The organism is Clostridium sp. TW13, from assembly GCF_024345225.1.
GTDB lineage: Bacteria > Bacillota > Clostridia > Clostridiales > Clostridiaceae > Inconstantimicrobium > Inconstantimicrobium mannanitabidum.
This window is the reverse complement of the sequence record NZ_BROD01000001.1, coordinates 1,384,114-1,499,456: the sequence shown is the minus strand read 5'-3', so window position 1 is coordinate 1,499,456 and position 115,343 is coordinate 1,384,114. Positions and strand designations below refer to the sequence as shown.

Genomic DNA, 115,343 nt, shown 5'->3' with positions numbered 1-115,343 from the left:
AAGATGATGCTAAATTTTTTCCAACTGAACTTTGATTTAAAGTTCTATTTATCTCAGATCTCAGTTTATTATATCCTGTCCCCATTCTAAGTTTACTTAAATAAGTAGACATACCACCAACATTTTCTGAGATAGCCATAGTATTATCATTTAATATTATAATCATCTTAGTCTTATTATATCCTACATCATTAAGTGCTTCAAAAGCCATGCCACCAGTTAATGCACCATCTCCTATTACAGCAATAACATTATTTTTTTCATTTAAAATATCTCTTGCTCTTGCCATACCTACCGCTGCTGAAATTGATGTACTACTATGACCCGTGTTGAAGAAATCATACTTACTTTCACAACACTTTGGAAAACCACTAATTCCGTTAAATTTTCTTAATGAATCAAAATCTCCCTTTCTCCCAGTAAGTATCTTGTGTACATAAGATTGGTGTCCTACATCCCAAACTATTTTGTCTTCATCAAAATTAAAAACTTTAAAAAGACTAATAGTTAACTCAACTACTCCAAGATTGGATGCTAGGTGGCCACCTGTTTTAGAAACCTTCTCAATTAAAAATTCTCTGATATTCTTTGCTAAAATCTCTAAGTCTTCTCCATTCATTCTTTTAAGATCATAAAAGGTATCTATTTTATCTAATTTATTTTCATCCATAGTCATCTTTCCTTTATTAATTTTCCCTATTTAAAAGGATCTTTGTCAAGTGTTTCAAATCAATACAATTCATTGACAAACTGTCTAATAATTTTATACAATCCTCTGTTAGCAAACTACACATTTCTTTACATTTATCAAGTCCATAGAATGAAATATAGTTATTTTTATCATGTTCACAATCTACATTCACTTTTTTTCCTAACTTCTTTTCGTCTCCTATGACATCTAAAATATCATCTTTAATTTGAAATGCTAGACCTAACTTTTCTCCATATTCTTCTAAAATCCTCATGTCAGCCTCAGGCGCTTTTGCCAATACTGCACCTGCTAAAATAGAAGCCTTTATCAATGCTCCTGTTTTCTTTTCATGCATATACCTTAGTGTATCCATATCAATATCTTTTCCTTCAGCAAGTATGTCAACAACCTGACCGCCAACCATTCCCTCTACACCAGCTGCATTTGATATTATTTTTGTAGCTTTTATTGCTTCAATACAATTACTATTCAAAGTAAATTCCAGCATTACATTCATAGCTTCATTTAAAAGCCCATCTCCAGCTAGCACAGCTATTGCATCTCCAAATACTTTATGATTTGTAGGTTTTCCCCTTCTTAAATCATCATTATCCATTGCAGGTAAATCATCATGAATTAATGAATACGTATGAATCATTTCTATGGAAGCTGCCATTGGTAATATATTTTCTAAATCTTCTTTATATATACCATAAGTTAATAGCATTAATATTGGACGAATTCTTTTACCTCCTACATTAATACTATACCCCATTGACTCATAAATTAATTTATTATAACTTCCTTTATTCAAAAAATATTGTTTTAAATATTCGTCAACATATAATTTTAAGTTACTTTTATCCATACTACTCCTCAAAATCTACCTCTCCATATTTATCATTTATTATTTTTATCTTTCCTTCATAAGAATTCAAGACCTTATATAATTTATTTACAAGTTTCAAGCCATTCTCGTATCTATTCATAGCTTCATCTAGATCCAATTCTTTGGTTTCAAATTCATCTACAATTACTTGCAATTCCTTCATCATATCTTCATACTTCTCTATTTTTTTAGGCATAATCCACCTCAATTAGTAATTTTCTTAGTTATTTTACCATCTTTTAAAATCAATTCCACTTCTCTATCATTCTCAAAATCTGAAACTTGATTTAAAATTTCACCATTACTTCCTTTAATTACAGTATATCCTTTACCCAAAACTGCAAAAGGATTATAGGCTTGCAACAAATTATTGTTATGCTTCAGCATTTCCATATCTTTAGATACTTTCTGTTTCACATTTAGTTCTAAACTATTTTTTATGGAGTCTAACATATTTCTATTACTTTCTATAATAGCCTTTGGATTATTAAAATTCAATATACTATTATATAACTTTAAATTAGAATATTCTGCATTTATCTTATCTTTATAAAGCTTTTCAAACTTATGCTTTAAATTATTAAGTTTATCATTAATCTCCAAGATGCTTGGAGTACATACTTCTGCAGCTGCTGAAGGAGTTGAAGCTCTATAATCCGCAACAAAATCTGCAATTGTAAAATCTGTTTCATGTCCAATACCAGTTACCACTGGAATTTCTGATTTAAAAATTGAGTAAGCTACGTTCTTTTCATTAAAGGCCCATAATTCCTCGATTGAACCTCCACCTCTGCAAAGAATAATAACATCAACAGGGTTATTGTTATTAAAATATTCTATGCCTTGGCATATTTCTTCCTTCGCGCCTTCTCCTTGTACTAAAGATTTATATATTTTTATATCTATAGATTTATTTCTACGTCTAGATACTTTTATTACATCACGAATGGCAGCTCCTGTAGGAGAAGTCACTATCCCTATAGATCTTGGCATTAATGGAATAGGCTTTTTAAACTCTGCAGCAAACAAACCTTCCTGCTCTAATTGAAATTTTAATTTGTTATAGGCTTCAAAAAGTTCTCCTTCCCCAGTCTTTTTTATAATCTTACAATATAATTGATAACTACCATCTTTTTCGTAGACACTAATTCTGCCACTAATCTCTACATTTGCCCCATCTTGTGGCATAAAAGTTAGATTAGCTGCATCACTTTTAAACATAACACAGTTGATTCTGCTAAATTCATCTTTTATGGAAAAGTACATATGACCACTATAATGCAGTTTAAAATTTGAAATCTCACCTTTTACAGTGAGATTATTTAAAATAAAATCCTTATCAGTTATTTTTTTTATATAAGCATTTACGTCGCTTACAGACAGGGTTTTTAAAAACATTTTTTTATTGCCTCGCATAAATTTTTAAATAATAAAGTGGTGGTAAGTGCTCCTACGCCTCCTGGAACAGGTGTTATATACGATGCTTTATCCTTAACATCATCAAAATCAATATCACCAGTTATTTTCCCATTCAATGAAGAAGTTCCAACATCAATAACAACCGCACCTTGTTTTATATATTCTTGATTTATATATTTAGGTCTACCAATAGCTGATATTAAAATATCTGCTCTTTTAGTTACCTCCTTAAGATTAACCGTTTTAGAATGACAAATAGTAATTGTAGCATTTTTATCAAGAAGCATCTGTGCCAAAGGTTTTCCCACAATATTGCTTCTACCTATTACCACTACTTCTTTTCCTTCTAACGGAATATTCATCTTTTCTAAAATAGTTACCACACTGTTAGGTGTACAAGGATAAAATATCTTATCAGATTTATATAATTTTCCCATACAAACATCTGTTAAACAATCAAGATCTTTTTCTGGAGCAATTAAATTAGTTACTTCTTTTTCATCTATATGTTTTGGCAAGGGAACTAACATCATTATACCTTGAATCGATTCATCTTTATTGCATTTTAATATATACTCTATCAACTCATGCTGTGATATATCTTCATTAAATTGCTTTTTAATAAATGATATATCTAAAGACTCAGCTATCTTAGCTTGATTATTTTGATAATATTGAGACCCTGCATCCTCTCCCACTAATATAGAAACTACTGTAGGATTTAGCCCTTTTTCCTTCTTAGTTTCATGAACAAAATGTTTAATTTCTTCTTTTATTGCTTTTGCTATCTCTTTTCCATCAATTGTTATCCCCAAAATTTTTCACCTCAAAAATTATTTTCTTTTTAAGACTTTATCTAAAACAGCATTTATAAAAGATACTGACTTTTCTTCTGAATATTTTTTAGTTATTTCTATAGCTTCATTTATAGAAACCTTATCTGGAATATCTTCTACATATATTATTTCATAAGTAGCCACTCTTAAAATAGCTAGATTTATCTTAGAAATTCTCTCTATCTTCCAATTAACCAAAGATTCTTTAATAATCTTATCTAGTTCTTCAGTAGTATTATCTATGCCTTCTAAAATCTCTCTTATGTACTTGAAATCACCTTCATTCATATTATCATCAAAATTCTCTTTAAAATTCTCAATGATTTCTTCTACGCTTTCCTTATTTATCATTCTTTGATATGTCAATTGTACTGCTATTTCTCTTGATTTAACTCTGTTCATCTGATCCTCCTAAATTTTACGTATATGCTCTTATTATTTTACATTGAAACACCCTCTGATACCAGAGGGTGTATACTATTCTTGAGACTGTTCGCCATTAGTTTTAGGTAAAACTATACTTTGTACAAGTATATTTACTGCTGAAACATTCAAGCCTGTTAAAGCTTCAACGGTATTCTTTACATTCTCTTGAACTTGTGCAAGAACATCTGGTATATTTATGCCATATTGTACTCCTACACTAATTTCAATTGTTGCCCTATCTTCTTCAACCTCAACTTTTACAGCTTTACTTGGATTCTTTTTATTAGTAAATATTTGAGTAATGCCACTTGCAACTCCTTGAGACACTTCAAATACACCTTTTATTTCAGAAGCAGCAATTCCAGCAATAACACTAATAACTTCATCGGAAATTTTCACAGTACCAATATTATTTTCATTATTTTTAAACTCTTCCATTTGGTATATCCTCCTACGCTTAGAAAGCAATTCTACTTATCTTAGGTTTATTATAGCAAATAATTTTTTATTTTACAATTATTATTGCTTGCGTTCTATTCTTACATCGCTTCTACTAGTTACATTCTTAACAACATCTTGAATTTGTATACTTTGTTTTTCAGTTAATTCATCTTTACTCTTTACTACTACTCTTACTGCATTCTTTTCTATAAAACAAATTGCATCATCAAATCCTTTAGCTTTTACTCCAATTTCAATTTTTGTTTGATTGTTTTTACTTTCAGTTAATTCTGTAAGATCTTTAGTTGCTTTATCTTTAGCATCTTTTGAAGCTGTTGAATCATTGCTAACTTGTTTTAATGTTTCCATTGTAGTTGCTGCTGATTGCTCTCTAGTATTTCTTGCATCGTAAAAGAAGTCTTTACCTTTTGTTGGAGTTGTATTTTTGTCATTATTAAAGTTGATAGTTTCGCTAAGAGCGCCTGTTCCATCATCTAGTTTACCACTAACCTTTGCTGATAGTATAGCTGCACATACTATAAGTGCTAATAGGGTCAAAATTATACCTGCTTGTTTTTTGTTCATTTTTTTAAACCTCCCATTTCTTTCTATTGAATTATATGCTACTTTTTCATCGGATATACATTAACTTTATCTAATCCTATTCCATATAATGTTGAAACTGCTTGCGCAATATCATACTTTACTTTGCTGTCATCTGCACCTTCAGCTACAACCATAACTCCAGTTATCTTAGGTTTATAAGTTTTTACAATAAGTGGTTCATTTCCCCCATTTGATGAACTCATCACTACCTTATCTCCATCAGTTTTTTGATTTGTAACTCTCTTACCTCCTTCCTTATCAGTTTCTTCAGTAGTACTGCTTTGAGTATTTGAATCCATAGCCGGGACTTTTGTTTCCCCACTTTCAAAACTTATCATTACTTCTACATTCCCTATACCTTGAACTTCTCTTAATATATTTTTTAGTTCAATCTTCTGTGCTTCTTCATAATTCTTCAATGCAGCTGATTGATTATTATCGTTATTGCTATCCACCTTTGCCATCGTAGTTTTATTACTTGGTCCTGATGTAAAAAACGAAATTGACATGTAGAGCAATACTAATAATAATAGTGCCAATATGAGTTTCCACTTATTTTCTTTTTTCATAAGATCTTTAAAAAAATCTTTATTACCCATAACCTCTACTCCATTTCATATATTTTAATTTTATTATCATCAACTTTTAATATTTCTTTTAAATATGATCTTACTTGAGGATACTTTTCTGCTTGATTTTCATTTTTTATATCCACCTTTTGTATAGGCTTTATGCCATTATCTTTTACCCCAACTTGAACCATACTAAGCTTTATTTTATAATCCAAATCACTCATTTCTCCAGATAAAGAGACTTTAAAATCCATATCACTAAACTTTTCTTTTAATAACCTCTGGACAGAACTCTCCAATTGAGTCTTCGCTGGTATCGTATCTTCTTCTTTAGTTATCATAGATTGATTTGCAGAATCATTTACAATATATGCTTTAATTTTATTAGTGAAATCTTCTTGACCTCCAGCTAAAAAAGATAACACAGGCTTTATTATAACTATTGTCAAGATAATACCAAATACAAACTTACCATATTTTTTTAAACTATTATCAGGGAAAATCATTTCAACTGCTGTAATTAAGATTAATATGGCAGAAATACTTATAATCCATTGCTTTAAATATTCCATATTAGCCTCCTACAATAAACTTTCCTGTATTGACCATAATGCATAGTAATACAAAAAACATCATTGAAACACAAAGTAGCATACTGCAAACTAACATTAATGAGTCTGCTGCTCCGCTTATACAACTTACAATTCTTTTATCTACTATAGGTTCAATAACAGAAGCTGATATTCTATAAACTAGAATTACTGCTAACATCTTTATTACTGGGAATAAAAAGTATAGAACTATCATTATCAACCCAAAGACTCCAAACGCATTTTTTAATATCAAACAATATCCTGCGATAGTTGATATTGAATCAGATAAAGCTTTTCCAACTATAGGTATAAAATTATCCACCGCATATTTGGCGGTCTTTAATGTTACTGCATCTAAGGTACTCGATGTCATACTTCTAATAGAAATCAATCCAATAAACACTGTGAGGACAATTCCTTGAGCCCATAAGGTAATTTGCTTAATTAATTTAGCAAGCTGCTCTACCTTATGCTCCGTAGAAATATTATTTACAAAGCAAAGAACAAAACTCATTAGCGTTAATGGTATTAGAAAATCTAAATATATTTTAGGTGTCAATGAAACTGCACTTAACACCACAGGATCCATAGTAGCAGCTTGTACAGCCCCTCCAACAGATGCTATGAAAAATATCATAACTGGCATAATAGCCGTCATAAATTCTGTTAACTTTCCAATGGTATCTTTTGCAATCTGTACACTTGAAACAAAACTTTTTGTTAGTAATAATATAATAAGTACATAACAACTGTAAAACGCTATGTTTGCCACTTTAGTATTAGTAAATGCATCTTCTAAATTTTTTAGAAGTGAACTTATAATTGCTATTACAATAATTGCTATCATAACTTTTACTGCTATTAACAATTCTTTAAAAATTGTTTTTGATATCAAGTCAATAATTGCATTTGCTGAAAAACCACTACTTCCTGATTTTGCATACTGCTTTATAAAATCTCTTGGATTCATTTTATTCAGCAGATCACCATTATCAGTGCTATTCTCAACTTGCTTATAAAACTTTTCTACAGTTTCACTATTTAATGGATCTGATATATTTTTATCTTGTTCCACTGCATTTACATTAAGCCCAAAACTCATAAACAAAATGAAAAATGTCACTAAGAAAATAATTATTTTTTTCATTTTTTTCTCCTATAAAATCTTTATTATGGCTTCTAAGAGAGCTTTTAAAATCGGAATAGAAAGTCCAAGTATTAATATCTTTCCTGCAAATTCTACTTTAAGACCTATACTTGAGGCACCTGCATCCTTACAAACTTCACTGGCAAAAGAACATAAAAAAGATATTGCTAAAATTTTTAATACTATATTAAGATACAATATATCTACACTTGCTTTTCCGGATATATCTCTAATAAAATTAATTATTTCATTTAGTTGAAAAGCAATGAGAGAAAAAACTATAAGCGTAAAACCTAAAGATAACATACTGGCTATATCATCTTTTTTCCCTTTAAATAACAAATACAAGAATAGTGTAATCATTCCTATTGAAACTATCTTAAATATCAACATGATTTCTTACCTAAAAATAAAACATGGTTTTTACTGTATCAAATAACTTTACTATCATCGTTACTACCATGCTTAATAAGATAATAACACCAGCTAAATTAGCAATAGTTGCAATCTCATCTTTCCCACTGCTTTTCAGTACTTTGTCAATTATAATTAAAATCACACCTACTCCTGCTATTTTAAAAATCATACTTAAGTCAAACATCTATAAATTCCCCCTAGATTAGAAATATTGCTATTACAAGTCCCATGCTAACACCTAGCACTCTGTACATTTTTACATTCTTTTTTGCCTTTTCTGTGGCTTGATTTAAATTATCCTCCAAATTTCTTATGGCAATTTCAAATATCTTTTTTTGCCCATTTAGATCTGTACTTCCTAATGAATTACTAAGTTCTAGTAATACTCCGTAATCATCTGTTTCTAACATAAGTTCATCTTTATTTTTGTCAATAGCTTTACTAAAGGCTGAATTTATATTATTTACTTCTGAGCTATATAATAAATTTGATATATCTTGCAAAAAAGTTGATATTGGTTTTTCTTTTCTATTACTTACCCTTACCAATGCCTCAGGTAATGGTGTCAAGGAATAAAATATTTCATTTTGTAAATATACTACAGCATTTAACATTTGTGATAAGTGCTTAACTCTAAGCTTTACTGTTTCTGAAAGCTGAAATCCCAAAAAGGAACATATAATTACTATTAATAAAAGAATTACTATCTTAAGTTGCAATTTTATATTCCTCTCCTCTCTTAAAGTCATATATCTTTTCAATGTTTCCAACCTTACATCTATTGTTTAATACAATGGCTCTATCTAAAATTTTATTTTCTATAATTGAACTAAACACGTCTCTTCTATAAATGTCCTCCACATCTTCTCCATGTATTGAAGTAATTATTTTAACTCCACAGAGAAAAGCTTTTTCTAAGGCCAATATATCTTCTTTTGTTCCAATCTCATCACAAATTATTACCTCTGGGGACATACTTCTTATGGCCATCATCATTCCTTCATTTTTCATACAGCCATCAAACACATCTGTTCTTAACCCTAAATTCATCTGAGGCACACCTAGATAACAAGCTCCTATTTCGCTCCTCTCATCTATTACGGCTACTTTTTTACCTTTTAATCCAAGGTCTAATCTTCCTTCTGATATGTTTCTTGCTATATCTCTTAATAAAGTTGTTTTACCACATTTGGGAGGCGAAATTAAAATGGTATTTAATACTCGTCCACTATCACAGATATATTTCATAATCTTATCAGAGCAACCTATTACTTCTCTAGCAATTCTTATATTTAGTGAGTAGATATTTTTTAATGATTTAATTTTCCCATTTTCAATAGAATATTCTCCTGAAATTCCTATTCTGTAACCACCTTTCATGGTTATATAGCCTTGTCTAATCTCATCATCATAGGCATAGACTGAAAAATTACTAATTCTTTGTAGCATTTGATTTAGCTCAACACTTTTTACAATTTCTTGTATAATATATTCTTTATCATCTATATTTAGAATAACTGGAGCATTAATTTTCAATCTTATTTCTTGCAATTTATCCAAACTACCAAATCTTTTGATTTTGGAATAAACATTGCAAGGTAAAATCTTAAGAATTTCTTCCACTTAATCTACCTCCTTTTCATCTTTCTCTTTAACATATTATTAAGTTATTCTAAAAAATATTCCTAGAAATAAAAAAAATCTCAGGCGACTGTAGAGCCAGAGATTTTTTTTATGCATCTGCCTTTTCGAACGAATATGAGAAACATTAGGCAGGCGAATATAATTTCTTTTTTATTCTTTTTTCATACGAAACCTAATCAAATAGCCTTATTATAAGTTATCTACAAATTTAATTTTATTATAATATCCTAAAGAATAAGAAAAACTTGACCTTCATACAAAGTCAAGTTTCTTAAAATATAATATTTTACACATTTCATGCTTTTAATTTTGTAACATCTACTTATAATAAATTTTGATTGCAATTTGGGCAAAGTAAAACTTTATTATTTTTAATTGCTTCAACTTCAACATAAAGTTTTTTACCACAATTCTTACATTCTAATTCATCATAGCTGTCTTCAATATCTTCTAAATCCTCTACACTAACTTCTTCAAATAATTGATCTTGTAGTTCTGAAATATCTGCGTTAAGGTAACTGATGTTTTTATTAACATTGCTTATGTTTTCTTTCATTTCAGTAACTTCATCTTTAAGGCATTGCAAAATGCTCGTAGTTAATTCAAAAAATTCTTTATTTTCGCCTTTATACTGATCTAAAAATTGATAAAGCTCCTGTATTTTCCTGTCTATATTTTTCACTTTATCACTTCCTTTTATAGCAAATATGCTAAGTTCCTTCGAACTTAGCATCTAATAGCTATACTCTTTCCATGTATTCTCCAGTTCTAGTATCTATTCTGATTGTATCCCCTTCATTTACGAATACTGGTACGTTAACTACTGCTCCAGTTTCTACTGTAGCTGGTTTAGTAACATTTGTTGCTGTATTTCCTTTAACTCCTGGTTCTGATTCAGTTATTAATAATTCAACAAAATTTGGAGCTTCTACTGAGAATGCTTCGCCTTTATAGAATTTAATTACAGCTAACATATTTTCTTTTAAGAACTTTATAGCTTCTTCAACTTTTTCAAAGTTTAAAGGAATTTGTTCGAAAGTTTCTTGATCCATGAAATAGTATAATTCACCATCTGAATATAGATATTGCATTTCTTTTCTTTCTATAACAGCTTCTTGGAACTTTGCTGTTGGGTTGAAAGTTCTTTCTGTAACTCCACCAGCTATAACATTTCTAAGCTTTGTTCTAACGAAAGCTGCTCCCTTACCTGGTTTAACATGTAAAAATTCTACTACTGTATACACTTGTCCATCTAATTCAAAAGTTGTACCTTTTCTTATATCTCCTGCTGATATCATGAATATCCCTCCAAAAATTATATAATTTCATTAATATTATAACCACGTAAACCATTTTAATACTAGATAAATACAATTTATTCTAACATTCCTAATCACGTAATTAATATAATAAAATATTTTTAATGTATTTGATTTTAGTCATAACAATAGTATTTTATCAAATTCGTTAATTCTTTGCAATTATTTTCAATAAAAATTGTATTTTATTTCTCTAAAATAGGATTATTTTATCCATTATTATTGAAACTCAAGATAATATGTATATCACATATATTTTCCTTAGCTTCTAGTGTTACTATATCATACGTAATTTTCTCTCTATCTAAACAATCTAAAATATTAATTATATTATTATTTTCCCCCGTAGCAAAACATTGTACGCCCCATTTATTATCTTTATATTTCAAATCTTTATACGTAAAACCATATTTAGCAATTACTTTTTTTATTTCTCCATATGTCCACTTTTTATTTACCCGCTCTTTACCTGTTACATGAACTTTTTCACTTTCAATTTTATGTTGCTCATTAAATGAATCTATATTAACTCTATCTCTATTTAATTTTTGTACTTCAAATACTTGAAATAAAGCAATGACAAAAAGAATACTATTTATCATTATTATTTTTTTATTTTTCACTATTTAACTCCTAAAGTTATAATAAAATATTTCTGAACCATATCTATAGATTCAATATATACATCCTTGCAACCATTAATATCATTAACTAATATGTCTACATTTTCTTCTGTTACTTGCAATTTAATTTTATTATTTTCATACTTAAAATTGCTGCATTTGTTTAACATTGAATTTTGATTAATTGCTTTCAACTTATTACTTATTTTATCCTCCTTAATGGTTTTAATAGGAACCTTATCTATATCACTAGATATTATATTTCTCATATTTGAACTCTCATCATATAAAGCTTTTGTTCTGTTAACTACACATACTAATATTAAATTAGCTATAAGCATCAATAATAGTATTTCCTCAACATTTCGTTTTGCTTTTAGTTCTCTTTTAACAATTTCCTCCTTAGTAATGAAATTTCTATATCTATAAATCATAAACTACTCCACTTACATATCTAAATTGTTTTGAAATATTATTCACTTCAGTGATATTAGTAATATAGGTCACTGAATAATTAAAATTTATTAATCTACGTAAGACCATCTCTTCTTTTTTTAAAATATTATCTATATCTAGCATATTCTCAAAATTTATTATTGTTGACTGTATTAATGCTCCTTTAAGCACATAATTCACATAAATCACATTATTTATTTCATGTACAACACAAAATAAATTTTCTCTTTTAAGATAGTTGTAATACTTTTGAACTATAAGAAACTGTATTGGAAAAGTTGACCTTTTTGTCTTTATTGCGTTAAAATTCTCATTGCCTTTTACACTATATACAATTAAATATATTCCATCATGAATAATAACTTTATAATGAAAAAGCATATTGGATTCACCTTTAAAAGCAGCTACATTGCTTAAAATTATTGATTTTATATTAAATAACTGAAAAATGTTGATTCTATTTATGTTTAAGAATAACTGTTTTTCAAGGTAAAATTGGGCAACTATTTTATTGCTTTTTCTTTCTTGTAAAAGTTGCTGAAACTTGTCAAGCGTTACTTCTATTTATCTCACCTACTCTATAGAGTTTTCTATAATCATTGTTTTCATTTTGGCTTTTTCTAAAGAATAAATTGATAAGTTAACCATTATACTTACTAAAAAAAGAGCCAAAAACATGATAACTAGTATTTGTACTGTTGTAGAACCTTTTTTTCTTACGCTCTTATACATTCTCTAATTTCCTCTCCTGAATTTAGTTTTATCAAAATATATATAATATTCCCTTTCTGCTTACAGTTAAATTGCTGCACATCATTCAATATAGTTTGAGTTGTTCCATTTAAATCTAACCTCAAACCAAAAACATTTTTGTACAAAATTTTAGTTTTTTCTTTTGATTTATCATAATTTATTAATTTATTATCAGAAACATATATCTTATTATTACTACTTTTATCACCAATATGATAAAGTATAGTATTCATAATTCTATACAGTTTTTCCTCTTTATATGATGCCTGTAATTGTGTATATGCATTTTTGATTGATTTATTCATTACCAACAGCGTTGCAGTTAACAACATAGCAGATACGCCTAAACCTATAATCAACTCTATCAATGCAATTCCTTTAACCTTTTTCATAATTTCCCCTTAATGGTATAGTTGAACTTATCACCATAGTATTTATTAACATAGAAAATTTCATAAGAATATATGCTACTATCTTTTTTTACTAATACATTAATGTATTTTTTCAAATCTACGATATTCCCCTCAAATATATTAATCAGCGGTTGATCCTCTACAGCAAAATTATTTATATAATTAACATTAATATAGTTATTCTTATCCAACAAACTATTCATATAAGTTTCGTTATTGTTGCTTTTTAGCTCCTTTATAATACAACTACTATAATAATTAATCTCTTTTATCTTTATATTTTCTATTCTGCTCTTCTCATATGTTGAGTAAAGTGATATAAAACTAAGCATGAGTATTGAAAAAATAGCAGTTCCAAGCATTACATCAATAATTATAAATCCATTTTTATTTGTTTTTAATTTCATCATAAAAAAATCCTACTCTTATACTTATTCTCGTTACCTTTCCACTTTTATCTGCTAACAAAATAGCCCCTGCATATGCTTCTCCATTTGCATTAATTGTAATAGAGTTATCACTAGACTCATATATTCCTATTATCTTCATATCTCCCTTTACATGATTTCTTCTTCTAGTTTTTTTACAAGAAAAAAATCTATATTCTCCTGTTTTAGCATTAGCATATATGTTTCCAGTTACCTTATTATTTGCACAGTATAGTTTTGCATAAGTCAACATATCTTGAACTTCTTGTATAGTAACCTGCCTATTAATATCATTTTCAATCTTTTTTAATGCTTTTATGGATACAGTAGCGATGGAACATATGATACATATAACTCCTAGTACAACTACTAGCTCTATCAAAGTATACCCTTTACGCACTAAGCTAGCCCTCCGTATAACGATCCATATACTAATGCAGCCAAGCCAGCTACCACTATACCAAGAAGTAATAGCAATATAGGTTGCACTAAATTTACATATCTTGATAATGTAGAATAATATCGTTCTTCTAGGTTATCTATAATATTTAATAACTTTTCTTCCATACTCCCTGTAGATTCGCCTATAGCAATTAATGAAGAAGTTATTCTTGAAAACTTGAATGACTTTTTAATTGAATCACTGATACTGTTTCCTTCTGTTATATAAAAATAAAAATTCTCAATATCTTCTCTCTGAATCTCCCCTTCAATCTCTAGCATTTTTTGTATACCAGAATTTAATGATATACCGCTAGCAGATATTAAATATAGCATCCTAATAAAAAATAATTCACTCTTCAAATTTACTATTTTAAGTTTTGATTTAATCTTTGCCTTAAAATCTTTTACTGTAGGAAATTTAAAAAATAGACAAATAATTAATGGTGCTGTAATTAATAATATTAGTGCAAATTCAAAATTGTTGTTTATATACTTGCTGAATCCTATTAATATTTCCAACACACCGGTTATAGGCTTCCCCATACCAATATACATCTGTTCCATATTAGGCAATAAAAATATGATATACATTAAAATGAATATGATTATAGATATGGATACACTTATAGGATATATTAATGAACTAATTAACCTTTTTCTTTCATTTTGAGTTTTTTTATAATACTCTGCTAATATAATTAATATCTTATCTAACTTTCCAGTGTACTCACCTATATTTATGAACATCAAAAATACAGGTGGATACAAACTTTTATATGCATAAAAAGATTCATATATAGTATTCCCATTTGAAATAGATTCTTTAATGTTTTGCAAACTCTTTTGATATTTTTTGCTTATTATCTCTTGCTTCAGTTCATCTAAAGCTTGTGCTATACCAATTCCACTTTTTAAAAACAAACCCAAATTACTAGCAATAAATATTATGCTGTTATAATCAATCAAAATTTTTTTTATCCTCACTTATACTTATATATCTTTTAAAATCATCAATAGAAATATATCCATTTTCTACATAGTCACATAGGCATTCTTCTTTACTTTGAAAATTTTCTTCAGAAAGCTTGGTTTTTTCCTGGAGATTTCCATACAATATTTCAGAAACAACTATTCTTCCTGAGTACCCATTATTGCACTGCTTACAACCAACTGCCTTATAGGCTTTTTTTATTTTCAAATCATTATCATCTACTTCTATTAACTTCCTACAATTAGGGCATAACTTTCTAATCAATCTTTGAGATATAATTGCCTTAATAGAATCTTTAATTAAATATTCTTTTACTCCCATGTCCTTTAACCTGTTCCATACATTAAAAATACTATCTGTATGCAAGGTTGAATACACCTTATGGCCAGTTATAGCAGCTCTAACTGCATTTTGAGCTGTATCTTCATCTCTTATCTCTCCTACCATTATCACATCCGGATCTTGCCTCAAAACATGTTTTAATGCTTTTGAAAAACTTAATCCCATTTTCTCATTTATATTTATTTGATTTATATCATTCATTATGAATTCAGTTGGATCCTCAATAGTGGTAATATTTAATTCATTTGAATTTTCTTGTTTTAACAATGAATATAATGTAGTACTCTTTCCACTACCAGTAGGCCCACAAATAATCACTAGCCCCTCTTGTACCTTAATTATTTTATCCATTAATCTCTTTTGTTTTTCTGTATAACACATTTTTTCTATATTCAATAGTTCTTCATTCTTAAACAATAGTCTTATTACTAATTTTTCTCCTTGTATCGTTGGTACACTGGATACTCTAAGATCAAAGTTTTTTGTATCTTCAAATTGAAAACTTAATTTACCATCCTGAGGTGTCAACTTATCAGCAATATCCATATTGGCTAAAAACTTCACTCTAATAATCAATGCATTATATTGTTTAACGTTTAGAATGAATTTAGTAAACATTACTCCATCTATTCTAAACCGAATTACGCATTTTTCTTTATAACACTCAAAATGTATATCACTTGCTCTTTCCCTTATTGCTAATTTTATTATCTCTTCTACTAATTTATTTTCCCCATTAGAATTCATATTGCCAAAAATTTTGTACTGCTCTTCAATTTTTTTTCTTAATTCTTCTCTGCTTCTTAATACCAAATTAACTTCCATTCCATAAATTGTTTTCAAGTAATTTAATATATTTTCATTTTTTTCGCATACCTCTATTGTTATAACGTTATTTTCCTTTTTAATTGGTAAAATCATATGTTTAAGTACAAATTCTTGTGAAAGCTTCTCCATTAATTCAAAATTAATTAAACTCATAGCTACCTCCCTTTTTGAAATTATGTCCATATTGCTTTTTTTCTAATCAAAAACAAAAAAATTATTTCAAGATTCATAAATCATCTTGAAATAATTCTAAACTAAGTATTCGGTATATAATTTTCCCCTTCTAAATCTATTTCTAACTTTATTTCATTATTTTTAATATCATAGCTATATAAACCTTCTGCTCCCTGACTCTTGCCAACAAAAAGTGTCTTTGAACCACTTTGCAACAAATAGGAGTCATTTTCTATCTCTTCTGGAAATTCATAATTTATTTTGTTTACCTCACCTTTTCTTATAACGTATATGTTGCCCTTGTCTTCCTCTGTACTCTTAATTATTAAACTATCTTCATATACTTTCAAGTCTTTTATAACTTTAAAGTGTACTGTATTTGTAGAAGTTTTATTTGTTTTCATATTAAACACTTTAATATCTGATCCCTCAGTAAATCCATTAAATAAATATATTATCTCATCACCATTCATATGTAAATAATTAACATATCCTTCTTTTATGTCTATAATTTTATTAATCTGATTATCATTAATATTATAAGTAAAAATACCTGTTTTTTTATTACTAACTCCATAAAAAATTAAATTATCATCTTCTGTCCATTCAATTAAATCTGCTGACAAATCAATCTTAATTTCCTGCTTTCTCATTGAATTTAAATCTAAATAATAATACGTATATATATCCCCGTTTAAAACCTTATAAAATATCTTATCCCCACTTTGATTAATTTTAGTGAATATAACATTGTCTTCTAAGTTAATATTTAAATCACCTTTTTTGATATTAATATGATCTTCATTCAAAGATTCTACTATTTTATTTTTATAAAATAAAATAGTATTTTTACCATATGGGGTTTCAGATAAATTAATTAGTTGATTATTATCCCATTGAAATGTACTGATTTTCCCATCAATGTTTCTTTGTAAAATATATTGAGGAACATTTATTGCTGAATTATGATTAACCACCTTATTTTTCTTCTGTTCTTTGTTACAGCCCATAAATACAAAAGCTATAAGTACAATCGAGCCTATTTTTAATAATTTTTTCATTTATTTATCACCATTAAACTTCTATTTTATTGTAACTACATACTATAAAATGTTATACTATTTTTAATAAAAAAGAAAGGTGAGATATTATGGCATTTGACGGCATTTTCCTTCATAAAATTATAAATACTTTAAATAATGAGCTAATAGGTAAGAAAATCGATAAAGTTAACCAACCAGAAAAAGATGAAATTCATCTTTCAATTAGAAATATGAAAAAAGTAAAATTGCTTATTTCAGCAAGTTCCTCTTATCCCAGAATGCACCTTACAAAACAAACTAAACCAAATCCAATTCAAGCCCCTATGTTTTGTATGGTACTTAGAAAATATTTGTTAGGAGCTAAAATAGTAAATATAAAACAATATAATACAGATAGATTTCTTTCAATTGATTTTGAAGTTACAGACGAACTAGGTTTTAACAGCATTTACACATTGTATATCGAAATCATGGGCAGACATAGCAATATCTCTTTGGTTAGAAGTAGAGATAATAAAATCGTAGATTGTATCAAACATATATCTTCAGATGTAAACTCTGTAAGAATACTTCTTCCTGGATTTGAATACGTTATGCCACCTCTTTCTGACAAAATAGACCCATTTGCTGAAAACAACAATCTAGAAAATTTGCTTAATTCAGAAATAACTGGTGATAATTTTTACTCTAAGAACTTTAATGGAGTATGTAAGCAATTTTCAAAAGAACTATTTAGTTTAAATAACACTGATAAATTTGATACTAATTGTTTAGAAACTACAAAAAAAGTTTTTAGTTCCATAAACTCAAATAACGACTACTATATATTTACTAACTCAAATAAATCTGTTATTGATTTTTATTGCTATGACTTAAAGTCCTTAATGTATAGTAATAAAATAGCATTTGATAATCCCAATGATCTTTTAGACGAATTTTATAGTTCAAAGGATAAACAGGATAGATTATCTTCTAAATCCTCTGATTTACACAAATTAATAAAAGTAAACATGGATAGATGTTTGAAGAAAAAAAATATTTTAGAAAATGAATTAAAGGATTGTGAGGAAAAAGATGACTTTAGGATAAAAGGTGAACTTTTGACCTCTTATATTTATTCATTAAAAGAAGGTATGAATGAAATTTCCTTGCTTAATTACTATAGCGAAGAGGAATCTTATCTAACAATTAAGTTAGATCCATTAAAAAATCCTTCTGAGAATGTTCAGGCATATTTTAAAAAATATAATAAATTGAAAAAAACTGAAGAAGCTGCTAAAGAACAATTGATAATTAATTCTTCTGAATTAGAATATTTAAATTCTGTTTTAACCTCAACAAACAATGCTGAAGAATATACTGATTTAGATGAAATAAGAAATGAACTTGTAGTTTCAGGATATATAAAATTCAGCAAAAATAAAGCCAAAAAAGAAAGCAAAGCAAAACCTATGCATTTTATATCTTCAGACGGAATTGACATTTATGTTGGTAAAAATAATATTCAAAATGACTATTTAACATTAAAGTTTGCTGACAAAACAGATATTTGGCTTCACACTAAAACAATCCCAGGATCTCACGTCATAATAAAGCAATCTAAGGTGCCAGATTCAACTTTATTAGAAGCTGCAAACTTAGCTGCATATTATAGCAAAGGTAAGGACTCTTCTAAAGTAGAAGTAGATTATACCCAAGTTAGAAATGTGAAAAAACCTTCTGGTTCAAAGCCTGGTATGGTAATTTATTATACTAACAACACTATTGTTATTGATCCTGAAGAACCAAAATTAGAAAAAGCTAAATAGAATAAATATAAATAGAACGGTCTTAAAGATAACATCTATTATCTTTAAGACCGTTTTAAAGTTTAGTATATCTATATTAGTTTTTCTTTTTTGCTTTCCACGTCTTTAAAGTATTGATAAAAATAGCATTTCAACTTACCATTGTATAGTTTTCTATTCTTATTAGATTTTGCACCAAAGTATTTCTCAAAGAATTCATATGAAGTTAAAGCATATAGTTCCCAAAACGGCAATTTCTTTTTTATGCCGCCCAAAACTTTATACAAACTTTGTACTTCCTTCTCATCTGATAATCTCTCACCATAAGGAGGATTTGTTATAATATACCCATACTTTTTACTTGATGAAAAATCTTTTACATCAGCTCTTTGAAAATGTATCATACTTTCAAGTCCAGCAAGTTTTGCATTGGCTCTAGCTGTTGCAAGCACCCTTCCATCTATATCATATCCAATTAAATTTAAGCTATTGTTTTTTATTACTCTCTTAGCATTTTCCCTAACCTGTACCCATAAATCCGGATCCATCATCGGCCAATCTTCACACACAAAAGTTCTGTTTAATCCAGGCGCTATATTATTTGCTATCAAAGCTGCCTCAATAAGAATAGTCCCTGAACCACAAAATGGGTCAACTAAAAGAGATTCCTTATCCCATCTTGATATAAGAACCAATGCTGCTGCTAAAGTTTCCTTTAATGGTGCACTTCCTGCATTTGCTCTATATCCTCTTTTATGTAATCCTGGTCCAGTTGTATCTATTGTAAGAGTAACTACATCCTTTAATATAGCGACTTCAACTTTATATACTGGCCCATCTTCTGAAAACCAATCTACCTTATATCTCTCCTGCATATTCTTAACTATAGCCTTCTTAACTATAGATTGACAGTCTGGAACACTATGTAAAGTTGACTTTATAGATTTTCCTACTACATGGATTTTACCATTCACAGGTATAAGCTTCCACCATTCTATCTCAGTAGTTTTATTAAATAATTCTTCAAAGCTTCTAGCTTCAAACTCTTTCATTTTTATTAAAACTCTGTCTGCTGTTCTTAACCAAGTATTAGCTATGGCAATATCCATTTCATCACCTTCAAAGGTTACTTTACCATTCTCTACTTGTAAATCGTCATATCCTAAATTTTTTAATTCCTTAGCTGTAATTGCTTCTATTCCAAAGGTTGCTGTGGCAATTAAATCAAATTGCATCACTATCCCCTCCTATCATTTCATATATTTTTACAGAATCTTCTCCATCAATTTCTTCAATTTGTACTGCTACAATTTCATTTTTTGATGTTGGAATATTCTTTCCAACATAATCTGCCCTTATAGGCAATTCTTTATGCCCTCTATCAATTAACACTGCTAGCTGAATAAGATTAGGCCTACCTAAATCTACAATAGCATCTATTGCTGCTCTCACAGTTCTACAGGTATAAAGTACATCGTCCACTAAAATTACCTTTTTGCCTTTTACATCTAATTTCATTACATCTGTTTTTAATGTTGGCTTTTCAGTTATAGTACTCAAATCATCTCTATATAAAGTTATATCCACACTTTCAACGGGTAATTCTACCCCTTCAATTCTTTTTATGTTTTCTGCAATCCTTTGAGCTATAGGATATCCCCTTCTTCTAATTCCAACTAAAACTATATCTTCAACCCCTCTATTCTTTTCAACAATTTCATGAGAAATTCTAACCAAGGTTCTCTTCACTGATTTTTCATCAAGTATATTGGCTTTAAGTCTCATAGTATCCACTGACTAATTCCCCCTTAATTTTTTAATTATTTCTTCAAAATACTCAGGTATATCTGATGTAAATTCCATGTATTCATTTTTAGTTGGATGAAGAAATCCTATAGTCTTTGCATGAAGAAGTTGGCCTTCACTTTTAAATCTCTGCTTTTTAAATCCATAAACAGGATCTCCTACTAACGGATGATTTATTGATGCCATATGCACTCTAATCTGATGTGTCCTACCAGTTTCAAGCCTACATAATACTAATGCTTCTCTGGCAAAATTCTCAATAAGCTTGTAGTGAGTTACTGCTCTCTTTCCATGCTCAACTATAGCAAACTTTAATCTGTCCTTAGGATGTCTGCCTAAAGGAGCATCTATTGTTCCCTCCATGGTCTTCATTGTTCCTTCAACAAGAGCGATATACTCTCTAGTAATTGAGTGTTCCTTAAACTGCTCTGCTAATTTCATATGTGCAAAGTCATTTTTAGCTACTACTAACAATCCAGAGGTATCCTTATCAATTCTATGTACAATTCCTGGACGTATGACTCCATTAATACTTGATAAATCCTTACAATGATAAAGTAAAGCATTAACTAGAGTTCCAGAATAATTTCCAGGAGCAGGATGTACCACCATACCTTGTGCTTTATTTACTATAACAATATCACTATCTTCATATACTATATCAATATCAATATTTTCCGCTTTAATATCCAATTGTGAAGGTTCTGGTACTGTAATCACTATATCATCTGATGTCTTTACCTTATAATTACTCTTAACTGCTTTTCCATTAACAATTACATTACCAGACTCAATTAATCCTTGAATATGACTTCTTGATTTACATTCCATACTACTTGCTAATACTTTATCTATTCTAGTGTTATTAAAAATTTCATCAACTATTATTTTTATTTCTTCCATGTAATGTATTTACCTCACATTAATTTGTTTTCTATTTAAAACTATATAAATCATGTTTCATTAAATTTTTATATATAATCATAACCAATTAATTATACCATAAAGCCTAAACAATATTAAACAAAAAAATAATCCTGATAAACAGGATTATTTTTTAGCAAAGAAACTTTTAATTTCATCTATTCCTTCTTCTTCAATTTCTTCTTCATCAAAATGTTTAATTTTATCTACTGCTACTTCATCAATTTCTATAGACTTCTCTTCAATAAACTTATCCTTTGATTCAGATATACTAAAATTCTTAGCAAAATCTCTTTCTAAATCTGAGAAAGTTTCTAATTGTGTATTCATAAAATTTCTATATTTAGCTCTAAACTTAGCAAATTCTTGTTTAACCTTATCATACTCATCATTAATTTGTAAAACATCACTATGAGCTTTATCAAGAATTTTTTGTGCTGTATCATTAGCATTTCTAATTATTAGTTCAGATTCCTTTTGAGCAGAACTTCTAGCTTGTTCTGCAGTATTTTGAGCCAATAACAATGTATTCTGTATTGTATTTTCTATTTTACTGTAATGCTCAACCTTCTCATTTAAAGCCGTCAATTTTTCTTTTAAAATTGTATTTTCTTTAAATGTAGCTTCATAGTCTTCTACTATTTTTTCTAAAAATTCATCAACTTCATCAGAAGAATACCCTCTAAGTCCTCGTTTAAATTCTTTATTACTTATTTCCATTGGTGTAAGTCTCATCCAAGTCACCCCTCTATGTAAATTTTTTTATAATTACTTTGCTTTTGCCACTCTTACTAAATCCTAAAAGTTCATCAACAATAAACTTACCAACTTTTCTAATGGTGATAACATCACCTGTCTCAACAATCTTATTTTTTTCTTTAATTATGCTGTAATTAACTGAAACATTACCGCTATCCACCAAAATCACAGCTTTAGCTCTTGATATATTTGCTAGACTAGATACTAAGCTATCTAGTCTTAATGAGGTAATTGTCATAACAGATTCTTCAAAATTATGATTAGGTAATAAAGATTCATTATCTAATTCTTTAATTGTTACAGGAGTCTTTTTAACCTTTTTAAGTTCACTAAAAAGAATTTCCATTATTTCAGGACTAATTGCTAAAAAACAAACATCTCCTTGCACCACTAAATCTCCAAGTTTGTATCTTTCAATTCCTAAACTTAATATTGTTCCTAAATAATCCTTATGAAGTAAAGTACTGAATTTACTTGAATTAGTTATTTCTATAAACTTTATCTGTATATCTGTAGCATCCACATTGTTGAATGTAATTATTCCTCTTTCGGCGTATTGGAATCCGCCAAAAAAACTACAGTCAATTCCATTCTCTGTGCATATTCTTTTAAGAATATTATATATATTTATTGTATAAAATTCTTTTGTACATAAAGATACCCCTTTTAATGCCAGCACAAATTTATTATATAACTTATCAACTAAATCTCTTTCTATGCTATCATCAAAATGTTTATAAAAATTACTTTTATCCATGTCTAAAATTCCTCAACTTATTACTCCATTTAATAGTAGCTTATAAAACTATTATTTACTCCAGTTAAATAAACCTTTATTAGTTAATTCAGACTTTAATTCATTTGTAACCTCTACATTTGATGGTGATAACAAGTATACTCCTTTTTCAACCTCTTGTAATTCACCTTCTAATGCATAACATGCTCCACTAACAAAATCTAATAATCTTTGAGCTATTCTATTATCTAAAGAAGTTGTATTAACTACAACTATTTTTCTAGATTTTATAGCATCACATATTTCTGTAGCTTCTTCAAAAGTAACTGGCTTTGTTATAGTAACTTTTGCAGAATTTGTAGAATGAATACTTACAACTTTACCATTATTAATATTCTTCTTTTGGAAAACAGGTTCTATTACACTTTCTTCTTCAGTTATTTCTTCATCTTCATCTTCATATTCATCTTCATCATAGTCAAATCCTATAATTTTTCCTAACTTATCAAATAATTTAGCCATAATATAAATCCCCCTAAAAATTATAAATTATATTCTCTTTTTCCAAAGATACCTTCACCTATTCTAACCATATTAGAACCTTCCTTAATGGCATCTTCATAATCATGAGTCATGCCCATAGACAAAACATCCATTGATATATTTTTAAATTGTTTTAACTTTAATTTATTCCATATCTCATATAGTCTCTTAAAATAAAATGAATTTTTTGTTTCTCCATTTCGTGGTATTATAGCCATTATACCATGAATTTTAACATTTGAACACTTTTCTATATTTATTAGCAAAGTCTCCAGTTCTTCTTCTAAAATTCCATATTTTTGGCTTTCTCTACCTATATTAATTTGAATTAAAGCGTTAGCTATAATTCCTTGTTTAGAAAATTCTTTTTCTATCTCATCTAATAACCTTATACTATCTAGGGATTGAATTAAATCCACCTTTCCAACAATATACTTTACTTTATTACGCTGAAGATGCCCCAATAGATGCCATCGCACATCTTTAGGCAAACAATCATATTTCTTTAGTAGTTCTTGAACTTTATTTTCTCCAAAATCTTTAATTCCATAATTATACACAATTTGCATATCTTCTATGGGTTTAGTCTTGGAAACTGCAATTATTTTCACATTATCAGGTATATTACTTCTAATATTGTCGATATTTTCTATAATGTCCAAAACCAATCCTCCTTAGTTCTAAATATCTAATATGTTATTATTCTCCACAGTTTAAAAAAATCCTTCTTATATTTCAAAAAAATTAATGTAATTTTAAAATCAATTAAATTTTTTATTTTCCCGACAAATTACTATAACTCAACTCTCCAGTATACCCAGCAATAACCATATCATTTTTTCTTGTAATTTCTACACTTATTTCTCTATTTTTTAGTGTTTTTATATAACTATCACTTCTATCTAAAATAGAGATAAGTATATCTGGATTACCAATAACATTTACAGTAAATGGCCCTGGTGTCTTTACTCCATTAATTCTTAAAAATGCCCAACCACACATAACTTCTGAATTTGGCAACACTCTTTGATTATTTATTGATATTGCTTGCGCTCCAGCTAACTTTAATTCATTAATTACTTGTATCATATCATTATCATGTAATGTTTTAACTAATAATAAGGTGTTATCTTGAACCTCTTCAGTTATATTATCTATTCCATCTTTAAGAACAATTTGTATTCCATTACCTTTTACTGAATTCGTCCCTATTACCATTTTATTATATTCAATTTCTTCTTTAATATCTTCAATTACACGTTCATCTTTTTTACCGCCATAAGTATATTCATTAATTTTATCTATGGCATCATTATTTGAATGCTTCAATTTTGATATGTCAGTTAAAAGCTTACTTCTTTCATTTATCTCATCTTGATATTCTTTTGCACTTAATTGCATATACTTGGATCCATCAGATGTCCCTATATTGGACACTATTAGCATTCCCAAAATAATAGAGGTAATTAAAATAAATATCTTTGGATTATCTTTTTTCAAAATTATCCCTCCAATTATTTTTTTCTTATCTTCTCTAGAATTAATCTTCTAATTATAGCAAAGTTATCAAAAATTCTTCCTCCAAAAACTATTACTGCGGCTATATATATTGGTATTCCAAGCTTATCACCTAAATATGCTAATGCAGCAGCCAAAATTGCATTGCCAAAGAATCCTGAAATGAATATATCTGCTTGAAAATTTTTTGATAAACCTCCCTTTACAGCACCAAATACTGAATCCAAACATGCAAGTATTGCCACTGACATATATGGAGAAAATTTATCTGGAATATTTATATTAAGTTTTAATCCTAAAAAAATACCTATTAATAATCCTATAAAAGCAATCATATTTTCACCCCTATTTATCTATCTTTATACTATCTGTAGTAATCTTTTGTGTTGACTTAGGTATTTTTATCTCAGATTCTGGAGATATTTTTTTATCATAACTCCTTGCAAGAGCACCATAATCTAAAGCGCCTACAAAATTCAACCCACCTTCTAGGTTGGTTCTATCTCCAATAACTTTAATAACAATTTTATCTTTTGGAGAAATTCTATCATTATTACCTATCCAAATATAATTACTAGCTGCCTTAATACCTGTTTGAGGAGTGACTCTAATATCGTTAATTGATATTGCTTCAGCTCCAGAATAATTTAATAAATTAACTACATGAATAAGTTCATCATCAGTAATATAATCTGATTCATTTGGAGAAAATACTGAAGATTTTGTAGTTAAAGTCAATACTATTCCAGGTCCCTTAACATCTGTAGTTCCTAATATCATTCTTGATTTTTCTAATTGGTTTTTCATTTCATTAGTTATGCTACCATCTTTAGCTGCATTTTCTTCTATAGTTTTTAATTCTTCGTACAATTTGTTATTCTGAGTTTGCAGTTGTTCCTTTTCCTTTTTTAAACTTTCAACTTCAGACATTATATCTGTGGTATCTGTTTTTCCATCAAGGCTATTTTTATCTTTTGCATTCAGAAGTTTAAATTGGTATGCTAAAAAAATGCCCAATAATGCACAAACAAATGCAACAACTAGTTGGTTATATATTTTTTTCTTCATAGTCACATACCTCCATCTCTAATTTTCTCCTTTAATTACAGGACTCCCTTTAAAACTTACATCTATAGTTCCCTTTTTGATATTTACAACATCATCTTGCAATATATTAATTACCGCATTTAACTTATTTTCTAGTTCATCATCACTACCTAAAAATATCTTCACATTTCCATGATAAATAATAAGTTTATTAGGATCTCCCATATCAAATTTATCAAATGTTATTTTAGATTGATTTCTTTCAATTAAAGATGCTAGTTTTTTTCCTATTTCAATACGTCTACTATCTGAATAAACCGTCTTTCCTATTTTTAAAACATCAGGTTTCGGATTTATTAATAACGTTAAATTAAGATCCTTTACATCTGCTCTAGACTCTAAAACACTTAAATCATTACTTAAAATATATTTTTGTTTTCCATCTTCAACACAGTAAGTAACAGCTTTTTCTTTAATTTCTATAGTTAATTTATTAGGCATTTTTTTTATTATCTTAACCGAATCTATATAAGGATTTTTTTTAAGACTTTCCTCTACAACCTTATTATCTATAAAAAATATATTAACTCCTAATGGTTCATATAACTTATATAATTCCTCTGATTTAATTATTTTATTATTAGAATATTCAACCTTACGCACATTAAAAATAGGCGCTTTAGCTAGAAATAGTACAAGCAATAGTAAAAAAAATGCAGTAAATAAAACTATTTTTTTTCTTCTTTTGCTTTTCTTTTTTCTTTCAATAAATTCACTTACATTATTTTCCATATTATTAATCCTTTATTGTATTAAATTCCTTTTATATATTTTATCACTAACTATGTATTATTTCATTACATTTTTATTAAATTATCACTTGATAAAAGCACTGATATCACTAGATATTCAGTGCTTTTCAAAAGTCATCTGTCTTTTTGTCTAGAAACATTTAAAAGTATACCCATACCTATGAGGTTAATTATCAACGCGGAACCTCCATAACTTATAAACGGTAACGGAACTCCTGTTACTGGCATAGATCCGGTTACAACAGCTATATTAATTAACGCTTGAATAGCTATTACAGAGGTTATTCCTAAAGCAAGTAATGACCCAAATATATCCTTAGCTCTCAGAGATATTAAAATTCCTCTATAAACAAGAAGGATAAATAATAAAATTATCACTACACATCCTATCAATCCTAGTTCTTCACCAATGATAGAAAAAATAAAATCTGTATGCGGTTCAGGCATGTATAAGGTTTTTTGTCTTGATTGACCAAGTCCCATTCCACCTACACCACCTGCACCTAATGCATAGAAAGATTGTATCAATTGATACCCATCAGTACTTGCATGTTTCCACGGATCAACAAAATTAAATAGTCTTTTAACTCTATAGGATTCTGCAAAAATTCCAGCCACACCAGCTATTCCTACTACACTAAGCAGCATTGCAAATATCTTTTTAGGTACTCCAGATGCATATAAAATTATTAATGTTGACATCATTATAACAGTGGCTATACTTAAGTTTTTTTCTAGTAATACCAATCCTGCAAAAAATGCTGACATACCTAATAATCGAGTTATAATGAACTTAACGTCATTGATCTTATTACCACCACTTTCAATTACAGCTGCCAGAAAAATCACTATTGAATACTTAGCTATTTCTGATGGTTGTAAATTTATAGGTCCAAGAGCTATCCATCTTACAGCTCCATTTTTCTTGGTACCAATAACAAGTACAACAACCAAACAAGCTATAGTAAATAGCATTATCCATCCACACCATTTTTTTAATTTATGGTAGTCAATACTCATCATAAAAATCATAACACCTGCTCCCAAAAGACCAAAAGCACCCTGTCTTTTAAGAAAATACATGCTATCATTATTAAAATCTTTGTTCATCATAGCCCAATAAGAACTTGAACTATACACCATAACTATACCTATCGCAAGCAATAGGAATATCGTGTAAAAAAGTATATAATCAATCTCCCCCATTTTATTTTTGTTTTTTTTCATATAAGCTTTCCTCCATAAAATTGCTCTATAAAGACAAGAAACCTAGGAAACATAATAATACTGTAATAATAGAAAAGATACTAACAATTTTTGTTTCATTCCATCCAAGTTGTTCAAAATGATGATGTATAGGAGCCATCTTAAACACTCTCTTACCTGTAAGTTTAAATGATGTTACTTGAATTACTACTGATAAAGTTTCAATAACATAAATTCCACCTACAATTACAAGAATCCATTCAGCTTTTAATAACATTGCAACTGCTGCTACAGCTCCACCTAAAGCTAAAGAACCTGTGTCTCCCATAAATACCTTTGCTGGATAAGCATTAAATCTAAGGAATCCTAATAACCCTCCAATTAATGCAGTTGAAAATACACATAAAGGTAAACTAATTTTATATGTTATAGCTGCAAAAAATGCCAAAACCAAAATAGTTATTGATGTGCATAGTCCATCCAGCCCATCTGTTAAATTCACGGCATTTGTAAAAGCCAATAAATAAACCATAACAATAGGAATAAATAAAATTCCAAAGTTAAAATTAATCTTTGCAAATGGTATCACCATTTCTGTACCAAGATTACTATAAGCGTAATAAGTTAATATACTAGAAACAACGAATAATAAAACCATCTTTTGCCAAGCCCTTAGACCTAAATTCTTCTTATGTATAATTTTCAAAATGTCATCTAAGAATCCAACAAAACCAAAAGCAATAAATGCAAATAATACGACCATAGCCGGACTTTTATAATCATGTATCATAACTAGTACAGTAATTGTAGTAGAAAGAATAAAGATTATTCCACCAATAGTTGGTGTGCCTGCCTTTTTTAAATGAGTTTTAGGACCATCATCTCTTATATTCTGTCCAAATTTTAGTTTTCTTAACATAGGTATTATAAATGGTCCTATAATACTCGCAATTAAAAAACTTAACGCTACTGTTAATATTAATAATAATAAACTACTGTTATCCATAATTTATACCACTACTTTAGTGGTCCCCCCATTCTATTACTTTTTATCTAAGCTCTCTATGATTTGCTCAAATTTCATACTCCTAGAAGCTTTAACTAAGATTGAATCACCAATCTTTATCTTATTATCTAAGTCGTTTATTAACTCAGATACTGAAGTATAAATATAAGCATTCTTCTCTCCATAACCTAATCTAGCTTCTTCAGTAAATTCACCTGTTAATAGCAATAAATCCACATCATTATCCTTAGCAAATTTTCCAACTTCGAAATGAGCAGATTTTGACTCTAATCCAAGTTCCTTCATAGTTCCTAAAATCGCCACTTTTCTTTTACTAGAAAGATTCTTTTGAACTTCTATAGCAGCTTTTACTGAGGCTGGACTAGAATTGTAACAATCATTAATAATTGTATACTTATCTTTCTTCATTATATCCAATCTCATTGAAGTAGCTTCTAAATTTGCCATTCCTTGTTGCATTTCGGTAACAGATACCCCCAGATTTCTTCCTACGCATAGGGCTAGTAAAGTATTATACACGTTATGTTTTCCAAGGAGAGGAATAGTAAACTTAACTTTTTCTCCATCAATTATTGTATTAAATTGAGTTTCATTTTCTAAAAATTTAATGTTATCTATGCAGTAATCTTTATTATCTAAACCTACTTTTATAACATTGAAATTAGAATTTTCCACAGTTACTAACTTATCATCATTGCCACTAAGAATTAATGGTGATTTTTCCTTTAAAAAATCTGTTATCTCCATTTTTGCCTTTAATATATTATCTCTTGTCTTTAAATTTTCAATATGAGAAATTCCTATATTTGTTATGACAGCAATGTCTGGTCTAGCTATCTTTGAAAGATTATGAATTTCATTAAAATCACTCATTCCCATTTCAAGAACTGCTACATCATAAGTTTCATCTAATTGAAATACCATCAATGGTAATCCTATTTCATTATTAAAGTTTCCTTTTGTTTTAAACACCTTATATTTTGTACTCAATGCAGCTGCAATTAAATCTTTAGTAGAAGTTTTACCTGTTGAACCTGTAACTCCAACAACCTTTATTTTTAACTTTTTTCTATAAAATTCTGCTAAGTCTTTTAACGCTTCTGTAGTATTGTCTACTTTTATTATTGTTGAATCTGTAATCTCAGCAGATTGGAAATGAATTTCATCTACTATGCATATAGTAGCTCCCTTTTCAACTGCTTCTTTTATAAATAAATTCCCATTGAAATTATTGCCTTTTAATGCAATAAATAAACTACCTACTTCAATTTTTCTCGTATCTGTAGAAACTACCTTAAAATCTTCCCTACCTTTTACTACAACTTTACCATTAAGTGCTTTCAGTATCTCTTCTAAACCTAAATTCATTATTAAACCTCATTTCTATTTTGAAGAATTTCTTCAACTACTTCTCTATCATCAAAATGAATAGTTTCATCTTTTAATATTTGATAATCCTCATGGCCTTTTCCTGCTATAACTACAGAATCCTCTGATTTTGCAAGTTCTATAGCCTTCTTTATAGCATCATATCTATTTTCTATAGTAATGCAATTGTCCTTGTCCTTTATTCCCTTAAGAATATCTTCTATAATCAGAGCTGGCTCTTCCTTTCTAGGATTATCAGAAGTCACTATTGCTATATCTGCAATTCTTGTTGCTATTTCACCCATTTGTGGTCTCTTTACTGTATCCCTGTTACCACCACAACCAAACACTGCAATTACTCTTCCTTTTGTAACTTGCTTTACTGTAGATAATATATTCTCCAATCCATCTGGAGTATGCGCATAATCAACAATAATTGTAAAATCTAAGTTATGACTCTTACCAACTCTCTGACATCTTCCGGGAACAGTAGCTTCTTTTAATGCAGCATTTATTTTCTCGTAAGATAGCTTCAACAAATCACATACTGCAATGCATCCTAAAGAATTATAAACATTATATAGTCCTGGTATCTCCATTTCATATTTTTTGCCTTTAGTATCAAATTCAGATTTCATGGCTCCAAGTAAAATATTTTCTGCAGTGTAATCTGCATCTTGTTTTAAAGATATAGTAACTATATTTTTTGATTTTTTATCTTCCTCTAAATCTTCAATAATTCTTTTTCCATAGTCATCATCTATGTTTATAATACAATTATTGGCCATTTTAAATAATTTAAACTTTGCTTTATAATATTCTTCAAAAGTTTTATGCATATCTAGATGATCTCTAGTTAAATTAGTGAAAATTGCATAATCAAACTCCACATCATATACCCTGTCTAAGGCTAAAGCATGAGAAGATACTTCCATAACACAATAATTAGCTCCTTCATCAACCATCTGTTTAAATAGCTCTTGAAGTTCTAATGATTCTGGAGTCGTTCTTTCAGTCTTAAATTTTTTATCTCCTATATAATTTGCTATCGTACCAATAAGACCAACCTTATTCCCTGCCTTGGTAAGTACATCTCTGATAATATAGCTGGAGGTAGTTTTACCATTTGTTCCTGTAATACCTATAACCTTAAGTTTTTTAGATGGATTTCCATAATAATTTGATGCTATCTTTGCTAAAGCTCTTCTAGTATTATCTACTTTAATTACTGTAACACCTTCCAAAACTTTCACTTCATCTTCACATACTACTACTGTAGCTCCATTTTCAGTTGCCTTTTCAGCAAAAGTATGTCCATCCACTGAAAATCCTTTGACACACACAAATAAATCATCTTTTGAAACTTTTCTGTTATCATAACAAATTTTTCCTATCTCTCTATTTACATCACCACTTACTAATTGATAATCTAATCCTTCTAACAAATTTTTAAGTAACATAAAAATCAACTCCTTAAATTCTATGCATAACAACTTAGAAAAATGACCATTTACAAAATTCTAGCATGCACCACAGGTACATGCTAGAATTACTAATCTCCTAAATCATCATCAACTGCTAATACACATTTTATTTTTGATCCCTTTTTAACTGTTTCACCAGGTTTTATTGATGAGCTTTCTACAACACCATCTCCTTGGAATTCAGACTCCAATCCAATATCCTTAAACACCTGCTCAACTTGTGGTTTAGTATATCCAATTATATCTGGAACTGTTACATCTTTATTATAGTTAGAAGCACTACCTAGTGCAACATTAATCTTAGTTCCTTCTTTTACAGTACAACCAGGTAATGGTTTGATATCTGTAATATACTCACCCTCACCACTAATTTCAACATCTAAGTTTAATGCTTTAAGAGCTTTCTTTCCATCTTCAACTTTTTGTCCTCTTACATCTGGTATTACAATACTCTTAGCAAGAGATGCTGTATCTTCATGATTAATTTTTGAACCCATATAGTTAAAAATATCAGTAAATAAAATATGACCAATAGGCGTACAAATTACACCTGCATAATATGCACCTGCACTTGGTTCATCAATTGTAATAAATATTGCAATTTGAGGATCATCTATAGGAGCCATTGCTGCAAATGATGATATATATCTCTTATCATCATAATATCTACCTGTAGCTGGATTAACTTTTTGAGCAGTACCTGTTTTACCACCTATACGATAACCTTCAACTTGTGCTTGCTTAGCTGAACCTTTAGTAACAACTAATTCTAATGCTGATCTTACTCTTTTAGCTGTATCAGCACTTATAACCTGTTTTGTTGTAGGTTGGAATTCTTTATCAACTACTCTCTTACCATTTTCATCTACATGTGATACTTCCTTCATAATATGTGGTTGAATCCATGTTCCATTATTACCAACAGCTGAAAATGCAGCCATATACTGTACTGGATTTACAGTATCAGTTTGACCAAATGAAATAGTTGCTAAGTCAACATCACTAATTGCCTCAGTTTTTTTAACTATTCCTTTAGCTTCTCCAGGTAAATCTACCCCTGAAACTTTACCAAATCCAAATTTCTTAATATACTCATTTAATTTTTCTTTTCCTATTTTCTTTCCTAACTCTATAAAACCAACGTTACAAGAATTTTGCAGAATCTCAGGAAAAGCTTGAGTACCATGTCCACTGGTTTTCCAACAGTGAATTGTAGTTCCCAATACATTAGTAGCACCACCGCAAGTATATTTTTCTCCTACGTCTGCCACTCCCTCTTCTACACCTGCAGAAGCTGTTATAACTTTAAATATAGAACCACATTCAAAAGAATCACTCACTAAATGATTTCTCCACATTTTTTGTATTTTATCACTAGAAGTCGCTCCTTCAAAGTTTTCAGCACCATCATAAGGATTATTAGGATTAAAATCTGGTTTATTAGCCATAGCTAAGATTTCGCCATTTTTAACATTCATAATCATTACACTAGCACCCTTTGCTTTATTGTTTGTCATCGCAATTGTTGCTGCTTTTTCTGCAAACTCTTGCATCTTTTCGTCTATAGTAAGCGTTACATCTTTGCCATCCACTGGAGCTGTAAATTTAGAAATAGCATAAGGTAATTCTGAGTTTCTCTTTGCATCTAATTCAGCAATTCTCATACCAGCTACGCCTGAAAGATCATTATTATATTGAAGCTCAATTCCTCCAAGACCAACTCCGTCTACATTAGTAGTTCCAATTACTTGAGCTAAGAAATTATTATTTGGATAATATCTCTTTGTATCTGCTGATACCATTACTCCCGAAATATTTAAAGCCTTTACCTTATCTGCAGGATCTTTTTCAATTCTTCTAATCAAAGTCGCACTTCCAGCATTAGCTCCACTCGGAAGCTTATATCTTAACTTTTTCAAAACATCATCTTCACTGATTCCTACAGCATCTGCTATTTGCTTGGAAATAGCAGTATATTTTTGAGCATCATTGTACTTTCTTTGAAGATATGCTCTAATGGCATTTAAATCAAAATCAACCCTATATACATTGGCACTTACAGCTAATTCTACTCCATTTGTGTCAAGTATTTTACCTCTTCTAGCTGAAATTTTAATTTCGCTTGTCCACTGTTCAATAGCTTTAGCAGAATATTCATTTGACTTAAATATCATTATATAGCTAAGTCTTAACACCAATATAAAAAACACTAAAGCTAACATACTTAAGATTATATACATTCTTTTTCTAATTATTCCTCTGTCCCTAAATTTCCTATTCTTCACGTAACTACCTCCAGAAAAATTTCTGTAAACAATATAAGATGCACTTTAGAAAAATGCATCTAGTATTTTTGAAAATAAACTTTTTCCGTCTTTGACGCTCTCTTCACTCTTTGGCTTAAAATTGTTTTTTTGTAAATCTACCCTTTTTATATCATTTTTTGTTGGAGTTATCATACCTAACTTAGTTTCTGCTGAACTTCTAATGTCATTAATAGAAGATGCTTTTAACAATTTTACATTAAGAGCTTCGTTTTCACTTTGAAGATTAGCAATTGCATATTTCATCTGAGTTAAATTGTTTTCAGCTTTATAGACTCTATTATCACTCCAAATTACAAACATTCCTGCTGCAAACAAAATAAATATTGTCTGAGTTGCTGCTTTTCTTGCTTTTCTTCTCTTTTGCTTTTCTCTTAATTGTCTGTTTTTCTTTGCTTTCTTAAGTTCTTCATATTGTCTCTCCACCTGAGGATCCAATGGTGTTGTTTTAGGTTCCAATACTGTATTGCCATTTATATAATTTAAATTCTTCTCTATCACTTTATTCAACCCCTTGAAATATTATTACAGATATTTTTAAATTTTTTCTAATATTCTCAATTTAGCACTTCTACTTCTTGGATTATATTCTAATTCTTCAGCAGACGCTTCTATAGGCTTATTATTAATCAACTTAACTACTGGTTTTTTATTGCAAATACATATCGGAAACTCCCTAGGACATGTACATGGATTTTGAAGAGTTCTAAATGTATTCTTTACAATTCTATCTTCTAAAGAATGGAAAGTTATTATTGCCATTCTTCCACCCTTATTTAGTTTTTCTACCCCATCTAAAATTGTTTGTTCAATTATACTTAGTTCTCTATTAACTTCTATTCTAATAGCTTGAAAAGTTCTCTTTGCTGGATGCGGTCCTTCTCGTCTAGCCTTTGCAGGAATAGCTTTTTTAATTATTTCTACCAATTCAAATGTAGTTTCTACAGCTTTCTCTTTTCTTGCATTTACTATAAAGTTGGCTATCCTCTTAGCAAATTTTTCTTCACCATATTCTCTAATAATTCTAGCTAATTCTTCTTCACTATAACTATTAACCACATCATATGCTGATAAAGAATTTTCCCTATCCATTCTCATGTCAAGTTCTGCATCATTCATATAGCTAAAGCCTCTCTCCGGATTATCTAATTGATATGATGATACTCCTAAATCCATTAATATTCCGTCAACCTTTTCAACCTCTAAATCTTCTAATATTGATTTAATATTGTAAAAATTATTATGAACTAATTTTTTGTTTTCATACTTGCTTAGTTTTTCATTTGCAGCTTTTAACGCTTCCGTATCTTGGTCTATACCTATAAGCAACCCTTCGCTTGATAACTTTTCTATAATATGAGATGAGTGTCCTGCTCCACCTAATGTACAATCTACATATATACCGTTTTCTTTAATATTTAGCCCTTCAATACACTCATTTAATAATACAGACACATGTTTAAATTCCATTTTATATTCTCCTTCGTTTAAATTCCTAATAAACTCATCTTCTCGGCAATTGAATCATAATCAATATCTGATTCATTGTATTCCTGCCACTTTTCTTTGCTCCAAATTTCTATTCTATTAGAAACTCCTATGCTTACTATTTCCTTATCTATCTTGGCATATTCCTTTAAATTTTGTGGAATTAATGCTCTACCTTGTTTATCAATTTCTATTTCTGACGCTCCTGAAAAGAAAAACCTTACAAAAGCTCTAGCATCTCTATTGGTTAGCGGAAGTGACTTCAACTTTTCCTGTAGGATATTCCATTCTGATTCTGGATAAACATATAAACAACCATCAAGTCCTTTGGTCATTATAAACTTTCCCAAAAGTTCATCACGAAATTTTGAAGGGATGATTATTCTATTTTTAGTGTCCACTGCATGATTGTATTCACCTATAAACATTTCATACCCCTTCTCTTCCTTTTCAATCTACTTTCATCCACTTTGCTCCACTTTAACCCACTAATTATATTCTATACTAAAAAAAAAATACCTTCAATGGAAATTTTATTTTATTTAAATCTTTTCACAAAAAATTTTAAAAAAATTATGTTTGTAATTGATTTCAAATATAAAAAACGTAAACCGCCACTATAATTTCCATATAGTGGCGGTTTACGTTTTTATATAATTATTCTTTTAATAAATGCAATTTAAATATATTCAATACAAAATGTTAAGTGCTTTATTGTACATATACCATATTTTTGTTATACATTAAATCTAAAATTAACTACATCTCCATCTTGCATTACATATTCTTTTCCTTCAAGTCTATATAATCCCTTTTCTTTTGCTGCAGCTTCTGATCCACATTGAACAAGATCATCATAGCCAATAATTTCAGCTCTAATAAATCCTCTTTCAATATCTGTATGGATTTTTCCTGCTGCTTGAGGAGCCTTTGTTCCTTTTATAATTGTCCATGCTCTTACTTCTTGAACTCCTGCTGTAAGATAACTTATAAGACCTAATAATTCATAACTAGCTTTTATTAGCTTATTTAAACCTGTTTCTTGAAGACCATATTCCTCAAGCATTTCTTTCTTCTCATCATCTTCTAGAGTTGAAAGTTCTTCCTCTAATCTTGCACACATAACTACAGTACCTGAATGTTCTTCAGCTGCATACTGTTTAACTTTTTTAACAAAATCATTTTCAAGATTGCCTGACATCAAATCATCTTCAGATATATTACAAGCATATAAAACTGGTTTTGATGTTATCATAAATAAAGTTTTGATGAATTCATCTTCATCTTCTGTTACGTCTAATGTTCTTATTGGTTTATTCGCTTCAAGGTGAGCTTTAATTCTTTCCATTAAATCATATTCAAATTTAGCTTTCTTATCTCCAGATCTTACTAATTTCATAGTCTTTTCCATTCTTCTCTCAAGAACTTCTAAATCTGAAAAAATCAACTCTAAATTGATAGTTTCTATATCTCTAATTGGGTCTACTGAGCCATCTACATGCACAACATTCGGATCATTAAAGCATCTTACCACATGTACAATTGAAGAAACTTCTCTAATATGAGATAAAAATTTATTTCCTAAACCTTCACCCTTACTAGCTCCTTTTACCAATCCCGCTATATCATAAAATTCTATAGCAGTATATACCTTTTTCTTAGTATTATACATTTTTTCTAGAACATCTAATCTTTCATCTGGTACGCTTACGACTCCAACATTAGGTTCTATTGTACAGAATGGATAGTTTGCTGATTCTGCTCCAGCTTTTGTTATAGCATTAAATAAAGTACTCTTACCTACATTTGGTAAACCTACTATTCCTATATTCATTTATGTACATTCCTTTCTTCCATGGGATTTTCTCACTAGATTATACTTCATAAGTTCATTTTTTTCAACTATACTATTATAACATAAAATTCTAATTTATCCTTTAGTTTTATATAATATATTTTTTTAAGTTACTAACACTTATTATGAGGTGATTTATAAATGAAATTAACAGCATTCGTACCGTTTTTGCTTTGTACTTTACTTAGTGCAGGTCCTTTAAGTAATAAAGAACTAAACTGGTATTTTGTACAACATGGACAGTCAATTTCTGCTCCTAAAGAAGCTAGCCAATTTATTGATAAATATAATGTTTATTATGTTGGAGACCAAAGCAAAAAACAAATATTTCTAACTTTTGATGAGGGTTATGAAAATGGATATACTGCAAAAATTTTAGATGTTCTCAAAGAAAATAAAGTTCCAGCAGCTTTTTTTGTAGTCAAACCATATATCAAACAAAATCCAGACTTAATAAAAAGAATGGAGGCCGAAGGTCATTTGGTATGCAATCATTCCAGTACTCATCCATCTATGGCTAGTGTTACTGATCCGACAAAATTTAACAAAGAATTTGATGATGTTAATGAAGAATATAAAAAATTAGTCGGAAAAGACATACCTAAATTCTTCAGACCACCTATGGGTAAATTCTCTGAGAGCTCATTACAAAAAACTCAAGAAAAGGGTTACAAAACAGTATTTTGGAGTTTTGCCTATAGAGATTGGCTTGTTGATAATCAACCTACTCATATCTTTGCGAAAAATAAAATTTTAGGCAAGGCTCATAGTGGTGAAATTATGTTACTCCACGCTGTTTCTAAAACAAATACTGAAATATTAGACGATATTATAAAAGAATTAAAAAATCAAGGCTATGAATTTAAATCATTAAATGATTTACCTTAAAAAACTTAAAGGTATGCTAATTGTTTAGCATACCTTTAAAATAATATTTTAAAAACTCATTTTTTCCATAATTCTTCTCTTATTGTTTTCTGAAGTTTTAACTATATTTTCAGCTTCTTCTAAAATACCTTTGATTTTATCATTCCCATCCAAACATGCATAATTAACTTTAACATTAATTATTGATGCTTCTATAGCAGCATTTAACATTATTACCGCTACTGCTACATCAGATAAAAGATTCTTATTTCCAAAATCTAAAGCAACTTCTATATTATCATAGAATCTTTTAGCTTTATCCATAAGCCTAAAAGGAACAATCATAGCTTGTTCTGTTGCAATAGATATTTCTCTGTTTCTAATCTTAATATGTTCTTCTGTATCCTTAGGTAACTTATAGCAATCCATAAGTTTAGAAAAAGCTTCTTTATCCATTTCTATATATTCCATAAAATCTTTCGCACTTTTCATTGCTTCTTCATAACTATTCAAAACTTTATTTTTTATTTCCTCATCTAAACTAGCAAATGCCTTTTTATCTACTGTAAGGCTGTATACCATAGAATTTAATCCTGCAGACATTGCAGCTGAAAGTGCTGCTACACCACCACCACCTGGAGTAGGTTTATTAGAAGAAAGTTCATCAATAAATTGTTCTATTGTTAAGTTTTTCATCATAATATAACTCCTTATCTATCTTCTAAGCTAAAAAAATATCCAAGAATAGCCCAGAAAATTATTGAAATAAAACTTACTACATAAAGCATATTTGCTTCAAAACAATTCACAGAAAGTATTGCTACTTCAAAAGCAAATAATTTTATTGCTAGTAATCTTTGCTGAGACTGTAATTTTGAAATTATACTAAATCCCTTTACTACAAATACGACAATAAAAATTATAAATATAAGTAAAGCTATTACTCCATTTGATACTAATACTTGAAAAAATATATTGTGTAGTCCACCTGCATCTATTCCCCATAGCTGCAACTTAGTACTATGCTTAACCACATCTACTAAATTTCCGTTACCGACCCCAAAAAATAAATGTTGCTTTGAAACATTTATAGCTGCCTTCCAAAGATCAAATCTTCCATTTAAGTAATCCATTAATTTGTAATTTTTATAACTCCTAATTATAAACACAACTGAAGGTATAATAATTACAGCTAAATACATTATTCTAAATATATTCTTTCTAAGTAAAAAGAATACAATACATAGAACAAATACCGCTAACCCTAGCAAAGCTGAACTACAATCACTAATATATAGTAAGAAAAATTGACATATAATATTTGAGATTAAAATTATTCTATCCGTTTTATTCTTTCTTATACTAATTAATATTAATATCATTATTATAGAAAATAGTGATATTATGCCTAAAGTATTCGGATTAGAATAAACACCTGAAAATTGAAGTTTAGCAATTCTGCCAAAAGTAACACCATAAAAAACTATACTTAAATTTGAAAAATAAATTATTATGCTAATTACTCCAAGAATTCCAGCCACATTTGCCATAGTAGAACAAATCTTTTCAATAGATATTTTAGCTTGCTTCTTGTTACTCATATTGAATATTGCAAAAAATAAAATAAGATTTACCAGGATCACTGATATATTTATGTTAGCTCTATTTACTAGAATACTAATAATTTGAACCAATAGAAATAATACTAAAGTAAAATATACCTTTACATTTGCTTTAAACTTCCCTTGTATAGCATAATATATAACCATAGCAAGTCCCCATATCAGCATTAACTTACTGGATATTGACATTAATCCTTTTAATTCCACTAATGGAGTAATAAACAAAAAACCCAAAAGCATATAACAAAGCACAAGATTTATTTCAGTAGTGAAAAATCTTAAAACCTTTATTTGCACTCCCCTCATTATAGCACCTCCTCATATACAGACTTTATTCTGCTTACTATATTTTTCTCAGAATATATTTCTTCACATTCTTTTCTTAACATTTCCGAAGTATATTTATTTAAATTACAATATATATATTTCATCGCCTCACATAACTCTTCTGTATTATCAATCTCAACAAGTAATCCATTATTCTCATTTATTATTTCTTCAGCACCACCATTTTTAGTTCCTATTACTGGCTTTCCGCTAGCAAGAGCTTCTACATATACCATGCCAAAAGTTTCATGCCTAGAAGCTAATGCAAAACAATTACACTTCTGCATTTCCTCTGAAACCTCTTCCCTAGATAAAGCCCCTAACAACATAACCTTATCTTTCAAATCTAATTCTTCTATAAGTGATTTTAATTCCTCTACTGCCCTGCCAGCACCACCAATTCTTAATACTACATTTTCACTATTCTTAAACCCCTTATTAAATGCTTTGATTAATATATCCATTCCTTTGTCTGGTTCTAAAAAGGCACAACTAAAAAAAGTAAACTTTTCTGTTTCATTATAACTATCATTTCTCTTATCTAAAGTAAAATTATTAAAATCTACTATATTGTTTATAACCACTATATCCTTATTACTTACATAGTTTTGAAGTTCTGTCTTCAAACTCTCACTAACAGAAACAAGCTTGTTGCTATTCATATAAGCTTCATAAACATATTTTCTATAACTATCTTTAAGATATTGAGCATACTTTAAAGAAGAATGTTCTGTAAGAACTAATGGTATACCATACTTTTGACTAATATATGCTGCACTAATTCCTCCCCACAAAGCTGAATGTGCATGAATAACATCTACTTTTCCTTCTTTTTCAACAATGCTTTTATATATCTTTTCCATCCTTCTATTAAATATATTAAACATACGCGGATTCTTAGGTAAATAATTGTAGTTCTTGTATCTATAAGTAGTAAGGCCATCTTCATTTTTACAACTTAGCCCTCTTTTACTTTTTATTCTTCCTAATCTTGACAAAGGCCAAATTTCATTAAAGGCTATAGAAACCTTAATTCCACTCCTTTGCAGCGCTAATGCCTGTTCTTTAAAAAAACTGCCATGAACCTTATTAAACTCTGTAGCATACCAAGATGGTACAATCATCACATGCATAATATCACATTCCTTTAAAAATACTTTCCATTTTCCGTGTTACAGCTCCCCACTCATATGCCTCTAGAGGGATATCTATTAACTCATTATTTTGATTTTTCGTATAAATATCTATTAGAGAAGCATATATTGCTTCTGAAGAATTATTAATTGTAATACACTTATCCTTATTCTCTACTACTGATTTAATAGGATCATTTTCATCACCTAAAACAACCAATACTTTGCCCTTGCATCCAAAATAATCATAAATTTTTGCTGGAATCTGTTTTGAATTCTTATTTCCAAATAGCAATAACACTTCTGAATGTATCATTAACTTTAATGCCTGCCTAAATGGGATTCGTTTATTGACCTTTACATTTTCAAAAGATTTTAATCTTTCACATAAACTTGCATCATCTATATTTCCGTAAAACATTATATTAAAAGAATTATATACGTCCTTATTGTCATTTTTCAACTTATCTAATGCTTTAATAAATTTTGATATATCTCTTAATTTACTAAATATTTCTCCTGCATATAATATGTTTATTTTATTTTCATCTATCTCTTTCGGCTTCTCTTCCTGCTCTAATTGTTGATATAATTTTTGATCGTAACCCCTATTAATCAAATAAAGATTTTCATTTTTTAAATTATATCTTTTTCTAAAATCATTTTTATTCGCTTCAGTAACAAAAATTAACTTATCACAATTCATTACTACACTTTTTTCCATTCGTCCTTCAATAGTTTTTCTTATTATACCAATATCAGATCTAGAAGGATCGCTTAGCCATGGATCACTCCAATAAGTTATCCATGGAATACCTTGATTTTTTAACTTAATGTTCTTCGCACACAAATGACTTGAAGGAGGTTCATGCATAGAAAATATCACATCAAAAGGTTTTCCTGCATTCATCAATTTTTCATTAGCATATTTTGCAGCAGCTTTGGACCATATATAATACATATCAGGAAAGATAATTTTGTTTTTTATCTTCCTTAACAGCTGAAACTTTTTGCTGTCATTAACCATTTCCTTGTCTGCACTAGCATTGATTATTTTTTTTGGCATTATTTTATTGAAAATGCGCCCACCATCTATCTTATGCAACTTTATATGCTCATCTAATAATTGAAGTATCTCCTTATCATAATAAATTGAATTTTCGGGAAAATCCACTGTTAAAAGATGAACCTCATTTTCTCCATTACTAACCAAATTATTAAGATACATCAATGTTTCAATAGATGCCGAATTATTTATTATTGGAGAATAACAAGCAACAACTAAAATCTTCATTTCTTCCTCCTATTTTTTTGATCTTTAATAACCAATAAAAGAAATTTAGGAATAGCTGATAGTCTTCTTATTCTCCAAGGTTCTTTTGAAACTCTATAAAGCCACTCCAAGCCTAATTTAATCATCCATTTAGGAGCTCTTTTTAATGTACCTGCAAAAATATCAAAACTTCCACCTACACCCATAAATATTCTGCTATTGATTTGTTCCTTATATTTTTGAATAAATAATTCTTGTCTAGGACTTCCCATTGCTATGAATATTGCATAAGGATTTTGTTCTATTATATCCTTAATTATTTCTTCACAATTATCTATATCAAAATATCCATTATGAAATCCCGCTATTTTTAAATTAGAATATTGCTTTTTAAGATTTTCAGTACACTTCTCTATTGTTTCTTGAGTTGCACCTAAAAGATATATTTTTTGATTATTCATAATACAATACTCTATTATTTCTTTCATAACCTCAATCCCTGCTATTCTTTCCTTAACTGGGTTTTTCATAATTTTAGAAGCTATAACAGTCCCTATCCCATCTGGAATTATAACGGCATCTTCTGACTTAAAAACTTTTGATAGCATTGGATTTATTAATCCATTATACAAAATTTCTGGATTTCCAGAAATTATATTCACTTTTTCTTCTTTTGTTTTAATTAAATCAATAAATTCATCTTTACTTCTATTATATACGTTATATCCCAAAATGTTTGTATACATACTTTCATTCCTTTCAACATTTACCTTATAAAAAAATACACTACTATCCATTTTTTTAGTAGTGTACCTTAAATTATTAATAGTAGTACATTAAGTAAAATTACACACTGTTTTTATCTCTAAACTTCTAAAAATTTTGTATAAATTTTATCCATTTCTATAAGCACATTATCAATTGAATAATTTTGAACTTTTTCATAACTACATTTAGAAAATTCTTTTCGCAACTTATCATTATTATATAACTTTTCTATTGCATTTGCTGTTGCTTCAACATCATATAATGGTACAACAATTCCATTTTTCATATTATCTACTAAATCTCTATTTCCACGAACATCCGTAGTAATTATAGGAAGTTTACACGCCATTGCTTCCATTACATTTTTGGGTAGTCCTTCTTGTTTTGAAGTCAAAGCTAAAGCATCAGATGCTTTTAATACAGATATGACGTCTTTTCTAAATCCCAAAAGTAAAATATCATCTTTTAATTCTTTAGTAGAAATTATATCCTTTATTTGTGGAATTAAATCACCATCTCCAGCCATAAGTACTTTTATTTTATAATTTGGATTTCTTTTTTTCACAAGATCAATAGCATCGATAATCTGAATATGGTTTTTTCTAGGTATAAATTCAGCTACAACAGATATAACAAAATCATCTTTACCTATTCCTAATTCTGCTCTTACATCATTATACTGCTCTGCACAACTCTTACTTAAATCTACCCCTACACCATTAACTTTAAATACGTTATCTCTATTCTTCATTAATTTAAGGGCATTACTATAATCTTCTTCATTCATCGTTATTAATCCATCTGTCCATTTAGCAGCCAATTTTTCAGCATTATAATATAATGCCCAATTCACCTTGCTTGCCCCTTGGAAAAAGTGAAATCCGTGAGCTGTATATAAAACAACTTTTTGCTTAGTATTTTTTGCAGCTAACCTTCCTAAGAAACCTCCCATAGGAGTATGAACATGAATCAGATCAAATTGATGTTCTTTCATAAGCTCTTTTAATTGCTTATACGCTTTAAGTGACTTTGATGAAAATGGACTTCTACTAAAATCTATATCATTCCACTTTACCCAAGTATCCCTTTGCATCTCTTTTTTATACTTTTCTCTATCCAATTTTGTTGCTACAAATACCTCATAATTTTTATCATGAAAATATTTTAAGAAAGGCAAATGAAAATTCATTATATGACTTTGTGGTGCAGCAACAAAAAGCACTTTTTTCATTTTATTCCTCCTAACTAAAGGTTTATTAATTTTTATCTACATCTACTGTAACTTCAGAAAATTCTTCCTTCATAAGTTCATCAAAAGGCATATCATCCTTTACACCTTCTGAACTTTCCTTCATAAACATTATTTTTACAGTTTGTAAAATAAGCTTTAGATCTAGCAAAATTGAATAGTTTCTTACATACATAATATCATATCTTACTTTATCCTCTGGAGTTGTAGAATATTTTCCAAGTACTTGTGCTAACCCAGTAAGTCCAGCTTTAACTATGGTTCTATACTTATAGTCAGGAATTTCTTCTTTAAATTGTTCTACAAAGAAAGGTCTCTCAGGTCTTGGACCCACTACACTCATACTTCCAAATAGTATATTGAAAAACTGTGGAAGCTCATCTAGTCTAGTTGCTCTTAATATCTTTCCTATTTTAGTTATTCTAGGATCCTCATCTCCTGCAAGTACCGGTCCTGTCAATTTCTCAGCATTCATTACCATTGTTCTAAATTTAAGAACATTAAATACCTTCTCATCTTCAGTAACTCTTTCTTGCTTATAGAATATGTTACCCCCATCACTAAGCTTGATCGCTATAGTTACAATTACCATAATAGGACTTGTAATTATAATTCCAACTAAAGATACCATTACATCTAGTAATCTCTTGAAAAATCTTTGTTCTATAGTTAATCCTAGTTTTCTAACTTTTAATATTGGAATATCATCCGCTCTATTTAACTTAGAATTTAAAAGTGCAATTTCATATATATCAGGAATTATATATATACTCTTTCTAGCCATTAGGCATCTATCCACAATTTGTTTCTTTAAATCTAAATCCACATCATTGCATAAGAACACCACTTCTACTTTATCTAGATAAGAAAATAATCTTTTTGATTTTCCATCACATATATATTTAACTTTGTATAAATCTTTTTGTTTTGTCAATATCTTACTTGTAAGATATTCTATAGATTGTTCTCCTACAATTAGTGAATCTTTAATTCCATGATTAACTCTACTAATCTTCCATACTATAGTTCTCCATAAGCTTAACAATATAAATTGGACTATTGGACTTACAATTAAAACACTTCTTGGATAAGCAAATCCTCTTGCAAAAAATGTTATAAAAGCTGTAGAGATAAATAATGCTCCTACTGATAAAAATATGGAATAAATAGTTTCACTCATACTTCGTTTAAGTAAATCTTCTAAGCCAAATACATACATAAAAATTAAATATGCAATAACTATAAAAGGAATAATCTCTATAAATGGATTAATATTATATTCTGGTGGATTAAAATTAAATAGTAATAAAAATGCTAAATAAACTGAAAACACTACTATTATTGAATCCACTACAAAAGTACCAAACCTAAAAAGTTGTGTACCCCATTGAATTTTTTTCATCTTATACACCTCATTATAAATGCTAACAAGTATATTCTACACTGTCTATAATATATAGTCAATTTTTCCTGCTAAACAACTTAGCAAATTAGTTAAACTTGTTGTTCTTTATCTTTCTTAACATATTTGTTACCTAAAAGAAAACTTATTATTGGAATTTTGTTTGTAAAATACTTTATAAACAAATATTCTAACGCAATTTGAAGAATAAACATTGATGATATTATCATAAAATCATTAGATAACTTAAATATTTTTATTAATATAACTCTACATCCAACTAAGAAGAATCCTTCTAAAACATAAATTTGCAATGAAAATTGTCCACATTCTTGAAGGAACTTAGAAATTTTGCCTTCTTTTAATTTAAGACAAATAAACCAAGCAATATAAATTCCCAAGAAAGGAATTATTATACTTAAAACTTCATTTGTATCATATCTAAATGCAGTTAATAAAAATATTATTGCTGCAAGTATAACTATTACATTTTTACTTAAAACATTTTTTATCATATCATAATTATCTTTTATAATATATCCTATCGAGAAAAATATTAGATAAAATATGACTTTATTCATTGTAAACAACTCTATATGTGGAATATTATCCTTAAATAAATCTAACATTATTAAAACTGCAAGAAACACATATTTGCCATAACTCAAATTGAATATACCTTTAATCAAATGAAAAATCATAAAAACAAAAAATAAAGTATATATAAACCAAATAAAACCACCACTAATTACTATCTTTTCAATGGCATCAACAAAATCTGTTTTTTGATTAACCAACGCCGGTAACAGCATTCTTGGAATCATATCTACTATCGTTATAAAAAAATAAGGAATCAATAACCTCTTTGCTTTGTTAACAGCAAAATCTTTGTAACTTTGTTGTTTAGTCCTGGCAACATTATATAAAAAGCCAGATATAATAAAAAATAATGGCATATGAAAACTATAAATATATGCATGAATCAACTGACTAGTTTGATTATGATCTATGACATTTATAGGATACACTATAAATGAATGTCCCAGCAATACTAAAAGTATACCTATTCCCTTTAAAGTGTCTAATTCTTTATATCTCAATTTTACCCCTCCATTAAACCAAAATAATTTCTTTTTCCATTATATCCAACCTATAATATTTTGTCCACCTTTTCAAAATATTATAGGCTAAAATGTAAAAAAACTCAGCATAATGCTGAATTTTCTACTTATATAAAATTTCTTTAAGCTGTTTTACTATTTCATCGTCTTTATTTAATTTTTCAGCTATTTGAAGGTGTAATTTTGCATTCTCTACATCACCCATATTATTATAACAAATTACTATATTAGTACATACTTCTACGTCTCTAGTTGCTTCAAAGGCTTTTCTTAAATATTTAATAGCATTTTCATACTCACCAAGACATGCATAATTTATTCCCATTTCATTTACCACTTCTGCAATAGAGCTATCAATTGCAATACTTTGATTCAAGTAGTAAATAGCCTTTTCATAATTTTCCAACTTTCTATACGCTAAAGCAATATAAAAATTAAGAATAGCGTCTTCAGAATTCTTTTCTAAAATGGGCAGCAATTTTTTCAATGCTAACTCTGGTTCCTCATCTAGCAATTCAACGCCTTTTTTATAATCTATGTCTTCTTTTAATATGTTAAGTAGTGTGGTAACTTGAGAAGTTTTTTCTCCACCTTTATTTACATACTCATTTAGAGCTACATAGGCTTCTGAATTTTTTTCCAAAGAATATAACGCTAGTGCTTCATAATAGTAAGGCATTGCAGAATTTAAATAGTCCTTCTTCGCTAATTCAACTACTAAAAGTTGCTGCTCAGCAAAATTTTTATCCAATTCAGTTAGTTTCTCACCTACACTTAATAACTTATCATAGTATTCTTCTGAATTATTTAAAGCCACTAAACCTTTTAGTAGGGAAAAAGCTTCAACATATTCTTTTTTCTTCACATTTTCAGCAATAATTGATTTTACTATTTTTTCTGAATCTCTTATTATGTTTAACACTTTTAAATAGTCATTATTATACTTAAAATTATCATCTATGCCCAAAGTTAAAAACATTCCTTCTACAATCCAGCTCAAAGAAAGATTGCCCACAGAGGTTTTAGATTGAACATTTTCTGAAACCTTATCAAACTTAATCGGGAAGTATATATCATTATTCTCTAAAGTCACTTCTTCTGAAGTAATTTGAGACAATAACTTCTTTATATCTATTTCTATGAATAGCATTTTTGACATTTTTTCTTTCATGTAAGCATTATAATCCATATTTTCACCTCAACATTTAAAAGAGGCTGTTTAAACAGCCTCTATTTTCTTTAGTTTAACATACTATTAATTAAATTCATAACAGTTTCTTTAAATTTTGCTACCTTAGCTTCTGAGTCCTTTAAAGATTTTCCTGAAACAGCTAGATAAATCTTCATTTTGGGCTCTGTACCAGAAGGTCTTACAACAAACCATGAATCATCTTCAAAAACAAACTTTAAAACATTTGATTTTGGCAATTTAATTACACTAGTTGTATTACTTAACAAATCATTCTCCATACTTTCTTTATAGTCAAACTTCTTAACTAACTTAACTCCGTTTAATTCAGAAATGTGTTTATTTCTAAGAGAATCTATACACTTAGCAATTTGTTCTTGTCCTTCCTTACCTTTTAATTCTAAAGAAACTAATTCTTCTTTATGGAAACCATATTGTTCATAAATCTTGATTAAGCCATCATACAATGTCATACCTTTACTCTTATAGTATAAAGTCATTTCTGCAATTAACATAGAAGCAATTACTGCATCCTTATCTCTTACAAATTCTCCTGAAAGGTATCCATAACTTTCTTCAAAACCTATAATAAATTTGTTACTATGTGTTTCTTCAAATTCCTTTATCTTTTCTCCAATGTATTTAAATCCAGTTAATACATCTATAAGTTCTGTGCCATAATATTTAGCTATATTTCTTACAGCTTCTGTAGTAACTATAGTTTTTATTACTGCAGCATTATCAGGAAGTTGATTTAATTCCTTTAAAGAAGATAACATATAGTGAACTAACAATATACCTGTTTGGTTTCCTGTTAATACTTTATAATTTCCTTCATTATCTTTAACTACTGCACCAATTCTATCACAGTCTGGATCTGTTCCAAATATAATATCCGGTTGAATCTCCTTTGCCATTTCTAAAGCTAATTTGAATACATCTGGATTTTCTGGATTTGGATAAGGAGCTGTAGGAAAATTACCATCTGGCAATTCTTGCTCTTTAACTACATGTAAATTTTCGTATCCTAATTCCTTCAATACCCTTCTTACAGGAACATTTCCTGATCCATGTATAGGTGTATATATAATCTTTAAGTCCTTTGCTGATTCCTTAACTAATTGCTTTCTTACAGTTAAAGACTTCACATTTTCTATATATGCCTTATCTATATCTTCCCCTATATACACTAATAATCCACTCTTTACAGCTTCATATTCATCCATAGTTTTAATATTAGCATAATCTTCTATAGCATTAACCTTTGTAATTATTTCATGAGCAGCATTATCTGTAACCTGACCTCCATCTTCTCCATAAACTTTATATCCATTATATTGTTTTGGATTATGTGATGCAGTAACGACTATTCCAGATTTACATTTTAAATGTCTTACTGTAAATGACAATACAGGAGTTGGTCTTAAACTTTCAAATAAATATACTTTTATTCCATTTGCACATAAAGTTAATGCAGCTGCTTTAGCAAACTCTGGTGACATATTTCTTGAATCATGAGCTATAGCTACTGACACATCAAATTTATAACTTGAATTTAAATAATCAGAAAGTCCTTGTGTTGCTTTGCCTACAGTATGAATATTCATTCTGTTAGTTCCTGCACCTATAACCCCTCTTAATCCACCTGTACCAAAGTCAAGTTCCTTATAGAATCTATCCTCTATCTCTTTTTCATCTTTAATTTCACGTAATTCTTTTTTCAAACTTTCAGAAATAACTTCTGAGTCTATCCAATTGTTATATTTATCTTTATAACCCATAAAATATCCCTCCTAAAACAACTATAAATATTATTATACAACATAACCTGGAAAATTCAAATCAATTGAAGAATTTTATAATTTTCTACAGTAAACTCAAATATATTCGTAAAAAAGACAAGATTATTTATTTTTCTTTTCTAAAATTATCTTCACGTTCTATATTAAAAATTTAATCATTTAAATTTTTAATATAATCTTAATTTCATAAATAAATTAATCCCGTCCATTAAATTATTACAAAATATCTTTGAAATCATTCTCATTGCATACAATTATTCCATTCCTAGAAAGTAATTCTGCTGTTACGCCATTACCTACTATTAAAGTCCCATCAAAGTTTCCATCATACACTTGGCCAAAGCCACAAGAAGGGCTTTTTGCCTTTAATATAGCTTTTTTCACACCATTTTTTTTCGCCACATTAAAAACCTCATAAGCACTCCTTATAAAAGCTTCTGTATAATCTTTACCTGTTGCACTCATAACTTTTGCTCTGCCTTCTAAAACTTTTTTAGCATCTCCTCCAACTATTTCAACTGGTTCTCTTGGAGTTGATAAAAATATTTCTTCAGGACAAATTAATATTGCTTCTTCTTCTTTGGCTATTTTTTTTATTTCATCATTAAGATTATTCTGCCCATTATACTTGCAATTTACTCCACACAAACACGCACTAATTAATATCATTCTTATCTCTCCTATTTTAATATTACTACAGTAACACCATCTCCACCTTCTCCATATACTCCTAGTCTATGGGATTTAACATGGATATGTCTTTTAAGCATATCAGCAATGGATTTTCTAAGAATTCCTGTTCCTTTACCATGTATTATAGATACTTCAGGCATTCCTGCTAAATATGCCTCATCTAAATACTTATCTACTCTGTATAAAGCTTCTTCTGCATCTAACCCTCTTAAATCAATTGAAGAATCTATTTGATTTAGATTTAAATTCACTTTTTTATTTGACTTATTAGTCTTCTTTTCTTGTCTGTTAGATGGCGCTTTTCTAAGATCTTTAACTTTTACATTAATTTTCATTATACCAGCTTCCACAATTACTTCACCTTTTTTATCTGGTGCAGATAGTACTACGACCTTCTGGTTCAGTGAAGGTAAATATGCATCCATTCCTTCATAAACTTCTTTTAGTTCTTCACCTTCATGCTGCTTTTTATTTAATCCAATATCAGTTTTAGAAATACTGTTATCTATCTTGTTTCTTGCTTCATTCATTTTTCTCTTTATATCGGGATTAGATAAAGCTTCTTTTTCAAGCTCCTTCATATTTTTTATTATTTCATCCGCTTCTTCTCTAGCTTGCCTTAAAATATTTCTAGCTTCTCTTCTGGCTTGTTCGAATTGATTTTCACGAACATTTTCCAAATTATCAAGCTTTACCTGATATTTTTCTTTTAGCGCTTTTGCTTCTAATTTATATTTCTCAGCTTGTTTTGCATTTTCTTCTGCACTAATACTTTTTTCTTGTAAATGTTGAATTAAATCTTCAAATTGCAATGTGTCTTCACTTATTATATCTTTAGCATATTCAATAACTTCTTCTGATAATCCTAATCTTCTTGAAATATTGAAAGCATTTGATTTTCCTGGTATTCCTATTAATAGTTTATAAGTAGGTCTTAATGTTTCCACATTAAACTCTACAGAACCATTTTCAACTCCAACAGTTCTTAATGCATAAGCCTTTAATTCTGAATAATGCGTAGTAGCTGCTATAAAACATCCTCTTGCTCTTAATTTTTCTAATATTGAAATTGCTAAGGCTGCTCCTTCAGTCGGATCTGTGCCTGCACCCAACTCATCAAATAGGGCTAAAGATTTATTATTAGCACTTTTCATTATTTCAACAATATTTGTCATATGTGATGAAAACGTAGATAAACTCTGCTCTATGCTTTGCTCATCTCCTATATCAGCGTATATTTCTTCAAAGAAACTTATTTCTGATCCAGAATCTGCAGGTAATAACAATCCGCTTAAAGCCATTATATGCACAAGCCCTAAGGTTTTTAAAGTTACCGTCTTACCACCTGTATTAGGTCCAGTAATTATTAGGCTAGTAAATGCATCTCCCATAAATATATCTGAAGGCACTACTCTATCTTTGTCAATTAGTGGATGTCTAACTCTTATTAAATTAATCTTACCTTGTTCATTAATTTCAGGTTTTATCCCATTTATCTCTAGTCCATACTTAGCTTTTGCAAAGATAAAATCTAAGGTGCATAAAATTTCCCAATCTAATTTTACAGTTGCAATTGAGTTATAAACTCTAGTTGAAAGTTCTGCTAAAATTCTTTCAATTTCTGCTTTTTCTTTAAGCATTAATTCTTTTATCTCATTATTCAAATTAACAAGTCCAATAGGCTCTATAAATAAAGTTGCACCTGTAGAACTTTGATCATGCACAAGCCCCTCTACGCTACCTTTATGCTCTGCCTTTACAGGAATAACATATCTATCTCCACGCATAGTATATAGATTATCTTGCATATACTTTGAATAATTTTTCATTACTGAGCCTAATTTTTCTCTGATGGAGTTATTCTTGTTTTTAAGACTCGTTCTTATCTTATATAAAGCTTCACTAGCTCTATCAGCAATTTCATCCTCACTTACGATAGCAAGAAAAATACTATCCTCAAGATTCTTAATACCTAATAAGTTTTGTGCAATCTCTTCTATATTTTCATAGCCTTGTTCTTCATCTTTTCTAGCAATATACTCTTTAAATCTTCTTGCTGCTCTTAACATGTTTGCTATCTTTAATAAGCCTGCTGCACTTAAATCCCCACCCTTTTCACAACGAGAAACATAATCATTTATATTGTAAAGTCCTTCAAAAGGAGGATTTCCTTTTTTCATTAATAATTCTAAAGCCTCATTTGTTTCCTCTAAACTTCTTTTAACTTCAAAGGCAGTTTCATAAGGTTCTAATTCAGCAATAAGTTCTTTTGTAGCACTTGTAGTGGCATAAGCTGCCACTTTTTGCTTAACCTTATCAAATTCTAATACTCTTAGAGCTCTGTTGTTCATCTATTCTACACCCCGCTTGTAATGTCCCTTAGTACAATTTAATTTAATCTCAATATTTTTGTTTATCCAATTTAAAATATTCTCACATTGATCACCATCTTCATCAGTGAACTCTACGATAAATTTATTTATTCCTATATTATAGAGGTCCTCTTTTTCCTTAATTAAGCATAAAGGTACTGAATTATATAGATGTGTTCTACAATATTTGTCTGTTATAACAGTAAACGCTTCGTTCATCCTATCAATTAAAACAAAATTATCTCTTTCACATGCTTTATTACAAGCTGAACTACATGTTTTACCTCCCGCTGTACTTCCTATAACACAATATTCATTTACCATCAATTCAGTTTTTCCATATATTGTGTATCCTATATTTCCTTTATATTTTTTGCAGGTTTCCTTTAATTCTTTTCTATTCAACTCTAAAGAAATCAACGGTACATCCAAATAGTCTCCGTAAAACTCCATAGTCTTACTATTCATTATATTTATCTTATAGTCACCAATAATCTTCGTTTTTCCATTATATTTGTTTATTATCCCTACGTTACCGGTATATAATCCTTTAATATCAGGTAATAATTCATCAATAATCGAGCATACAGATACAAATTCATTTTTTATTATATTAGGTAGCTTTAAATAGAAATTTTTTATACCTAATTCCTTTATATCTTTTATATCAATGGCATCTTGACCTTTAGTAAACATATCTATTATAACATTATTTACATTATAATTTAATACTGTATTTAGTTGACTTTTTTTTCTTACTATATAATAGTATTCTTTTTCTCCTATTACCCTTTCTTTTCTTATTCTATTATTGAAAGGTTTAATTATTCTTCTTTTATATTTATTTATTTTTTCCTCATATATTTGATTTAAAATTTCTCTTCTTGCAGCATTAATTGAAGACAGAGGTAAAAAACCTTCCTCATAAACTTCATAGCTAACCTTAGAAAATTTAAACTGATTATCACTATTTTTCAATATGTTTGTTTCTATTTTTTCCTTAGTTATAGGTTGTTTCAAAGCAGTTTGTACTATCTCCCCTTTAACTTTATACTCTTTATCATTATAGATAGACTTTATAATAAGTGGCTCATTCACCTTAAATATTATCTCTGCTTCAAGCTCTATTTTCTTTTCATAAGGATTTCTATAAGTCAATGCCAGTTCATCATTTAACTTCACATCAGAAGTCTTAAATAATATATCATTATTTTTGTATGGCTTTGGCAATATTTTCACTACATCCCCAGCTTTAGCTTCCTGAACTTCAGTATCACCAACAAGGATCTTGCTTATCACAAAACCTTTATCATTGTATCTTATTCCATCACCTTTACTTATTGGTTCAGTTAACTTTATTAAATTCTTTTCAACTTTTCCGATACCAATTCCAGAATTCTTTGGCATATTATACGCCATCATATCTCTGCCTGTATTCTTATAAAAAAATGCTTGTGAAAAACCTTCTCTATTAAATAGTTTCAATAACTTAGTAGTACCTTTTTTAGTATCTATAGTTCTATTTGCATTTATAGCATCTATATTTTTTCTATATTCTGAAACAACCCCAGCCACATACTCTGGTTTCTTCATTCTTCCTTCTACTTTAAGTGAAGATGTTCCTGTACTCAACAAATCTTTTAGCATATCATAGGTTGAAATATCCTTTGGACTTAAAAGATATCCTTCATACTTCTTTTCAGATTTATCACTTACTAATTTATATGGTAATCTGCAAGCTTGCGCGCATCTTCCTCTGTTACCACTTCTGCCACCTATCATACTGCTCATCAAACATTGTCCAGAATAAGAAACACAAAGAGCCCCGTGTACAAATATCTCTGTCTCTATGTTTAAGTCCTTTGATATATATTCTATTTCCTTAAGTGATAGTTCCCTAGATAGAACCACTCTATGAAATCCTGCATTTTTATAAAAAGCAGCAGCTTCTCCATTATGTATAGTCATTTGAGTTGAAGCATGCAATTCATAACCTTCAACCTCTTCTTTAATAAGTTTAAACAATCCAATATCTTGGATTATTAATGCATCTACACCTATACTATATAAAAATTTCGCATATTCTAATGCTTCATAAACTTCTTCTTCCTTAAGTAAAATATTTATAGTTACATAAACCTTAACATCATAACTATGTGCATAATTTATAGCTTTTTCTATATTTTCTTTATCAAAATTTGATGCATATGCCCTAGCAGAGAACTTATCTCCTCCTAAATAGACTGCATCTGCTCCATTATTTACTGCTGCATATAAACTTTCCATACTTCCTGCTGGAGCTAATAATTCTACGTTATTCATTTTTTCATCTCTCCTGTACACTCTTCTGTTTAAAACTATATACTTTTAAAAAAAACCTGTCAAGAAGACAGGTTTTTTTTACTCCATATGGATCTGTAGCAATGGATTTTTATCTTTTATAGCCTTAGCTAATTTAATTTGTGTATCTAGATACTTCTGCTCTACATCCATCAACTTATATTTACTTGATCTAAGCTGAAACTTTAATTCTTTATTTTCTTTAAGCAACTTTTCTTTAATCTCTTTATTCGCTAAAGAAGATTTTTGTAAAGCTTCATTTTCTTTTTGCAAATTCTTTGAAGATTCATCTAACTTTAATTCATCAATCTCTATTAGAAGTTTACTTTCATTTTCAGATAGCTCTTTATTTGCATGCAAGAGTTCCTGAACTTGTTTTTTTAATTCTTCTTCATTCTTCTTTAAATCTTCAAAATTCTGCAATAATTCATTATAATCCTCATTGCCTTTAAAAAGTTCATCTACAAGGTTTATAGCCGTTAACATTGCTGCCGCTGAAGTTGATAGTTTAGAATTTTTTTCTTTCAATTCATTCATTTTGTTTTCTGCATAGGTCACTAAATGTTTTAAATACTTATCATCTTCTTCTCCCTTTAGATTGTACTCAATACCATCTATTTTAACAGCCACATTTCCCATTTTAACACCTCTTATCAATCAAATTATCCTTAGTGTAATTTTATCACTTTTTTACACCACTTTAAATATAGATTATCTAAGTTGCGCCCCTAATTTAAATTCTAATGCACGTAAAATCTTATCATGAACCTTGTTTATTTCTTCATCTTTAAGAGTCTTAGATGGATCTCTATAGATAATAGCATAAGCAATACTCTTCTTGCCTTCAGGTATTTGCTTTCCTTTATATACATCAAATAGAGTTGTTTTTTCAACTAAATGTCCACCTGTTTTTCTTATAGTTTCTTCAATCTCTTGAACTAAGATATCATCATCAACTAAAAGAGCTATATCTCTAGTTACTGCTGGGAACTTTGGTAATGGTGTATATGACTTCTTAGTATTTATATTTTCATATAATGCATCTAAGTCAACTTGTGCTATGTAGCAATCAGTTCCTACACCATAATTATCACAAACTGTTGGATGTACTTCTCCAATCACTGCAACCTTAGTTTTTCCTGAATATAATTCTGCAGTTTTTCCTGGATGATACATTGGGTTTTCCATTTGTCTCTTAAAGTTATATTTTTGAAGTCCTATTTCTTCAATTAAATCATCCATAACTCCCTTAATATCTAAGTAATCTACATTTCCATACATACCTATAGTAAGAATGTTTCTTTCAGTAGGAAGTTGTGTTTCGTCTTCATTTGGAATATATATTTTTCCTATTTCAAACAATGAAGCATATTCATTATTTCTTGCATAGTTTCTAGCTAAACATTCCATCATAGATGGTACTGTAGTAGTTCTCATTAAACTATAATCCTCGCCAAGCGGATTCTTTATCTTTACAGTATTTCTTAGCTTGCTATCTTCTGGTAAATTCACAAGATCAAACACCTTTGGACTTACAAATGAATAACTAATTGACTGATTTAAACCACAAGCTATCATTATATCTACTATTTTATCATCTAGTAATTGTTTTCTATTCTTTGGTTGTCTTTGAGTAGATGTCTTTATTATAGTTGTTGGTATCTTGTCATAACCATAAATTCTTGCAATTTCTTCAGCTATATCTTGTTTTATAGCAATATCTATTCTAAAAGTTGGCACTGTTATCACAAGATTGTCACCTTGAATTTCAGTTGATAAATCCAATCTATCTAGGTAATCTTTCATATCCTCTTTACTGATATCTGTACCAAGGAAATCATTAATATAAGTTGATGAAACTGTCATAGTTTTAACCGGCTTAACATCATTATATATATCTATAGTTCCTTGCATAATTTCTCCACAACCTAACTCAACTACAAGTGCACACGCTCTATCTATAGCAAGTTGTGCTAAATTAGGATCAATTTCTTTTTCAAATCTTTGAGAAGCTTCAGTTCTTAAGCCCAACTTCTTAGAATTAACTCTTATATTTACTCCTTCGAAGTTAGCTGATTCAAATACAACTTCTGTTGTATCTTCTTGTATTTCAGAATTAAGTCCTCCCATAATTCCTGCTAAACCTATGGTTTTATTGCCATCCTTTATGCAAAGAACTGAATTATCCAATTCTCTTTCTACTTCATCAAGAGTTGTAAATTTTTCTCCTGCTGTTGCTCTTTCTACAACTATTTCTCCTGAATTTATCTCTCTTCTATCAAAAGCATGCATTGGTTGACCTATTTCTAACATAACAAAATTAGTTATATCAACTATATTATTTATTGGTCTTACCCCTGCTTCATTCAATCTATCCTGCATCCAAACTGGTGATGGAGCTATCTTAACATTCTTAACTCCTCTTGCCATATATCTTTTGCAAAGTTCATCTTTTATGCTTACTTTAAGTTCATCATTTATGTTAGTACTATTTTTAGCATCAAAGCCTAAGTTAGGCATTTTGTATTTTAAGTTTAAAGTTGCAGCAGTTTCTCTTGCCATACCTATTATACTTAAACAATCTGGTCTATTTGATGTTATTTCTAGGTCTATAACAGCCTTATTTAAGCCAAGAACTTCCTTGATATCTTTTCCTATAGGTGTATCCTTCGGCATAATTAGAAGACCATGTACTGGTTCATCCCCAGCTATTCCAAGTTCTTCTTCTGAGCAGAACATTCCATTTGATACTACGCCTCTTAATTTACCCTTTTTAATTTTTGTTCCATCAAAAAGTACTGCTCCATGAAGTGCTACTGGCACTATATCTTGTTCCTTCATATTTGTAGCTGCAGTAACTATTTGAATTTCTACATCTCCAATATTAACCTGGCATATACTTAATTTGTCTGCATCAGGATGCTTTTCTATTTTTGTTATTAAACCTGTAACAACATTTTGAATTGTATCTCCTGATATTGCAACCTCTTCTACATTTGAACCTGATAATGTTAATCTATCTCCTAATTCCTTTGCATCTATATTTACATCTACATAATCTTTTAGCCATGTATATGGTACTTTCATTAATAATCCCTCCTAGAATTGTTTTAAGAATCTCATATCGCTTTCATATAAAGCTCTAATATCGTCTATACCGTAATTAAGCATTACCATTCTGTCTATACCAAAACCAAATGCAAAACCACTATATACTTCTGGATCTAATCCACAATTTTTAATAACTTGAGGATGAACCATACCGCAGCCTAGAATTTCCATCCAGCCACTACCTTTACATACTTTACATCCTTTACCTCCACAAACAAAACAACTTGCATCCATTTCTGCTGAAGGTTCAGTAAATGGGAAATGGTGTGGTCTAAATTTAGTTTGAACATTTTCTCCAAACATCTTCTTAACAAACAACTCTAGAGTTCCTTTTAAATCAGCAAAAGTAATCCCTTTGTCTATTACAAGACCCTCCATTTGATAGAATATAGGTGAATGTGTGGCATCCACTGCATCAGATCTAAACACCTTTCCTGGTGATATCATCTTTATTGGTGGTTCTTGCTTTTCCATAACTCTAATTTGAACTGGTGAAGTTTGAGTTCTAAGAACTAAATTATCATTGATATAAAAAGTATCTTGTTCACTTCTTGCTGGATGATCCTTTGGTATATTAAGTGCTTCGAAGTTATAATAATCTAATTCAACTTCTGGACCTTCCTCTATAGTGAATCCCATTGAAATAAAAATATCTTCAATACTCTTCAAAGTAGATTCTAACGGATGTCTTTTTCCTATAATCTTTTTCTTTCCTGGAAGTGATATATCAATAACTTCCTTGCTTAATTTTTCTTTTTGTTCGCTCTCTTTTATTTTTTTAGTAATCGCATCTATTTTTTCTTCTATATTAGATCTTACTTCATTGGCTAATTTACCTATGATAGGTTTTTCATCTACTGATAAACTTCCCATACCTCTTAATATTCCAGTAAGTTCACCTTTTTTACCTAGATATTTAACTCTAAGATTTTCTATCTCTGAGCTATTTTTAACTGCTTCAAGCTCTTTTGAAGCAAGTTCTTTTATTTCCATTAATTTATTTTGCATTGCATTTTCTCCTTCCATGCTTAATTTTTTGCAATAAAAAATCCCATCCCTAAAAGGGACGAGAAAAATCGCGGTACCACCCTAATTAGCATGATAATTTTCATGCTCTCTTAGTTAATATAACGGAATTTAACCGCTGACTGCTAATATAACTTCACAATCAGAACTCCTGAGCGAACTTCAAAGCAAATTTCTATAAAGAAACTTTCAGTCTACGATTTCTTCTCCCTAAAAAGTCATTTACTCCTACTCTCTCATTCACAGCAGATAATTTATTCAATATATATTGATTATAATAGTTGTTTCACCATTATTCAATAGCATTTGATAAATTTTGGCGAACTTTTTCATATATCATTATTGCACAGGCAACAGAAACGTTTAATGATTCAGCCTCTCCAGGCATTGGTATCTTCACCTTTACAGTAGCTAAATCCTTTATTTCATCAGAAACTCCATTGCCCTCATTGCCAACAGCAATTATGTAACTTCCACTTAAATCTTCCTCAAAAAAGTTTTTCTCAGCATCTAACGCACTAACTAATAATTTATATCCATTATCAATTAATTTCTTTGTGAATTCTAAATCTTGATCCTCAATTACAGGAAGATAAAAAATTGATCCCATAGTAGATCTAATAGTTTTTTCATTGTATATATCAACAGTTCCTTTAGTTATAATAACACCCTTAGCATTAGCTGCATGAGCTGTTCTTATAATCGTCCCCATATTTCCTGGATCTTGCACCTTATCTGCTAATATATAAAAATTCCCACTCTTCTTTTCTATACTATTTGATAAATCTACAATAGCTATAATGCCTTGAGGAGCTTCTGTTGAACACAAAGATTTAAATAACTCTTTTGATAAAACATAACTATTAAAAGATTGACCTTCCAAAAACGCATTTATCCTAGCATCTTCTAAATCTTCTTCTAAGAAAATAGCATCAATTTTAACCTTAGCTTTAATAGCTTCTTCTACTATTCTTACACCTTCAATTAAATACTTTTTATTCTTAATGCGCCATTTCTTTTCTTTTAATTTTTTTGTATCCTTGAAAAGTTTATTTTCTTTGCTTTCTATCTTTAACACTATTAACCTCACAATTTTAGTTATGGAATAAACTTTATTCTTAACCATTTCAACTTGATTTTTTATGTCTGCATATAAAAATAAATGCGACCTTTAAGTCGCATTTGATTTGTAATTAAGCATTAATTTGTTTTTTAGCTACTTCTACTAAATCAGCAAATGCCTTTGGATCATTTATAGCGATCTCTGAAAGCATCTTTCTGTTAATATCGATACCTGCAAGTTTCATACCGTTCATGAATTTTGAATATGATAATCCATTAATTCTTGTTGCAGCATTTATTCTTGCTATCCATAGACTTCTATAGTCTCTCTTCTTTAACTTTCTTCCAACGTAAGCATTTCTTAACGCTCTTATAACTGATTCATTAGCTGTCTTAAAAAGTTTACTCTTTCCACCATAGTAACCTTTTGCAAGCTTTAATACCTTTTTATGATTTTTACGAGAATTTACTGCTCTCTTTACTCTTGCCATGTTGTGCTAACCTCCTACTCCGTAATCTATTATAGATATGGTAATAATTTTTTCATTGTTTTTTCTTGAGCTACTGAAACATAAGCTGTTTTTCTTAAGTTTCTCTTTCTCTTAGCGCTTTTCTTTGTTAAGATATGGCTTTTGAAAGCTTTAGCTCTCTTTAATTTACCTGTTCCTGTTAATTTAAATCTTTTAGCTGCTCCTCTATGAGTCTTCATTTTTGGCATTTGAATTTCCTCCTCTCAAGTTATGCTTTTTTTGGAGTTAAAATCATTATCATATTTCTACCTTCAAGCTTTGCTGGTTTTTCTATTGTAGAAACATCAGCTAACTTCTCAGCAAAGTTTTGTAAGATTTTGTTTCCAACATGAGAATAATCTGCTTCTCTTCCTCTAAATCTTACTGTGATTTTAACTTTATCGCCCTCTTGTAAAAACCTTCTTGCATTTGTTGCTTTAATCATGATGTCATGTTCTTCTATCTTAGGGCTAACTCTCACTTCTTTTAAATCTACTACTTTTTGTTTTTTCTTTGCTTCTCTGTCTTTTTTAGCTTGCTCATATATGAACTTACCATAGTCCATTATTTTACAAACTGGTGGTTTTGCACTAGGTGATATCATAACCAAATCCATATCTTTTTCTTCAGCCATTTTTAATGCCTCACTAGATGACATTAAACCTAATTGTTCACCATCATGTCCTACAATTCTTAATTCTTTTTCTCTTATTTCTTCATTTAACAAAAAATTTTTACTAATATTATTCACCTCCCAGTGATGCTTTGTTCTATATTTATAAAAAATAAAGGACGGCTAATGCCGTCCTTTTTATCGCAATTCATAATTTACCACGATTATTAACCTAACGAGCCTTGGCTGTAAGGTGAGAAACGGCTGTTTCTTCTTGCTACGTGTATTATAATATCACGAATAATTTAAGCTGTCAACATCTTTTATACTTTTATGTGTGTTTTTATACAAATACTACATCCTTCACAATATTTCACTCTGTCTCCAAACACACTTACTATAGTATTTAAAAACTCTTTATTATTACAATTTTCTTTATTGTGAATTATTATTTCTTTAGGAGAATTAGTTATAAGACCACTTATAATTATATCCTCTTCCTTAACTGCATTTGTAGCTTTAAGTTCAGTTATACTATTCACAAACTCCTGAAAAATATTATTTCCTACCTCATCAAATAATTCATATCCACCATCTTTTAGCATAACAATATTTAATAAATCTATCTTGCTATCTTGTATATCAACAAAATATTTTAGTAATTTAATAAACTCATTATACTCTTTTTCCACCATATAATCTTCAACTACTTTATCTATTATAGATTCTATGTCATCAACCAAATCTTTCATTCTAAATCTTATAAAACCTTCAACGTTAATATTATGCTGTTCTTCCACACAATTTTTTATTTTGTCTATTATATTATTTACTATATTAAGGCAGTATACACTTGTATCATTTAAAAGTACACCATTTGAAGATAATGTTTTCATACACCTATTCTCAATCTCTATTATTTCTTCTCTATTTAAGAAAAAATAGTTTTCTGTTACATACTCTAAAAATTCTCTATTCTTAAAATCCTCAATTACAATTTTATATAAAATATTGCTGCAATAAAAACTAACCAAAGACTGTAGCTTTTCACTATATATGGAATCTTCACAAACTATTGCGGCAATGTTAGTATTCCCCTCCATACTTTCTCTAATACCTACAGTGACACCTTTTTGCTTCAAAAACAAGCTAATTTCACGTATGTCTTCACTGATGTCATGTTGCTCATCATATGCAAGTCTAAGCAGTAGCATCTCACTCACTCCTTTCATACATATAGTATGTATAAAATAAAAAAAGGTATTCAAAAAATAAATTCTCAAATTCGACATTGATTACAATGATTTTTTTTATTAAACTTATAGTATTAGTATCACATACTAGGCTTCTTAAAATAACAAATTCAAATATGCGACTGATATTTTTAGTTAATCAAGTAAGTAGATTGCTTAGATAGCACGCTATCTAATGGTCCTATTGATGCATTTTAACGAAAATAGACTAGCATATGAAATTACTTATTTTTTGAAAATGCCTTATCTTGAAAGGAGTATTTTTATGAAATTTGCTTTTGTAGATTATAGAATTTCTGATAAAGAGTTAACTTCATTAAAAAAAATTAATATCGAACCAATAAAAGTTCCTCCTTGTCACAAACTGTATAATGCTATTAACGGTCATGTTGATATACAATTATTTCAAAGCTCACCTTTATGTAATCAATTTATCGCCTACAAAGATATACCAGAAAACTTTTTATCTAAATTAACTTCTCTAAAAGTTAATTTCACCTTATCCTCTTCATCCTTAGGTGAAACCTATCCTGAAAATATAGCATTGAACTGCATTAGCACTGGCTCAATTTTAATCCATAATCTAAAATATACAGATGAGCAAATTAAAACCTTATGTAAAAATAAGAAATTAATTAACATAAAACAAGGATATTCTAAGTGCTCTTGTGCTATAGTAAATAATTCCGCATTCATAACAAGTGACATAGGAATATATAACGTTCTTAAATCTTGCTCCTATGATGTTCTATTGCTACCTGCTGGAGATATTGTACTAGAAGATTTTGACTATGGTTTTATAGGTGGTACATGTGGATTAATCTCCAAAGATACAATGGCTTTTTTTGGTGACATTAACCAATATAAATACGGTGACCAAGTCAAAGAATTCTTAGATTCTCACAATGTTAATATAATCTCATTAAATGATGGTAAGCTAGTTGATAGAGGAGGCTTATTTATTTTCGACTCCTCTATATAATATGTGCATTTTGAAAATTTGTTATAGGAATTAACTTAATACTATTTGTTTTATTGTATCTAGAACTCCATTTTCATCATTACTTTTGGCTGTAAATCTAGATACTTTTTTTAACTCCTCATGAGCATTTTCCATAGCATAGCTATAATAAGCGCTTTGCATCATTTCTAAATCATTTAAGTAATCTCCAAACACCATAGTCTCATCATAACTAACATTCAATGCTTGTTGAATCTCTTTAATTGCTATTCCCTTGTTTATACCCTTAGCTGTAATATCAAGCCATAGTTTGCCTGAAACAGTTATTTGAACACTTTTCTGGTATTCCTGAAAATAATTTAGACTATTATTTTCAGTACCCTTTAAGTCACAGATAGCAACTTTCAATATCTTATCATCTACATCCTCAAATTTTTCTACGCACTGACATCTAACATAATATCTATTTACTTCTTCTGCAAAACTTTGATTTTGACTTTCTATATATGCAGAATCTTTTCCACAAAGGACTATCTCACACTGTGAAATTTCTCTTGCTATCCTAATAATATGTAATGCTTGTTCCCTATCCATATCATTAACTACTAATTCTTTGTCCTTATGTACTACAAAAGTTCCATTTTCAGCTATAAATAGCATGTCCTTTTTTACTTTATCAAATTGTTTTAGCAAAGTGTAATATTGCCTCCCACTAGCTACTGCAAATAGAATATTCTTTTCCTTCAATTTATTAAAAACTTCATCAAACTCTGGATTAATTTCATGATTACTATTTAGTAATGTTCCATCCATATCCGTTGCTATTAACTTTATCATAGGTAATCCCCCTTTAATTCACTTGATGTCTTCACGCATTCCTATTCAGCTTAATTAATTATAATAAATAAACCTATAACTTTCAACTTAAGTTATAGGCTATACTTCCTTTATGAGGCAACGATCTATATTCAATTTTTAATGTTTTCTAAAATACTTTTTATATTTAAATCTTATTTTATTAATTCACTATACTCTTGTCTTAACATAGAATAACAATAATCATCAAAAATTTTCCCATCATACCTTTTACTAGCTGCCCTTAATATTCCCTCAAACTTAAATCCAACCTTCTCTATAACTCTTTTAGAGGTAGTATTAAAATCATAATGATAGACGGAAATTAATTGGACATTTGCTTCTTCAAAGGCATACTTCAAAATTTCTTGTACTGCTTCTGGCATTATACCTTTTCCCCAATAATCTTCGGATAAAACATATCCAAGCATCTTAGCTCCCGTATCACTTCTTTTGTGATCGTCATGCAATCCAATAGAACCTATGACACTCCCACTCTCTTTATCTTGTATGGCCCATACTTGCTGTTTTTCTATAAAACTATTTAATATACTCAAAGTAGTCTCTTTACTTTCATGAGGTGCCCATCCAGCATTAGGTCCAACCTTAGGATTCTTAGCATATTGATAAAAATCATCTAAATCCTCTAGCTTCCATCCTCTCAAAATTAATCTTTTTGATTCTAAAGTCTTCACTTTTCCTAATCCTTCGTTAGCTTTTTCTTTAAAATACCTCTGACACCTATCAATCCATATTTTTTTATGTTCTTCTGACGATACTATTCTATTATTAAAATCATAAACACTATTAACTCCAGCTTCTTGGCACCAGGAAAAGCACGTCTTATAAAAAGCTTTTTGCTCATCATTATCATTACCTTTATCCATATAACCATAAACATAAGAGAATCCTTTTTGAACTGCAACTACTAGCCTAGAATATCCGTCAATAACTAAAATCTTATTATCTATCTCAACACATCCCACCATTACATCCCTTGGACAATTCACCCAAGAGATAGCCTTATGTACCTTTTTTTCATCCACTGTAAGTTGTTCTGGTACAATATCTGATAAACTTAATTTGAATAATTTACTTGCATTATCAATTTCATACATCCATCCTTTATCGGCAATAAAACCAAAAGATTTAAGAGTTTTCAAATCTACTTCTGAAATTTCATTTTTTAAAACAACAGAATTAACATAAGGATTCCAATAACTTAATTCTTCAATAAACCCCTTTACTACTCTTATTGATTGGTTCTTTGAACAAGGTAATAAAATATTGGTTATCTCAGCTACTATACCATTTATATTATATTCAAATATGCCTATAACATCTTCCCCCTGCTTTGCTATAAAAGCTGTACTATGAATATAGCTCTTTTTATATTTTAAAAATTGCTCCTCTTTTTCTGTTACTCTAAATATATTCATTAAACTTTCCCCCAAACCTAAACATTCCATATATATTATTATACCTGAACTAATAATATTGATTCAATTTAATTCATTAAACTATTGTTGTATAAATGAATTTATTATCTAAATTCATATAGTAACATCATAAAATACTTTCTCATTTTTTATAAAGTCTTAATTCTAAAAAAATAGACCGTTTATAACTAATTATTAGCTATAAACGGTCTATTTAATTACAACTAAGTACTATAATTCAAATCATATATGCTAAAAATTGATTCGTCTTAACATAGTTTGCTTCTTAATAATTAATAATATCCTATACTTTTAAATCATAGACCATATTAATTAACTCTTTGTTTACTTATTCAACCAAACTTAAGAACTGTTTTAATCTTGAATTAGTTGTATTGGTAAATAATTTTTGTGGAGTTCCACTTTCAACTATAATCCCATCATCCATAAATATTACATTATTAGCAACCTCTTTTGCAAAACTCATCTTATGAGTAACTACAACCATTGTCATTCCTTCATGCGAAAGATCTCTCATAACCTTAAGAACCTCTGCCTCAAGTTCTGGATCAAGTGCAGAAGTTGGTTCATCAAATAGCAACACTGATGGTTCCATAGCCATTGCACGGGCAATAGCAACCCTCTGCTGCTGTCCACCAGAAAGTTCGTGCGGATAGCTGTTACTTTTTTCTGAAAGCCCAACTTTCTGCAAAAGCGTAATTGCTTTAGCTCTAGCATCATCTTTTGATTGCTTTAGAACAGTAACAGGTCCTTCCATAATATTTTGAATAACAGTCATATGTGGAAATAGGTGAAACCCTTGAAATACCATACCTGTACTCTTTCTTAATTTCAAAATATCATTTTGGATATTTTTCTTATTCGTTTTAAATTCCAATGTATTATTTCCAATACTTATTGTACCTTCATTAGGAATCTCTAATAAATTCATGCAGCGAAGAAGCGTAGTTTTCCCTGAACCAGACGGTCCTATTATAAATGTTGCTTCCCCTTTAGGAACATTTAAATCTATTCCCTTTAAAATCTCTTTATCACCAAAACTTTTGTGTAAATTTCGTATGTTAATCATTACTTTCACCTCATTACTTAGCCACATAACGTTCTAGTCTATTTTCTATCCTATGTTGAATAAAAGATAACATACTACAGAATAGTAGATATATCACTGCAGCTTCACAGTACAATACTAACGGTTCGTACGTTGTAGCTGTAATTCTTTGAGCTATTTGGAACATTTCAGTTAAAGTTATCGTTGAAGCCAATGAAGTATCTTTTATAAGACTTATGAATGAGTTAAATAATGGTGGCACAGAAACTCTAGCTGCCTGTGGTAATATTATACGGGTTAGTGCCTGTCTACTGTTCATCCCAACAGAAAATGCCGCCTCCCATTGTCCCTTAGGTATAGATAAAATTGCAGCCCTAATAACTTCAGATGTATACGCTCCAACATTTAAAGTAAACCCTATTATAGCAGCAGTTATAGGTTCTAATGTTATTCCAGCTCTTGGTAACCCATAAAATATTATAAATAGTTGAACTAACAACGGTGTGCCTCTCACTATCCAAACATAAAATCCAGATATAAATCTTAACACCTTAAATTTTGATATACGAGCTAAGGCAGTAGCTAGCGCAACAATTATACCAAGTCCAAAAGAAATTAATGCTACTGGAATAGTAAATTTTAATCCTGCCTCTAATAAAGGTAGAAAAGATTTCAAAATTATTTGTATTATTCTTTCTGTTTGAGTATCAAAATTCATATCATCACCATATTATTTTGATACATCAGTACCAAACCATTTCTCTGATATTTTTAAGTAAGTCCCGTCTTTTTTCATATTACCCAATTCCTTATTAACTGCATCTATTAACTCTTTATTTCCTTTATTAAATAAAAATGCGTTTAAGTCACCATCCTTAGATTTATCTACAACTTTTATACCTAAATCAGGTTTTTGCTTTTTTAAATCAAGGAATGATAAACTGTCATTAATTACAGCATCTACTCTCTTTGATGTTAATAAATCAATTCCTTGATTAAATCCATCTACTGGCTCAAGCGTAGCTCCATTAGCTTTTGCAATTTTACCCAGGTTACTAGTTAATGATTGAGCGGATTTTTTACCATTCAAATCAGAGAATTTTTTGATTGTATTATTATCACTGTTAACAATAAGTACAGGTTTTGATGCTATATAAGAATCTGAAAAATCATATTTTTCTTTTCTTTCAGCATTTATAGTAACTTCATTAGCTACCATATCAAATCTCTTAGCATCTAGCCCTGCTATCATTCCATCCCATTTTGTTTCTACAAATTCTGCTTTTACTCCAAGACGCTTTGATACTTCCTCAGCAATCTCAACATCAAATCCAGTTAACTTACCAGAAGCATCATGGAATGTAAATGGAGCATATGTACCTTCTGTACCTATACGTATTTTTCCTTCACTTTGTATTTTAACTAGCGAAGATTTATTTTGTTCACTAGTTCCTTTTTGGTTATTTGATGCGCAGCCAACCAAAGCTACAGTTGTAATTAATAAACTGCCAATTAGCATTGATATTTTTTTCATAATTAGCTTCCTCCTTAGTATTCCTATCAGATTAGTATGATTTATATTAACACGAGTATTATCTCATGTCAATAATGTATTTAGTTGAGATTGTTAACACATGTGCTAGTAATATCTGATGCATTTTCTTGTCATTTGTAGACCCCTTTTAACATAATCTATTCCCCTACCACACCCAAATTTCTACGATATAAAACGCCGTGGAGGTTATAATAGCAAATAAAAGTAGCCTATACTGCTAACCTTCTTACAAGTTACAGTATAAGCTACTTTTAAATAACCTTTATATAATTATGGGCTTCACCCAGATATTTATTTAGCTTGTTCTAACAACTGTCCTAAATCTTCATGGCTAAACACGTATTTCTTGTCGCAAAAATCACAAGTTACTTCTTCGGTTTTTCCATCCTCATAAATTTCTTGTAAATCTTTTTGACCTATACTAATTAATGCTCTTTCAACTCTCTCTCTAGTACAATCACATCTATATTGAGGCTCTATAGATTCATTAATTTTTAAATCCATTCCTTCAAAGATATATTCAATTATTTCTTCAATACTATCTTTTTCACCAATTAAAGTAGTGATTGATGGTATTTCTTCTAATCTGTATGTTATTAGATCTGTAAGCAAATCATCAGCTCCTGGCATCATTTGAATAATAAAACCACCAGCTGCCTTTATACTTAAATCCTTATCAACTAAAACTCCTAAAGATACTGCTGATGGAGTTTGTTCTGATACTGTAAAATAATATGCAAAGTCCTCAGCTATTTCTCCTGTATATATTGGTACTTGTCCAACATAAGGTTCTTTAAGACCCAAATCCTTTATTACAAGTAAATTTCCATCCTTTCCAACAGCTTCACCTACATTTAGTTTACCATTAGCTACATTTAAAGGAAAATGTACTGTAGGATTTCCTATATATCCTTTTACTACTGCATCAGATTTTGCTGTTACAGTAATTCCATTAGCAGGTCCTCCACCATTTATTTTTAATGTTAAAGCTTCCTGTTCTGACTTTAACATACTTCCCATCAAAGCACCTGCTGTTAGCATTCTTCCCAATGCTGCAGAAGCTGTAGGTGTACATCCATGTATTCTTGCTCCTTCGTTTACTATATCTGTTGTTATTCCTGCAATTATTCTAACCATACCATCTTTGGCAGTTGCTCTAATTATTTTATCCATAATATCTACTCCTTTTTCTTTCTTACAACCCAAAGAATTCTCTCTGAATCTTGTTTCACAGCATTTCTACTGTAACCTTCATACTTGCCTAGCACTTCTAAGCCAGTTTCTTGAAGACATTGATCTATAAAATCTTCCCTATATGCTCTTTCTTCATGAACCTCCTCAAACCTCCTATAGGCATCTCCATCCCTTACAAAGAAGGTAAGATTCATCTCCACAATTTCGTCTTCAAAGATGTTTTCCCAACTATAGAATACATCTTCACTATTATAAGTATATATATTGTTTCCTAAAATTTCACTCAATTTATAATACGAATTAATATCAAATAAAAATATTCCATCCTCTCGAAGATGATTTTTTACTGATTTAAGATAACTTTTTATCTCTTCATCTTCTAGTATATAGTTAGTAGAATCTAATACACAGGTTATAAGATCAAACTCTTTATTTAAAGATAATTCAGTCATGTCTTGACAAACTATATTAGCCTTTAACCTCTGCCCCCTAAATTTTTCTGCTGCTTCTTGAAGCATATCTTGTGATAAATCCACAAGAAATCTATTGGTAAAGCTATCTGCTATTTCTATGGCAACATTACCAGTTCCACAGGCTAAATCCAAATAATTTTCTTTATTCACATTATACTCCTCACAGAGTTCTAGAGTAAATTCTTTTATCTTCTTGTAATCTATATCCTCATATATTAATTCATCATATATGCTGGCAAAATCTTTGTAACTTGTGTTCATGACAAAATCCCCCATGAAAAATCTTCTCTAACTATATTAATTAATTGTTACAATAAAGTCAATGTTCTTTAGAAATTTCAAGAATTTCTCTATTAGATGGTAACTTTAAATCTTTTTTTCTTTTTGTCATTATCCCCCCTATTCTGCCTGTCTCTTCCGCACTTAAACCACCCCATCCAAGCTCATCAACCTTATCCTTTAACCCTAACTCCTCTGCTATCTCATATTTTATGTTCTCTCTAATAAGCTCTTCTTTGGTTAGTTCCTTATGAGCCTTCAATTTAGATTTTATAACTTTTTTTAATGGTGTTTTGCTCATAATAATTCTCCTTTGTTTCAAAAATTATATTATATTTTTTATTTTTAACGAAATTTTATATAATATACAAATTAATTTGTTAACATATCATTTTAAAGAAGAGTAAAATATACTATAATGAAGTGAATATAAAAATGTAGGAGGTATTATATGTCTTTATTTAAAGGCTCAGGAGTAGCTTTAATTACTCCTTTTATAAAAGATAAAGTTGATTTTGATAAACTTGGAGAATTGCTTGAATTCCATGTTAATAATAAAACTGACGCTATAATAATCTGTGGTACTACTGGTGAAGCTTCAACTATGTCCGAAGCTGAACGTAAAGAAACCATAGAATTTACTGTTAAAAAAATAAACAAAAGAATTCCCGTAATTGCTGGAACTGGCTCAAATAATACAGCTAGTTCAATATCTATGTCTAAGTGGGCTGAAAGCATTGGAGTAGATGGTCTGCTTGTAATAACTCCTTATTACAATAGAACTACTCAAAAAGGATTAATACAACACTTTACTGCTATAAATGATGCAGTTAATATACCTATAATACTTTATAATGTTCCATCAAGAACAGGAATGAATATTCTTCCTCAAACATTATTAGAACTTTCAAAGCTAAAAAATATTGTTGCAGTAAAAGAAGCTAGCGGAGATATATCTCAAATTGCTAAGATAAAAGCCCTTTGTCAAGATAACTTAGATATTTATTCTGGAAATGATGATCAAATTTTACCTATCCTTTCTTTAGGTGGAGTTGGTGTTATCTCTGTTCTAGCTAATATAATTCCTGAAGAAACTCACAATATATGTGAAGCTTTCTTTAAAGGTAATGTAAAAGAATCTTTAGATTTACAGCTAAAATATCTAGAACTAGCCAATACTCTATTTATAGAAAATAATCCTATTCCTATAAAAACTGCTCTTAATTTAGCAGGGTTCAAAGTTGGAGACTTAAGACTTCCTTTATGTGAAATGGAAGAAAAGAATTTAACTGTGTTAGAGAATACATTAAAGAAATATAATTTACTTTAATTAAAGGAGTTGCATATAATGACAAAAATATTATTACACGGTTGTTGTGGAAAGATGGGAAGAGTTATTTCTGAGCTTTCAAAAAAATATGACAACTTATCAATTGTAGCTGGAATAGATAAATTTGGTTCTGACAATATGGGATATCCTGTTTTTAAAAGCTTAGATGAATGTAACGTTGAGTATGATGTACTTCTAGACTTTTCAAGGGCAGATGCATTAGAAAATTTATTGACTTTTTCCCTAAAAAAACAAAAGCCAATAGTTCTTTGTTCCACTGGATATACAGAAGATCAGCTACAACTAATTGAAAATAAATCAAAAGAACTTCCTATATTCCGTTCAGCAAATATGAGTGTTGGTATAAACCTAATTTCAATGTTATTAAGAAAAGTGGCTCCTGTACTTAAGGATAACTTTGATATTGAAATAATTGAGGAACATCATAATCAAAAGGTAGATGCTCCAAGTGGTACAGCTCTTCTTCTTGCTGATTCAATCAAAAATAGTTTAGATACTGAAACTGAATATGTTTACGGTAGAAGTGGCTCTTCAAAAAGAGACAAGAATGAAATTGGAATTCATGCTATTCGTGGCGGAAGCATAGTTGGAAATCATGATGTTATCTTTGCAGGTGATGGTGAAGTTATTAAATTCACCCACAATGCTTTATCAAGAGAAGTTTTTGCAGTAGGTGCATTAAAAGCCTGCCAATATATTTCTAAAGTATCAGAAAATAAACTTTACAATATGGAAGATGTTATAGGACTAGATTTTTAATTTAATTCTAAAAGGATGTTTCAAACTGAAACATCCTTTTTTCTATATACATACTTAATATTTCATTAATTTTTTATTTTTTCTATAAACTCTCTTAATAAACCTAAAGACTTCTGCAACTCTTTCATACTGTAACTATAGGATATTCTTATATACCCCTCTCCACCTTTGCCAAAAGCACTTCCAGGAACACAAGCCACCTTCATTTCATTAAGTAATCTATCACAAAATTCTTCTGAAGTAAGTCCTGTCTTCTTTATGTTTGGAAAAATATAAAAAGCTCCCTTAGGACAATTAACTTCTAATCCCATATCTTTTAGCTGGCTATATACATAATCTCTTCTCTTTTGAAACTCTTGCCTCATATATTCTACATCATCTAAACTTTCTCTTAAGCCTACAACTGTAGCATATTGAACCATAGAAGTAGCACAGGATACATTATATTGATGTACCTTCATAACCTGCTCCATTATCTCTTTAGGTGCACAAACATATCCTAGTCTAAGTCCAGTCATTGAGAACATCTTTGAAAATCCACTAACATAAATTAATTTATCCCTAAGCTCTTTAATTTGTGCTACACTGTAGTATTTATCTTCATAGCATAAAGCTGCATAAATTTCATCTGTTATTACCTTTACATCATGTTTTGCTAGTAATTCAGCTAACTTATCCCTATCTTCCTTTGTTAAAACTGCTCCAGTAGGATTGCACGGATATGATATAACTATAGCTTTTATATCCTTATCCTTTAATCGCTCTTCTATTTCATCAATATTGATAGTAAAATCATCATTTAAAGTATAATTCACTACAGTTCCTCCAGCCATCTTAGTTATGCTTTCATAAGCTGGATATGCTGGTGTAGGAATAAGCACTTTATCACCTTGGTTTATTAGAGCCATAATTACTGCAAAAAGTCCCTGACTTCCCCCAACAGTTATACAAATTTCATCTGCATCATAATTTACATCCAAAGAACTCAAATAATTTGAAATTTCTTCTCTTAATTCTAAAATTCCTGCATTGGAAGTATAAACAGTTTTATCTTCATCAATTGCTGTCTTCATAGCCTCTTTTATAGCCTTTGGCACTGGAAAATCTGGTTGACCTAATGTCAACGAAATTGCTCCTGGAACCTTACTGACCTTATTAGAAAACTTTCTTATACCTGACAATTCTACATCTAAAACTCTTTGATTCATTAAAATTCAATCCCCTTTCTTGCTACTACTCCTTTTGAGTAGTAATGTTTCACTTCTTTCATCTCAGTAACTAGATCGGCAACTTCAATTAATTGGGCTGATGCATTTCTGCCCGTAAGAATAATTTCCATGTGTTCTGGTTTACTTTGTAAAACTTCTATTACCTTAGCTTCATCTAAATATCCTTGGGATAGTACCCCTACTAATTCATCTATAATCAACATATCACATGAGTTACTCATAATTAGATTTTTCACATTTTCAAAACCTTTTTCTATATTCTTTATTAATTCTTCCTTTTCTTCTTCAGTTAAATTCCAAGTAAAATCCTTTGGAGTTGCAAATCTATAAATACTAACGCCCGGAATATTCTCAAGAATCTTCAACTCTCCAGTCTGCCATGACTTCATAAATTGCACAAAGTTTACCTTGTATCCATTTCCTGCTGCTCTCACTGCAAGTCCTACTGCACAAGTAGTCTTCCCCTTTCCATCTCCTGTATATATCTGAATGTATCCTTTATCTTGCATGCTTTCACTTCCTCTTCTTTTTATTTTATCTAAAAATGTTTTTTTTATCTACAGTTTGAATAAAAAAATAGCAGGCGACTGTGAAACTGGAGATTTTTTTTACGCATCTGCCTTATCAAACGAATGTGAGAAAAACTTGGCAGGCGGATATAATTTCTTTTTATTCTTTTTCCATATGAAATCTAATCAAATTCTTATAAGCTATCTAAAAATTTGATTTTATTATAATATCCTAAAGAATAAAATAAAAATTCTCTTTAATAATAATTATTAATCAACTATAATAAATATATTGTAGAATAAATAGTACATAAATAGAAAGGATGATAATATGAGTTACAATTTTACAGACCCATACGAAATTGCTAGATTTATAAAAGAATCAAAGAAATCTACACCAACTAAGGTCTATGTAAGTGGAGATTTAGAAGGCTGTGACATGAAAAATATAGAATGGTATGGTGCTAATGGTTTCTACGTACTTTTCGGTGAAAGCAGTGAGATAAGAGAGGTTATTTTAGATAATAAAGAAAAGATACAACATTTCCGTATGGAAAATGACAGAAGAAATTCAGCTATCCCTATGTTAAATCTTTTAGACATAGATGCAAGAATTGAGCCAGGTGCAATCATAAGAGACAAAGTAACTATAGGTAAAAATGCAGTTATAATGATGGGTGCAGTAATTAATATAGGCGCTGAAATTGGCGAAGGCACTATGGTTGATATGAATGCTGTAGTTGGTGCTAGAGGCCAACTTGGTGCTAGAGTGCATCTTGGAGCTGGAGCAGTGGTTGCTGGAGTTTTAGAACCACCAAGTAAAAGCCCATGCATAATTGAAGATGATGTATTAATAGGAGCTAATTCAGTTATCCTAGAAGGCGTTAAGATCGGTAAAGGTTCAGTAGTGGCTGCTGGTTCAGTAGTAGTTGAAGATGTCCCAAGTGGTGTTGTTGTCGCTGGTACACCTGCTAAAATCATCAAAGAGGTTGATGATAAAACAAAAGATAAAACTCAAATTCTAGATGATTTAAGAAAATAAAAAAAGTCGTGCATTGCACGACTTTTTTTCTCAAACATCAATTTTGTTAACTTCTTATGAAATTCCTTGTTCTTCAGTTGTTTCTTGTTTATCTTCGTCTTTTACCTTCTCCATTTTAGAAATTGATACCTCATAAGCTATTTTCTTAGTAACGCTTTCTTCTGAAGTTTTCTTTTGGTATTCTCTACTTTGTAATCTTCCCCATACTCTTATGTTATCACCAACACTTAAAGTCTTGCAGAATCTAGAATTTCTTCCCCAAGCTATAGTTGGAATATAATCTGATTTGTTATACGCTCTATTAACAGCTAATAATACATCAGCTATTTCTCTTCCAAAAGGAGTAGTTCTATATATTGGTTCTTTACATATATATCCATCTAGGTATATTTCATTTGGGTTTTTAAACTTTTCTTCGCATATTTCTATTTCTCTGGCGAAAACAGTTAAAATCAATCTATTATTTCCATCTATAAATTTGTTGTATGATCTAAGTTGACCGTCAACAACTACATCCATACCTATTTCTAAAGGAAAATTAATTAATAATCTTTCTGATATAGTAATATTTAGTCTATCCTTTGAATCACTAAGTCTAACTACATCTAATGCAAAGGTATAGAAACTTTCCCCATACATAGCATGACTATACTCTAAGCCTGAAGCAACCTTTCCTTGTAGTACTATTTTGTTATTAAAAACTAATGTGTCCATTTAAACCCCTCTCCCTATTGTTAATTAATATTAATATTAGTATAAGTTAATCATATTTTTTTCTTGATGTCTGCCCTTTTCCATTATAATACATTTGGTATTTAATTTTCAATATTTTTTTAATTTATTCCTTAATTAATTATTTTTTGTTTTCCATCCACATCAATATAGTAATTTCCTTTAAACACCAAATCATCTATTCTTACAAAATTATACCCATCACTTTTTAGCTTATCTATTACTCTAGGCAAACTTTTTGTAGTGTATTTACCATTATTATGATATAAAATAATAGATCCTGATTTAGCCTTTTTAATTATCCTATCATATTCAAATTGTTCACTTTTATTTTTCCAATCTATAGAATCAACATCCCATTGTATAGGTGTGTACTTATTATTTCTTAATGTCACAACTGCATTACTATTGTATGAACCACTTGGAAATCTAAAATACTTTGGAGTCACTCCTACTACTTTTTTAACTATATCATTAGTCTTTTGAATTTCTTCAATCATTCTAGTATTAGATATCTTTTTAAAATCAGGATGCATATAACTATGATTGCCTATCTCATGACCACCCTCATAAATTCTTTTAAGTTTTTCTTGATTTTCTTGGGAATAATTCACCCACCCTCCCATAACAAAAAAGGTAGCTTTAACATTCTTATCTTTTAAAATTTTTAAAATATCATCAAGATAATCAGTTTCAGCCCAATTAACATCAAAAGTTATTGCTACTTTCTTTTCATCTGTATCTACGCAATAAATTGGATTTTCTTTTTTCTCTACTATGGTTGATATAACCCCCAACTTTCCAATTACCAATAATAAAAATAAAGCTACTAAAAGAATTCCTATATTTCTCTTCACATTAAAACTCCCTAATAATATTTATATCCTTATATATTATTAAGTTGTTATTGTATTTATTAATAAAATTATTCAAAGATACAGATTTAAATATAATTATATTTAAATATTTATAGGGAAAATGCCACTTTAGAACAATATTTGACAAACAACAAAAAGCATAACTCTACCTTTTATTTGAAAGATTACTTAAAGTAAGACTTAAACTACTACACTAATATAATTTATCATTAAACTAAATAGCTTTTTATTGATTTCAAGGACTATAGGTGGACAATCCGACCTATAATTTTTTAGTCTATATTTCAACATCTAATTAAGATATATCAAAATTATTATATATACAATTAACTTAATTGGAAAAATAGTTCAGTCTTTTCTCCAGCCTTTTTGAAACCACACTTTTTATACATATCTTTTGCAGTACCTGCACTATTAGTTATCAGATAAGCGAATTCAACATTTTTTTCTTTGGATTCTTGTAATAGATATTTTAGTACGGAAGTTCCAAATCCTTTTCTTTGATATTGCTTTATTATATCAAAATCCTCTATTTTTGATATTTCGTTATTTATCATAAGTTCACAATCTCCAATAGCTATTCCATTATCATAACAAACATATAAATCTAAGTTAGAATCTAGTTTCTTGAACACTTCTGATTTTCTTAAAATTCTCTTACAAGCAAATTCATTACTCATAGCAGCTTCATTTGCTAAAACATCTACTTTAATGCCATCATTTAATACTTCCCCTGATAAAGCTTTCTTTACAATACAATTTTTCTTTATGTGCAAATACTCACTCATTTTAGGTTCAATATACAAATAATCATATTTAGTTACCTCAGGAACTAAAGGAAACTCATTGATATCCATGTCATCTATAGGAAAATTACACTCTATTCTTAGAAAATCAGCGTCTTCAGATTTTCTTTTCTCTAGTTCCTGAATTATTATTTTTCTAAAATCATCTTTTGAAACTTTGCTCTTAATCAAAGTAAAATTGTGCATATACATATCCTTCAAGCTAATATCACGAAACCTAATAATTTCATCATCTTCATATGTTTCTGCAAATTTCTTTGTGTACTCTATTTCAGAACTTAAAAATCTATCTAGCATAGTCTTATCTCCTAGCAATAATTAATTTTAATTTATATAAACTTCCACCACTTGCTTGCATTAATGCCTGAACCCTCTGCTTCTTTGCACTTCTTAATAAATTTTAAAAGTCCCTCTTTTTCAGAAGGCAATCCATAAAATACTCTTTCTGCCGCCCTAACTACCATCCATTTTGAAAATTCATCCCATTGAAAATTCTCTATTTTATAACAAGTGGATAAGTATCTTCTTGCTATAAGACTGCCTGTACAGCCTAATAAAAAATTTTGTAACTTAGGCATGCTTGGAATTTCAGGTGTATTTTTCAGAAGCAAGTACGTATGAGCAATATCAGATAACTTTCTTCCTATCGTGGCTCCAAACCAATCAATAACATAGTATTTTCTGTTAACTATCATAATGTTTCCAGGATGAAAATCGCCATGACAAATGTCATTTCCCTTTGGCAATACCTTGAGAATATTAAGTACAAATTCCTTCAATTCAGAATCAAGCAATTCCCCCTTAGGAATAAGATGTGCTGCCCTTTCATTTATTGATACCATCTCTAATCCATCTACACAATCAGCCACTTCCATATGAAGTTCTGCAAGCTTTTCAGCCTGTTTAAATATTTTTAACGGCTTGTTTCTTAATTCGTCAATCATGGTGCTTCCATTAATTTTCTCCATGATTATAGACGGCTTTTCTTCTACCTTTAAAAACTCATAGACTTCAGGAACAGATTTTCCTTTATCATGCAGACTCTTCATAACTGACATTTCTATCTTTAGTGCTTCCTCATCATTCTTATTTCTAAGGACTCTTATTATCTTATTTGAATCCAATTCATAAATATCAGCTTGCCCACCTTGTGCCATTAACTTAAGCTTATCTAACTCAATCATTTTACACTTCACCAGTATAAGCATAATACCTTACCAGCTAAAGCTTCACTTCCTTTCAAGTAATATGAACATTTCATTCTTTCAGACATAACTTCTAAAAAGTTATATTTTATTATCTAAATTTCATAAATTTATCTGCAGAATTATCTAGTTCTTCAAATGTTTCATTAATGCTATACTGTATGTCATTACTTCTAAAATCCATTTTTAAAGCCTGTAAAGAATACACAGTCAAAGGATAAGCATATACTTTTAAATCCAACTCTTCATTTACCCTAAGCCAATAAGCAATTGCATGATTAAAAGCACCTTCATGTGCTATTGCAGCCACTTTTACATCTGGCACATCGATAAATCCTTTATCTTTTAATCTCTTTAATGTATCTTCCATAGTTGCACAGGATTTCAGCATTATATTTGTATACTTATCTTCAAATCTTGGATTTAACCCAACAGCCTCAATAAGCAATATTTTTGCTAGTTCCCTATATTTTTGATACGTCCATATTGAAGCTGCTACCACATGTGCAAATCTTTCAGCAGCAGTCTTAGCATCCATACCTACAGCATATTTATTTACATGATTAATTAATTTCTCCATTTCATCATATAACTCTTCAAACAAATCTTCCTTATTTTTAAAATATAAATAAAATGTACCTACTGAAATTTCAGCTGCATCGCAAATATTCTTAACTGATGTTTGATGATAGCCATTTTGGGCAAAAACCTTAGCAGCAGTTCCAAAAATCAACTTTCTTTTTTCATCTTTTCTGGCTTCTGTTTTATCTGATTTCTTATATACCATAAAGCGCTCCTTACTGTTAATTCAAAAAGTGACGTTTAATTCACTTCTTGAATTAAGAATATAACTTCTGTAATGATTTGTCAATAAAAAGAAATGGCAGGCGAATATGATTTCCTAAAGAATAAAAAAAGTCTCTGCCTTTTCAAAAACGCGGAGACTTTATCCTATTCATTTTTTATTTTCCCTCTATAAAAGGAGAATACATCATTAATGCGTGATTTTCTGTTATAAACTCATCATCAATTTCAAAACCTTCTATATCATATTTTTTTCTATATAAAATGTTATGTCTACTATATCCACCCCAAAATTCTGATCTCATTTTATGATCTGCTTCGTAAACTTTATAAGTGTATAGAGGCTTGTCCTTGCACCTCCATTCACCAATTAAATATTCATCACCAACCTCTATTACTAATTGAAATGGTGTGGATGTATCGTTCCTTATAACTAAATCCCTATAATTATAAACGCAGGTAGCTCCACTACCAAAGGGCTGAGTTCTATTTGAATCAGGAAATACATCAAAGCTATGACGATATCTTTCTACTACGGTAAGAGGTGTGTGTATTGTCATCCAGTAAATTAAATTAGACAACTGGCACAATCCTCCTCCAATCCCTTTCTTATATGTTCCACAAAACAAAACCATACCCTCTACATATCCTTTGGATCTTGTAGGATTACCTATTGCCCTCCAATATGAGAATGTTTCTCCAGGATAAATAACTATATTATTAACCCTTTTCACTGCTATCTTTAAGTTAATTATTTTATTATATTGAAGTTCCATGTCCACATCTTTTAATTTTCTTAACAAAGGTGTTCTATGTAAAAAATACACATATGGCATAGAAGCTCCCATACATTGCTTAGCAAGCTTTTGACTTCCTAAAAACCACTTTAAATATCTTCTAATCTTATAATAATTTTTTCCTACAATAAGCCTTATAATAGTTCTTTTTTTAGGTTTAAGTGTATTAACATTAGTTTCAGCAGTATCCATTATAATCCCCCTTAACTCATTCTTCGGTACAAATGTATATATTCTTCATATTGTAACATTTTCCTTTTTGTGTAATTCATTTGAGTAAAATAATTTATTTTCATAAATATAAACTTGTAAAAAAGAGGAAAGTTTTTAACCTTCCTCTTTAAGCAAATAAATTAATATTCGTTTATCCTAAACATTGAATTTATAGTTCTTTATATTGAAACTCTGGATATGCTTCTGCACCCATTTCTGGTATATCAAGTCCATCAATTTCATCCTTCGGTTTAACTCTTATGCCTATGGTCTTATCAGTTATCTTCCAGAATAGCAGTTGACTTCCGATACCAAATACTATTACCACTGCAACTGCAATTATTTGGGCCACAAGTTGTCCTGCATCTCCATAAAATAATCCTGTTACTCCACCTTTTATTCCGTTCAATCCATCTCCATAAGTTCCATCTGCGAATAAACCTAATGCTATCATTCCCCAAAGACCATTTACAAGATGTACAGATGAAGCCCCTACTGGATCATCAATCTTGAATTTATTTTCTATTATAGAAGCTGCTAAGCAAACGAGAATTCCTGCTACAACCCCTATTACAATTGAACTTATACTATTTACAAAGGCACAAGGAGCTGTTATAGCCACAAGCCCAGCCAAAGATCCATTACATATCATAGATGTATCTGGTTTTCCATTCTTGATCCACATATAGAACATAGATGTTAGTCCACCAAAGGCTCCTGCTATCATAGTATTTACAATAACAACAGCAGCTCTTAAATCGCTACCTGAAAGTGTACTTCCTCCATTAAAAGCAAACCACCCAAAAAATAGAATTATAGTTCCTATTACAGCCATAGGAATATCGTGACCAGAAATAATATTAGGCTTACCTTCCTTTGTGAACTTACCTATTCTTGGTCCAATAATTATAGCTCCAGCTATAGCTGCCGCTCCTCCCATAGCATGTACCACTGAAGAACCTGCAAAATCTACAACTCCGTGGCCAAGTCCTAAATTCACTCCTAGTTGAGCAAGCCAGCCACCGCCCCATACCCAATTACCATACAAAGGATAATATAGCGCAGAGATAAATAATGCATTAAGTATAACTGCTGATAATTTAACTCTTTCAGCTACTGCTCCAGTAGGAATTGTACAGGTTGTATCCATAAATACCATTTGAAAAAAGAAGTATACAAAAACGCCTACATCATAGGCTCCACCTGCTAATAAAAAGCCTTTATATCCAAACAGTCCCCATCCACCAAGAGCAAATTCTTTATCGAGGCCTGTACTACCACCTAAGGCAGCAACATTTCCAACTCCACCAAACATAATAGCGAATCCTATCAAAAGAAAACCTACAAGCCCAACTAAAAATACCACAAGATTCATTGCAATAGTATGATTAGCATTCTTTGCTCTTGTAAAACCTGTTTCAACCATAGCAAAACCTGCTTGAAAGAAGAAAATTAAGCAACCACAAAGAATCATCCATACATAATTAAGACCTATCTTTGTAGCCGATGCTGCTTGAGCAACATTATCTAAAGTAACCTTATCCCCAATTTCTTTAACTGTTTGCTTTGTAATCCCTGTTGCATCTCCAGTGTTAGCGAAAACTGTAATACTGATTAATAAAAGAAATAATAAAACCATTGGAATTATTTTTAAATACTTTTTCATATTTTATTCACCCTCTCCTAAAATATAAATTTTATAAATAAAATCTAAGTATTAGCCCCCTATTTTTCTGCCCCCCTTTTATCTCCAAAATATCAAACTCTCTAAATAAAAAAGGCGCTTTTCTCTAAAGAAAAGCGCCTTTACTTTTGTTAATATTTTACCACCAATCAAATAAATTGTAAATACTTATTTAGATAATAATTTCTTTAATTGTCAACATTTAATATTTGCCTCATCAAATAATAAATAATAAAAAAATTTATTATTTGATAAAAATCCAAAATTACGTTATCATATTATTATAAAAGTTTGGAGGGTAGTATATATATGTATGAGAATTCGATAGAACTTGCTGAAAACAAGTTACTTCTTTTACATATAATAAAATCTGTAACCATTCCAATTTCTAATACACAGTTAACTGATATTGTTTTAGAGAATAGTTTCATAAATTATTTTACTCTTCAACAATATATTTCAGAATTAGTGTCTACAGATTTTTTAAAGTATGTGGAAGTTGATGCAAAAAAAAATTTAGAGTTGACAACTAAAGGAGAGAACGTTCTTGCTCTTTTTAAGGACAGAATTTCTTCACAGAAGCTCACTCAAATAAACAATTATATTGCTTCTAAAATAGAAATGCTAAAAAAAGAATTTTCAATTACAGCGGATTATACTCTTGCAAATAATGATTCTTTCATTGTTAACCTAAAAGCTATAGAGAATGAATCTATTCTTTTAGATTTAAAGGTTAATGTAGTTTCAAAAAAACAAGCTATTGATATCTGCAGTAAGTGGAAAAGCAATCCTACAAGCATATATAACAAAATCATCAATTCATTAATTGATGAAAATTAATATTATAAAATATAAGGGGGATTTAATATGTATTCTTATACTCCTAAAGGGGTTTGTTCAAGACAAATATCCTTTGATATAGTTGATAACAAGGTAACAAATATTTCTTTTGTTGGTGGTTGCAATGGTAACCTACAAGGCTTATCTGCCTTAGCTGATGGAATGACTGTAGATGAAGTTATTGAAAAACTAAGTGGAATTGATTGTGGCAATAAAGGCACTTCATGTCCTGCTCAATTAGCTGAAGCTTTAAAGTCAGTTAAATAAGCTCTACATAAATCCTTTTAATGAAAAACGTAGATACAATTTGTTTTGCATCTACGTTTTTATTTATCTATAATTCCTAATAACTTTCCTCATATCTCCAATCATATATAGTGAACCTGAAATAAGAATTAAATCTTCTTCTGTAGCTATATCTAAAGCTCTCTTATAAGCCTCTCTGTAATCTTGAATTATTTCAACTTCATCCTTATGATTTTCAATTGAATCTAACAATTTTTCTGGATTTTCAGCTCTATCACTATGAGGTGTGGTTAAAATCACCTTATTAACAATTGATGTTATCTCTTTAACCATTTTAACCACTTCTTTGTCTGCTAAAATACCTAGAATAAGTATTATTTTATTATAAGAAAAATATGTGTCAATACTCTCTTTTAAATTCATTATTCCATCATAATTATGAGCACCATCAATAACAACTAAAGGGCTATCATTCATTACTTCCATTCTACCAATCCATCTTGTGTTTTTAATTCCTTGCAGAATTGATTGTGTATCAATATGCACCCCTAATTCTCTTAGCTTCTCAAGTACATTTATTGCTACAGCACAATTCAATATTTGATGCCTTCCCAACAACGGCAATTCTACTTCATAATTATCCTTATTAGTTTTCACCTCGATTAATTGAGTATTATTTTTTCTTTTAGCTTCTAGAATCTTAGCTGAAAATTCAGGTACAAAGCATATATCTGCCTTCTTTTCTTCTGCTGCTGTCCTTAAAACTCTCTCAACATCTTTGCTTTGAGGATAAACAATAACAGGAGTATTTTCTTTAATTATTCCTGCCTTCTCTCCTGCTATTTCTTCAATAGTATTTCCTAAAATATTCATATGATCATAGCTTATAGATGCAATTACAGCAAGTATCGGATTTATTACATTAGTTGAATCTAACCTTCCTCCTAAACCCACTTCTATAACTGCATAATCTACTTCTTCATCACAAAAATACTTAAGCATAGCTACAGTTATAATTTCAAACTCTGTAGAATCGCCAAGATCTAACTTTTTCACTTGCTCCACTACATCTTTAACTTCTGTAACTACTTCTGCAAGTCTTTCCTTAGGTATATTTACATTATTTATTTGTATTCTTTCCTCAAATTCTTCTAAATATGGGGAAGTATACATTCCAATCTTATATCCTGCTTGTTTTAGCACAGAACTTATCATTGCTGTAGTAGACCCCTTGCCATTTGTACCTGCTACATGAATGGTTTTTATCTGCTTATGAGGATTTCCTAACAATTCTAAAAGTTTATTAGTTCTAGATAAACCATAATTACTGCCAAACTTAGCTGTTTCATGTATGTATCTCATACACTCATCATAACTTAATATATTCTGTATCATAAAATCACCTTCTTTTCCCTTGAAATAAATTCAGGAATCCCCTTAGGAATTCCTTCATTTATTAAAATTATATGAGTTTAGTTAAGAGCTTCAATTCTAGCAATTACTGCTTCTAACATTGATTTATATTTATCACCCTTAGCTTTTTCCTCTGCTACTACAGCTTCTGGAGCTTTACTTACAAATCTTTCATTGGAAAGTTTCTTCTCAACTCTATCAATTTCTCCTTCAAGCTTAGTCTTTTCTTTATTTAATCTTTCAAGTTCCTTTTCTCTATCTACCAAATCAAGCAATGGCATAAATAATTCTCCACCCTTAACTACTGCAGATACAGCATTTTCAGGAACATCTTTCTTATCGTCTATAAATACTACTTCACTACTTGAAGCTAATTTTTCAATGTATAAAGTACCATTTTCAAAGGCATCCTTACATTCATCATTTATTAAAGCTATAAGTTTAGCTTTTCTTGATGGTGGAACATTCATTTCTGCTCTTACATTTCTTAATGATTTAATAGCTTCTATGATATATGCCATATCTTTTTCAGCAGCTACATCATTAAGAGCTTCATCATATTTTGGCCATGGTGAAACCACTATTGATTCATACTCGTCAGTTAAATGAGTATAAATTTCTTCTGTAATGAATGGCATTACTGGGTGAAGCATTTGAAGTCCATAAGTAAGAACTTTACTTAATACATTATAAACTACGCCCTTCTTCTTTTCATCTTCTCCATATAAAACAGGTTTAACAAGTTCTATATACCAATCACAGAATTCAGTCCACATAAAGTCATATACTTTTTGTAATGCAATACCAAGTTCAAACTTTTCTATATTATCTGTAACTTCTTTTACTACAGTGTTAACTCTTGATAAAATCCATTTGTCAGCAAGACTTAATTCATCACATTCTTTGTATTTATCCATTATTTCTTTATCAAGATTCATCATAACGAATCTTGAAGCATTCCATATCTTGTTAGCAAAGTTTCTAGCAGCTTCAACTCTTTCAGGATAATATCTTATATCATTTCCTGGAGCATTACCAGAAATAAGCATATATCTTAAGGCATCAGCACCATACTCATCAATAACTTCAAGTGGATCTACACCATTACCTAAAGATTTACTAAACTTTCTTCCTTCTGAATCTCTTACTAGACCATGAATTAATACATGTTCAAATGGTACATCTCCCATATTATGAATGCCTGAGAATATCATTCTAGCTACCCAGAAGAAGATTATATCATATCCAGTTACTAAAGTACTTGTTGGATAGAAATATTCTAAATCTTCAGTATTATCTGGCCAACCTAAAACAGAGAAAGGCCATAATGCTGAAGAGAACCAAGTATCTAACACATCTTCATCTTGTCTTATATTTTTTGATGAACATTTTGAGCAACAACATGGAGTTTCTTCTGATACTGTTATAGCTCCACAATCATTACAATACCATACTGGTATTCTATGTCCCCACCATAATTGTCTTGAAACACACCAATCTTGAATGTTTTCCATCCAATTGAAATATGTCTTATCAAATCTTTCTGGTATAAACTTAGTTTTCTTATTCTTAACAGCATCAATAGCTGGTTTTGCTAAAGATTCCATCTTTACATACCATTGTTTAGATATTATAGGCTCTATTACAGTGCCACATCTATCATGAGTTCCTACGTTATGAGTATGTGGTTTTATCTTTACTAGAAGCCCTTCTGCTTTTAAATCTTCAACGATTTGCTTTCTAGCCTCATATCTTTCTAAGCCCTTATACTTTCCACCTAAATCATTAATTACGCCACTGTCATCCATAATTCTTATTTCTTGAAGTCCATGTCTCTTACCAACTTCAAAGTCGTTAGGATCATGAGCTGGCGTTATCTTAACTGCACCTGTTCCAAATTCTATATCAACATAATCATCAGCAACTACAGGAATTTCTCTTCCAACTAAAGGTAAAATTAATGTCTTTCCAATTAGATGCTTAAATCTTTCATCATTAGGATTAACCGCTACAGCTGTATCTCCTAAAAGAGTTTCTGGTCTTGTTGTAGCAATTTCAATAAATTCATCTGAATCCTTTACTGGATAATTTATATGCCAGAAGCTTCCTTCTTTTTCTGCATACTCTATTTCTGCATCTGATAATGCAGTTTGACACTTAGGACACCAGTTAGTTATTCTGTTTCCTTGATAAATCAAACCTTCATTATAAAGCTTAACAAACACGTGTTTTACTGCCTTGCTTAATCTTTCATCCATGGTAAAAGCTTCTCTATCAAAGTCAGCAGCTACTCCCAATTTCTTTTGTTGAGTTCTTATAGTAGCTCTATATTTATCTGACCATTCCCAAACTTTTTCTAGGAATTTTTCTCTTCCCATTTCTTTTTTGTATAAACCTTGCTTTAAAAGTTCATTTTCAACTTTAACTTCTGTAGCAATACTAGCATGATCTTGTCCTGGTACCCAAACAGTACAATATCCTTGCATCTTTTTAAATCTTATAAGCATGTCTTGAAGTGCACTGTCAAGAGCATGACCTAAATGAAGCATTCCAGTTATATTTGGTGGTGGCATTATTATGCTGTATGGCTTCTTTGTTTTATCAACCTTTGGAGAAAAATATTTATTTTCTTCCCATGTCTTATATATCTTTTCTTCAAAGTCTTTTGGATTATAAGTAGTTTCAATATTTCTTTTTTCCATTTATATTCCTCCCAGTTATATGTATATAATGTCTTTACATCATAATATTTTAAATTAATCATCTAAAATATCTGAAAAAATAAAAAGAGTCTTCATCCTAAAAAGGACGAAGACTCGTGGTACCACCTTTATTCTTATAAATAACATATACTATTTATTTATAAGCACTTGTTTTTTTAACGAAAGTTTCCGTCTTTACTTACTATATGTTCAGTAAAGAAGCTCAAAAGCTACCTTCAAAACCTTAAGTATAAGGGCTTTCAGCAAATACCCTCTCTCTTATGATACTTTAGTGTTTTTACTCCTCTTTTTCATGGCTTTTATATATTAATTTACTTAATATGATATCCCAGCCAATAAAATTTGTCAATATTAGATTTAGGTATCTAAAAATAGGCTAGTATATAGACTTACTTATTTTTAAAGAAGCCTTCTTTTTTCAAATTCTATTTGCCAATACCAAAATCTGCTTGAATTCTTGTAGCAGCTGCTTCTGCAAAAGATCCGTTGTTATTTAAATTCTTTCTAGCAACTGATAGCATTAGCTTAATTCTATTTAATTGATTTACTTCACTGGCACCTGGATCATAATCAACAGCTACAATGTTAGCTAGAGGATGCTTTTCTTTTATTGCCTTTATCATACCTTTACCTGTTACATGGTTTGGTAAACATGCAAAAGGTTGAATACACAATACATTATTAACTCCATTCTCCATTAATTCTAGCATTTCTCCTGTTAAGAACCAACCTTCACCAGTTTGGTTTCCAAGAGATAATATTTCACTTGCCATTTTACCAAGGTGCTTAATATCTGATGGTGCATAGAATCTCTTACTGTCTTGTAGTGCTTGTACCACTGCTTTTCTAAAGTTATTCATATACCAAATAGCTACTTCTCCAAAGAACTTACTTGTCTTACTTCCAGCCAGATGTGTTGCTTTAAAATGACTGTCATAAGCACTATAGAAGAAGAAATCTAGTAAATCTGGCATTACAGCTTCTGCACCCTCTTCTTCTAGAACCTTAACTACATCATTGTTAGCTGTTGGATGGAACTTAACTAGGATTTCACCTACAATACCAACCTTAGGTTTTACTATATCAAGAAGCTCTAATTCATCAAACTCCTTAACAATTGCTCTTACATTTTCTTTAAATTCTCTCATGCTACCACTTATAACATTATCAATAGCTGCTTTTTCCCACTTAGCATGTAAAGCATCTGCAGAACCCTTAACTTTTTCATAAGGACGAACTCTATAAAGTACTCTCATGAATAAGTCTCCATACACTAATGCCATAAGTCCTTTATTAACCATCTTCAAACTTATATTAAATCCAGGCTGCTTTTCCATTCCTGCTGGATTCATTGATATTATTGGAATATTTTCAAAATTAGCTTCTCTCAAGGCTTTTCTTAAAAATCCAATATAGTTTGTTGCTCTACAACCTCCGCCTGTTTGACTAATAATCACTGAAGTATTATTCAAATCATATTTGCCAGATTTTAAGGCTTGGATAAGTTGTCCAACAACCAAAATTGATGGATAACAAGCATCATTATTTACATACTTTAGGCCTTCTTCTACAGAATCCTTATCAGTAGGAAGTACTACGAAATTATATCCTAAAGAAGTAAATGCATGCTGAACTATATTAAAATGAATAGGAGACATCTGAGGAACTAAAACTGTATGAGTCTTCTTCATCTCTTTAGTAAATACAGGTCTATTGTAGCTTAAATCATGCTTAGTTGGCTTATAGTTATTCTTTTCTCTCTCTTCTATAGCTGCTTTTAGTGATCTTAATCTAATCTTTACAGCTCCAAGATTATTTACCTCATCTATTTTAAGAACAGTATATATTTTACCATACTCATGTAGAATTTCTTGAACTTGATCTGTTGTTACAGCATCCAAACCACATCCAAAAGAGTTTAACTGAATAAGCTCTAGGTTATCTTGAGTTCTTACATAAGATGCTGCATCATATAATCTTGAGTGATATGCCCATTGATCCACTATTCTTAATGGTCTCTTTATATTACCTAAATGAGCAATACTATCCTCAGTCAATACAGCCATATCAAATCCAGTAATTATATCTGGAATACCATGATGTATTTCTGGGTCTACATGATAAGGTCTTCCTGCAAGAACAATACCCTTTTTGCCTGTTTCCTTTAAGTATTGAAGAGTTTCTTCGCCCTTCTTTCTTATATCACGCTTGTAGTTATTCTTTTCTTCCCACGCTAAATCTACAGCTTTTTCAACTTCTACCTTAGTTACATTAAATTCTTGTAATTCTTCATAGATTCTGCTTGCTAAAACTTTTTTATTATTTAATGAGAAGAATGGGTTTTTAAAATTAATATTCTCCTCTTTTAATATATCCATATTATTCTTTATAACTTCTGGATAAGAAGTTACCATTGGACAATTATAATGATTGTCAGCTTGTTGTTGTTCTAATTCCTCATAAGCTACGCATGGATAGAATATAAATCTAGCTCCTTGCTCAATTAAAGACATAATATGTCCATGAACTAATTTTGCTGGATAGCAAGCTGATTCTGATGGTATAGTTTCTATTCCCTTCTCATATACAGCCTTTGAAGATATAGGAGATAATTGTACTCTAAACCCTAGGTTTGTAAATACAGTAAACCAAAATGGATAATTTTCGTACATATTCAGAACTCTAGGAATTCCAACTACTCCTCTAGGTGCATCTTCTAATTTAAGTGGTTTATAACCAAAGGTTCTTCCTAATTTATATTTATATAAGTTTGGAACTTCAACTTTCTTTTTATCAAGTCCTAAGGCTCTTTCACATCTATTACCAGTTATATGACTTTCTCCGTTAGAGAATTTGTTTACTGTAAGCATACAGTTGTTACCACAAAGGCCACATCTTCTCATTTCATTATCAAAAGTAAAATCATTTAGCTCATTTTGCTTTAATAGCTTGCTTTCACTATTTCCATCCCAGTTTTCATGAGCGATAATACTTGCTCCAAATGCTCCCATAAGTCCTGCAATATCAGGTCTTACAGCCTCTCTTTGAGATATTAATTCAAAGCTTCTTAAAACAGCATCATTATAGAAGGTTCCACCTTGAACAATGATTTTTTTTCCCATCTTCTCAGGCTCTCTAATCTTTATAACCTTAAATAAAGCATTTTTTATTACTGAATAAGATAACCCTGCTGAAATATCACCTACAGTAGCACCTTCTTTTTGTGCTTGCTTAACCTTAGAATTCATAAATACAGTACATCTTGATCCAAGATCTACTGGAGCCTTTGAACGAAGTGCTTCTTGTGCAAAATCCTCAATTTTAACATTCAGTGATTTTGTGAATGTTTCAATAAAAGATCCACAACCAGATGAACATGCTTCGTTAAGCATTATGTTATCTATAACCCCATCCTTAATAATAAGGCATTTCATATCTTGTCCACCTATATCCAATATAAAATCTACACCAGGTAAAAACTCATTGGCAGCTTTATAGTGAGCTATAGTTTCAATTTCTCCTAAATCTATATGTAGGGCTGCTTTTATTAATGCTTCTCCATAACCAGTTACACAACTATTTACTATCTTAGTGTCCTTATTTAACTTTCCATATAATTCTTTAATTATTTTTATACATTTATTTAGTGGATTTCCTTCATTACTACCATAATGAGAATATAAAAGTTTATTATCCTCACTTATTAATGTTAACTTTGTAGTCGTAGAACCAGCATCAATACCAAGGAAAGCATTTCCTTTATATGTAGCTAAATCTTGTGTTTCTACCTTTGTTGATTCATGTCTTTGTTTAAATTCCTTATATTCATTTTCATCTTTAAATAAAGGAGCCAATCTTTCCACATCTTTAACTTCTATATCATTTAAAGATTTAGCCTTAGTATTCAAAACTTCATAGCTGATTACCTTACTATCCTTTGATAATAAAGCTGCTCCCATTGCAACATAAAGTTGAGCATTCTCTGGGAAAATAATTTCATCATCTTTAAGTTGTAAAGTTTCAATAAATCTTTGTCTAAGTTCAGACAAGAATGATAATGGACCACCTAAAAAGGCTACTTTTCCTCTGATTGGCTTTCCACAAGCAAGTCCACTAATAGTTTGATTTACTACTGCTTGAAAAATAGATACTGCTATATCTTCTTTCTTCGCACCTTCATTTATTAGTGGTTGAACATCTGTTTTAGCGAAAACACCACATCTAGCTGCTATTGGGTAAACTGTTGTATGCCTCTTTGACAATTCATTTAATCCTAATGCATCAGTCTTTAATAATGATGCCATTTGATCTATAAATGCACCTGTGCCCCCTGCACAACTTCCATTCATTCTTTGCTCTATATTATTTTCAAAATATGTTATCTTTGCATCTTCCCCACCTAACTCAATAACTACATCAGTTTGTGGTATAAGAGTTTCTACTGTTTTGGTACAAGCAATTACTTCCTGTGTAAATTCAACGTCTAACCACTTGGATACAGATAAACCACCTGATCCTGTAACATTTATAGTGATATTGTCTTCCTTAAATTCATTGTAAGCATTGCTGATTAACTCAATAATAGTACTTTTAATATTTGAATAATGCCTTGTATATTTTGAATAAACAATGTTGTTTTGTTCATCCATAATTACCAACTTAACAGTAGTGGACCCTACATCAAGTCCAAGATGTAACAATCTCATTAAATTTCCTCCTTGCGAAAATATATATACTTATATATCTAATTATCTCTTTTATATTATAAACTTTATTTATAATTTTACAAGTTGTATGACTTTACATTTTGAATATTAAATGAAATTTATGTCAATTATATTGATAAAGACGTTATTTGCTCACTAATTTGTATTGTTTATTGGGAGGTATTATGAATTTTTTTTCTGAAGGAAATGAACAGTATTTAAAACAAAACTATGAAGAAGCTATTAAATTATATAAAAAGGCTATTAAAGAGAAAGAAAATGAATCTAGCTCACATTATAATCTAGCAGTATGCTTAATCAAGCAAAAGAAATTTGATGAGGCAATAGTAGTTCTACATGAAGCATTAAAATTATCAACAAACTCAAAATACTTTTTCAATTTGGCCTATTGTCATATGCAACTAATGGATTATAAAAAAGCAATTAGATATTTTAATATAGCTTGGGCATTAAATTATTCTGATGATGATTGTAGAAAAGCTATTGCTGTGATAATGAAAACAAAGAATTTGTTTTAACACTCATTAAAAATTAAATATGTTTGAAAAATTAATTGAACTGTACATTGAAATTTATATTTATATTATATTTCAACGTACAGTTCTTGTATTTTACCACTCACCAGAAATTTCTTCTGCTTTATGATCTCTATCAAATTTTCTACTATCAAAATAGTTTCCAGCTTTATAAAAAGTAGAATCTACATTTATCCACACCTTTTCATCTGCAAGATAGACTTGATTCCATGCATGCCCTACCCATTCATAGCCATTAAATCCTTTTCCAGTGATCAATCTAACCTTTAGGTTATCACTTCTACACATCGCTACATATAGACAAGCATAATCAAAACATATACCTTTTCTTTCACTAAATGCAGGTATTGCTCCTGAATCAGTTACATTGCCACCATTCAGCACCAAATTCGCCTTGTTATCATCATAAGTAATGTTATTTCCAATCCAATTATATATAGCCTGAGCTTTTTCCCTATCAGATGATCTACTTTGAGCTAATGACCTTGCTAAAGCGTTAATACTTGAATTACTTTTTATTCCTTGATCCAATGTAACTCCATTGTAATATACTATTCTATAAGGATTAGCTTTATTTATAGATTGGCTATCAACATTTTGAGAATTTTTATCTAACTCTACTACCTTTATCTTAAGAGAATTATTTAAGATTCTTGGTAACTGACTGATAAAACTGGACTCATAAACTGGATTAATAACCCCATTTTCAACTATTTTATATATTGCACTTTTATTAACGTCAAGCTTAGGTAAATTTGACGGCCAATATTTTAGTCCTAAATTAATAACTAATGATGCAATTATAACATAAATTATCGCATTAGGAATCGAAAATAAACTACCAATTAATCCTTTTACTGCATTACCTCTAGTTTTTGAGAATGACTCTACTCCATTCAAAAAAGGAAACATTATTAATGAATTGATTGCATATAGTATTCCCTTTAATACATAATAAATTGCTGTAAAAACAATAAAAAATGAAAGTAGAAAAAATACTTTAGGATATCCATAAGATACATTTTTTAATGCAGAGAAACTGCTCAAAAACTCCATTACATTATTTATAATCAAGCCCTTATCCACACAAAATAAACATATTATTCCTGCAAGTATCAATATCACATTCTTTTCAAATCCCCATAATCCTCTTTTAGCATTAAGAGAATCAAACTTATTAAAATATCCTAGAATTAAAGGAACAACAAATATTACGGCAAGCAGTATATCAACATTGTTATTCATATTCCTCATTTACTACCTTTCTAATTATTCTATTAATTAAATCGAAATCATATCCTTTTGAAGCCAGAAATCTAAATATTTTTTGCTTTATAAGCCTAGAATCTGTTTCTCTTTTTATCAATATTCTATATTTCTTTTCGCAAAGAGCTAACGCACCTTCATACTCATCTTCTTCATTTACGTTATTAATGGTTTTCGCAATAGTTTCCTCTGCTACCCCCTTTTGCATAAGCTTATACTTTATTTTATTTCTTCCTTCGTTTTTTATTTTATCTTTCACATACATAGAAGTATATCTTCTATCATCAATAAAATTATACTCTTTAAGAAAATCCTGCACTCTGCTTATAGTCTCTTGACTATATTCTCTCTCTATCAGCTTTTTCTCAATTTCCTTCTCAGTTTTGTACCCTCTTTCCAAGATTCTCAAAGTATAATTTTTGCATGATATATATTCTTCTTCTATTAATACTTCCCTAATATCCTCTATTTTAATCTCAGCATCTTTTGCAAGATTATATCTATAAACAAGTTCCATATCACAAGCAAAAGCAAAATTTTCATTAACGTAAATATTTACTCTTTTTTTATTGTTCTTTTGAACTTCAACTTTTGTTATCTTATTCATCTTCCCCGGATCCTCTTAATACATAAATAGTCGGGTCATTTATTACCCCTCTAGCAACCTTATAAATATCTTCTGCATTTAACTTTTCAAGTCTCTCCATATCTTTAAGAAATTGATATATATCTTCACCTTCTAAGCATTGGGTTAAAATATAACTTCCAAGATCGCTACCATCTTCAAAAGTAGATACTACAGCTGTCTTATGAACTTTCTTCATTAACTCAACAGTATTATTATCAAATACTATCTTCTCATTTTTTATGTTGTTTATGCAATTAAAAATTGCATCCAAAGTTTCATCAATTTTACTATCATCTACTGCTGTATAAATATATAGATTTTTAGCATTATGACTTAAATCTAAATCTGTATACACATCATAAACTAATCCTCTTTTTTCTCTTAGTTCTCTAAATAAAATTGAGTTTGCACTCTCTCCTAACTGATGATTCAATATTTTTAACGGCAATTCCATATTTCTATCTATTTCTAAGAATGAATATAAAATAATTATATTACTTTGCTCTATATCCTTTCTAGTTGAAGTAAATACTTTCGCCTTGTTTTTTTCCATTATAACAGTCCTGTCAATACATGATTTTCCTTGCCAATTTTGAAATTCGCCTTTAAGTATATTTACAACAAAATCATGTTCAAATGGAGATACTACTGTAATTATAGTATTATCTGGCGTATAATTTTTAGAATAAAACTCCAATATTTCTTCTCTAGTAAAGTTTTTAACTGTTTCTTCTGATCCTGCCACTTCATACCTAAGAGGGCTTTTTTCAAAAGCATGATAAAAAACTTTGTTAGTACTAAACTCTGCCACATCATCTTTAGAACTTCTTATTTCAGATATGACAACACCTTTTTCTCTCTCCATTTCTTCCTTATTAAATGTAGGATTCAATATCATATCACTTAGCAAATCTACAGCCTCTTTTGCCTCTTCTTTAAGACAGCATATACTAAATACAGTTGAATTGTAATTAGTATATGCATTATACTCTCCCCCTAAAAATTCAAGCTCTCTATTTAATGTTTCGTTATCTCTATTTTTAGTTCCCTTAAACATCATATGTTCAATAAAATGAGAAATGCCTCTATTTAAATTATTCTCATAATAAGCTCCTATTTTCACTCCTAAATTGATTGAAAATAATTCAGTGTCTTTTTTAATAGTTACTATCTTCAATCCATTTTCTAATTCTACAATACTCTTATCAAACTTTATATCTATCATTTAAAATCTCCCATCATACATTTCTAATTTTCATTCTATAATTATTCAGAGTCTATTTCAACTTAAATTTATTTATTAATTCTAGCCTATAATATACTTTTAATATACTATTTAATAACATTTTTCTGAAATAATCCGCCACAAACTGTACATTCACCTCTCTAATATATATAATATAAACATATTAGAGAGGTGAATTAATATGAAAGATACAATTTTAATTGCAGAAGACGAGATTAGAATTAGGCTTCTTCTTAGAGATTACTTAGTAAAAGAAAATTTTAATGTAATTGAAACCAAGGATGGTGCCGAGGCTATTGACGCTTTCACCAATCACAGCGTTACACTTATTATATTGGATGTAATGATGCCAAAACTTGATGGTTTCCAAGTCGCAAAATTTGTCAGAGAAAATTCTTCTGTTCCAATTATTATGCTTACTGCAAAAGCTGAAGAAGAAGACAAGTTAAGAGGATATGACCTAGGAATTGATGATTATATAACCAAACCCTTTAGTCCAAAGGTCTTAGTTGCAAAAATTAAAGCATTATTGAAAAGAACTGTTACAGAAAAGGATGCTGCCCAAGTTGATTTGAATGGACTTGTAATAAATAAATTATCACATGATGTAAAAGTAAATAATGAAACAATAAATTTATCACCCAAAGAATATGAACTGTTAATATACTTAATGGAGAATAATGGAATAGCATTATCTAGAGATAAAATTTTAGATAATGTATGGGGATTAGATTACTTTGGTGATATTAGAACTGTAGATACTAATATTAAAAGATTAAGAGAAAAACTTCAAGATAAATCCAATTATATTACTACGGTAAGAGGTAGTGGCTATAAATTTGAGGTGAAATAAATGAAATTTTCAAACATGAAATTTCTAAAATCATATAAAAATTCAATATCAAAAAGACTATTTTTAGTAACATTTACCTTTATCATTCTATTTATGGTTTTTTCGATGATATTTCAAATTTTCTTTTTCCATGATTTTTATGCTTCTAAGAAAAAGAATACCTTGATTCATAATATTGATAAATTTAAAAGTACTTATTCCTATAACATTAGTGATGATGCAACACTAACCAATGCACTTATTAAATTTGAAAGTTCAAACAACTCAAAAATAGCTATTTTAACCACAGGTGGCGGCATAAAATATTTAGTAGATAAAAATTCAAGCTATCAAAGAGAAACTGTAGACCTACTAATAGAAACTTTTAATAATTTATCTAGTAACCCTAACTTCATTCCAGATTTGCTAAGTTCAGATAAAACTTATGCTACTACTCTTGAAAAAGGAAATGTAGATTTAAAACATATAGTCTGTATATCCCCTATGTCAATGAGTTCAAAAAATGATAGTATAATTATAGCTATAACTTCTTATCAATCTATCAATGAAGCTAGTTCAATAATAAAAGAATTTTATTCTTATGTTTTAATAGTTCTATTGTTTCTTGGATTTATTTTAGCATTTATATATTCAAATATGATTTCAAAACCATTAATCGAAATAACAAAGATAGCTGGTAACATGTCAAAGCTTGATTTTTCTGCAAAGTGTCCTGAGTGCAGAGAAGATGAAATTGGAGATATCGGAAAAAGCTTGAACTTTCTTTCTAGAAATCTATCTAAAGCTCTTACCGAACTGCATGAAAAAAATATACAGCTTACTAAAGACATCGAACAGGAACGTAAATTAGAAAAAATGAGAAAAGAATTCATTGCTGGTGCTTCTCACGAGCTAAAAACTCCTTTAGGCATAATAGAGGGTTATGCAGAAGGACTAAAGGATGGTATAGTAGAAGGTGAAAGCAAAGATATATATTTGGACACTATAATTGATGAAGCCCATAAGATGAATAAACTGATTATGGATATGCTTGAACTTTCTAAACTTGAATCTGGTAATATAAAGCTTGATATTACCTCATTTAATTTAAAAGAGCTCATTGCTGATTTGCTTTCTAAGCATAAAAATAGCTTTATTAAAAACAAATTATATATCTCCTTTATTTTAAATGATATTTCATCTGAATATGTAAATGGAGATAGCTTTAAGATTGAAAGCGTAATTGAAAACTTTATTACAAATGCAATTAAATATACACCGGAAGGCGGAAATATAAATATTGCTCTTTCTGAAAATCAGGATCATATTTTCTTCTCCATTGAAAATACTGGTGTTCATTTAAAACCAGAAGATCTTGAAAAAATATGGGTTCAATTTTATAGAGTAGATAAAGCAAGAAGTAGAGCTGAGGGAAGTAATGGGTTAGGGTTATCTATAGTAAAAAATATATTAACCCAGCATAACAGTACTTTTGGTGTTACAAATACTCCCAAAGGTGTGCTGTTCTATTTTTCTCTTGATAAAACTAAGGAGGTTTAACCCTTGAGTAAAACAAAAATTATACTAAAAACTATGCTGAAACTTGTAGGTATAATTTTAGCACTTACCATTTTAGCATTCATATGTAAAATAATTGTATTCAGTAGAGATACTGTTTCTAATATAACTGTTCAAAATTCTATGGTGCAAAAGCCTATAACTCTTGAAAAAAAGTTACCTAACTTTGAAAATGCTGTTATGGCTTCATCAAATACTAATGATAAAATAAATAACAGTAGTAATGTGTCGCTCTTTTATGAAGGAAGAAAATTAAATATTAATACTCCAACGCCATTGATAAATTTAAGATATTACTTAGATCTTGAAGACTTTTTAAAAACTTCATCCATTAACTTTAGTAAAAAAGAAAATAAATATTATATTGATAACTGTATTGTAGACTTGAACTCTAAGACATTTAATTTAGCTGGAAAAACATATAATTTTCGCGGGCAAAACTTTGTAAAAGATACTAGAACCTATATATGCTTAAATGATATTGAGCATATTTTGAACTTACGTGATTATTGGGATAACGTTAATAAAAAGATATATTTATTTAAAGATAAAAAAAATATACATCTTGATAGTACATCTATAAAAACAACAGGACCAGTAGCACTAATTAGATTTGAGGATGTTGCTTCTACTTCTAGTACTGGAAATAATGAAGACTTAGAAAAGTTTAAAATTATGGGCGATTATCTATATGAGAATGGAATAAAGTTTAACATCACTTGGGTACCAAGATATAAAAATCCTGGAGCTGGTATTGATAATGACCTCCTAACTCATAGTACCATGACTAATGCTCAATTTATAAATACTCTAGATCATCTAATATTTAGAGGTGCCACTATAGGTCTACATGGTTATACTCATCAACACGGCAATACTACCAGCACTGTAGGTACTGAACTTGATAGTAAAAATAACACTACTCCAAAAGAAGTACAAGCTATAGCTGAAAATGGATTAAAGGTTGCTAATACATTTAATATACCAGTAGCCTTCTTTGAAAGTCCGCATTATCAAGCAACAAGAACTCAACAAAAAATTCTTGAAAAGTACTTTCGTATACTCTATGAGCCTGTATCTGGTTATTGGAACCTTAACCCTATGAAGACAAGCACCACCTTATATGTGCCTGCACCTTTAGGTTATGTACAGGATGAACACGGTGAAGCCTTAGCTAAAAAAATAAGGAAAAATTATAGTTTCATGCTAACAAGCGTTTTCATTCATCCGTTCAAAGAATTAAAGTTTATTAAGTTAAAACCAGTAGACTCCACAGGGTATTGTGATTATTCTTACGAGAATAATACCCCTGTAAAAAATATTGTTAAGGCCTTGCAAGATACAAAGCACGTTACAATATCTGTGGATAATTTGCTTAAGAAATAAGCAATATCTAAAAATAGGAATGAAATTTAGTGAAATTTCATTCCTATTTTACTCTCTTCTAAATCATGCCACCATCAACTGTTATAATTTGTCCCGTAACATAACTTGATTCATCACTACATAAAAAAGATACTACCTTTGCCACTTCCTTTGTATCTCCAAACCTATCCAATGGTATCTCCTGCTCTAAGTTCATTCTATCTGTCTCATTCATCCATTTATTCATCTCTGTATCAATAACTCCTGGTGCTACTGCATTAACTCTTATCCCAGAAGGACCAAGTTCTTTAGCTAAAGCTTTTGTAAATATGTTAATTCCACCTTTAGTAGCTGAATATAGCACTTCACATGAAGCACCTACATTGCCCCAAATAGAAGATATATTTACTATACTGCCCTTTTTCTTATCTATCATCTTCTTTACAGCAAACTGAGATAATAATATGCTTCCAGTTAAATTAGTATTTATCATCTCATCAACTTCTGATTTACTTGCGTCCATAAACAGGCCTACCTTGGAAATTCCTGCATTATTAATAAGTATATCCAAATTACTTTGCTTACTTATTATGACATCATTAAAGTTTTCAATGCTTGAATAGTTATTTAAATCTAATGGACATGCTTGCAAAAAATATCCTTTTGCTTTTAACTCTTTCACTAAACTTTTAGCTTTTTCTTCATTATTATTATAAGTAAAAATAACAAAAGCTCCTTCTTCACATAAAGTTCTTACAATAGCCTCTCCTATTCCTCTTGATCCTCCAGTAACTATTGCTATCTTTCCTTCTAACCTTGCCATCATTCAATCTCCTTATTTCAATGTATCTTTAATAAATCTCTCAGAATTTTTATAGAATAACTTCTCAATAAAATCTTCTTTATACCCTTTTTGTTCTAAAGCATTAATTAATTTATACATCTCTCCTGGATTATTAATTTCCACTTCATTTTCTATACCATCAAAATCACTGCCTAGCGCTATTATATCCTCTCCACCAACATTTACAATATGTTGCATATGATTTACTATATCCTCAATAGCTGTTATCTTTTTGGTTCCAATGAATTCAGCACAATAATTAAGTCCCATTATTCCACCATTATTTCCTAAGAGCCTTATCATTTCATCAGTAAGATTTCTTGGATGATTTGTAATACTTCTAGAATTAGAATGACTTGCTAAGATTGGAAACTTACTATTTTGAATTACATCATAAAAACCTCCATCTGAAAGATGTGAAACATCAATAGCAATCCCTAACCTATTCATTTCAGTAATTAAATCTATCCCAAATTCTTTAAGACCTTTATTAATAAAGTTCTTATTCCGACTGGGATAGCCTATTTCATTCTCATAATTCCAAGTTAAGGTTATTAGGCGTATCCCCTTTTCATAGGCATCATAAAGATTATTTATATTTCCATCAAGCACAGCTCCTTCTTCTATTGTAAGAAAAGCTGATATTTTACCTTCATTTCTATTCTTATAGAGATCTTTTATATTTTTAGCAAGAGCTATTTCACTATTTTTGTTTACTTCCTCCATAAACTTAGCATACATTTTCAAAAACTCATCTCTTGCTTTGCATTTACTAGATTCAATAAAAAAAGCAAAAAATTGAGCCATTGCATTACCTTTTTTTAATTTTTCTATGTCAACTGAAAAATCATTTTTTCTTAATTGCTTATTCTCATAATATATTCTACTTGGTACATCACAATGTAAATCTATAAATTCCATATCTTCTCCTTCTCTGCTAACAAAATAACTAAACTAATTCAGCAAATTAAAAAGAGGCCTTCCACATCAGTAAGAAAACCTCTCCAAAATATTATAAAGCGTCTGCTAAAATGTACAATCCATCTTCCTCAATTACAACTCCATCTTCTAGCAGCCTATCTAATTCACCATTTAGCTTTTCATTACTCTGATTATCTTTGTTAAACTTATTGGCTAGATCAAAATAACTAACCTCTTTAAATTCCTTTATTTCATTAAATAAATTCACAATAAAACCTCCTATATCCTTTCTTCTCTCATTTTTATGGATATACAATATTATGTTTCCGATAATCTTATTAGAACTAAATAAAATTATATGAAAGTGAAAACATACAAAGAGATCTTACTGCAGACAAATCCTAATAAAGCACCTGCAAAAACATCTGTTGAATAATGTACATTTAAATAAACTCTAGATATCCCAATAAGAGATGCTAGAATGTATGCAACTATTTTAACACTAGGAAATAATACTCCTAAAACTCCTGCTGCTGCAAAAGAGGAGGCTGTATGCCCTGAAGGAAAAGAATATGTCATAGGTCTTTTAATTATAGTTTCCAAGGTAGCTATGCCTTGAAAAGGTCTCTGCCTTTGAAATATCCTTTTAATGATTCCCTCTCCTAAAATACTGCATAAAACTAAAGAGAATATTACTATTTCACCTTGTCTTCTTGTATGGGGGCGAATGAATAAAAATACAGCTATTACTATCCACATAGCTCCCAAATCTCCTAGCCCTGTTATAGATCTCATTATTCTATCTAATATAGGTCTATGAATTCTACTATTTATAAATTTAATGATATAATTATCTATTTTAAGAAAAGGTTTCATTTTTTCACCTCTCAATTACTGTAAAATTTAAATTACAGCCTCTTCTTCTGTGATTTTGGATTAGTGAGAAAGTATTTCAACTCCAGTTTCAGTTATTAAAACTGTATTCTCCCATTGAGCTGATAACAATCCATCATCTGTATATATAGTCCAGCCATTACCTTCATCTACATAAACTTCGTAGGTACCTTCATTGATCATAGGCTCCACAGTTAAAACCATACCTGGAACTAGCACCATATCTGTTCCTCTTTTGCCAACATGAGGTACAAAAGGTTCTTCATGAAATTCATTTCCAACTCCATGACCGCCTAAAGCTCTAACAACAGAATATCCATTTTTTTCAGCATGTTCTTGAACTGCTGCTCCAACATCCCCCAAGAATCCCCAAGGCTTGATTGCCTCAATTCCTTTTTCCATACACTCTCTAGCAACTCTTACAAGTTTCTCAGCTTTTTCTGATGCTTCCCCTATAATAAACATTCTTGAGGCATCAGAATAATATCCATTATATATTGTAGACACATCCACGTTTATGATATCTCCATTTTTTAATATTATACTTTCATCAGGAATACCATGACATACTTCATCATTTATTGAAGTACAAACACTCTTAGGAAATCCCTCAAAATTTAATGGAGCTGGTATTGCTCCTTGAGATACAGTATAATCATAAACCAATTTATCAATTTCAGCCGTACTCATGCCTTCATGAATTTCTTTTGCAACTAAATCCAATACCTCATTATTTATTTTTGCACTTTGTCTAATCCCCTCAATTTCTTCTTCATTCTTTATTATATCCCTTGGTGGAATTATACAATTTTGTGATTTAAGTTGTGCCAACCTTTCATCAAACTCTAAGTGACATCTCTTATATTTTAATCCACTGCCACACCAGCATTTACTGTTTCTGTCTATTATCATTTTCATCATCTCTTTCTTTCGCATTTTGTTTGTATGTATCTATTATAGCACAATATTTTTCATGATATATCTTATTATTGTCATTTATTTCATTGATTAATAATATAAAAATAAGAAGGGCTATTTTCAATAAAAATCTCCCTTCTTATCAATATACAAAATATACTTTATAAACTACTTATATAATGGATGTTTCTCACAAAGACTTTTTACTCTATCTCTAAGTGGTGACAAATCTCCATCTTTATTTGAAATAGCTTCATTTATTATTTCAGCTATTTCTTCCATATCTTCTTCCTTAAAGCCTCTTGAAGTTACGGCAGGTGTACCAATTCTTATACCTGAAGTAACAAATGGACTTCTAGTTTCATTTGGTATAGTATTTTTATTAGCTGTAATACCAATAGAATCAAGAAGATGTTCAGCTTCTTTACCTGTTATATCCTTGTTATTAAGATCTACAAGAAGTAAATGATTGTCTGTTCCATTAGATACTAATTTAAATCCTAAATTCTGCATTGCTTTAGCTAAAGCTGCTGCATTCTTAACTACTTGCTCTCCATATACCTTAAAGCCATCTTCTAAAGCTTCCTTAAAGCATACAGCCTTTCCAGCAATAACATGCATTAATGGTCCACCTTGAATTCCTGGGAATATGCTCTTATCTATATCCTTAGCATACTTTTCTTTGCAAAGAATTAATCCACCCCTAGGTCCTCTCAAAGTTTTATGAGTAGTACTAGTTACAAAATCACAGTATGGAACTGGTGATGGATGTAAACCTGCTGCAACAAGACCTGCTATATGAGCCATATCTACCATTAAATAAGCTCCAACTTCATCTGCAATCTCTCTAAATTTCTTAAAATCAATTACCCTAGGATATGCACTAGCTCCTGCTACAATTAACTTTGGCTTATTTTCAACTGCTAATCTTCTTACTTCCTCGTAATCAATAGTCTCAGTTTCACTATCTACCCCATATGCAATAAAATTATATAGTTTTCCTGAAAAATTAACAGGTGAACCATGGGTTAAATGACCTCCATGACTTAAATTCATGCCTAAAACAGTGTCTCCTGGCTCTAAAACTGCAAAATATACTGCCATATTAGCTTGAGCTCCTGAGTGTGGTTGAACGTTAGCATGTTCTGCCCCAAATAATTTCTTTACTCTCTCTCTTGCTAATTCTTCAACCTCATCAACTACATAGCAGCCCCCATAATATCTTTTAGCTGGATATCCTTCTGCATATTTATTTGTAAGGTATGATCCCATAGCCTCCATTACTGCCTTGCTCGTAAAATTTTCAGATGCAATAAGTTCAATGCCAAACTGTTGTCTGTTTTTTTCTTTCTCAATTAAATCAAATATTTCCTTATCTTCTTGTTCCAAAAAATCAAAATTCATTTTTCTAGCCCCCTTATTTAATCTTAATATCATTATAGTTATATAATTAGCATTTTTCAACATTATATTACACAAATATTTTTTGTGTGTTTATTAAACAAGGCATGCTGTGTTATAATACTTACGGAATATTATTTTTGCTAATAAAAGGAGCGCTTATACATGGATACTAATAAAGTATTAATAGTTGCCACATACGCTGGTCAGATTATTTTAGAAAGCGGCGGAGAGACTTATAGAGTAGAAGAAACTATAATAAGAATATGTAAAAATTATGGATTAAAGGACGCTGATAGTTTTGTAACACCTACTGGTATCATGTGTTCTGCTTTAAAAGAAAATTCAGAAAGCATATCAATAGTTAAAAGGGTTAAAAATAGAACTGTCAATTTAGAAAGAATAGATTTAGTAAATGATTTATCAAGAAGTGTAGAACTTCAAAATATGCCAATTGACACATTAAAAGAAGAATTGGATAAAATCGCAAACTCATCGATGTACCCTGCTTATATTGATGTTTTATTTTCAGCCTTAGCAGCTTCAGGTTTTTCATATATGTTTGGTGGAAATTTAAAAGACTTTTTTTGTGCTTTTTTTATTGGAATTGTTATAAAAGCCTTTGTGCATATGGCAAACAACTTAGCAATAAATGCATTTTTTATTAATAGTATCGGTGGTGCTATTGGTGCTTTTTTTGCATTACTATGTACTCACGAAGGCCTTGGCACTCATCTTGACACTATAATAATTGGAGCTATAATGCTTCTAGTTCCAGGTCTATCTATTACTAATGCTATAAGGGATACTATATCTGGAGATTTAGTTTCTGGTCTTGCAAGAGCTGCAGATGCTTTTTTAGTGGCATTGTCTATAGCTGTAGGGACTGGTTCTGTACTTAGTCTTTGGTTATATTTTTGGGGAGGTAAAGTATTATGATATTAGAAACTATTATTTCTACTTTAGCTACTTTAGGTTTTGGAATTATGTTTAATATAGGTAAAAAACATTTACTTTTTGCTTCCTTAGGTGGAGGACTTAGTTGGTTTGTATACAGAATTTTAGTACAAAACAGCTTCTCTGGAGTTTTAGCTATGTTTATTTCTGCTGTTATTTTCAGTATCTATTCAGAAATTTGTGCCAGAGTTTTCAAAACACCTGTTACAACATTTGTAGTTTGCGCGTTGATTCCTTTAGTTCCCGGTAGCTCTATTTATTATACTATGTATCAAGGTGTTCTTGGACATATAAATGCCTCTATGAACATGCTCACAAATACTTTATCTTCAGCAGGTGCTCTTGCTCTAGGGATTTTATTTGTTTCCACAATCACAAAACTTATTTTTGCAAAACATAAAAAAGCAGCTTAATAACATTGCATAATAAAAGGTGAACTTAAATTAAGTTCACCTTTTATTATATAATTTTTTGCAAATAAGTTTTCTCAAATATTCTATTTTAAAAACTTATTTACAGTTTTAATTAAATTCTTTACTTTTTCCTGCTCTTCTGGATCCTCATCTAAGCCTAAACAATTGTTAACATAATTTTCAATCACAAGACCGCCAACCTTATTTATTGCAGCCCTTATAGCAGCAATTTGAACCAAAACATCGTCACAACATACATTCTTATCAACCATTTTCTGTATGCCTTTAACCTGGCCTTCTATTTTTCTAAGTCTTAGCAAAATATCTTTTTGTAATTTTTCTTCTTCATCCATATTAGTTTGATTCCTTTGGTAAAACCTTTATTCCTAATTCACCTAATTGTTTTTCATCTACTATATTAGGTGCTTCTGTTAAATAGCAGAAAGCATTTTGATTCTTAGGAAATGCGATAACATCCTTTATGTTATCAGTTCCTGCAAGGAACATAATCATTCTATCTAACCCAAAAGCTAATCCGCCATGTGGTGGTGGTCCAAATTTAAAGGCTTGTAGTAAGAATCCAAACTTCTTCCATGCATCTTCTTCAGAGAAACCTAATGCCTTAAACATTCTTTGTTGTAATTCCATATCATGAATTCTTATAGATCCTCCACCTAGTTCTTCACCATTTAATACTAAATCATAAGCTTTAGATCTTACATTACCTGGATCTGATTCTATAAAGTCTAAATCTTCATCCATTGGTGCTGTAAATGGATGGTGGCAAGCCATGTATCTACCTTCTTCTTCACTGTACTCAAATAGTGGGAATTCAGTTATCCAAGTGAAATTAAATTCATTCTTATCTTTGATTAAATCAAACTTTTTAGCTAAATCTAATCTTAATGCACCTAGACTTTGGAAAACTACTGAATTCTTGTCTGCGACTATAAGAATTAAATCACCATTTTCTGCAGACATAGTACTTATTATTGAATTCATTTCTTCTTCACTTAAGAATTTAGCTATAGGTGATTTTATTCCATCTTCCTTAAGTTGTATCCATGCCAATCCCTTAGCCTTGTATGTCTTAACAAATTCACCTAATCTATCGATATCTTTTCTTCCCATAGAAGCTCCACCTTTTAAACATAGAGCTCTTACTGATCCACCTATTTCAACAGCATCTTTAAATACTTTAAATTCCGAACCTTTTACTGAATCTGTTAAATTAGTAATTTCCATACCAAATCTTAAATCAGGTTTATCTGAACCATACTTTTCCTCTGCTTCTCTAAAAGTCATTCTCTTAATTGGAAGCTTAACATCCACACCTGCTACTTCTTTAAATACATGAGCAATTAAACCTTCATTTAAAGCTATAATATCTTCTTGTTCAATGAAAGACATTTCCATATCCACTTGTGTAAATTCTGGTTGTCTGTTAGCTCTTAAGTCTTCATCTCTAAAACATTTTACTATTTGGAAGTACTTATCAAAGCCTGAAACCATAAGTAACTGCTTAAATAACTGTGGTGATTGTGGTAATGCATAAAACATTCCAGGATAATTTCTAGAAGGAACAAGATAATCTCTAGCTCCTTCTGGTGTAGATTTAGTTAACATTGGAGTTTCTATATCTAAAAATCCTTGTTGTTGTAAATAATCTCTTATTGATTTAGTAGTCTTATTTCTAATCATAAAGATTTTTTGCATATCTGCTCTTCTTAAATCTAGATATCTATACTTTATTCTTAAGTTTTCAGCTGTTTCTGAATTTTCTTTTATATCTATTGGTGATGGTTCTGCTTCAGAAAAAATCTTTAAAGATTCTCCCTTCAATTCTACCATTCCAGTAGGCATATTTTCATTTACAGATTCTCTCTTTACAATTTCACCTGTAACTGCTATACAGAACTCAGCTCTTAATTTTCCAGCTTTCTCAAAAGCTTCTTCATTTATTTTATCACCAAATACAATTTGTAATACCCCAGTTCTATCTCTTAAATCAACAAATTCAAGCCCCCCAAGGTTTCTTCTTCTTTGTACCCAGCCCATAACTGTTACTTTCTTTCCTATATGTTCTTCTCTAAGCTCACCACACATAATTGAACGTTTTAAGCCATTCAATGCCTCGCCCATCTTATATTCCTCCTATTTACTTTAAAATAATATTTATAATTTCATCCAAATTATCAAGATTAACTTGGATTTGCTCACCATCTGTCATTCTCTTCATCTGCACCATCTTAGTTCTTAATTCATCTTCACCAAGAATCATTGTAAATTCGGAGCCTATCTTATTTGCATACTTCATCTGTGCTTTCACACTTCTATTCATGTGATCACATTCACATTTAATTCCTCTTCTTCTTAATTCATTTGCATATTTAAAGGCATTTATATGACCTTCTTCTCCCATAGCTCCAATAAATAAATTATTGAATACTGGTTTAGGTATTTCTACTTCTTCTTTTTCTAGAACCATAAGTAATCTTTCAAGTCCTAACCCAAAACCTATAGCTGGCATTTCAGGTCCACCTAATTCTTCAATTAGTTTATCATAACGTCCTCCACCGCATACAGCTAAGCCGTTATTTAGTATTTCAAATACTGTTCTTGTATAATAATCTAACCCTCTAACAATATAAGGATCTATCTTGTATTCAATTTCCATTACATTAAGATACTTTTTAAGTTCTTCAAAATGATCACTACACTCTTCACAAATATAATCTAATATTAATGGTGCTTCTGCGCCTATTTCCTGGCATTTCTTTTCTTTGCAATCTAATATTCTCATTGGATTCTTTTCAAATCTAGATTTACATGTATCACAAAGATTATCATAGTTTGCTTTAAAATATTCCTTTAATGCATCATTATATTTTTTTCTGCATGTAGGACAACCAAGACTGTTTATATTTAAACTTAAATTATTTAATCCGAACTCCTTCAAAGCTCTTACTGCTAATGATATTACTTCTGCATCAATTGAAGCCTCCTTAGAACCAAAAAACTCAATTCCATATTGATGAAATTGTCTAAGTCTTCCTTTTTGAACATTTTCATATCTAAAAGCATCTGTAAAATAATACATTTTTGTTGGTTGTGCATCAGCATATAAGCTATTTTGTATGAAAGCTCTTACAGCTGGTGCAGTACCTTCTGGCTTTAAAGTTACACTTCTCCCACCTTTATCTTCAAAGGTATACATTTCCTTTTGAACCACATCTGTAGTTTCTCCTACTCCTCTTGTAAATAAGCTAGTGCTTTCAAACATTGGAGTTCTAATTTCTCTTATTCCATATTCAGCTGAAATTTTTCTTAATTTATCTTCAACATAATGCCATTTATAAGCCTCACTTGGTAACATATCCTTCGTGCCCTTAGGCATTTGTAACTTTTCACTCATGTAATAATCCTCCCTAAATTAATATAAAGAATTTAGTAGCTCTATTTTTCTTTGGATCATCTCATCAATTCTGTTAATATATTCTCTTACATCTTTAACATTTCCAAAGCGCTCTATTCTGCTCTCTTCTAAAAATACTATTTTTGATACTGCATCTGCTCCTAAAGCGATAATACTTTGAGTATCTTCTATCATCTCAATGTTATAAACACATTCCTTACCCTTTATAGAATACCCCAAATTCTCCATATTTCCAACCATATTTTTCTGTCTATACATGTAATATGGAGTCATATTCAATTTTCTAGCTAAATCTCCTGTCATTTTATACATATTAACTAACTCTTCTTGCTTTGCAATTGACACCTCATGTTTTAACACTATATTTTCATGCAATCTAGAAGCTCTTTTTATGCTAAGTCCATGTATAGTTAAACTATCTGGTGAAAGTTTCTCAATTTCTCTACAAGTATTTTCAATATGTTTTATTGTTTCATTAGGTAAGCCTACTATTATATCCATATTAATATTATCAAAGCCTAATCTTCTAGCTAGCAAAAACTTTTCTTTTATATCTTCTGGAGTGTGTCCTCTTCCAATAACCTTCATAGTATCTTCATTCATACTCTGTGGATTTATGCTAATCCTAGTCACGTTAAATTTCTTCATAGTATTAAGTTTTTCCTCTGTAATACTATCTGGTCTTCCACACTCAACTGTAAACTCTTTTACAGAATTATATTCTACAAAACTAGTATAAACTCTTTGCATTACATCATGAAATTGCTCGTTACTTACTGAAGTTGGAGTTCCTCCGCCAAAATAAACAGTTTCTATTTTTAGTTTCTTTTCTTTAACATATTTTGAAATGCTATCTATCTCTTTGTACAAAGCATCTAAATATGGATCAACTATCTTCTTACATCCTGCTATAGGATTAGCAGCAAAGGAACAGTACAAGCATCTTGTTGGGCAAAATGGCATACCTATATAAATAGAAACCTTTTTTTCATCTCTATTTACAAACTTACTTTCATTCTTTGCTACCTCTATACATAATTTAGCCTTTTCTTCACTTGCAAGATATGTATCATTAAAATAGTTAATAACTTCTGATTCTGTTTTTCCTTGTTCAAGAAGTTTTAATGCAATCTTACTTGGTCTAATGCCCACTAAAGTTCCCCAAGGATAATTATCCTTAGTTACATTTTTTAAAAATTTAAAAACTTCTCTCTTGATTTCTTCTTTTTTGTTTTCATCCTTAATCTTATAGTTATAAACTATATCGTCATGCTGTAGATTTATTTCATCTTCAATTTTAACTTTGTAATCTGCATCATTCTCCACAAATATAAGATTATCAAAAGTATAGAATATATTAAAAATCTGATATACTTCATATCTATAAGTCAAATCATTAAGATTTATTTTAATATCCATGTCTATCTCCTTAATTTAAGAAAGGATTGTTACTCTTCTCAAATGCTATTGTTGATTTTGGTCCATGACCTGGTAAAACAACTATTTTTTCTTCTAAAGTAAATAGTTTTTCTTCTATACTGCTTAAAATTTCTTCATAATTGCCACCATAAAAATCAGTTCTTCCTATACTTTCTCTAAATAAAGTATCTCCAGTAAATAATACTCCATCAACTAAAAAGCATAATCCTCCCTTAGTATGTCCAGGCGTTTCTATAACTTGAACTTCACAATTTCCAACCTTTATTTTTGTTTGCTCATTAATAAATTTAACTTCAGACTTTATCTCTCCAAATATCTCTATATGAGCCTCTATAGCTTTCATGTCTTCCTCTGCTATATACACTGGTATATTAAATTCCTGTACTAAACTGTCAACTGCGCCAACATGATCAATATGTCCATGAGTTAATAAAATAAACTCAGGCCTGATATTATTTGCATTCAGTTTTTCTATTACTTCCTCTCCGTCTGCACCAGGATCAATAATGAAACCTGTTCCGCTAGATTTTTCCATTACAATGTAGCAGTTAGCGCCATATATACCTAGTACCATAGAAAAAATATCTAACATTTCTATTCCTCCTAAAAACTTCTTTTACTGTCTAGTATCAACGTTACTGGCCCATCATTAACGATATTAACCTCCATATTTGCTCCAAATATGCCCGCTTCTACTTTTATATTTTCTTCCTTTAACATCTCTAAAAACTTTAAATAAAATCCTTTTGCTTCCTCTCCAGCTAAAGCATCCATAAAATTTGGTCTTCTACCCTTTCTGCAATCTCCATAAAGAGTAAATTGAGAAATTACTAATAACTCTCCTCCAACTTCCTTCAACGATAAATTCATCTTTTCATTTTCATCTTCAAAGACTCTTAAATTAATGATTTTATCCCTTATGTACTTTAAATCTTCTATAGTATCATCCTTTGATATACCAACCAGCACATTAAATCCTTTCTGAATTTCACCTACAACTTTTCCGTCTACCTTCACATCGGATTTTTTCACTCTTTGAACTACAGCTCTCATTTTTTACGCTCCTAGCTATTTAATCTATATACATCCAGTACACCTTTTAAATTTCTAATTTTTTTCATTAAGTTTTTTAACTTATCAACACTGTCAATAGAAATTTTAATACTCATAGTGGCTATATTGTTCTTTGCAGATTTAGCATTTAAAGATGTTAACTTTAAATTTGCATCAGTAATTATAGACATAATCTCTGCCAATAATCCTGTTCTATCCTCTGCTTCAACTTGAATTTCAGCAATATATTCCTTGCCCTTTGAAGTTCCCCAATTTACTTCCACTATTCTTTGGTTTTCTTCTTCAGACATAGATTTTAAGTTAGTGCAATCTTTTCTATGAACTGACACACCTCTACCTTTAGTAATATATCCTATGATGTCATCACCTGGCACCGGATTACAACACTTAGATAACCTAATCATAAGATTATCTACCCCTTTTACAGTGATTCCATAACCATCCTTACTATTAGTGTTGATTTTCTTTTCATTTTTTTGCATCTGCTCTTCAACAGACTTTAACATTTGCTCATTAGTTACGTGGTTTTCTTCATTAATTTCTTCTTTTATCCTTGAAATCAACGAAGAGGCTAAAAGCATTCCTGCCCCTACTGCTGCATATACATCCTCAATTGCATTAAAATTATATTTCTTCATAACTTTAGCAAATGCATCTGACTTATACAAATCAGCAAAATTAACTAACTGCTTTTTACTTTCTTTTTCAAGAAGGTCTTTTCCTTTTAATATATTTTCTTCTCTCTTACTCTTTTTAAACCATTGCTTAATTTTAGTTTGCGCCTGATTACTCATAGCAAAGTTTAACCAATCCATATTAGGGCCTTTTGCAATTGGAGATTTTAATATTTCAACTATTTCTCCTGTTTTCAACTTATAATCTAAAGTCACCATTTTGCCATTAACTTTAGCACCAACACACTTGTTTCCTACATCAGTGTGTATTCTATACGCAAAATCTACCGGGGTAGCATTTTTAGGCAAGTTAATCACTACACCTTTTGGTGTGAATACAAATATTTCATCTGTAAACATATCCATCTTGAAACCTTCCATAAACTCCTCTGGATTGGAGGTTTCTTTTTGCCATTCTAACATATCTCTAAGCCAAGTAAGCTTGTTTTCGAAGGAATCACCAGTGTTCGCTTCTGAAGATCCTGCCTCCTTGTACTTCCAATGAGCTGCAATACCATATTCAGCAGTTTTATGCATTTCAAAAGTTCTTATTTGAATTTCAAAAGTTTTTCCCTGTGGTCCAATTACAGTAGTATGAAGTGACTGATACATATTAGGCTTCGGCATAGCAATATAATCTTTAAATCTACCTGGTATCGGTTTATAAATTGTATGAACAATACCAAGAGCAGCATAACAGTCTTTAACTGTTCCTACAAGAAGCCTTATAGCTGTTAAGTCAAAAATCTGATCCAGATTTTTATTTTTGTTAACCATCTTTCTATATATACTGTAAAAATGTTTTGGCCTACCATCGATATCTGCTTCTATTCCTGACTTCTCCAAATTTTTTCTTAAATCTTCTATAATATTTTTTATGTACTCTTCTCTTTCGATCCTTTTTTCTGCAATTTGATTTACTAAATCATAGTATTCCTCTGGGTGTAGATATCTAAATGATAAATCTTCCAACTCCCATTTAATCGTAGAAATTCCAAGTCTATGTGCCAAAGGAGCGTAAATATCAAAGGTTTCCTTTGCTTTTTCTTTTTGCTTTTCTGAAGATTTATATTTCAACGTTCTTAAATTATGTAATCTATCAGCAAGCTTAATTATTATTACTCTAATATCTTTTGACATAGCTAATAACATTTTTCTAACATTTTCTGCTTGCTGCTCCTCCTTGGTCATATATTTAATTTGCCCTAATTTCGTAACGCCCTCCA

General features: G+C 29.8%; 119 protein-coding genes and 3 other annotated features (2 of these 122 only partly in view). Of the genes, 14 read left to right on the top strand and 105 right to left on the bottom strand.

Annotation, left to right across the window (positions count from 1 at the left end; all coding sequences use genetic code 11):
- The 27 genes from dxs to OCU47_RS07125 form a co-directional block, all read right to left on the bottom strand.
- Positions 1 to 670: the 5' end (the start) of a 1-deoxy-D-xylulose-5-phosphate synthase gene (gene dxs, locus OCU47_RS07255; protein ID WP_376778029.1), read on the bottom strand. 1,205 nt of this gene lie to the left of the window's left edge; 670 of the gene's 1,875 nt are visible here — the first part of the coding sequence; its start codon is at positions 668 to 670; the stop codon falls past the left edge of the window.
- Between the two features lie 16 nt (positions 671 to 686).
- The gene (locus OCU47_RS07250) at positions 687 to 1,559 is read right to left on the bottom strand and encodes a polyprenyl synthetase family protein (protein ID WP_261827930.1); all 873 of its coding nucleotides are present in this window, start codon (positions 1,557 to 1,559) and stop codon (positions 687 to 689) included.
- A gap of 1 nt (position 1,560) precedes the next feature.
- Positions 1,561 to 1,776 (bottom strand): exodeoxyribonuclease VII small subunit, encoded by a 216-nt coding sequence (xseB, locus tag OCU47_RS07245; RefSeq protein ID WP_261827929.1) that lies wholly within the window; start codon positions 1,774 to 1,776, stop codon positions 1,561 to 1,563.
- 8 nt (positions 1,777 to 1,784) lie between these two features.
- Complete coding sequence (gene xseA, locus OCU47_RS07240; protein ID WP_261827928.1) at positions 1,785 to 2,978, bottom strand: exodeoxyribonuclease VII large subunit; 1,194 nt, start codon at positions 2,976 to 2,978, stop codon at positions 1,785 to 1,787.
- Positions 2,969 to 3,814, bottom strand: a complete 846-nt coding sequence (locus tag OCU47_RS07235) for a bifunctional 5,10-methylenetetrahydrofolate dehydrogenase/5,10-methenyltetrahydrofolate cyclohydrolase (protein ID WP_261827927.1) — start codon at positions 3,812 to 3,814, stop codon at positions 2,969 to 2,971. The genes xseA and OCU47_RS07235 overlap by 10 nt, the downstream gene beginning before the upstream one ends.
- 18 nt (positions 3,815 to 3,832) lie before the next feature.
- The gene (nusB, locus tag OCU47_RS07230) at positions 3,833 to 4,237 is read right to left on the bottom strand and encodes a transcription antitermination factor NusB (RefSeq protein ID WP_261827926.1); all 405 of its coding nucleotides are present in this window, start codon (positions 4,235 to 4,237) and stop codon (positions 3,833 to 3,835) included.
- 75 nt (positions 4,238 to 4,312) lie between these two features.
- Complete coding sequence (locus OCU47_RS07225) at positions 4,313 to 4,699, bottom strand: Asp23/Gls24 family envelope stress response protein (protein WP_261827925.1); 387 nt, start codon at positions 4,697 to 4,699, stop codon at positions 4,313 to 4,315.
- An 81-nt stretch (positions 4,700 to 4,780) separates the two neighbouring features.
- Positions 4,781 to 5,287, bottom strand: coding sequence for a SpoIIIAH-like family protein (locus tag OCU47_RS07220; protein WP_261827924.1), 507 nt, complete (start codon positions 5,285 to 5,287; stop codon positions 4,781 to 4,783).
- Positions 5,288 to 5,325: 38 nt separating this feature from the next.
- On the bottom strand, positions 5,326 to 5,907 hold the full coding sequence (spoIIIAG, locus tag OCU47_RS07215) for a stage III sporulation protein AG (RefSeq protein ID WP_261827923.1): 582 nt from the start codon (positions 5,905 to 5,907) through the stop codon (positions 5,326 to 5,328).
- A 5-nt stretch (positions 5,908 to 5,912) separates the two neighbouring features.
- Entirely contained in the window at positions 5,913 to 6,452 is a 540-nt protein-coding gene (gene spoIIIAF / locus OCU47_RS07210) for a stage III sporulation protein AF (RefSeq protein ID WP_261827922.1), read from the bottom strand.
- 1 nt (position 6,453) lies between these two features.
- Positions 6,454 to 7,620, bottom strand: a complete 1,167-nt coding sequence (spoIIIAE, locus tag OCU47_RS07205; RefSeq protein ID WP_261827921.1) for a stage III sporulation protein AE — start codon at positions 7,618 to 7,620, stop codon at positions 6,454 to 6,456.
- A 9-nt stretch (positions 7,621 to 7,629) separates the two neighbouring features.
- Positions 7,630 to 8,013, bottom strand: a complete 384-nt coding sequence (gene spoIIIAD / locus OCU47_RS07200; RefSeq protein WP_261827920.1) for a stage III sporulation protein AD — start codon at positions 8,011 to 8,013, stop codon at positions 7,630 to 7,632.
- 10 nt (positions 8,014 to 8,023) lie between these two features.
- Positions 8,024 to 8,221 (bottom strand): stage III sporulation protein AC, encoded by a 198-nt coding sequence (gene spoIIIAC / locus OCU47_RS07195; protein ID WP_261827919.1) that lies wholly within the window; start codon positions 8,219 to 8,221, stop codon positions 8,024 to 8,026.
- A 13-nt stretch (positions 8,222 to 8,234) separates the two neighbouring features.
- Positions 8,235 to 8,756: a stage III sporulation protein SpoIIIAB gene (gene spoIIIAB, locus OCU47_RS07190; protein WP_261827918.1), complete on the bottom strand. Its 522-nt coding sequence runs from the start codon at positions 8,754 to 8,756 to the stop codon at positions 8,235 to 8,237.
- Positions 8,746 to 9,660 carry a stage III sporulation protein AA gene (gene spoIIIAA, locus OCU47_RS07185; protein WP_261827917.1) on the bottom strand — a complete coding sequence of 305 codons (915 nt, stop codon included), beginning with the start codon at positions 9,658 to 9,660 and terminating at the stop codon, positions 8,746 to 8,748. Before spoIIIAA ends, spoIIIAB begins: the two co-directional genes overlap by 11 nt.
- 343 nt (positions 9,661 to 10,003) lie before the next feature.
- Positions 10,004 to 10,414: a hypothetical protein gene (locus OCU47_RS07180; RefSeq protein ID WP_261827916.1), complete on the bottom strand. Its 411-nt coding sequence runs from the start codon at positions 10,412 to 10,414 to the stop codon at positions 10,004 to 10,006.
- Between the two features lie 7 nt (positions 10,415 to 10,421).
- Positions 10,422 to 10,979: an elongation factor P gene (gene efp, locus OCU47_RS07175; protein WP_261827915.1), complete on the bottom strand. Its 558-nt coding sequence runs from the start codon at positions 10,977 to 10,979 to the stop codon at positions 10,422 to 10,424.
- A gap of 230 nt (positions 10,980 to 11,209) precedes the next feature.
- Entirely contained in the window at positions 11,210 to 11,623 is a 414-nt protein-coding gene (locus OCU47_RS07170) for a hypothetical protein (protein WP_261827914.1), read from the bottom strand.
- A complete protein-coding gene (locus tag OCU47_RS07165; protein WP_261827913.1) occupies positions 11,623 to 12,057 on the bottom strand; it encodes a hypothetical protein in 435 nt (144 codons plus the stop codon). Before OCU47_RS07165 ends, OCU47_RS07170 begins: the two co-directional genes overlap by 1 nt.
- Positions 12,047 to 12,460 (bottom strand): hypothetical protein, encoded by a 414-nt coding sequence (locus tag OCU47_RS07160; protein ID WP_261827912.1) that lies wholly within the window; start codon positions 12,458 to 12,460, stop codon positions 12,047 to 12,049. The genes OCU47_RS07165 and OCU47_RS07160 overlap by 11 nt, the downstream gene beginning before the upstream one ends.
- 192 nt (positions 12,461 to 12,652) lie before the next feature.
- Entirely contained in the window at positions 12,653 to 12,811 is a 159-nt protein-coding gene (locus OCU47_RS07155) for a hypothetical protein (RefSeq protein WP_261827911.1), read from the bottom strand.
- Complete coding sequence (locus OCU47_RS07150) at positions 12,796 to 13,224, bottom strand: competence type IV pilus minor pilin ComGF (protein ID WP_261827910.1); 429 nt, start codon at positions 13,222 to 13,224, stop codon at positions 12,796 to 12,798. The genes OCU47_RS07155 and OCU47_RS07150 overlap by 16 nt, the downstream gene beginning before the upstream one ends.
- Positions 13,221 to 13,655 carry a hypothetical protein gene (locus OCU47_RS07145; RefSeq protein ID WP_261827909.1) on the bottom strand — a complete coding sequence of 145 codons (435 nt, stop codon included), beginning with the start codon at positions 13,653 to 13,655 and terminating at the stop codon, positions 13,221 to 13,223. Before OCU47_RS07145 ends, OCU47_RS07150 begins: the two co-directional genes overlap by 4 nt.
- Positions 13,633 to 14,073 (bottom strand): type II secretion system protein, encoded by a 441-nt coding sequence (locus tag OCU47_RS07140; RefSeq protein ID WP_261827908.1) that lies wholly within the window; start codon positions 14,071 to 14,073, stop codon positions 13,633 to 13,635. Before OCU47_RS07140 ends, OCU47_RS07145 begins: the two co-directional genes overlap by 23 nt.
- Complete coding sequence (locus OCU47_RS07135) at positions 14,073 to 15,083, bottom strand: type II secretion system F family protein (protein ID WP_261827907.1); 1,011 nt, start codon at positions 15,081 to 15,083, stop codon at positions 14,073 to 14,075. Before OCU47_RS07135 ends, OCU47_RS07140 begins: the two co-directional genes overlap by 1 nt.
- Complete coding sequence (locus OCU47_RS07130; RefSeq protein ID WP_261827906.1) at positions 15,076 to 16,431, bottom strand: GspE/PulE family protein; 1,356 nt, start codon at positions 16,429 to 16,431, stop codon at positions 15,076 to 15,078. Before OCU47_RS07130 ends, OCU47_RS07135 begins: the two co-directional genes overlap by 8 nt.
- A gap of 101 nt (positions 16,432 to 16,532) precedes the next feature.
- Complete coding sequence (locus tag OCU47_RS07125; protein ID WP_261827905.1) at positions 16,533 to 17,513, bottom strand: hypothetical protein; 981 nt, start codon at positions 17,511 to 17,513, stop codon at positions 16,533 to 16,535.
- A gap of 89 nt (positions 17,514 to 17,602) precedes the next feature.
- Here OCU47_RS07125 and OCU47_RS07120 point away from each other — a divergent pair, with 89 nt between their 5' ends.
- Positions 17,603 to 19,303 carry an Rqc2 family fibronectin-binding protein gene (locus tag OCU47_RS07120; RefSeq protein WP_261827904.1) on the top strand — a complete coding sequence of 567 codons (1,701 nt, stop codon included), beginning with the start codon at positions 17,603 to 17,605 and terminating at the stop codon, positions 19,301 to 19,303.
- 71 nt (positions 19,304 to 19,374) lie between these two features.
- On the opposite strand, the gene OCU47_RS07115 is transcribed toward OCU47_RS07120, so the two are convergent.
- The 20 genes from OCU47_RS07115 to ychF all read right to left on the bottom strand — a co-directional run bounded on the left by OCU47_RS07115 (position 19,375) and on the right by ychF (position 38,158).
- Positions 19,375 to 20,517 (bottom strand): THUMP domain-containing class I SAM-dependent RNA methyltransferase, encoded by a 1,143-nt coding sequence (locus OCU47_RS07115; protein WP_261827903.1) that lies wholly within the window; start codon positions 20,515 to 20,517, stop codon positions 19,375 to 19,377.
- Positions 20,507 to 21,067: a bifunctional pyr operon transcriptional regulator/uracil phosphoribosyltransferase PyrR gene (gene pyrR / locus OCU47_RS07110; RefSeq protein ID WP_261830596.1), complete on the bottom strand. Its 561-nt coding sequence runs from the start codon at positions 21,065 to 21,067 to the stop codon at positions 20,507 to 20,509. Before pyrR ends, OCU47_RS07115 begins: the two co-directional genes overlap by 11 nt.
- 12 nt (positions 21,068 to 21,079) lie before the next feature.
- Positions 21,080 to 21,991 carry an RluA family pseudouridine synthase gene (locus OCU47_RS07105; protein WP_261827902.1) on the bottom strand — a complete coding sequence of 304 codons (912 nt, stop codon included), beginning with the start codon at positions 21,989 to 21,991 and terminating at the stop codon, positions 21,080 to 21,082.
- Positions 21,992 to 22,138: 147 nt separating this feature from the next.
- Positions 22,139 to 22,747 carry a DivIVA domain-containing protein gene (locus tag OCU47_RS07100; protein ID WP_261827901.1) on the bottom strand — a complete coding sequence of 203 codons (609 nt, stop codon included), beginning with the start codon at positions 22,745 to 22,747 and terminating at the stop codon, positions 22,139 to 22,141.
- 13 nt (positions 22,748 to 22,760) lie between these two features.
- Positions 22,761 to 23,528 (bottom strand): YlmH family RNA-binding protein, encoded by a 768-nt coding sequence (locus OCU47_RS07095; RefSeq protein ID WP_261827900.1) that lies wholly within the window; start codon positions 23,526 to 23,528, stop codon positions 22,761 to 22,763.
- 51 nt (positions 23,529 to 23,579) lie between these two features.
- Positions 23,580 to 24,029 carry a cell division protein SepF gene (locus tag OCU47_RS07090; RefSeq protein ID WP_261827899.1) on the bottom strand — a complete coding sequence of 150 codons (450 nt, stop codon included), beginning with the start codon at positions 24,027 to 24,029 and terminating at the stop codon, positions 23,580 to 23,582.
- A 20-nt stretch (positions 24,030 to 24,049) separates the two neighbouring features.
- On the bottom strand, positions 24,050 to 24,712 hold the full coding sequence (locus OCU47_RS07085) for a YggS family pyridoxal phosphate-dependent enzyme (RefSeq protein WP_261827898.1): 663 nt from the start codon (positions 24,710 to 24,712) through the stop codon (positions 24,050 to 24,052).
- A gap of 112 nt (positions 24,713 to 24,824) precedes the next feature.
- Positions 24,825 to 25,550 (bottom strand): DUF881 domain-containing protein, encoded by a 726-nt coding sequence (locus tag OCU47_RS07080; protein WP_261827897.1) that lies wholly within the window; start codon positions 25,548 to 25,550, stop codon positions 24,825 to 24,827.
- A 14-nt stretch (positions 25,551 to 25,564) separates the two neighbouring features.
- Positions 25,565 to 25,903: a small basic family protein gene (locus OCU47_RS07075; RefSeq protein WP_261827896.1), complete on the bottom strand. Its 339-nt coding sequence runs from the start codon at positions 25,901 to 25,903 to the stop codon at positions 25,565 to 25,567.
- 10 nt (positions 25,904 to 25,913) lie between these two features.
- Complete coding sequence (locus tag OCU47_RS07070; RefSeq protein WP_261827895.1) at positions 25,914 to 26,636, bottom strand: DUF881 domain-containing protein; 723 nt, start codon at positions 26,634 to 26,636, stop codon at positions 25,914 to 25,916.
- 18 nt (positions 26,637 to 26,654) lie between these two features.
- Entirely contained in the window at positions 26,655 to 27,407 is a 753-nt protein-coding gene (locus OCU47_RS07065) for a cell division protein FtsQ/DivIB (RefSeq protein WP_261827894.1), read from the bottom strand.
- Between the two features lie 134 nt (positions 27,408 to 27,541).
- Positions 27,542 to 28,654 (bottom strand): putative lipid II flippase FtsW, encoded by a 1,113-nt coding sequence (gene ftsW / locus OCU47_RS07060; protein ID WP_261827893.1) that lies wholly within the window; start codon positions 28,652 to 28,654, stop codon positions 27,542 to 27,544.
- Positions 28,655 to 28,679: 25 nt separating this feature from the next.
- On the bottom strand, positions 28,680 to 29,639 hold the full coding sequence (gene mraY / locus OCU47_RS07055; RefSeq protein WP_261827892.1) for a phospho-N-acetylmuramoyl-pentapeptide-transferase: 960 nt from the start codon (positions 29,637 to 29,639) through the stop codon (positions 28,680 to 28,682).
- A 36-nt stretch (positions 29,640 to 29,675) separates the two neighbouring features.
- Positions 29,676 to 31,031: a UDP-N-acetylmuramoyl-tripeptide--D-alanyl-D-alanine ligase gene (locus OCU47_RS07050; RefSeq protein ID WP_261830595.1), complete on the bottom strand. Its 1,356-nt coding sequence runs from the start codon at positions 31,029 to 31,031 to the stop codon at positions 29,676 to 29,678.
- On the bottom strand, positions 31,031 to 32,488 hold the full coding sequence (locus OCU47_RS07045) for a UDP-N-acetylmuramoyl-L-alanyl-D-glutamate--2,6-diaminopimelate ligase (protein ID WP_261827891.1): 1,458 nt from the start codon (positions 32,486 to 32,488) through the stop codon (positions 31,031 to 31,033). The genes OCU47_RS07050 and OCU47_RS07045 overlap by 1 nt, the downstream gene beginning before the upstream one ends.
- A 92-nt stretch (positions 32,489 to 32,580) precedes the next feature.
- Entirely contained in the window at positions 32,581 to 34,797 is a 2,217-nt protein-coding gene (locus OCU47_RS07040) for a stage V sporulation protein D (protein WP_261827890.1), read from the bottom strand.
- A 45-nt stretch (positions 34,798 to 34,842) separates the two neighbouring features.
- Positions 34,843 to 35,337, bottom strand: coding sequence for a hypothetical protein (locus OCU47_RS07035; protein WP_261827889.1), 495 nt, complete (start codon positions 35,335 to 35,337; stop codon positions 34,843 to 34,845).
- 36 nt (positions 35,338 to 35,373) lie between these two features.
- Positions 35,374 to 36,306 carry a 16S rRNA (cytosine(1402)-N(4))-methyltransferase RsmH gene (rsmH, locus tag OCU47_RS07030; protein WP_261827888.1) on the bottom strand — a complete coding sequence of 311 codons (933 nt, stop codon included), beginning with the start codon at positions 36,304 to 36,306 and terminating at the stop codon, positions 35,374 to 35,376.
- Between the two features lie 17 nt (positions 36,307 to 36,323).
- Positions 36,324 to 36,752, bottom strand: a complete 429-nt coding sequence (gene mraZ / locus OCU47_RS07025; RefSeq protein WP_261827887.1) for a division/cell wall cluster transcriptional repressor MraZ — start codon at positions 36,750 to 36,752, stop codon at positions 36,324 to 36,326.
- A gap of 308 nt (positions 36,753 to 37,060) precedes the next feature.
- Positions 37,061 to 38,158, bottom strand: a complete 1,098-nt coding sequence (ychF, locus tag OCU47_RS07020; protein WP_261827886.1) for a redox-regulated ATPase YchF — start codon at positions 38,156 to 38,158, stop codon at positions 37,061 to 37,063.
- Between the two features lie 162 nt (positions 38,159 to 38,320).
- On the opposite strand from ychF, the gene pdaA reads away from it, so the two are divergent.
- The gene (pdaA, locus tag OCU47_RS07015) at positions 38,321 to 39,067 is read left to right on the top strand and encodes a delta-lactam-biosynthetic de-N-acetylase (RefSeq protein ID WP_261827885.1); all 747 of its coding nucleotides are present in this window, start codon (positions 38,321 to 38,323) and stop codon (positions 39,065 to 39,067) included.
- A 48-nt stretch (positions 39,068 to 39,115) separates the two neighbouring features.
- Here the strand turns inward: pdaA and OCU47_RS07010 are convergent, their stop codons facing one another.
- The 21 genes from OCU47_RS07010 to ytxC form a co-directional block, all read right to left on the bottom strand.
- Positions 39,116 to 39,745, bottom strand: a complete 630-nt coding sequence (locus OCU47_RS07010; protein ID WP_261827884.1) for a cyclodeaminase/cyclohydrolase family protein — start codon at positions 39,743 to 39,745, stop codon at positions 39,116 to 39,118.
- Positions 39,746 to 39,756: 11 nt separating this feature from the next.
- On the bottom strand, positions 39,757 to 40,974 hold the full coding sequence (locus OCU47_RS07005) for an O-antigen ligase family protein (protein WP_261827883.1): 1,218 nt from the start codon (positions 40,972 to 40,974) through the stop codon (positions 39,757 to 39,759).
- Positions 40,974 to 42,128 carry a glycosyltransferase gene (locus OCU47_RS07000; protein WP_261827882.1) on the bottom strand — a complete coding sequence of 385 codons (1,155 nt, stop codon included), beginning with the start codon at positions 42,126 to 42,128 and terminating at the stop codon, positions 40,974 to 40,976. The genes OCU47_RS07005 and OCU47_RS07000 overlap by 1 nt, the downstream gene beginning before the upstream one ends.
- 4 nt (positions 42,129 to 42,132) lie before the next feature.
- Positions 42,133 to 43,422, bottom strand: a complete 1,290-nt coding sequence (locus OCU47_RS06995) for a glycosyltransferase family protein (protein WP_261827881.1) — start codon at positions 43,420 to 43,422, stop codon at positions 42,133 to 42,135.
- Positions 43,419 to 44,147, bottom strand: coding sequence for a WecB/TagA/CpsF family glycosyltransferase (locus tag OCU47_RS06990; RefSeq protein WP_261827880.1), 729 nt, complete (start codon positions 44,145 to 44,147; stop codon positions 43,419 to 43,421). The genes OCU47_RS06995 and OCU47_RS06990 overlap by 4 nt, the downstream gene beginning before the upstream one ends.
- A 119-nt stretch (positions 44,148 to 44,266) precedes the next feature.
- A complete protein-coding gene (locus OCU47_RS06985) occupies positions 44,267 to 45,400 on the bottom strand; it encodes a glycosyltransferase family 4 protein (protein ID WP_261827879.1) in 1,134 nt (377 codons plus the stop codon).
- 25 nt (positions 45,401 to 45,425) lie between these two features.
- Positions 45,426 to 46,820, bottom strand: coding sequence for a sugar transferase (locus OCU47_RS06980; RefSeq protein ID WP_261827878.1), 1,395 nt, complete (start codon positions 46,818 to 46,820; stop codon positions 45,426 to 45,428).
- Positions 46,821 to 46,912: 92 nt separating this feature from the next.
- A complete protein-coding gene (locus OCU47_RS06975; protein WP_261827877.1) occupies positions 46,913 to 47,920 on the bottom strand; it encodes an acyltransferase family protein in 1,008 nt (335 codons plus the stop codon).
- A 124-nt stretch (positions 47,921 to 48,044) separates the two neighbouring features.
- Complete coding sequence (locus OCU47_RS06970) at positions 48,045 to 49,130, bottom strand: tetratricopeptide repeat protein (RefSeq protein ID WP_261827876.1); 1,086 nt, start codon at positions 49,128 to 49,130, stop codon at positions 48,045 to 48,047.
- Positions 49,131 to 49,180: 50 nt separating this feature from the next.
- On the bottom strand, positions 49,181 to 50,911 hold the full coding sequence (locus OCU47_RS06965; protein ID WP_261827875.1) for a phospho-sugar mutase: 1,731 nt from the start codon (positions 50,909 to 50,911) through the stop codon (positions 49,181 to 49,183).
- 237 nt (positions 50,912 to 51,148) lie between these two features.
- Complete coding sequence (locus OCU47_RS06960) at positions 51,149 to 51,601, bottom strand: 2-thiouracil desulfurase family protein (protein ID WP_261827874.1); 453 nt, start codon at positions 51,599 to 51,601, stop codon at positions 51,149 to 51,151.
- A gap of 11 nt (positions 51,602 to 51,612) precedes the next feature.
- Positions 51,613 to 53,976, bottom strand: coding sequence for an endonuclease MutS2 (locus OCU47_RS06955; protein ID WP_261827873.1), 2,364 nt, complete (start codon positions 53,974 to 53,976; stop codon positions 51,613 to 51,615).
- Positions 53,977 to 56,319, bottom strand: a complete 2,343-nt coding sequence (locus tag OCU47_RS06950; protein ID WP_261827872.1) for a U32 family peptidase — start codon at positions 56,317 to 56,319, stop codon at positions 53,977 to 53,979.
- A 78-nt stretch (positions 56,320 to 56,397) separates the two neighbouring features.
- Positions 56,398 to 56,976: a cell division protein ZapA gene (locus OCU47_RS06945; RefSeq protein ID WP_261827871.1), complete on the bottom strand. Its 579-nt coding sequence runs from the start codon at positions 56,974 to 56,976 to the stop codon at positions 56,398 to 56,400.
- A gap of 72 nt (positions 56,977 to 57,048) precedes the next feature.
- On the bottom strand, positions 57,049 to 59,424 hold the full coding sequence (pheT, locus tag OCU47_RS06940; protein WP_261827870.1) for a phenylalanine--tRNA ligase subunit beta: 2,376 nt from the start codon (positions 59,422 to 59,424) through the stop codon (positions 57,049 to 57,051).
- A 12-nt stretch (positions 59,425 to 59,436) separates the two neighbouring features.
- Entirely contained in the window at positions 59,437 to 60,456 is a 1,020-nt protein-coding gene (gene pheS, locus OCU47_RS06935) for a phenylalanine--tRNA ligase subunit alpha (RefSeq protein ID WP_261827869.1), read from the bottom strand.
- Between the two features lie 51 nt (positions 60,457 to 60,507).
- Positions 60,508 to 60,727: a binding site (T-box leader), on the bottom strand.
- A 39-nt stretch (positions 60,728 to 60,766) separates the two neighbouring features.
- Complete coding sequence (locus OCU47_RS06930) at positions 60,767 to 61,552, bottom strand: TrmH family RNA methyltransferase (RefSeq protein ID WP_261827868.1); 786 nt, start codon at positions 61,550 to 61,552, stop codon at positions 60,767 to 60,769.
- A gap of 115 nt (positions 61,553 to 61,667) precedes the next feature.
- The gene (gene rplT, locus OCU47_RS06925) at positions 61,668 to 62,027 is read right to left on the bottom strand and encodes a 50S ribosomal protein L20 (protein WP_261827867.1); all 360 of its coding nucleotides are present in this window, start codon (positions 62,025 to 62,027) and stop codon (positions 61,668 to 61,670) included.
- 29 nt (positions 62,028 to 62,056) lie between these two features.
- A complete protein-coding gene (gene rpmI, locus OCU47_RS06920; protein WP_261827866.1) occupies positions 62,057 to 62,254 on the bottom strand; it encodes a 50S ribosomal protein L35 in 198 nt (65 codons plus the stop codon).
- Positions 62,255 to 62,274: 20 nt separating this feature from the next.
- A complete protein-coding gene (gene infC / locus OCU47_RS06915; RefSeq protein WP_261827865.1) occupies positions 62,275 to 62,796 on the bottom strand; it encodes a translation initiation factor IF-3 in 522 nt (173 codons plus the stop codon).
- Between the two features lie 27 nt (positions 62,797 to 62,823).
- Positions 62,824 to 62,940 (bottom strand) — a sequence feature (ribosomal protein L20 leader region).
- A 41-nt stretch (positions 62,941 to 62,981) separates the two neighbouring features.
- Positions 62,982 to 63,872, bottom strand: a complete 891-nt coding sequence (ytxC, locus tag OCU47_RS06910) for a putative sporulation protein YtxC (protein WP_261827864.1) — start codon at positions 63,870 to 63,872, stop codon at positions 62,982 to 62,984.
- A 304-nt stretch (positions 63,873 to 64,176) separates the two neighbouring features.
- On the opposite strand from ytxC, the gene OCU47_RS06905 reads away from it, so the two are divergent.
- Positions 64,177 to 64,893 (top strand): DUF6873 family GME fold protein, encoded by a 717-nt coding sequence (locus tag OCU47_RS06905; RefSeq protein WP_261827863.1) that lies wholly within the window; start codon positions 64,177 to 64,179, stop codon positions 64,891 to 64,893.
- Positions 64,894 to 64,923: 30 nt separating this feature from the next.
- On the opposite strand, the gene OCU47_RS06900 is transcribed toward OCU47_RS06905, so the two are convergent.
- The 8 genes from OCU47_RS06900 to OCU47_RS06865 all read right to left on the bottom strand — a co-directional run bounded on the left by OCU47_RS06900 (position 64,924) and on the right by OCU47_RS06865 (position 72,037).
- Entirely contained in the window at positions 64,924 to 65,709 is a 786-nt protein-coding gene (locus OCU47_RS06900; protein WP_261827862.1) for a Cof-type HAD-IIB family hydrolase, read from the bottom strand.
- A gap of 173 nt (positions 65,710 to 65,882) precedes the next feature.
- Positions 65,883 to 67,166 carry a GNAT family N-acetyltransferase gene (locus tag OCU47_RS06895; RefSeq protein ID WP_261827861.1) on the bottom strand — a complete coding sequence of 428 codons (1,284 nt, stop codon included), beginning with the start codon at positions 67,164 to 67,166 and terminating at the stop codon, positions 65,883 to 65,885.
- Between the two features lie 349 nt (positions 67,167 to 67,515).
- A complete protein-coding gene (locus OCU47_RS06890; protein WP_261827860.1) occupies positions 67,516 to 68,256 on the bottom strand; it encodes an amino acid ABC transporter ATP-binding protein in 741 nt (246 codons plus the stop codon).
- Between the two features lie 13 nt (positions 68,257 to 68,269).
- Positions 68,270 to 68,953 carry an amino acid ABC transporter permease gene (locus tag OCU47_RS06885; protein ID WP_261827859.1) on the bottom strand — a complete coding sequence of 228 codons (684 nt, stop codon included), beginning with the start codon at positions 68,951 to 68,953 and terminating at the stop codon, positions 68,270 to 68,272.
- Between the two features lie 12 nt (positions 68,954 to 68,965).
- The gene (locus OCU47_RS06880; RefSeq protein WP_261827858.1) at positions 68,966 to 69,769 is read right to left on the bottom strand and encodes an amino acid ABC transporter substrate-binding protein; all 804 of its coding nucleotides are present in this window, start codon (positions 69,767 to 69,769) and stop codon (positions 68,966 to 68,968) included.
- Positions 69,770 to 70,081: 312 nt separating this feature from the next.
- Positions 70,082 to 70,966: an Hsp33 family molecular chaperone HslO gene (gene hslO, locus OCU47_RS06875; protein WP_261830594.1), complete on the bottom strand. Its 885-nt coding sequence runs from the start codon at positions 70,964 to 70,966 to the stop codon at positions 70,082 to 70,084.
- A gap of 2 nt (positions 70,967 to 70,968) precedes the next feature.
- Entirely contained in the window at positions 70,969 to 71,718 is a 750-nt protein-coding gene (locus OCU47_RS06870) for a class I SAM-dependent DNA methyltransferase (RefSeq protein WP_261827857.1), read from the bottom strand.
- Between the two features lie 58 nt (positions 71,719 to 71,776).
- Positions 71,777 to 72,037: an alpha/beta-type small acid-soluble spore protein gene (locus OCU47_RS06865; protein WP_261827856.1), complete on the bottom strand. Its 261-nt coding sequence runs from the start codon at positions 72,035 to 72,037 to the stop codon at positions 71,777 to 71,779.
- Positions 72,038 to 72,187: 150 nt separating this feature from the next.
- On the opposite strand from OCU47_RS06865, the gene dapA reads away from it, so the two are divergent.
- Both dapA and dapB read left to right on the top strand, forming a co-directional pair.
- Positions 72,188 to 73,066 carry a 4-hydroxy-tetrahydrodipicolinate synthase gene (gene dapA / locus OCU47_RS06860; RefSeq protein WP_261827855.1) on the top strand — a complete coding sequence of 293 codons (879 nt, stop codon included), beginning with the start codon at positions 72,188 to 72,190 and terminating at the stop codon, positions 73,064 to 73,066.
- A gap of 18 nt (positions 73,067 to 73,084) precedes the next feature.
- Positions 73,085 to 73,846, top strand: coding sequence for a 4-hydroxy-tetrahydrodipicolinate reductase (gene dapB / locus OCU47_RS06855; protein WP_261827854.1), 762 nt, complete (start codon positions 73,085 to 73,087; stop codon positions 73,844 to 73,846).
- A gap of 65 nt (positions 73,847 to 73,911) precedes the next feature.
- Here the strand turns inward: dapB and OCU47_RS06850 are convergent, their stop codons facing one another.
- Together OCU47_RS06850 and cobO are read right to left on the bottom strand one after the other, a co-directional pair.
- Positions 73,912 to 75,054 (bottom strand): pyridoxal phosphate-dependent aminotransferase, encoded by a 1,143-nt coding sequence (locus OCU47_RS06850; RefSeq protein ID WP_261827853.1) that lies wholly within the window; start codon positions 75,052 to 75,054, stop codon positions 73,912 to 73,914.
- A complete protein-coding gene (gene cobO / locus OCU47_RS06845) occupies positions 75,054 to 75,584 on the bottom strand; it encodes a cob(I)yrinic acid a,c-diamide adenosyltransferase (RefSeq protein ID WP_261827852.1) in 531 nt (176 codons plus the stop codon). The genes OCU47_RS06850 and cobO overlap by 1 nt, the downstream gene beginning before the upstream one ends.
- 331 nt (positions 75,585 to 75,915) lie before the next feature.
- Here cobO and dapD point away from each other — a divergent pair, with 331 nt between their 5' ends.
- Positions 75,916 to 76,626: a 2,3,4,5-tetrahydropyridine-2,6-dicarboxylate N-acetyltransferase gene (gene dapD / locus OCU47_RS06840; protein ID WP_261827851.1), complete on the top strand. Its 711-nt coding sequence runs from the start codon at positions 75,916 to 75,918 to the stop codon at positions 76,624 to 76,626.
- A gap of 54 nt (positions 76,627 to 76,680) precedes the next feature.
- On the opposite strand, the gene OCU47_RS06835 is transcribed toward dapD, so the two are convergent.
- The 7 genes from OCU47_RS06835 to OCU47_RS06805 all read right to left on the bottom strand — a co-directional run bounded on the left by OCU47_RS06835 (position 76,681) and on the right by OCU47_RS06805 (position 83,727).
- On the bottom strand, positions 76,681 to 77,340 hold the full coding sequence (locus OCU47_RS06835) for a single-stranded DNA-binding protein (protein WP_261827850.1): 660 nt from the start codon (positions 77,338 to 77,340) through the stop codon (positions 76,681 to 76,683).
- Positions 77,341 to 77,471: 131 nt separating this feature from the next.
- Positions 77,472 to 78,215: a polysaccharide deacetylase family protein gene (locus OCU47_RS06830; protein ID WP_261827849.1), complete on the bottom strand. Its 744-nt coding sequence runs from the start codon at positions 78,213 to 78,215 to the stop codon at positions 77,472 to 77,474.
- A 347-nt stretch (positions 78,216 to 78,562) separates the two neighbouring features.
- Entirely contained in the window at positions 78,563 to 79,339 is a 777-nt protein-coding gene (locus OCU47_RS06825; protein ID WP_261827848.1) for a GNAT family N-acetyltransferase, read from the bottom strand.
- Positions 79,340 to 79,371: 32 nt separating this feature from the next.
- The gene (locus tag OCU47_RS06820; protein WP_261827847.1) at positions 79,372 to 80,226 is read right to left on the bottom strand and encodes a phosphotransferase family protein; all 855 of its coding nucleotides are present in this window, start codon (positions 80,224 to 80,226) and stop codon (positions 79,372 to 79,374) included.
- A gap of 112 nt (positions 80,227 to 80,338) precedes the next feature.
- The gene (locus tag OCU47_RS06815) at positions 80,339 to 81,034 is read right to left on the bottom strand and encodes a TetR/AcrR family transcriptional regulator (protein WP_261827846.1); all 696 of its coding nucleotides are present in this window, start codon (positions 81,032 to 81,034) and stop codon (positions 80,339 to 80,341) included.
- Between the two features lie 175 nt (positions 81,035 to 81,209).
- On the bottom strand, positions 81,210 to 82,040 hold the full coding sequence (locus OCU47_RS06810) for a VanW family protein (RefSeq protein WP_261827845.1): 831 nt from the start codon (positions 82,038 to 82,040) through the stop codon (positions 81,210 to 81,212).
- Positions 82,041 to 82,230: 190 nt separating this feature from the next.
- A complete protein-coding gene (locus OCU47_RS06805; protein WP_261827844.1) occupies positions 82,231 to 83,727 on the bottom strand; it encodes an ammonium transporter in 1,497 nt (498 codons plus the stop codon).
- A 327-nt stretch (positions 83,728 to 84,054) separates the two neighbouring features.
- Here OCU47_RS06805 and OCU47_RS06800 point away from each other — a divergent pair, with 327 nt between their 5' ends.
- Both OCU47_RS06800 and OCU47_RS06795 read left to right on the top strand, forming a co-directional pair.
- Positions 84,055 to 84,585 (top strand): DUF4364 family protein, encoded by a 531-nt coding sequence (locus OCU47_RS06800; protein ID WP_261827843.1) that lies wholly within the window; start codon positions 84,055 to 84,057, stop codon positions 84,583 to 84,585.
- 27 nt (positions 84,586 to 84,612) lie between these two features.
- Positions 84,613 to 84,852 (top strand): TIGR03905 family TSCPD domain-containing protein, encoded by a 240-nt coding sequence (locus tag OCU47_RS06795; RefSeq protein WP_261827842.1) that lies wholly within the window; start codon positions 84,613 to 84,615, stop codon positions 84,850 to 84,852.
- Between the two features lie 63 nt (positions 84,853 to 84,915).
- On the opposite strand, the gene OCU47_RS06790 is transcribed toward OCU47_RS06795, so the two are convergent.
- From OCU47_RS06790 to OCU47_RS06780, 3 genes are all read right to left on the bottom strand, one after another.
- Entirely contained in the window at positions 84,916 to 86,226 is a 1,311-nt protein-coding gene (locus tag OCU47_RS06790) for a bifunctional folylpolyglutamate synthase/dihydrofolate synthase (protein ID WP_261827841.1), read from the bottom strand.
- Between the two features lie 77 nt (positions 86,227 to 86,303).
- Positions 86,304 to 88,946 carry a valine--tRNA ligase gene (locus tag OCU47_RS06785; protein WP_261827840.1) on the bottom strand — a complete coding sequence of 881 codons (2,643 nt, stop codon included), beginning with the start codon at positions 88,944 to 88,946 and terminating at the stop codon, positions 86,304 to 86,306.
- A 99-nt stretch (positions 88,947 to 89,045) separates the two neighbouring features.
- Positions 89,046 to 89,270, bottom strand: a binding site (T-box leader).
- A 122-nt stretch (positions 89,271 to 89,392) separates the two neighbouring features.
- Positions 89,393 to 93,673, bottom strand: coding sequence for a 2-hydroxyacyl-CoA dehydratase (locus OCU47_RS06780; protein WP_261827839.1), 4,281 nt, complete (start codon positions 93,671 to 93,673; stop codon positions 89,393 to 89,395).
- A gap of 185 nt (positions 93,674 to 93,858) precedes the next feature.
- Here OCU47_RS06780 and OCU47_RS06775 point away from each other — a divergent pair, with 185 nt between their 5' ends.
- A complete protein-coding gene (locus OCU47_RS06775) occupies positions 93,859 to 94,212 on the top strand; it encodes a tetratricopeptide repeat protein (RefSeq protein ID WP_261827838.1) in 354 nt (117 codons plus the stop codon).
- 93 nt (positions 94,213 to 94,305) lie between these two features.
- Here the strand turns inward: OCU47_RS06775 and OCU47_RS06770 are convergent, their stop codons facing one another.
- The 3 genes from OCU47_RS06770 to OCU47_RS06760 are packed head-to-tail and all read right to left on the bottom strand — an operon-like array spanning position 94,306 to position 97,349.
- A complete protein-coding gene (locus OCU47_RS06770) occupies positions 94,306 to 95,484 on the bottom strand; it encodes a transglutaminase domain-containing protein (RefSeq protein WP_261827837.1) in 1,179 nt (392 codons plus the stop codon).
- The gene (recX, locus tag OCU47_RS06765; RefSeq protein WP_261827836.1) at positions 95,468 to 96,103 is read right to left on the bottom strand and encodes a recombination regulator RecX; all 636 of its coding nucleotides are present in this window, start codon (positions 96,101 to 96,103) and stop codon (positions 95,468 to 95,470) included. The genes OCU47_RS06770 and recX overlap by 17 nt, the downstream gene beginning before the upstream one ends.
- The gene (locus tag OCU47_RS06760; RefSeq protein WP_261827835.1) at positions 96,096 to 97,349 is read right to left on the bottom strand and encodes a M16 family metallopeptidase; all 1,254 of its coding nucleotides are present in this window, start codon (positions 97,347 to 97,349) and stop codon (positions 96,096 to 96,098) included. The genes recX and OCU47_RS06760 overlap by 8 nt, the downstream gene beginning before the upstream one ends.
- Positions 97,350 to 97,551: 202 nt before the next feature.
- Between OCU47_RS06760 and OCU47_RS06755 the strand changes: the two genes are divergently transcribed.
- The 3 genes from OCU47_RS06755 to OCU47_RS06745 are packed head-to-tail and all read left to right on the top strand — an operon-like array spanning position 97,552 to position 101,166.
- Positions 97,552 to 98,223 (top strand): response regulator transcription factor, encoded by a 672-nt coding sequence (locus tag OCU47_RS06755; protein WP_261827834.1) that lies wholly within the window; start codon positions 97,552 to 97,554, stop codon positions 98,221 to 98,223.
- Entirely contained in the window at positions 98,224 to 99,762 is a 1,539-nt protein-coding gene (locus tag OCU47_RS06750; protein WP_261827833.1) for a sensor histidine kinase, read from the top strand.
- 3 nt (positions 99,763 to 99,765) lie between these two features.
- Entirely contained in the window at positions 99,766 to 101,166 is a 1,401-nt protein-coding gene (locus OCU47_RS06745; protein WP_261827832.1) for a DUF2334 domain-containing protein, read from the top strand.
- Positions 101,167 to 101,224: 58 nt separating this feature from the next.
- On the opposite strand, the gene ymfI is transcribed toward OCU47_RS06745, so the two are convergent.
- The 7 genes from ymfI to glyA form a co-directional block, all read right to left on the bottom strand.
- Entirely contained in the window at positions 101,225 to 101,968 is a 744-nt protein-coding gene (ymfI, locus tag OCU47_RS06740; protein WP_261827831.1) for an elongation factor P 5-aminopentanone reductase, read from the bottom strand.
- A 12-nt stretch (positions 101,969 to 101,980) separates the two neighbouring features.
- A complete protein-coding gene (locus OCU47_RS06735) occupies positions 101,981 to 102,910 on the bottom strand; it encodes a dipeptidase (protein WP_261827830.1) in 930 nt (309 codons plus the stop codon).
- 91 nt (positions 102,911 to 103,001) lie between these two features.
- Positions 103,002 to 103,178, bottom strand: coding sequence for a hypothetical protein (locus OCU47_RS06730; RefSeq protein ID WP_261827829.1), 177 nt, complete (start codon positions 103,176 to 103,178; stop codon positions 103,002 to 103,004).
- Positions 103,179 to 103,264: 86 nt separating this feature from the next.
- Positions 103,265 to 103,786, bottom strand: coding sequence for a phosphatase PAP2 family protein (locus OCU47_RS06725; RefSeq protein WP_261827828.1), 522 nt, complete (start codon positions 103,784 to 103,786; stop codon positions 103,265 to 103,267).
- A 60-nt stretch (positions 103,787 to 103,846) separates the two neighbouring features.
- Complete coding sequence (gene map, locus OCU47_RS06720; RefSeq protein ID WP_261827827.1) at positions 103,847 to 104,716, bottom strand: type I methionyl aminopeptidase; 870 nt, start codon at positions 104,714 to 104,716, stop codon at positions 103,847 to 103,849.
- Positions 104,694 to 104,846, bottom strand: a complete 153-nt coding sequence (locus OCU47_RS06715) for a hypothetical protein (RefSeq protein ID WP_261827826.1) — start codon at positions 104,844 to 104,846, stop codon at positions 104,694 to 104,696. The genes map and OCU47_RS06715 overlap by 23 nt, the downstream gene beginning before the upstream one ends.
- A 44-nt stretch (positions 104,847 to 104,890) precedes the next feature.
- Positions 104,891 to 106,126, bottom strand: coding sequence for a serine hydroxymethyltransferase (glyA, locus tag OCU47_RS06710; RefSeq protein ID WP_261827825.1), 1,236 nt, complete (start codon positions 106,124 to 106,126; stop codon positions 104,891 to 104,893).
- 162 nt (positions 106,127 to 106,288) lie between these two features.
- Between glyA and OCU47_RS06705 the strand changes: the two genes are divergently transcribed.
- Positions 106,289 to 107,062, top strand: a complete 774-nt coding sequence (locus OCU47_RS06705; protein WP_261827824.1) for a threonine/serine exporter family protein — start codon at positions 106,289 to 106,291, stop codon at positions 107,060 to 107,062.
- Positions 107,059 to 107,493 carry a threonine/serine exporter family protein gene (locus OCU47_RS06700; RefSeq protein ID WP_261827823.1) on the top strand — a complete coding sequence of 145 codons (435 nt, stop codon included), beginning with the start codon at positions 107,059 to 107,061 and terminating at the stop codon, positions 107,491 to 107,493. The genes OCU47_RS06705 and OCU47_RS06700 overlap by 4 nt, the downstream gene beginning before the upstream one ends.
- Before the next feature lie 83 nt (positions 107,494 to 107,576).
- Here OCU47_RS06700 and OCU47_RS06695 read toward each other — a convergent pair whose 3' ends face one another.
- The 7 genes in view from OCU47_RS06695 to OCU47_RS06665 are tightly spaced (at most 18 nt apart) and all read right to left on the bottom strand, a layout consistent with a single transcriptional unit that may run on beyond the window.
- Complete coding sequence (locus tag OCU47_RS06695; protein ID WP_261827822.1) at positions 107,577 to 107,846, bottom strand: metal-sensitive transcriptional regulator; 270 nt, start codon at positions 107,844 to 107,846, stop codon at positions 107,577 to 107,579.
- Position 107,847: 1 nt separating this feature from the next.
- The gene (gene aspS, locus OCU47_RS06690) at positions 107,848 to 109,635 is read right to left on the bottom strand and encodes an aspartate--tRNA ligase (RefSeq protein ID WP_261827821.1); all 1,788 of its coding nucleotides are present in this window, start codon (positions 109,633 to 109,635) and stop codon (positions 107,848 to 107,850) included.
- A 16-nt stretch (positions 109,636 to 109,651) separates the two neighbouring features.
- Complete coding sequence (hisS, locus tag OCU47_RS06685; RefSeq protein WP_261827820.1) at positions 109,652 to 110,908, bottom strand: histidine--tRNA ligase; 1,257 nt, start codon at positions 110,906 to 110,908, stop codon at positions 109,652 to 109,654.
- A gap of 18 nt (positions 110,909 to 110,926) precedes the next feature.
- Entirely contained in the window at positions 110,927 to 112,348 is a 1,422-nt protein-coding gene (locus OCU47_RS06680) for a coproporphyrinogen III oxidase (protein ID WP_261827819.1), read from the bottom strand.
- Positions 112,349 to 112,358: 10 nt separating this feature from the next.
- Positions 112,359 to 112,961 carry an MBL fold metallo-hydrolase gene (locus OCU47_RS06675; RefSeq protein WP_261827818.1) on the bottom strand — a complete coding sequence of 201 codons (603 nt, stop codon included), beginning with the start codon at positions 112,959 to 112,961 and terminating at the stop codon, positions 112,359 to 112,361.
- An 11-nt stretch (positions 112,962 to 112,972) separates the two neighbouring features.
- Complete coding sequence (dtd, locus tag OCU47_RS06670) at positions 112,973 to 113,422, bottom strand: D-aminoacyl-tRNA deacylase (RefSeq protein ID WP_261827817.1); 450 nt, start codon at positions 113,420 to 113,422, stop codon at positions 112,973 to 112,975.
- 11 nt (positions 113,423 to 113,433) lie between these two features.
- Positions 113,434 to 115,343 carry the 3' portion of a RelA/SpoT family protein gene (locus OCU47_RS06665; RefSeq protein ID WP_261827816.1) on the bottom strand. Its footprint extends 283 nt past the window's final position, so only the last 1,910 of its 2,193 coding nucleotides appear in the window; the start codon falls outside the window, past its right edge; the stop codon is at positions 113,434 to 113,436.

Bases quoted from the DNA above. Each gene is read 5' to 3' on its own strand.
- OCU47_RS07250 (WP_261827930.1), bottom strand. From the start codon at position 1,559: ATGGATAAAAGTAACTTAAAATTATATGTTGACGAATATTTAAAACAA.
- xseB (WP_261827929.1), bottom strand. From the start codon at position 1,776: ATGCCTAAAAAAATAGAGAAGTATGAAGATATGATGAAGGAATTGCAA.
- xseA (WP_261827928.1), bottom strand. From the start codon at position 2,978: ATGTTTTTAAAAACCCTGTCTGTAAGCGACGTAAATGCTTATATAAAA.
- nusB (WP_261827926.1), bottom strand. From the start codon at position 4,237: ATGAACAGAGTTAAATCAAGAGAAATAGCAGTACAATTGACATATCAA.
- OCU47_RS07225 (WP_261827925.1), bottom strand. From the start codon at position 4,699: ATGGAAGAGTTTAAAAATAATGAAAATAATATTGGTACTGTGAAAATT.
- OCU47_RS07220 (WP_261827924.1), bottom strand. From the start codon at position 5,287: ATGAACAAAAAACAAGCAGGTATAATTTTGACCCTATTAGCACTTATA.
- spoIIIAG (WP_261827923.1), bottom strand. From the start codon at position 5,907: ATGGGTAATAAAGATTTTTTTAAAGATCTTATGAAAAAAGAAAATAAG.
- spoIIIAF (WP_261827922.1), bottom strand. From the start codon at position 6,452: ATGGAATATTTAAAGCAATGGATTATAAGTATTTCTGCCATATTAATC.
- spoIIIAE (WP_261827921.1), bottom strand. From the start codon at position 7,620: ATGAAAAAAATAATTATTTTCTTAGTGACATTTTTCATTTTGTTTATG.
- spoIIIAD (WP_261827920.1), bottom strand. From the start codon at position 8,013: ATGTTGATATTTAAGATAGTTTCAATAGGAATGATTACACTATTCTTG.
- spoIIIAC (WP_261827919.1), bottom strand. From the start codon at position 8,221: ATGTTTGACTTAAGTATGATTTTTAAAATAGCAGGAGTAGGTGTGATT.
- OCU47_RS07180 (WP_261827916.1), bottom strand. From the start codon at position 10,414: ATGCTAAGTTCGAAGGAACTTAGCATATTTGCTATAAAAGGAAGTGAT.
- efp (WP_261827915.1), bottom strand. From the start codon at position 10,979: ATGATATCAGCAGGAGATATAAGAAAAGGTACAACTTTTGAATTAGAT.
- OCU47_RS07165 (WP_261827913.1), bottom strand. From the start codon at position 12,057: ATGATTTATAGATATAGAAATTTCATTACTAAGGAGGAAATTGTTAAA.
- OCU47_RS07160 (WP_261827912.1), bottom strand. From the start codon at position 12,460: ATGCTTTTTCATTATAAAGTTATTATTCATGATGGAATATATTTAATT.
- OCU47_RS07155 (WP_261827911.1), bottom strand. From the start codon at position 12,811: ATGTATAAGAGCGTAAGAAAAAAAGGTTCTACAACAGTACAAATACTA.
- OCU47_RS07150 (WP_261827910.1), bottom strand. From the start codon at position 13,224: ATGAAAAAGGTTAAAGGAATTGCATTGATAGAGTTGATTATAGGTTTA.
- OCU47_RS07145 (WP_261827909.1), bottom strand. From the start codon at position 13,655: ATGATGAAATTAAAAACAAATAAAAATGGATTTATAATTATTGATGTA.
- OCU47_RS07130 (WP_261827906.1), bottom strand. From the start codon at position 16,431: ATGAGTTTAATTAATTTTGAATTAATGGAGAAGCTTTCACAAGAATTT.
- OCU47_RS07125 (WP_261827905.1), bottom strand. From the start codon at position 17,513: ATGAAAAAATTATTAAAAATAGGCTCGATTGTACTTATAGCTTTTGTA.
- OCU47_RS07120 (WP_261827904.1), top strand. From the start codon at position 17,603: ATGGCATTTGACGGCATTTTCCTTCATAAAATTATAAATACTTTAAAT.
- OCU47_RS07115 (WP_261827903.1), bottom strand. From the start codon at position 20,517: ATGCAATTTGATTTAATTGCCACAGCAACCTTTGGAATAGAAGCAATT.
- pyrR (WP_261830596.1), bottom strand. From the start codon at position 21,067: ATGAGACTTAAAGCCAATATACTTGATGAAAAATCAGTGAAGAGAACC.
- OCU47_RS07105 (WP_261827902.1), bottom strand. From the start codon at position 21,991: ATGGAAGAAATAAAAATAATAGTTGATGAAATTTTTAATAACACTAGA.
- OCU47_RS07100 (WP_261827901.1), bottom strand. From the start codon at position 22,747: ATGAGACTTACACCAATGGAAATAAGTAATAAAGAATTTAAACGAGGA.
- OCU47_RS07095 (WP_261827900.1), bottom strand. From the start codon at position 23,528: ATGGATAAAAGTAATTTTTATAAACATTTTGATGATAGCATAGAAAGA.
- OCU47_RS07090 (WP_261827899.1), bottom strand. From the start codon at position 24,029: ATGGCTAAATTATTTGATAAGTTAGGAAAAATTATAGGATTTGACTAT.
- OCU47_RS07075 (WP_261827896.1), bottom strand. From the start codon at position 25,903: ATGATTGCTTTTATAGGATTATTAATAGGTATTTTTTTAGGATTAAAA.
- OCU47_RS07070 (WP_261827895.1), bottom strand. From the start codon at position 26,636: ATGAAGAAAAAAATATATAACCAACTAGTTGTTGCATTTGTTTGTGCA.
- OCU47_RS07065 (WP_261827894.1), bottom strand. From the start codon at position 27,407: ATGGAAAATAATGTAAGTGAATTTATTGAAAGAAAAAAGAAAAGCAAA.
- ftsW (WP_261827893.1), bottom strand. From the start codon at position 28,654: ATGAAAAAAAACAAAAATAAAATGGGGGAGATTGATTATATACTTTTT.
- mraY (WP_261827892.1), bottom strand. From the start codon at position 29,639: ATGGATAACAGTAGTTTATTATTATTAATATTAACAGTAGCGTTAAGT.
- OCU47_RS07045 (WP_261827891.1), bottom strand. From the start codon at position 32,488: ATGTTACTTAAAAATTTGTTAGAAGGATTAGATTATCAATTAGTAAGT.
- rsmH (WP_261827888.1), bottom strand. From the start codon at position 36,306: ATGGAATTTAAACATGTGTCTGTATTATTAAATGAGTGTATTGAAGGG.
- mraZ (WP_261827887.1), bottom strand. From the start codon at position 36,752: ATGTTTATAGGTGAATACAATCATGCAGTGGACACTAAAAATAGAATA.
- ychF (WP_261827886.1), bottom strand. From the start codon at position 38,158: ATGAATATAGGAATAGTAGGTTTACCAAATGTAGGTAAGAGTACTTTA.
- pdaA (WP_261827885.1), top strand. From the start codon at position 38,321: ATGAAATTAACAGCATTCGTACCGTTTTTGCTTTGTACTTTACTTAGT.
- OCU47_RS07010 (WP_261827884.1), bottom strand. From the start codon at position 39,745: ATGATGAAAAACTTAACAATAGAACAATTTATTGATGAACTTTCTTCT.
- OCU47_RS07005 (WP_261827883.1), bottom strand. From the start codon at position 40,974: ATGAGGGGAGTGCAAATAAAGGTTTTAAGATTTTTCACTACTGAAATA.
- OCU47_RS07000 (WP_261827882.1), bottom strand. From the start codon at position 42,128: ATGCATGTGATGATTGTACCATCTTGGTATGCTACAGAGTTTAATAAG.
- OCU47_RS06995 (WP_261827881.1), bottom strand. From the start codon at position 43,422: ATGAAGATTTTAGTTGTTGCTTGTTATTCTCCAATAATAAATAATTCG.
- OCU47_RS06990 (WP_261827880.1), bottom strand. From the start codon at position 44,147: ATGTATACAAACATTTTGGGATATAACGTATATAATAGAAGTAAAGAT.
- OCU47_RS06985 (WP_261827879.1), bottom strand. From the start codon at position 45,400: ATGAAAAAAGTGCTTTTTGTTGCTGCACCACAAAGTCATATAATGAAT.
- OCU47_RS06980 (WP_261827878.1), bottom strand. From the start codon at position 46,820: ATGAAAAAAATTCAATGGGGTACACAACTTTTTAGGTTTGGTACTTTT.
- OCU47_RS06970 (WP_261827876.1), bottom strand. From the start codon at position 49,130: ATGGATTATAATGCTTACATGAAAGAAAAAATGTCAAAAATGCTATTC.
- OCU47_RS06965 (WP_261827875.1), bottom strand. From the start codon at position 50,911: ATGGGTTATAAAGATAAATATAACAATTGGATAGACTCAGAAGTTATT.
- OCU47_RS06960 (WP_261827874.1), bottom strand. From the start codon at position 51,601: ATGATATTAATTAGTGCGTGTTTGTGTGGAGTAAATTGCAAGTATAAT.
- OCU47_RS06955 (WP_261827873.1), bottom strand. From the start codon at position 53,976: ATGAACAACAGAGCTCTAAGAGTATTAGAATTTGATAAGGTTAAGCAA.
- OCU47_RS06950 (WP_261827872.1), bottom strand. From the start codon at position 56,319: ATGAATAACGTAGAATTATTAGCTCCAGCAGGAAGTATGGAAAGTTTA.
- OCU47_RS06945 (WP_261827871.1), bottom strand. From the start codon at position 56,976: ATGGGAAATGTGGCTGTTAAAATAGATGGTATTGAGTACAATCTAAAG.
- pheT (WP_261827870.1), bottom strand. From the start codon at position 59,424: ATGAAAGTACCATATACATGGCTAAAAGATTATGTAGATGTAAATATA.
- pheS (WP_261827869.1), bottom strand. From the start codon at position 60,456: ATGCAAAATAAATTAATGGAAATAAAAGAACTTGCTTCAAAAGAGCTT.
- rplT (WP_261827867.1), bottom strand. From the start codon at position 62,027: ATGGCAAGAGTAAAGAGAGCAGTAAATTCTCGTAAAAATCATAAAAAG.
- rpmI (WP_261827866.1), bottom strand. From the start codon at position 62,254: ATGCCAAAAATGAAGACTCATAGAGGAGCAGCTAAAAGATTTAAATTA.
- ytxC (WP_261827864.1), bottom strand. From the start codon at position 63,872: ATGCTACTGCTTAGACTTGCATATGATGAGCAACATGACATCAGTGAA.
- OCU47_RS06905 (WP_261827863.1), top strand. From the start codon at position 64,177: ATGAAATTTGCTTTTGTAGATTATAGAATTTCTGATAAAGAGTTAACT.
- OCU47_RS06900 (WP_261827862.1), bottom strand. From the start codon at position 65,709: ATGATAAAGTTAATAGCAACGGATATGGATGGAACATTACTAAATAGT.
- OCU47_RS06895 (WP_261827861.1), bottom strand. From the start codon at position 67,166: ATGAATATATTTAGAGTAACAGAAAAAGAGGAGCAATTTTTAAAATAT.
- OCU47_RS06890 (WP_261827860.1), bottom strand. From the start codon at position 68,256: ATGATTAACATACGAAATTTACACAAAAGTTTTGGTGATAAAGAGATT.
- OCU47_RS06885 (WP_261827859.1), bottom strand. From the start codon at position 68,953: ATGAATTTTGATACTCAAACAGAAAGAATAATACAAATAATTTTGAAA.
- OCU47_RS06880 (WP_261827858.1), bottom strand. From the start codon at position 69,769: ATGAAAAAAATATCAATGCTAATTGGCAGTTTATTAATTACAACTGTA.
- OCU47_RS06870 (WP_261827857.1), bottom strand. From the start codon at position 71,718: ATGAACACAAGTTACAAAGATTTTGCCAGCATATATGATGAATTAATA.
- OCU47_RS06865 (WP_261827856.1), bottom strand. From the start codon at position 72,037: ATGAGCAAAACACCATTAAAAAAAGTTATAAAATCTAAATTGAAGGCT.
- dapA (WP_261827855.1), top strand. From the start codon at position 72,188: ATGTCTTTATTTAAAGGCTCAGGAGTAGCTTTAATTACTCCTTTTATA.
- dapB (WP_261827854.1), top strand. From the start codon at position 73,085: ATGACAAAAATATTATTACACGGTTGTTGTGGAAAGATGGGAAGAGTT.
- OCU47_RS06850 (WP_261827853.1), bottom strand. From the start codon at position 75,054: ATGAATCAAAGAGTTTTAGATGTAGAATTGTCAGGTATAAGAAAGTTT.
- cobO (WP_261827852.1), bottom strand. From the start codon at position 75,584: ATGCAAGATAAAGGATACATTCAGATATATACAGGAGATGGAAAGGGG.
- dapD (WP_261827851.1), top strand. From the start codon at position 75,916: ATGAGTTACAATTTTACAGACCCATACGAAATTGCTAGATTTATAAAA.
- OCU47_RS06835 (WP_261827850.1), bottom strand. From the start codon at position 77,340: ATGGACACATTAGTTTTTAATAACAAAATAGTACTACAAGGAAAGGTT.
- OCU47_RS06825 (WP_261827848.1), bottom strand. From the start codon at position 79,339: ATGCTAGATAGATTTTTAAGTTCTGAAATAGAGTACACAAAGAAATTT.
- OCU47_RS06820 (WP_261827847.1), bottom strand. From the start codon at position 80,226: ATGATTGAGTTAGATAAGCTTAAGTTAATGGCACAAGGTGGGCAAGCT.
- OCU47_RS06815 (WP_261827846.1), bottom strand. From the start codon at position 81,034: ATGGTATATAAGAAATCAGATAAAACAGAAGCCAGAAAAGATGAAAAA.
- OCU47_RS06810 (WP_261827845.1), bottom strand. From the start codon at position 82,040: ATGGATACTGCTGAAACTAATGTTAATACACTTAAACCTAAAAAAAGA.
- OCU47_RS06805 (WP_261827844.1), bottom strand. From the start codon at position 83,727: ATGAAAAAGTATTTAAAAATAATTCCAATGGTTTTATTATTTCTTTTA.
- OCU47_RS06800 (WP_261827843.1), top strand. From the start codon at position 84,055: ATGTATGAGAATTCGATAGAACTTGCTGAAAACAAGTTACTTCTTTTA.
- OCU47_RS06795 (WP_261827842.1), top strand. From the start codon at position 84,613: ATGTATTCTTATACTCCTAAAGGGGTTTGTTCAAGACAAATATCCTTT.
- OCU47_RS06790 (WP_261827841.1), bottom strand. From the start codon at position 86,226: ATGATACAGAATATATTAAGTTATGATGAGTGTATGAGATACATACAT.
- OCU47_RS06785 (WP_261827840.1), bottom strand. From the start codon at position 88,946: ATGGAAAAAAGAAATATTGAAACTACTTATAATCCAAAAGACTTTGAA.
- OCU47_RS06780 (WP_261827839.1), bottom strand. From the start codon at position 93,673: ATGAGATTGTTACATCTTGGACTTGATGTAGGGTCCACTACTGTTAAG.
- OCU47_RS06775 (WP_261827838.1), top strand. From the start codon at position 93,859: ATGAATTTTTTTTCTGAAGGAAATGAACAGTATTTAAAACAAAACTAT.
- OCU47_RS06770 (WP_261827837.1), bottom strand. From the start codon at position 95,484: ATGAGGAATATGAATAACAATGTTGATATACTGCTTGCCGTAATATTT.
- recX (WP_261827836.1), bottom strand. From the start codon at position 96,103: ATGAATAAGATAACAAAAGTTGAAGTTCAAAAGAACAATAAAAAAAGA.
- OCU47_RS06760 (WP_261827835.1), bottom strand. From the start codon at position 97,349: ATGATAGATATAAAGTTTGATAAGAGTATTGTAGAATTAGAAAATGGA.
- OCU47_RS06755 (WP_261827834.1), top strand. From the start codon at position 97,552: ATGAAAGATACAATTTTAATTGCAGAAGACGAGATTAGAATTAGGCTT.
- OCU47_RS06750 (WP_261827833.1), top strand. From the start codon at position 98,224: ATGAAATTTTCAAACATGAAATTTCTAAAATCATATAAAAATTCAATA.
- ymfI (WP_261827831.1), bottom strand. From the start codon at position 101,968: ATGGCAAGGTTAGAAGGAAAGATAGCAATAGTTACTGGAGGATCAAGA.
- OCU47_RS06735 (WP_261827830.1), bottom strand. From the start codon at position 102,910: ATGGAATTTATAGATTTACATTGTGATGTACCAAGTAGAATATATTAT.
- OCU47_RS06725 (WP_261827828.1), bottom strand. From the start codon at position 103,786: ATGAAACCTTTTCTTAAAATAGATAATTATATCATTAAATTTATAAAT.
- map (WP_261827827.1), bottom strand. From the start codon at position 104,716: ATGATAATAGACAGAAACAGTAAATGCTGGTGTGGCAGTGGATTAAAA.
- glyA (WP_261827825.1), bottom strand. From the start codon at position 106,126: ATGAATTTTGATTTTTTGGAACAAGAAGATAAGGAAATATTTGATTTA.
- OCU47_RS06705 (WP_261827824.1), top strand. From the start codon at position 106,289: ATGGATACTAATAAAGTATTAATAGTTGCCACATACGCTGGTCAGATT.
- OCU47_RS06700 (WP_261827823.1), top strand. From the start codon at position 107,059: ATGATATTAGAAACTATTATTTCTACTTTAGCTACTTTAGGTTTTGGA.
- OCU47_RS06695 (WP_261827822.1), bottom strand. From the start codon at position 107,846: ATGGATGAAGAAGAAAAATTACAAAAAGATATTTTGCTAAGACTTAGA.
- aspS (WP_261827821.1), bottom strand. From the start codon at position 109,635: ATGGGCGAGGCATTGAATGGCTTAAAACGTTCAATTATGTGTGGTGAG.
- hisS (WP_261827820.1), bottom strand. From the start codon at position 110,908: ATGAGTGAAAAGTTACAAATGCCTAAGGGCACGAAGGATATGTTACCA.
- OCU47_RS06680 (WP_261827819.1), bottom strand. From the start codon at position 112,348: ATGGATATTAAAATAAATCTTAATGATTTGACTTATAGATATGAAGTA.
- OCU47_RS06675 (WP_261827818.1), bottom strand. From the start codon at position 112,961: ATGTTAGATATTTTTTCTATGGTACTAGGTATATATGGCGCTAACTGC.
- dtd (WP_261827817.1), bottom strand. From the start codon at position 113,422: ATGAGAGCTGTAGTTCAAAGAGTGAAAAAATCCGATGTGAAGGTAGAC.